A 115,343-nucleotide genomic window follows, 5' to 3' on the forward strand; every position below is an offset into this window, starting at 1 on the left:
CCACTCCGGACGTTCGGTGATGGAATCGGTAGGGCAGACGTTGGCGCACTGCCCACAGCCCACACAGATGGGCAAGTCTCGGCAGCTCGCAAGGTCGTAATATTCACCCACGGCAATTTCGTCATGGCAAACTCGACGACATGCGCCGCACTTAATGCACTTTTCTTCATCACGAAGAATCGAAGGATTTTCGCTGTCAATCGGCACGCGAATGCTAGGGGAAAGATGTTTACTCATAAAAACCTCCAAAACAATCTGGCATCAATTCTCTATTGATAATTGTTATCATTTAGATTATATTCCATTTTTTAGATAAGTCAATCCTAAATAAGCGACTTTTTGCATAAGATGAAATGAAAAGGAGTGGTCGTATGCAGCAAGTGAAAGAAAATATCCCTACTGTGCCGGCAGCAAAACATAATCTGATCATCGAAAATCGTACAAACCTGACTGCGACCGGTATTTTGCGCGTCATCAGCTATGATGAAAATGGCGCAACCGCCGAAACCGGGCAAGGGATTTTGGTAATTGGCGGTAAAAACCTCAAAGTCAGCGAAATGTCCTGCCAGAGCGGTGAGCTGAAGGTACAGGGCGAAATAGAGTTTGTCCAGTATGAAGCCACACGTCAAACAAAAGGTGGCTTTTTGGGCAAACTGATGCGCTGATGATTCCACAGGTTCCGCAGCAGCTGCGGATGCTCGATGCCGTTTCGGCAGCAGGGCTGGGGCTTGCCCTGGCCCTGTTTTATGATGTGCTGCGCTTTTTTATTCCGCGCGGTAAAATACGGCTTTTTATCTGCGATTTTCTCACCTTTGGCATCGCGGGTATGTTGCTGATTAGTTTTGCTGTTTCACACAGTTATACCGGTGTATTTCGGTGGTATATGGCGCTGGGTGCCGGTGCAGGGTACGCAGCCTATCTTTGGGGAATTGCCCCCTTAACCGCGCGCCTTTTTTCTGACATTCGCTTTGTGTTAAAACTGCCTGGGCGCTTTGTTTTTCGTTATATTTTGAAACCTTTGGGGGTATCTCTGCACAAGTGCACGGATAAAATCAAAAAAAGGTGTGCAATAAAGCGTAAAAGTAAGCGTAAGCACTTGCGGAAAGAGCAGAAAGTGTTGTATAATTCTAATTAATACTACTGGGTAAGGGCGTACTATGCCCAAATGGCCGGTCGCAAAGAGAGAAGGGAAACCATGGCGAAAAAGCAAACAAGCGGCACTCGTTCGCGGCTATTGCTGCGCATTGGTGTGTTTGCGCTGATTGGTTACCTTGCGGTTACTTTGGTTGTCAGCCAGGTGGACATTATGGTCAAGCGTCAGCAGCTTTCGACCTTGCAGCTTTCCATTCAGCGTCAGGCGCAGCAAAACACAGAATTGCAGCGCCTAATCGCATCGGGTGATGAAAAAGCTTATATCGAACGCATTGCACGTGACCGGCTTGGTTTTGCGGCCCCCGGAGAACGCGTTTTTATTGATATTTCAGGCAAATAAAGCACAAAAGGAGTAGTTTTGATTCAATGGCAGTAGAGGTAGGGAGCATTTTAGAGGGTAAAGTCACAGGCGTTAAAAATTTCGGCGCATTTGTAGAGTTGCCCGGCGGCGCAGGCACTGGTATGGTGCACATTTCCGAGGTTTCCAATGAGTATATCCAGCAGCTTTCTGATGTTTTGCACGAAGGTCAGCAGGTAAAAGTAAAGGTGATGTCGGTTTCTCCCGAAGGAAAGATCGCACTTTCCATCAAACGCACTGAACCAAAACCGCGCCCGACTCGTGCAGATACCGGCCGCACTTGGCAGCCGAAATCAGCGGCACCTCAGGGCGATTTGAGCTTTGAGGATATGATGTCTCGCTTTAAGTCTCAGAGCGAAGAAAAGATTTCCGATCTTCGCCGTGTGACGGAAGCACATCGTGGCGGTGGATACTCTCGCCGTAGATAAAATCAATAAGTTTTGCTAAAGACAGGATGGTACAGTGCTGTACCATCCTGTCTTTGCATGCATTTGTGGATTTGGTTTACACTGGCACCAAAAGCAAATCTGCCGAATCAGTAAAGCTGAAAATCTCTTTTGCAAATTGATGCCAGATAAAAAAACACCGCTTTTTTCGCCCAAACGAAAACCGCAAAATTTGGCAGATTAGCAGTAGCGGGGAATTTGCAAATGTGGTATAATACATGCAAGGACACAACTATATAAAGTGTTCTTATCCGGGGCATGCCCCGTATGCCCCGCGATGACGTTAGGAGGCATAAGTATGAAAGTCACAACCGCCGGCAGAAAAGTAGCATTAAAGCAAAGTTTTATTGACCGGGCCCAAGAACGCCTTGCAAAACTGGATAAATTCTTCTCTGAAGATGCAAGTGCGCAGGTAACCGTAACTGTCGAAAAAGATTGGCAGACGGTAGAAGTGACTGTGCGTGACAAAGGTTTTGTTGCCCGCGCGGAAAAAGACGCACCCGCGATGGAAGACGCACTTGAATCCGCCGTTGACGTGATCACCAAGCAAATCATCAAAAACCGCAAACGGCTGGAAACCAGGCTTTATAAACCTGCGTTTGAAGATTTTGCGCCTGTGGCAGAGGAAGAAAACTTTGCAATTGTGCGCGAAAAACATTTCTACGTGCGTCCCATTACCGTCGAAGAAGCGATTTTGGAAATGAACCTGATTGGCCACGCTTTTTATCTCTTCCGTAATGTGGACACCGATGAGCTCAATGTGGTTTACCGCCGCAAAAATGGCAGTTATGGGTTGCTGATTCCAAAAGATTAAGCCAACCTTGTAATATTCCGGCATTTTCCCGTTATCCTATGGAGCGGACACTTTTGTCCGCTCCATTTCTTCATCTTACACGGTCGGTACAGAGTAGTGCTGTTCCGCCCCATCAGAAAGGAATTTAATATGACCTACGACCTTGTTGCCCCTTGCTATTTTGGCACAGAAAGCAGCGCTAGCTTTGATTTTAAGCGCATCGGCGCGGAAAATGTCACAGTGACAGACGGGCGCATTTCTTTTCGCGGAGACGAAAGCGTAATTGCAGCAGCAAACCTTGCAACCCGCTGCACCGAGCGTATTTTGATTTTGCTCAAGCGTTTTCCGGCACGCACTTTTGATGAACTGTTTGACGGCGTAAATGCGATTCACTGGGAAGAGCTGATGCCGAAAGATGCAGAGTTTCCTGTTAAAGGTTCGTCGCTTTCCAGTACGCTTTCCAGCGTGCCCGCATGCCAAAGCATCGTAAAAAAAGCAATTGTTGAGCGCATGAAAGTAGGTCATCATACCAATTTTCTGCCCGAAAGCGGACAGCTTTATAAGCTGCGTTTTTCTATTCGCAAAGACATGGCAGAAGTGTTTTTAGACACCAGCGGTGACGGCTTGCACAAGCGTGGCTACCGTGCCAATGCAACCGAAGCGCCCATCAAAGAAACACTGGCTGCGACGATTGTAGACCTAGCGAGAGTGCGCACTGACAGCCTTGTGCAAGACCCTTTCTGCGGCAGTGGCACAATGATTATCGAAGCAGCGCAAAAAGCAATGCGTATTGCCCCGGGCTTACAGCGGCGCTTTTTGGCCGAGCATTACTCCTTCATGGAGCCTGGCCAATGGCGGCAAGCACGCGAAAAAGCGTTATCTGAAATTCAGCGTGACGTTGCGTTTGAGGGCCGCGGCTTTGATATTGACCCGCGTGCAGTAGAGCTTGCCAACCGCAATGCAAAGCTGGCAGGTGTAGGCAACAAGTGCAAGTTTTTCGTTGCAGATGTTGCAGACTTTATGCCGGATTCTCGCAGTATTATGCTTACCAACCCGCCGTATGGTGAGCGTTTGGGCGACCTGGAAATGGCAGCAAAGCTGGAGAAAACCCTAGGCGAGCGTTTGCGCATCAATCCGGTTTCCGGCTCATATATCATTACCTCTGATGCCGAGTTTGAGCAAAACTTTGGCAAAAAGGCTGCCAAACGCCGCAAGCTGTACAATGGTATGATTCCGTGCCAAGTTTATATGTACTACTAAAACAAGCTAGTTTGATGAGCGCAAAGCTGTGGAATTTACCCGTTGCAACTTTTACCCAAGCATAGGAAAGTAATTGTGTTAAAGTGGCTTATCCGGCTAAGTAGCTAGGCTGCGCTTATCATTTTTGATTTTAGCTGAGTTCGTCGATCCGCTGTCTTCTCGTTGGAAGGCAGCGGATTTTTTTGTAGCAGTGCCAGAAAAAGCTGAACTTTGAAGAATTGTGGTTGCAGGGGAATGGAAACTGTGATAAAATTCGTTGTGGTTTAGAAACTATAACGAAAAAAGAGGAGCAAATCATGTTTACGAAATCGAATCGACTGATCGCCTTATTGCTGGCGGTCGTGCTTGTACTTACCGGCTGCGGTGCAACGACCGCTGCATCATCTTCGCAGGCGGCGTCTTCTGCCGTGCAGAGCAGCTCTCAGCCTGCCGAGGCGCAGTTCCCTGTAACTATTACAGATGCACTTGGCCGTACTGTTACCATCGAAGCAGAGCCGGAGCGCATTGTAAGCGGCTACTATATCACCAGTTCGATGCTGATTGCACTGGGCCTGAAAGATAAAGCCGTTGGCATTGAAGCGAAAGCAGATACCCGCCCCATCTATGCACTGGCTGCACCGGATATGCTGGAGCTACCGAATGTAGGCACTGCAAAAGAGTTTGATCTCGAAGGCTGCGCTGCGCTGGAGCCGAACCTCGTAATTTTGCCTGTAAAACTGAAAGACAGCGCTGCGGCACTCGAGCAGCTCGGCATCACCGTAGTTGCGGTAAATCCCGAAAACGTTGAGCAGCTGTATGACACCATCGAAATGATTGGCGCAGCTACCGGCACCACAGAGCGTGCACAAAAGCTCATCGACTTCTCTAAAGAACGCTATACCATGCTTGAAGAGCTGGCAAAACTGGAAGAAAAACCGAACATATACCTTGGCGGCAACGCTTCACTGCTTTCCACCGCAGGCGCAAAAATGTACCAGAATTCTATGATTGAAGCTGCTGGCGGTGTAAACGTGGCAGCAGAGCTGGAAGACAGCTACTGGGCAGAAGTATCTTACGAGCAGCTGCTTGCTTGGAACCCGGACGTTATCGTGCTTGCTCCCGGTGCAACCTATACAGTAGCAGACGTGCTTGCTGATCCTCAGCTTTCGGGCGTGAAAGCGGTTACCAACGGTGCAGTATACCAGATGCCGCAGGCCATTGAGGCATGGGATTCTCCGGTGCCCTCTACCGTTTTGGGCAGCCTTTGGCTCGCAAGTGTTTTGCACCCGCAGGAATATAAGCCCGAGCAGTTTGTAAATGACACCGCTGCTTACTACGACGAGTTTTGCGGCGTGTCCATCAACCAGAGCCTGCTCGCTTAATGAAAGCGCCGAAACAGCGCCCGGCCCGCATGCTGGTGGTGGTTGCCCTGCTGGTTTGCATTTTGCTCTTCGGGTTTTCGCTCTGTGTGGGGCGTTACCCGTTGCGCTTATCAGCACTTATCGCCCGCGACCCAATGACGACGCGAGTGTTCTACACATTACGGCTGCCCCGCACGGTGCTTGCAGCCACGGTTGGGTTTGCCCTTGCAGTAGCGGGGTTTGTTTACCAACTGGTGTTCCGCAACCCGCTTGCAGCTCCTGATATTATCGGAGTTTCATCAGGTGCAGGCACTGGGGCTGCCGTAGCAATTTTGTTTTTTGGCGGGGGCGCGGTCGTGACCGCCGTTTCGGCATTTACCGGAGGTATTACGGCGGTTTTGCTTGCACTGGTGATTGCCGGTGTCGGCAAGAAAAAGCAGATAGCCACTTTTGTGTTGTCCGGCATTGCGGTAAATGCATTAATGCAGGCGGCACTGATGGCGCTGAAGCTGACGGCAGACCCGGAAAAACAGCTGGCCTCGATTGAATTTTGGACGATGGGCAGCCTTGCAAGTAGTACGTTGCAGAAATTGCCGTGGCCGCTGTTACTGATGGGTTGCGGTTTGGCGGGGATTTTTTTGCTTTATCGCCCGTTGCTCTTTTTAACCTTGGGCGATGATGAAGCACGTATGATGGGTGTACCGGTGGAGCGGCTGCGTCGCGTCGTTTTGCTGCTTGCTACACTTATCGTGGCGGCGGCAGTCAGCGTCACCGGGCTCATCACCTTTATCGGCTTAATCGCACCGCACCTTGCCAGGCTTTTAACGGGCAGCAGCAAAAAAGAAAGCTGTCTGCTTGCCGGTTTGCTGGGCAGTGCGTTGTTGCTGGCCGCAGACTGTGCAGCACGGGGCTTGCTGGGGACAGAGGTGCCAATCAGCATTTTAACATCCCTGCTTGGCGCGCCGTTTTTGGTGTGGCTGGTATGCAGAGAGGAGCGTGTGCCGTGAAAGAGACCTTGCTTAAAGCTCAAAACTTTTCAGTTTATCGCAAGGGAACTTGCGTGGTGCAGGACATCAGTTTTACGCTGTGCCCGGGCGAGTTCACTGCGCTGCTAGGGCTGAACGGCAGCGGTAAAAGTACGCTTCTTTCTGGAGTGTGCGGCCTTTTGCCAGCTACCGGGAGTTGCACCGTAAACGGAGAGCAGATTGCTGGGCTAAAAGAGCGGCAGCGCGCTGCAAAGCTTGCATATCTGCCACAGCGCAGCGAGATGGTGGCAGAGCTGCCGGTGCTGGATGTGGTGTTGATGGGCTTTCATGCTTCACTTCCCATTCTCGGCGCACCGGGGCAGGCACAACGCGAAACGGCAATGCAGCTTTTAGAGCGAGTCGGGATGCAAGATGCAGCCAAATGCAGCTTTTTCGCATTGAGTGAAGGGCAGAGGCAGCTGGTATTACTTGCTCGGGCGCTCGCTCAAAACACTCCGTTTTTGCTGCTGGACGAGCCGGACAGTGCACTGGATTTTAATAACCGGCACCGGATGCTGCACCTGCTAAAAGATTTGGCCCAGCAGGAGAAAAAAGCTTTGCTACTGACCATGCATGATGCCAATTTTGCACTGCATTATTGTGACCGTCTTTTACTGCTGCAAGGCGGCCGCCTTTGCGGAGACTTGCGCACAGCAGAAAATGATGGCACGCTGGAAACGGCACTGCAACAGGTTTATGGCGATGTGGAGTTAGGGCGCTGTGGTGAGCAGCGGATTTTGTTAAAAAGATAAGGAGACGTGTGCGATGCATCCGGTAACCCGAACTTTTCTTTGTGACGAAAACGGAGAGCGCTTTTTTGGTGCGGGCCCCTGCCGCTTGCTGCGAGGAGTGGAACGCACCGGCTCACTTAACGCTGCGGCCACAGAAATGAAAATGGCTTATACCAAAGCGCTTGCCCTGGTGCGCGGATTAGAAAAAGCGCTGGGCACATCGGTTATCTGCCGAACCATAGGCGGAAAAGGCGGGGGAGGCTCTCGGCTAACATCTCAAGCGAAGGAGCTAATCGAGCGATATGAACAATATGAAACGGCCTGCGCCGAAGCAAACCGCGCAATTTTTGAAACGTGTTTTTGCGGCTTCGAAAAAGCGGCACCTTCTCTTGACGGGGAGCCGTCAGATTGGCAAGACAACACTGCTCGCTGAGCTGATTGGTGGCGAAAAGCTGCCTGGGCTGCAAAGCAAAGCGGTTTTCAGCGGTGCTCCTCATCCCGACAAAGTGGAATTGCTGGAAACCACAACCGGGCGCAAAACTGTCGTAGGGCACTATGAAAATGGCAGCATGCAAGTGCAGCCAGAGGGCTTTGAAGCATTTGGTGTGCAATGCATACACGCTGCCGCAACGGCACCGAGTGAGTGGGTTCAAATCGACGAGCTTGGATTTTTAGAGCGTGACTGCGCTGCTTTCGCTGATGCGGTGGAGAGGTTGTTTGAGCAAAAGCGCGTAGTTGCTGTGCTGCGCAAACAGCAAGGCATTCTGCTCAACGATGCATTGCTTGCCCGGCCAGATGTTTTTGTTTTTGACCTCGACGAGCTCATCCCACCTGACGGTTTGCAAATTGGATGTGTGATATTAGCAGCTGGTGAGGCGCGCCGGTTTGGGGCCAACAAGCTGCTTGCAGAGTTTCAAGGCAGACCAATGCTGGAGCAATCTTTCCTGCGGCTGCCCGCAAGGCTTTGGAGTAACACGCTGATAGTAACCCGTAACAAAGAGGTGGCAGAGTTAGCAGCAGCATACGGCTTGCCGACCATAACGCCGGAGGGCGCGCAGCTTTCGGACAGTATTCGCTGTGCTGCAAAAAGCCTAAAAGGCTTGGATGGTGTGCTTTTTTCGGTAGGGGATCAGCCACTTTGCCGAGCGGAAAGCTTACAGCTTATCCTTCGCGATTTTGTTGCACATCCTAACGCCATCGTTCGGCTCTCTTTTGAGGATTGGCAGGGGAACCCGGTGATTTTTCCGGGAGATATGCTTTTAGAACTGGAAGAACTTACCTCCGAGCAAGGCGGCAACACAGTAATCCGGCGCCATACCGAAAGGTTGCGCAGTGTGCAAGCGTTATTTGCAGAGGAACTTGAAGATGCGGATACGCCACAAAAGCTAAACGCACTGCGTCAAATACCGAGAGAGTAAGTTGTCGGAGAGCTGGTTTTGTTCATTTAAATGGCTGAACTTGTGGTTTTCAAACACTTTCCACGTTGGTTAAGATGAATCATTTGCAGCACAAGGCAAGGTTTTGAAACTGCACGGTTACAACATATTTTCTGATTTTAAAACAGACAGATGCTTTGCGGCGTCTGTCTGTTTTTTTGCAATAAAGCAAGATGTGCGCGAAATTTGCAGCTTTACATCGTTTTCGGAAAAGTGTTATACTAAGTTGCGAATCTGCGCCGGCACACGCTTGCCCTTTGCGCAGGAACCGAAACACTACCTACCCGGAGGAGGTTGTATTTTGTATACGATAAAAAATTACCACTTTGCCGAAAGTGTAGACGAAGCAGCAGCGCTGCTCCAAAAAAGCCGTGCCAACACCGTGCTTGGTGGCGGCACATGGCTGCGCCTTGGCGAGCGCAATATTGCTACCGCAATCGATCTTTCCCATTTGGGCCTTGACCAGATTACCGAAACAGAAGAAGAAATTACACTGGGAGCTATGGTATCTTTGCGCGCTTTAGAGCAAAGCACACTATTGCAAACCCAGTTTGGCGGGTTGCTTGCCCGGTGTGTACGCCATATTGTCGGCGTACAGTTTCGCGGCCTCGCCACAGTAGGCGCCAGCGTTGCAAGCCGATACGGCTTTTCGGATGTCATTACGGCGTTGCTTGCACTGGACACTGAAGTTGAGCTTTGCCCCGGTGGCCGTCTGCCGCTTGCGGCGTATTTACAGCAGCCGCCCGCAAGGCAGCTGCTGGTGGCTGTGCATATCAAAAAAGATGGTTGCACTGCGGTACATACTTCGCACCGGTTGACTGAAACAGATTTCCCGGTGCTTGCTGTGGCGGCTGCCCGCTGTAAAGACGGCAGTTTCCGCATCAGCGTAGGTGCACGACCCGCTGTGGCACAGCGCTGCCCGCAGGCAGAACAAGCTGCCGAGGCAAACGGGCCAGAAGCTGCCGGCGAAGCAGCCGCAGAAATGTTGCAGTTTGGCAGCAATACCCGCAGCAGTGCAGAATATCGCAAGGTGCTTGCAAAGGTACTGGTTACCCGCGCGCTCACAGAACTTGCAGAAAAGGAAAGCCTTGCGCGCTGATACGCGCTGGAAAGGTACGGTTTAATATCATGGAACTTCATTTGACGTTGAACGGAAAACCCGTTTCAAAAACCATCGCGCCGGATGCATCGCTGCTCAACTTTTTGCGTGAGTGTGGTTGCCACAGTGTGCGCAGTGGCTGCGATACCGGTAACTGCGGCATCTGCACAGTTTGGGTAGACGGCCAGCCGCTGCTTTCTTGCGCTTACCCGGCAGCACGCGCCGAAGGCAAAAATATCACCACGCTGGAAGGCGTAAAAGCTGAGGCTGATGAGCTGATTCGCTATATGGCAGAAGAAGGCGCAGACCAGTGCGGTTATTGCAGTCCGGGTTTTATTATGGCGGTGCTTGGTATGAAGCGCGAACTACAAAACCCTACGGAAAAAGAGGTTAAACATTACCTCGCCGGCAACCTTTGCCGCTGCACCGGATACGCCAGCCAGACCCGTATTTTGCAAAAATATTTGGCGGAGGTGCAGAACAATGGCTGAACAAAAACTGAAATATGTCAACCATCCTATTCCTAAAAAAGACGCCGAAGCCATTATGGGCGGTGCGCCTGTTTATACCGACGATCTGGTGCCCCCGGGGACATTGACTGTAAAATTGCTGCGCAGCCCGTATGCATCAGCGCGCATTACCGCTATTGATACCGCCGTCGCAAGTAAAGTGCCGGGTGTTGTATGCATTCTTACACATGAGGATGTACCCAAAATCCGTTACAGCTTTGCAGGCTCTAACTATCCCGGCAATAACCCTTTTGACCGATATATTCTCGAAGATGTGGTGCGCTATGTCGGCGACCCGGTTGCAGTGATTGCAGCCGAAAATGAAGCGGCCGCAATCCGCGCGATGAAATTGGTGAAAGTCACCTACGAGCAGCTTCCTCCGGTGCTGGACTTTGAAACTGCTGAAGGCAATGCCTCTGTGGTGCATGACGAAGACGATTATTTTTATCAGATGGACATTGGCGGTGACATCAAAAAGAACCTGCTCTCCAGCGAGGGCTTTGAGCATGGTGACTTTGATGCGGTTTTTGCTGCCTGCCCGGTACAGCTGGACGAAACTTATTACACCAAGCAAAACCAGCAGGCAATGATGGAAACCTTCCGCGCATTTAGCTATGTCGATTACAGCGGTAGCCTTACGGTGGTCAGCAGCACGCAGATTCCGTTCCATGCACGCCGCATTATTGCGCGCGCACTCGGCTTGCCGCCCGCAAAGGTGCGCGTAATCAAACCGCGCATTGGCGGCGGCTTTGGCGCAAAGCAGTCACTCGTTTGCGAATTATTCCCGGCACTGGTTACCCGCAAAACAGGCAGACCTGCCAAAATTGTTTTTACCCGGCATGAATCTTTTTCGGCCAGCAATAGCCGTCACGAATTCCGCGTGGGGGTGCGTCTTGGCGCAGAAAAAGACGGCACAGTAAAAGCGCTTTGGGTAGATAGCCTTGAAAATGCAGGCGCTTATGGCGAGCATGCCGTCAACGTTATCGGGCTGTCGGCACATAAAACGCTGCCGCTTTACGGCAAAGCTTCAGCAAACCGCTATACCGGTCGTGTGGTTTACACCAATACCATGGCGGGCGGGGCTTTCCGTGGATTTGGTGCTACGCAAGGGTGTTATGCAGTAGAAACTACTGTAAATAAAATGGCGCGTCAGCTTGGGCTTGACCCCGCAGCAGTGCGGCTTGCCAATTTACCCACAGTAGGGGAGCCGATGCCGGCTTACTATAACGAAACCCTGAACAGCTGTTCGCTGGACCGCTGTATCGCAACCGGCAAAAAAATGATTGGCTGGGATGAAAAATACGTGCCCGGCAGCTTTGGCCGAAAAACCGGCCCCCACACCTACCGCGGTATGGGTATGGCAATTACCATGCAGGGCTCTGGTCTTACCAACCTGGATGCTTGTTCGGTAACTCTGCGGCTGGATGATGACGATTATTACACGCTGATGATCGGCGCATCCGATATGGGCACTGGTTGCGATACCATCTTGGCGCAGATGGCAGCCGAAATTTTGTGTTGCCCTGTCGAAAACATTACGGTAGACGGTGTTGATACCAATCACTCGCCTTATGATAAAGGCTCTTATGCTTCTTCCACCACCTACGTTACAGGCAATGCAGTGGTAAAAGCGGCAACCCAGCTGGTCGAAAGAATGCGTGATGTCGCGGCGCAAAAGCTAAATGTGCCTGCAACAACACTTTGCTTTGATGGCACTACCTTCACTGATGGAGAGAAAAGCCTGACGGTAAAAGAAATCGGCATCGAAAGCGTCAACGGCCAAAACGACTGGCTTACTGTAACCGCAAGCTTCAGCGGTAAAGCATCTCCGCCGCCGTTTGTGGCAGGCTTTGCTGAAGTTGAGGTGGATACCGAAACAGGAAAAGTGACCTTACTGGATATGGTTGGCGTAGTAGACTGCGGCACCGTGGTAAATAAAAGCCTTGCCCGCGTTCAGGCAGAAGGCGGCCTTGCACAAGGCGTTGGTATGGCCCTTTATGAAGATGTGCGTTATAGCACTGCCGGTCAGTTGCGCACCGATAGCTTTATGGATTACAAAATTCCCAGTCGGCTTGATCTGCCGAATATTCGCGTTGCTTTTGAAGAAAGCTACGAACCCAGCGGCCCGTTTGGCGCCAAAAGCATCGGCGAAGTGGTCATCAATACCCCGACTCCCGCTATCGTAGAAGCCATTCGCAACGCTGTCGGCGTAGAAATTCACTCACTGCCTGCAACAGCAGAAAAAGTGTACATGGCCTTACAAAACTCAAAAATGGCTTAGTTTTGGGCAATTTTGGCAGATAGGTGATAGCGAACTAGTAAACATAACACAAAAACATCACAAATTTGCTACAAAGTTTAGCAAAAAATTGGGGTTTCCAAATCTTTTTGCAATATGCTATACTTTTATGCGTTGGGCAAAAGCCGCAAGCCTTTGCTCCAATGCAACTATGGCCTGCAATCGCGCGGTGCCTAAATGAATAATAAAGCACGATTCGTATATTTTTGAGGATTGGCTCAAACGTTTCTACCTCCCTGCCGGAACGGGGAGACTACGAGGAAGTGATTTCACAGCCGGGCAGCTTTGCGCGGTGTGATTTTGCCGTCCTCTTTTGAGGGCGGCTTTATTTTTTTGCCGGAGGTGATTTTTTGGATAGATTGACAGGCACTGGGGTGCGCCGGTTGGATGCGCCGGATAAAGCCCGCGGAATTGCGAAGTACGCAGCGGATTATACCGCACCTAACATGCTGCACCTTGCGCTGGTACGGGCAGAAGTTGCCCATGCAGATCTGCTCGAGGTGGATGCTTCCGCACTTCCGAAAGATGCATTTTGCTTTACGGCAAAAGATTTGGCAAGCAATTTGCTGCCTTCGATTATGAACGACCAGCCCGTTTTTGCAGAAGACAAAATTCGTTTTTGGGGCGAGCCGGTTGCAGTAGTTGCGGCAGCCACACCGCAAAAAGCGAGAGAGGCTGCGGCATCGGTCAAGCTGCGATGGAACCCGCTGCCGGTGGTTTGCGGAGCAAAAGAGGCTTTGCAAAAAGAGGCTGCAACAGTACAAAAAGCTGGCAATGTATGTTCCGAATTTCACTGCGTGAAAGGTCAGCCTCAGCATGCGTTTGATGAATGCGAGCTTGTTTTGGAAGATGAATTTTTTCTGCCAACACAGGAGCATGGCTATTTAGAACCCGAAGCAGCGTTCTGCCAAAAAGATGAAAAAGGCCGGCTTTGCCTTGTTGCTTCTACCCAAAATGCATTCGCAGACCGCGAGATGATTTGCCATGTTCTTGACCTGCCGCAAGAGAAAGTCGCCTGTAAGGCGGCAGTAGTAGGCGGAGGGTTTGGCGGCAAAGACGGAAACACCGCACAGATTTTCCCCGCGATTGTTACATACTTTACCGGTCGTCCCAGCAAGCTGGTTTTTACGCGAACCGAAAGTATTCGAACCAGCTATAAACGTCATAGTGCTACCGTTCACGTCAAGATGGGCTTTACAAAAGAGGGCATTATTCACGCATTTGAAGGGGAGATGTGGCTGGATACCGGCGCGTATGCAGCACTCGGGCCGGCGGTTTTATCGCTTGGTACCGAGCATCTGCCGGGCCCCTACCGTATCGAGCATGTAAAAGTGGACGGTTGGCTGGCTTATACCAACAATACACCAGCGTCGGCAATGCGTGGTTTTGGTGCCCCGCAGGGTGCAATGGCAACAGAGTGCCTGATTAGCCAAGCGGCAGTAAAGCTTGGCATTGACCAGGTTGAAATTCGCCGCAAAAATGCGTTGCGCAAAGGCGATACCGGTGCATTGGGGCAGTTGATGGAACACTCTGTTGGCTTGCAAGAAGCGCTTGACCAGTTTGAACGCTCTGACTTTTACAAGGAGATGCGGACAAACAGCGACCCCGGAATCGGCTACGGCATTGCCGCAGGCATGATGAGCAGCGGTATGGGCAGGGGAATCCCCGACCACGCCACAGTGACGATTGAAAAAACAAGTACCGGATACCTCGTGCGGGTCGGCGTAGTCGACATTGGACAGGGAAGCGAAACTGCACTTGCCATGTTGGCCGCCGAGGCACTGGAGGTACCGATTTCAGCGATTGAAATGCGGATGGCCAATACAGATGAAACCATCGACAGCGGCTCTACTGCTGCCAGTCGCAGTGTTTATATCTGCGGTAACGCACTGCTTGCAGCGGCAGAAAAAATAAAAGCAGGCGCAAACAGCGCTACCGAGCAAGCGGTTTTTCCAGAAAACAAAACCGATGTAGGTATGCCGGGATTGCCCCATACCCTTTACGGTTTCATCGTGCAGGGCGCAAAAGTGAGATTGGACAACGCCACTGGTGCAGTTACTGTGTTGCGCGTACATAACACCACCGAAGCAGGCCGCATCCTGAATCCTGTCTCTATGGCAGGGCAGATTTTTGGCGGCATTGCAATGTCGACCGGATACACTCTTTCAGAAGAAATTCGCTGGCGCGAAGGCCGCTCTCTCGAAGATAGCTTTGCAAGCTATGTCATGCCGACAGCGCTGGATGTGCCGCAGATGACAAGCGATAACATTGATGCTTACGAGCCGACCGGTCCCGCCGGAGCCAAAGGCGTGGCCGAGGCTTCTACCGTGGCGCTTGCCCCGGCAATTGCTGCAGCGGTAGAAAATCTGCTGCCCCAAACGCGGCTAACCGAGCTGCCGCTTCGGCGCGAGAAAATTCTTGCAGCGACAAAAAAATAAACCTTGGCACTTGCCGCATCTGCGGTTTTGCGATAGCCGGCGGCATAAGCCGGACGCACCGATTTTAGGAGGAAACAAGATGAAAAAGATTCTTGCACTTACCATGGCTATGGCACTTAGCCTTACCCTGTTCGCAGGCTGCGGCAGCAAAGCTCCCGCTTCCAGCGCAGCAGCTTCCGGTTCCGGCGCTGCAAATGGCGAAAAAACCGAGCCCCTCAAGATTGCGCTTATCCTGCCCGGCGCCAAAGACGACGTCAGCTTTAATCAGGCAATGTACGAAGGCATGACCGAGATTGAAGCCGAGTACGGCGATGCTGTCGAAGTCAGCTATGTCGAAAACGTATATGACGTTGCAGACATCACCCCGACTGTCATCGACTTTGCTGAAGAAGGCTATGATTTGGTCTTCGGCCACGGCTTCCAGTTCATGGAGCCCATCATGGAGCTTGCAGACCAGTACCCCGACACCGTCTTTTTGACCGGTACCGGCTATCTGACCTCTGACAATGCTGGCTATTACAATACCCACCTTGCATCCGGTGGCTATGTGATGGGCGTTATTGCAGCGACCATCAGCGAGACCGGCAAAATCGGTGTCATCGGCGGCAGCAACGTGGCAGAAATCTATCAGGGCCACGAAGGCTTTAAAGCAGGCGCAAAAAGCGTAAACCCCGACATCGCCATTGAAGAAGTTTACACCGGCGACTTTAATGACACCCCGCTTGCCAAAACCACTGCCGACGGCATGTATGATGCAGGTGTAGATGTTATCTGGCACTCCGGCGACGGCATCGGCCTCGGCGTTGTACAGTCGGCGAAAGAAAAAGGCAAGTACTGCCTGACCAACGCAGCCGATCAGTCCAGCCTGGCACCGGAAAGCGTTGTCAGCGGCGTAGTGTACGACTGGAAACTGGCGATTCGCGAAGCAATTGAAGATGTAAAGGCTGGCACCTTTGCAACTGGCGAAAAGGCTTACTGGTGCACAGTAGAGAACGGCGGCATTAACATTGCCCCGTATCTGGAAGGCGCAATGACGGAAGAGCAGACCGCAACCGTCAATAAAGTGGTCGAGGACATTCGTTCCGGCGCGCTTGAAATTCCCGAGTATAAATAAGCCTTTATCGGCTGAAACGAAAGCGGAATACCCCGAAGCGCAGGGCAACCTGGGCTTCGGGGTAGCTCGTTGTTAAGTGCAGGAAAAACAACCATACCAAACAAAGGCGGGGGAGATACTTTTGGAATACGCAGTTGAATTGCGAGGCATAACCAAACGGTTTGGAAGCAATGTTGCAAACAAACAAGTAGATTTAAAAATCAGATCAGGATCGATTCATGGCCTGCTCGGCGAGAACGGCGCAGGTAAATCCACCCTGATGAATGTGCTTTACGGCCTTTATAAACCGGAAGAGGGCGAAATCTACCTGCGGGGAGAGCGTCACGTTATCGATTCTCCGCTCAAAGCAATGGAACTGGGCATCGGTATGGTGCACCAGCACTTTATGCTGGCACGCCCGTTGACCGTGGCAGAAAATATCATGGTAGGCACAAAGTCAAAGCGTGGCCCGCTGCTGGATACCCGCCGCGTCATGCGCGAAATTCAGGAAGTGAGCGATCGCTATCATCTTGATGTAGACCCCGCTATTAAAATTGAAGCACTTTCGGTAGGTCAGCAGCAGCGCGTAGAAATTTTGTCTGCCATCTATCAAGGTGCTGATATTTTGATTCTGGACGAGCCCACTGCCGTGCTGACACCGCAGGAAGTACAGGAGCTGTTTGTGATTCTGCGCAAAATGCGGGAGGACGGCAAGTCGGTTATTCTCATTACTCATAAGCTCGACGAAATCATGGAAATCGTAGATGAAATTAGTGTGCTGCGTGACGGCGAGTATGTCGGCAGCCGTGTAATGGGCCCCGATGTTACCAAAGACGAGTTGACCCAAATGATGGTGGGCCGCGAAGTGCTGTTTGACTTTAGCGATGCGGGCACATTGACAGAGCCCGGCAAAGTGAAGGTAGCTTTACGCGATGTGCACGCAAAAAATACCTGCGGGGTAGAAGCGCTGCGCGGCATTTCGCTCGAACTTCATGAAGGAGAGATTTTGGGACTCGCGGGGGTCGACGGCAATGGCCAGAAAGAGCTGGCAGAAGTATTAACTGGCCTGGCTAAGGTGAGTGAAGGCGAAATGCTTTACAACGAAAAACCGATTCAAAATCGCCGGCCGATTGATTATATCAACGATAAAATTGCCCATGTACCGGAAGATCGCCAGACGACCGGCATTGCAATGAATTTTTCCATCAAAAACAACCTCATTATAAAAAATCATGGTGCAAAACGTTTTAAAAAGGGCCCGGTAATTAACTATGACGTGGTAAACGCTTATGCTGAAGAGCTGATGGAGCAATACCACGTAAAGGCAACTGGCCGCAATGAAATTATCAAAAATCTTTCGGGCGGCAATCAGCAAAAAATTGTGCTGGCTCGTGAGCTTGCTGATGAACCGGAATTTTTGATTGCAAGTCACCCGACCCGTGGCTTGGACATTGGCGCGAGCGAATATGTTCGCGGACAGATTCTTGCCCAGCGCAACAAAGGCGTAGCAGTTTTATTAATTTCAGCAGATTTGGAAGAAATTTTACAGCTTTCTGACCGCATTGCGGTAATTTATGATGGGCGCATTACCGGCATTTTGCCGCGCGGCGCTTCTGCAGAAGAAATTGGCTACTTGATGCTTGATAACCAAAAGAAGGAGGCGCCCCATGGCAACCAAGAAAAAGAAAAATCTCGCGTATAAGTTAGACAAGGGCCTCTCCCGTTTGCTGCCTGCCCTTGGCACCATCGCACTGGCTTTGCTGGTGGGCGGCATTATCATTGCCATCTCGGGCAATAACCCGCTGGAAGCATATGCACAGATGTTCAAGGGTGCATTCGGCTCGAAAAGCCGCATCAGCGAAACGCTTGTTAAAACAGTACCTCTGATGCTGCTTGCACTCGGTGTTTCTGTGGCATTCCGCAGCCAGATTTGGAATATCGGTGCAGACGGTCAGTTTACTATTGGCGCCATTTTCGCAATCTGCGTTACCCTTTATCTGCCGGGCGAAAACATTTTTATTCTGCTGCTTTCGTTTGTAGCCGCTTTTGTTGGCGGTGCACTTTGGGGTGGACTTTCCGGCTTTTTAAAAGCAAAGTTTAACGCCAACGAGGTTATTACTACGCTGATGCTGAACTATGTAGCGCAGTATCTGCTTGCATACCTCATTCGCGGCCCGCTCATGGACCCCAACGGCGGCAACAATCCTCAGTCTGCGTCTATCCCGGAAGCTTACCGCCTACCGCGCTTTGTTTCCAACCTGCGCGTCAACTATGGCATTTTTATTGGTCTGGCGGTGCTTATTTTCATTTATTATTTCTGGCGCAGTGCTTACGGGTATAAGCTCAAGCTGGTCGGCGCCAGCAACACGGTGGCAAAATACGCTGGGCTTAAAGTTTCCGGCATTGTGCTTTTTACCATGGTGCTTTCCGGCGGTATTGCCGGTATCGCGGGCTGGACCGAAGTTTTTGGCGCCCAGTACCGCTTGCTCGACAACATCTCATCCGGCTATGGCAATCTTGCCATTGTTGTGGCATTGCTCGGCAACCTGCGCCCCATCGATATCGGCATTGCCTCGTTCTTCTTTGCAGCGCTGATGTCTGGCGGCAACGCTATGCAGCGCATGACCGAGGTGCCTTACTCGGTGGTGGATATCATTCAGGGTCTCATTATCGTCTTTGTTATCTGCCGCACAGTAGGGCAGAGCAACGGCTGGAAACAATGGATTGCCGCGCGCCGCAATGCGCGTAAAGCGGTTACAGCTGGCGCGGCCGAAGAGGACGGCGGAGAGGAGGACAACGGATGATTCAGCAAATTTTTACCACAACTTTTTTTGCAAGCGTGCTTGGCTCTGCCATTCGTCTTGCCACCCCAATTCTCGCCACTTCTTTGGGCGAAATTTATACCCAACGTTCCGGTGTTATGAACCTTGGCCTAGAGGGGACCATGCTGATGGGAGCACTTGCCGGTTTCCTTGGCTGCTATTTTAGCGGAAGCCTTGCACTGGGGGTGCTTTGTGGCATGGCAGCGGGTGTTCTGATGAGCACCGTTATGGCTTTCCTCAGCGTAACAATGAAAGCGAATCAGGTCATTGCAGGCACCGCACTTACTATTTTGGGCAGCGGTCTTGCAGCATTCATCTATCGCTCTGTGTTTGGCCTGCAAAAATCTCCGCCGCAGGTAGAGAACTTCCGCGCGCTGCCGATTCCCGGCTTGTCCAAAATTCCATTTTTCGGGGACGTGCTGTTCAATCATAATCTTTTGGTTTATATTATCTTCGCACTGGTGCCCATCACATGGTTTGTGCTTGAAAAAACCGTGCTTGGCCTGCGTATTAAAATGGTAGGCGAACATCCGCGCGCGGCAGATTCGAAAGGCATTTCGGTAGCCGGTGTGCGTTACACTGCGGTGATGATTGGCGGCGCTTATGCCGGACTTGCCGGCGCTTACCTTACCATTGCCTACATGAACAGCTTTACCGATAATATTGTTTCGGGTCGTGGATACATTGCCCTTGCAGTTGTTATCTTTTCTCACTGGAAGCCCAGCCTTGCCATGTGGGGCTCGCTATTGTTTGGTTTTGCAAATGCATTGCAGATTCGTTTGCAGGCACTCGGCGCGCCGATTCCAAACCAGTTCTTGCTGATGCTGCCTTACGTCATCACTATCGTAGTGCTGGTAGGTGTATCTAAAAAAGCAGAATTTCCGTCGGCTTACACACAACCCTATTCAAGGATGGAACGATGAGCAAACGAAAAAAATGGAGCATCGCTTTTGCAGTGGTAGCTTTACTGGTTGCAGTGCTTGCAGGCTTTTTGCTTACCCACCCGGCACTTTCGCCAAAGGGTGAACCATACGCCGAAAAGCGTGTGCTGGCAATGGCAAAAGCGGCAAACGAAAATGACCCCGCAAAAGTATACGATTTTTTGACCAAAGAGCTGCGGGATATCTGCAGCAAAGAAGAGTTTTGTAAAAACTGGGAAGATGAGCGAACCTATCCTTATTTGATTCCGTTTTGGATCTTTTTCCGGGGAATAGAGATGGAACAGGGGAATGAACAGGGCAGTGCTAAATTTGAGCGTGCAGCCCGGTTGCCCGGCCAGTTTGAAGAGTACGGCATTGTCTACGAAAACGGCGGATATTATATCGATGCATTCCGCACGATTGCAGACGGCAGCTATGTCGAAATCTTCGAGCGCCTGTCATAACATTTTACGGCGTTGCCCCAGACGCAGCAAAAGCCTACCCAAACACCGAAAGGAAAGTTCTGAGCTATGAGTTTTGTATTACACCGCCCGCAAACACTTGCGCAGGCCATAGAGCTTCAACCCAAAACAAACGGGAGTTACCTTGCCGGTGGCACCGTTTTAATGGTCAACTATAACAAAGGGCTGTCCATTGGGCAAGAAGTCATTGACCTTACCCAGGTTGCAGAACTGCACTCTGTGCAAGAACAAGAAGATGCTTTGGTGCTTGGGGCTGGCCTCACTTTTGATGAGCTAGAGCACCTGCCGCTTTGCCGCCAATACGCCTATGCGCTTTGGCAGGCCGCCTGTGAAGTGGGCGGCCCCCAGGTGCGCAACCGTGCTACGCTGGGCGGCAATTTGTGTGCTGCATCACCCTCTGCAGATGCAGCAACACCGCTTTTGGCGCTTGGAGCAGAGTTTGAACTGGTAGGCGCAAAAGGGACAAGACGCGTTGCCGCCGAGCAGTTTTTTACAGCACCAGGCAAAACGGTAAAGCTGCCGGACGAGATATTGACTCGCGTTTTTGTACCAAAGGCAGGCAGCGAATCACTCTTTTATAAAGTGGGCAAACGCAATGCGCTTGCGGTATCCTGCATCAATATGGCGGTTGCTGTAAATGCAAACAGCGAAGGCAAGCTTTCTGCGCTGCGTATTGCAGTTGGCGCAGCTGCACCAACCGTGCGGCTGTGTGCCAAAACCGCAGCACTGCTTGAGGGTAAAGCGCTGACCCAAGAGGTGCTTTTACAGGCGACAGAATTGGTTCAAACAGAAATTGCACCCATAGACGACCGCTGGGCCAGTGCTGATTACCGACGTATGGTTTGTGCAAATCTTTTAGAAAAACTGGTTTTGGAACTTGCAAACAAGGAGGGTGTTTAGTATGGCACAGATGCTGCATTGCACCGTGAATGGCACGTTGGTAGAACGAATGGTAGAAGACGATACCACGCTGCTTACCTTTTTGCGGGAAGAGCTTGGCCTTACCGGCACCAAAGAGGGCTGCGGTGAGGGTGATTGCGGAGCTTGCACTGTTTTGGTGGATGACACCAGCGTAAACAGCTGCCTTTTCCTTGCATTGCGCGCAGAAGGTCGCAGTATTACCACGATTGAGGGTATTGAGCAAGATGGCGAGCTAAGCGATATTCAGCAGGCTTTTATCGACCACGGAGCGATTCAATGCGGGTTTTGCAGTCCGGGAATGATTGTTTCGGTCAGCCATTTGCTGAACCAAAACCCCGAGCCCAGCGAAGAAGAAATTCGCCGAGGGATGTCCGGCAACCTCTGCCGCTGCACCGGATACCAACAAATGGTAGAAGCGGTGCAGGAAGTAGCTGCTCATCGCAAGACGGAAAAATAGTCTGAAAAAGCAATCTTAATTTAAAACAAAAAGCCCCTGCCTAGCAATGCGCCAGAGCAGGGGCTTTTATTATATAGAACAGGATGCGGCTTCTCCGAAAACAAGCTGTTGTTTAGCATGATTTTTTCAATACAGCGAAAAGGCGGTGGCCCCCAAGGAAGCTTTAAGCCTTGCCAATGATAAGGCAAAGTAAGAGCATTATATTAAAGCAAAAGTCTAAATGCCCTCCAAATCAAATGGCGGGGTATATTCTTCTTTCGCGGCGGTGCGCTGTTGGGTGTAAATGTATTCAAAGCCCAGCGCTTCTGCATGGGCAACAACAGCTTTGTACTCATAGCTCGATAGTTTGCGGTTAAGCTCGGCATATGGGCTTTGTAGGTACGGGGTATACTGGCTCATCAAGCTTAAAATAAAGCCATCTTTCGGCAGAGCCTCAGCCAGCCAATCCAAAAGCTGTAAACTGTCCTTGTGGTGTCCGGGTAAAATCAAATGACGAATGATAACGCCGCTGTGCAGCATTTCGTTATCATCAAATCGAGGCGGCCCGGCAAGACGAACCATTTCAGAGATGGCAGGTGACGCAACTGCAAAATAATCCTTTGCGCGGGCAAACTTTTCTGAAACATCAGGGCTGAAAAATTTAAGGTCGGGCATGAAGATGTTCGTATGCTCGGCCAGTGCGCGCACGGTTTCGACAGTTTCGTAACCAGAGCAATTGCAGGCAACGGGGATGCGAAGCCCGGGGCGTGCGGCAGAAAGTGCAGCGAGAACATCGGGCAGGTAATGGTCTGGTGTGACAAGATTAATGTTTGCCGCGCCTTTGGCTTGCAGCTCTAAAAAAATTTCGGTAAGCCGTGCTTGCGTGGTTGCCTTGCCCACCGCGCCGCGGCTGATTTCGTGGTTCTGGCAAAAACAGCAGCCTAAACTGCAACCCGAGAAAAAAACAGTGCCGCTGCCAGGGGCATCTTTTCCGGTACCGCTGATGCAGGGTTCTTCCCAAAAATGGAGTGCTGCACGAGAGAGCAGCAGGGTATCGGTGCAGCCACACCGTCCGCGCGTTTGGGTTCTGTCAACACCGCAGTTGCGTGGGCAAAGGGTGCAATGCTGGTAAGGTGAGGTCAACTTAATCATCTACTTCCGGTTTTGTTCCTAAACCGCCCATTGGCACATTGCAGAAAATGCCGCATACCAGAGCGGTTTTTACAAGAATTATACCACAGGAATGGGCTTTTGTGATATACTTAAACTAATATGAAATGATAAGATACAAAGAATGATGAGGTGTTTGAAACCGTGTATTTTAGCTCTGCAACTACTCCGGAGCAACGCTGCCTGGAGCTTTTGTCTCAAGAATATCCTACAATGTCTGCTGCCTCTGCGGCAATTATCAACTTAGAGGCTGTTTTAAAGCTGCCCAAGGGCACAGAACACTTTATGAGTGACCTGCACGGGGAGCACGAGGCGTTTACGCATATCCTGAATAATGCGTCGGGTGTCATCAAAGAAAAAGTTGATTTTGTGCTTGGTAAAACGGTTTCCGAAAAAGAGCGGTCCCGCCTTGCAACATTGATTTATTACCCTGTACAAAAAATAGAGGAGCTCAAAGAGCTGGGCATCGTCAATCGCGAATGGTATCGGCTCACGCTTTATCGCATGGTAGAGGTTTGCCGCTTTGTTGCCAGTAAAAACACTCGAAAATTCGTGCGTGAAAGCTTACCGAAAAATTTTGAATATATCATCGACGAGCTGTTGCACGCACATTTTGAAGACCATCCCAAAGAGCGCTACTACGATCAGATTATCACAGCTATCCTCGATGTGGGCCACGCAGAAGAGTTTATTGCTGCGCTGGCAGAGCTGATTAAAAAACTCGCAGTGTATAAGCTGCATATTGTGGGCGATATCTTCGACCGCGGTCCTCGCCCGGATATTATCATTGATAAGCTGATGGCTCACCATTCGGTTGACCTGCAATGGGGCAACCATGATATACTGTGGATGGGTGCAGCTGCCGGCAGCCCGGCCTGTGTGGCAGCGGCGCTGAATATTACGTTGAGCTATAACAATGCAGAACTGGTAGAAGAGGGGTACGGTATCAGCCTGCGCCCACTTGGCCAGCTTGCAGAGCAGGTATACGCCCATGTGGATTGCAGCCGCTTTGCACCTAGTGCAGCAGAAACTGCCTATATTAGCCCACAGGATACTGACCGCATTGCACGCATGCATAAAGCAATCGCCATTATCATGCTGAAGCTCGAGGCACAGACGATTCGCCGCAATCCGGACTTTGCAATGCAGGACCGGTTGCTGCTGGGCGCAATTGATTTTTCTGCTGGCACAGTAAACATAGGCGGCAAGATATACATGCTGCAGGATACCGATTTGCCGACCATTGACCCTGCTGACCCGGAAAAGCTGACAGAAGAGGAAGCAGACGTGCTGGCAAAACTTTGCCGTGCATTTATGCAGAGCGAAAAGCTGGCTCGTCAGGCTCGCTTTTTCTATGCGGCGGGCAGCGTTTACCGCATTGAAAATGACAATTTGCTGTTCCATGGGGCAATTCCGCTGAAAGCTGACGGTACCATGGATGAGGTTTGCTTTGAGGGGACGGAATACCATGGCCGTGCCTTGATGGAGTATTGCGAAAAAGCAGCACGCCAAGGCTACTTTGCCCCCGAGGAAAGCGACGAGCGGCAGCGGGGCAGAGACTTTTTATGGTATTTGTGGTGCGGCCCGAAATCGCCTATTTATGGCCGTGCAAAGATGTCCACATTTGAGCACCTGTTCCTTAACGAAAAAGATACCTGGGACGAGAAGAAAAATTTCTATTACGACTACACCGATTCCGAAGAGACTTTTTGCATGTTGCTGCGTGAATTTGGGCTTAACTCCAATGATGCGCACATTATTAACGGACATGTGCCGGTGCTTGCCGCGAAAGGCGAAAATCCCGTTAAGGCAGGCGGCAAACTGATTGTAATTGATGGCGGATTTTGCAAAGCGTACCACAGCAAAACAGGCCTTGCCGGATACACGCTGGTTTCGTCTTCACGAGGTCTTTCACTGCGCAGCCACGAGCCGTTTGAGTCGATTCAGAAAGCCATTACGGAAAATCGCGATATCCTATCCAGTGTTGCGATTTTTGAAACCAACCGTGAACGTCGGCTCATTGAGGATACCGATGAAGGGCAGGCGATTCGTCGCCAGATTACCGAGCTGCAGCGACTGCTGGCAGCATACCGCGCGGGAATAATAAAGGAGAACAACAAGCAATGATAGATTTTGCCACCGCATTTGAAACACGCAAAACCGACACAGACTATACCGTAACCGCAGCGATGCCAGGCCAATATAGCTTGTTTACCAGCACCTCGCCGGATGGGTTCACTCCGGATGCACTGGCAGCAGAGTTCACTGACCTTGTGGAGCTGGATGATCCGATGCCGGGCAAACGATGCTTCTTTCATGTGCTTGATGATTGCGGCAGTCATTATGTAACGTCGCTGCGCATCTTGCCGTTTGAAAGTGTAGAGAATTTTCGCGAGCTTGGCGGTTATCGCACCGAAGAGGGCAGATTTGTGCGTTGGGGCAGATTTTACCGCTCTGCCCGACTCTCGCACTTGACCGAAGCGGAGACAGAGCAAATTGCTTCGCTGGGTATTCGTACTTTGCTGGATCTTCGCAGCGGGGGAGAGATAGAACAGCACCCGGACCCGGAGCTGCCGGATGCCGATTACCGTGCAATTTCTGCAATTTTAAATATGGATGGCAACGAGAAGGATTTTGACCCTGCTCATCTGCTGACACAAACTGCAGAAGAGATGGAGCAGGACGAAAAAGATTTCATGGATATCTATCGTGCTATGCCGTTTGCTAACCGTGCGTACCAGTGGATGTTCGATCAGCTGCTTTCAGAAAAGACACCGATTTTGTTTCATTGTACGGCGGGCAAAGACCGTACCGGCATAGGGGCTGCATTGATTTTGCTTGCGCTGGGCGTGCCGCGCAAGTTAATTGAAGAAGATTATATGCTCACCAATCACTGTTGCCGCAAAAATATTGATCGCTTAGTGGACCAATATTATCGTGAAGGTCAGCCCCAGTTTGTAAAACGCTACCTTACTGCAATTGGCGGTGTAGGCCTTTACAACCTGGAAGCCGCCCTTGACGAGATAGAAGTTCGGTACCCGTCAAAAGAAGCGTTTTTTGAGTGCGAGTACGGATTGGATGCCACAAAGCTTGCAGCATTGCGCGCGATGTATTTGGAATCACCGCATCCCGTAAAAGAAAGCAGCTAAACCGCTGAGCGAAAAGTTGTCGCATAGCGTGTAACCATAAACAATGAAAACAGCAGGCCGCAATCTCATTCAGCGGTCTGCTGTTTTTTATATCAAAAGGCGAAAAAGCCGGGCAGCTGGATAATACCAAGCTGCCCGGCTAAAGTTTTGTATCCGGGGAATATTACTGCTCGCCATATTCAGGCAAACCCATTAACACATTGCGATAAAGTTTTGCGTAGATGAGAATGCTTGCAATCAACGAAAAGGTTTCCGCAATCGGGAAAGCATACCACACCACGGTCAGGTCGTGGGTCAGCACTGCAAATGCAAGAGAAACGGGCAGGATTACGATAAGCTGACGCAAAATCGAAATGAAAAGGCTCGAAAAGCCCTTGCCCAAAGCCTGAAAAGCAGAAGAGAAAACAATGCCGAGTGCGGCAGGGATAAAGCACAAGCTGATGGTGCGCAAAGCGGGCACGCCAATTGCAAGCATCTGCTCCGAGGCATTGAAAATGCCAAGCAACTCTGTCGGCAAAGCCCAGAACAAGATAGTGCCGGAAGCCATAATAATGACGGCGATGATGCTGCCCCATTTGACGGTTTGGGTGACGCGGTGACGAGAGCGTGCACCATAGTTGAAGCCGATAATCGGCAAAAGGCCTTGGTTGAGGCCGAAAACGGGCATAAATACGAAACTTTGCAGCTTAAAGTAAATGCCAAAGAACGCGACCGCAGTTTCAGAGAATGCAATCAAAATAGCATTCATACCTACTACCATCACCGAGCCAATCGACTGCATGATGATAGCGGGGAAGCCAACTGCGTAAATGTTCTTAATCATCGAAAGGGTGGGCTTAAACCCGCGCAACACGACCGAAACGCCATGTTTTTTGGTGAAAAGCACGAACAGCAAATAAAGCATAGAGACAATTTGCCCAATGATTGTTGCCACTGCGGCACCTGCAACGCCCATTTGGGGGAAGGGCCCAATACCGAAGATGAACAGCGGATCCAGAATAATATTAGTGATTGCACCAAGCAGCTGAGAGAGCATCGGGTGAATCATATCACCGGTTGCCTGAAGAGTTTTTTCAATGTTAATTGAAACACAGCAACCTACCGAGCCAATACAAACAATGGACATATAGCTTTCGCCCATTGCAATAATCTCAGGGTTGGCAGTAAAAAGCGTAAAGAAAGTACGCGAGAAGAAAATGCCCAAAAGAGCGAAAAACAGCCAATTCAAAAGGCCAATCAGCAAACCATGGGTAGCGGCGCTATCGGCATCTTTTTGGTTGCGCTCGCCCAAACGGCGGCTGATAAGCGAATTGAGACCAACACCGGTGCCAACCGCAACTGCAATCAGCAGGTTCTGAATTGGGAAAACCAGCGAAACCGCAGTAAGTGCACTTTCGCTTACTTGCGCTACGAAGTAGCTATCAACGACGTTGTACAAAGCCTGTACCAACATCGACATCATTGCGGGCAACGACATTGCCAGAATTAACGGTAAAATAGGTCTTGTCCCCATTTTATTTTGCTTTTTTTGTTCCAAAAAATTCACTCCTATCCAGCCACTTCGAGACAAAGCAAAACAAAGCAGCTTTTCTATTCTAATCATTTTTCAATATAAATGCAAGTTTTTTTACTTTACATTTAATAAAACGCACAAATGGTCCATAAAGCACGAAAAAAGCCGAAAAGGCTTTTGTTAATTTTGCCCAAAAAACAATGCGTGCATTTTAATAGGGCTTATAACAAAGTTCAAGAAGGTCTAGCTGTATAGAATGTTAGATTAACCTATGAACAAGTTAAAGTAGACAAAAGGGATATAAAATCAAAAAAGCCACTTGCTCCATTGTGGTTGTTGGCATTTTCTATTATAATAAAACAAACAGCTTGCCAACAGAAAGGGATATTTATGGATCGTTTTTATTTTGTGATACAAACGAAGATGGAAAAAGAGGATTACAAAAAATTTTTGTACCTTGCCACTTTTTTTAGAAACAAGCTTACCTTGCCCATCATTTTACTACTGGCGTTTTTGGGCAGCGCAGCCGTTCAACTTACCGAGGGTGCGTTTAGCTTGGCACCTTTTTTAGTGGTTACGATACTGATGTTTGTGGTTGCAGTGGCGGCAGTGTGCTTTCAGGTAGAGCGAAAAAACAAACAACGTGTTACCACAGATAAAACCGGAGCATTTGGGAGCATTAGCACCCTGCGTTTTGGCGAAGAAGTAATACAAATGGAAAACGAAGCAATGCATTCCAGCGGTGAGCTGAGATATGACCAAATCTATCAGCTATTAGAAACGCACGATTATTTTATCTTTTACCTCACGGCGAATCAAGCCTCGCTGGTAAGAAAAAAAGATGTAACAGATGTAGCGGCTTTCCGTACATTCTTGCAAGAGAAGTTTGCAGGCACGTACAAAAAAATGGGCAAGGTGTAAACAAAAAGAACCGGAGAAAGATCTCCGGTTCTTTTTTTATAATACAAGAATTAGCTATTGTACAAGTTCAGGCCGGGCAGGTTTTTGTCTGCCTGATAGCTCTGGAAGTTGTAAAGAATCAGCACATCATCATAACCGTTTTCGGCAATGATTTTATCCACGCTGGAACGTAGATTACGAAGATCAATAATGTCGATTTGCGCATAGTCGGCAGTTAAGAACGGAACAAAGCAGTTTGCATAGCTGTCTTTGATAACCAGTACTTTGCCGGTACCATTGCCTTCTACGCGAGAGAATCCGTTATTGCCATAAAGGAACATCGCGTACTTATCGCGAACCTCCAGTTTGGTTTCGTCATACAAGTCTACAAAACTGGTCTCCAGCCCTGCATTTGCTGCAAGTTGCTGTTCCTCCAATGTGCCGCCCTGTAAAATTGCCATTGGGTTGGTAAGGTCGCTGTAATAGGTGAGAGTATCGGGCACTGCACTGTACAGCTTGGACTTGCTGTATAAAGTGCCAAAGAAGTCATCAACGGTGGTTGCAGTATGACCTGATGGAGTAAACGAGCCTTTGCCGACCTCGGCTGCAAATTGCCGATAAGCCAGGTAAGCGCCGCTGGTTGTCCAGTGGTGGTCAGTCGCATAATAAAGCGGCTCTGATTGATGGGCGGTAAAGGCGGGCAGCAAATCAATAAAAGTGCCGTTTGCGCCAAACCGTGTTGCCATATCCTGCAGGTACGGCAGCTCATCAACGAAAGGTGCGCTCGGCGCATTGGGGCTAACCATATCAGCAGAGGGGACAATCATCACCTTTACAAGGCCCGGATGGCGGCTTATAAAGCGCTCAATAGCCTTTGTATTGTTCTCCAGCTGAGTGGTGTCTACCGTGTAGAATTTTTGGTACATGGTGCCGTTGTCGCCATAAAGAATGCCATTGTTTTCTGTTTTCATCAGCAAGCCTTCGACGCGGCTTTTTAGTGTGATCCAGACGTCTCGGCCAAGAAACTGGTCATTGACATAGGTTTCATACAAGTACGAAAACTTTTTATCCTCATCGACGGCGAGCAGATTTGTACGTGTAACAATTGGCTTTTTGGCCAGTGAACGGTTTTCTAATTCGCTGAAAGCGCGATTGTTTGCGCGGTTATCGGCAAGGCTAAATAAAATGATGAAACTGCTAAATACAATAACTGCGGGGTGGCGCAGCAGCGTTTTCCATTTTTCTTTCATACACTACGCCTCCTTAAAAACGGAAATAGATAAACGGGTTATAGGTGCTGTCGACGAGGTATGCAATTGAAACTAGCAACAGCACGGCGAGAAAAGCAATGCGCAGAACTTCTTTTTTCTGGCGGCAGAGCTTATGGTAGAAGCGCCCGGGGTAGGGGGTGCTGCAAACAATGCCCAGCAACAGGCTGAGGCCATAGTTTCGCACAAAATACCCTGCCGAAATACCACTCTGCGGAATGAACAATTTGCTAAAGAACATCGCAAGGTCGCCCATGCCGGTGTCTACCGCAAAAATTGCCCAGCCAACAACAATAAAGAAGAGTGCGTAAATATGGGGCCAGATTTTGCCCTTTGCAAGCGGTTTGTGCAACCATAGTTTTTCGACGGTAAGCAGCACAAAATAGTAAAAGCCCCAGAGTAAAAAGTTCCAGTTAGCGCCATGCCAAAACCCGGTAAGACACCACACGATGAAGAGGTTGAGTACCTGTCGTTTCATGCCACGGCGGTTGCCGCCAAGGGGGATATACAGATATTCGCGGAACCAGCCGGACAGTGTCATGTGCCAGCGACGCCAGAAATCGGTGATGCTGCGCGAAATATAAGGCAGGTTAAAGTTTAGAGGGAAGTTGAAGCCCAGCATTTTGCCAAGGCCGATGGCCATGGTGGAATAGCCGGAAAAATCAAAGTAAATTTGCAGCGTAAAGGCGATTGCACCCAACCATGCAAGAGGGGTCGAGATGTTGGCATAGCCAAGCACCTTAATATCATCCCACAAAGCGCCAATGCTGTTTGCAAGCAAAACTTTTTTGGCAAGGCCCAGCACAAAAAGACCGATGCCTGCATCAATTTCAGAAAGAGTATAGCGGTTTTTGTGGACTTTGAGCTGAGCGGCAACGTCTTTATACAAAACAATAGGGCCAGCAATCAGCTGCGGGAACATGACAACATAAGCGCCCAAGTCAATAATGTTGCGCTCGGGCTCCACCTCTCCGCGGTATACATCCAGCGTGTAGCTCATCGTCTGGAAGGTGTAGAAGCTGATGCCAAGGGGCAAAGTCAGCCTTAACAGCCCAATAGATGTGCCGAACAGGGCGTTGATATTAATGATAAAGAAATCGGTGTATTTAAAGAAGAAAAGCATACCAAGGTTAAAAACCAGGGTTAATACCAAAAGCCAGCGGCGCACGGTAGGCTTGTCCTGATTTTTACCGAGAAAAATCGCAATAAAATAGTTACCTACAATGCAGGCCAGCATGATGGGGAAGTAGCGTACCTCGCCCCAGGAGTAGAAAAAGATGCTGACCAGAAAAAGTGCGAGATTTTTTAATTTTGCAGGCGCAAGGTAATAAATCGCCAGCGCAATGGGAAGAAAACGGAAAATGAACAACAGGCTGCTGAATATCAAACAATCACCAACTTCAGAAATATTTCAATTACACAAAACAAGCCGACGCCAAAACGGCGCCGGCCAGTATCGGTACAACCACAAGTATATCGAATTATATGCGATTTCGCAAGGCAATTCGCAAACCTTGGCTTTACTTTAACGCGTTATCAATGGCTTCGTCGATGGGCTTGTAAACTGCCTCAGCGCCTTCATCCATGATTTTTTCAGAGTCACCTGCAATAACAAAGATGACATAATCGCCTTTTACAACAATACGGCCAGCTTTTGCTTTTTCATATTCTTGAGAAAGGTACATTTCGCACTGGCTTGCTTTTGCATCGCGGCGTGCCTCACAGGCAGTTTTGATGGTATCTGCTTTGCCTTTTGCAGCTTTTACAATCAAAATCTCGTCGCTGGAAACGTTAACGTTGGAGTATTTACCCACATATTCTTCCACGTCGCTCATATTGATGCCGTAAAGGTCGGTCAGCATCGAGTCATCGATGTTACCTGGCATAGTTACAGGTGCGACTTTTTCGATTGAAGTCATGATGTCGTTGATATTGTAGTTTGCAGAGCTGCTTCCACAGCCCACCGCTAATACAGCGACCATGCAGGCAGCAAGTACGGTTGAAACTATTTTTTTCATAAATTTTTGCATATCCTTTCTTTGTGAAAAAATCGGCGCCAAAAAGGCCGCCCCGATGCTTAATATACTACTTTAAATTGGCTGTTTATGCAACCCTTTTTGTAGTATTCTTGCAAATGTTACCGAATATTCACAAACCTGACAAAGCGCAAAAAAACATCGCCCCCGCTGATGGCAAGGGCGATGTTTTATCGACTATTTGGATTTGGAACTGGAAGTTTCATTTACAACAACAACAGTAGTGTTGCCGTTTTTCATGTTTTCGTCCAGTGCCTGCATCAAGGTTTTAAAATTATTGGTGGACACCGTTGCACCAGCCACCGTAGCGACATCTTTCAATTTGCCGGATTCAAGATACTGGTTGGTGATATCTGCATAGAATTTTGCAGGATAAGTGCCCTCTACGGACTGCATGTTGCTGCGATAGGATTCATCCGCAGATTTCAGTTTGCCGTCTACATCAACACCGTCGAAGGTAAGTACCGTAACGGTATTTCCGCTTACTTGAACATCCACATACTCTTTCCAACCATGGCTGTCGAAATTCGCAAACTCAGCATGGTAGACACCGTCTTTATAATCGGGTGTGCAGCCAGTTAAAAAGCTAAGTGCGACAACAAGCAAGGTGGAAATTGCAAGCAATTTTTTCATTTGCAGAGTTGCCTCCTGATTCTTGAGTTTTGGGGAATACTGGCCTATTATACTGTTTTTTAGATGAGTTGTCAAACAGTTGCTCATTTAAGCTTGTGGCACTGTACAAAATTGTGAGCCAAATAAGAGGCTTTCTTGACTTTTTCACAATATAATTCTAAAATGAAAAATCAGGACAACTCATCGGATGCACACATGAGAGGATTTGAAACATGAACCCGAAAGCAAAAAAAGCGCTGCTGGCAGCCACGGCGGTTGTAGCGGTTGGCGCCGCAGCCGTCCTATTAATAAACAAAAAAGCTGCCCAAACACAGTACACTGATACCACCTACGCGATGAGCACTGTAATTACGCAGGCGGTGTATGGCAAAAACGCAGAAAAAGCGATGGCGCAGGTGAATGCCGCGCTGCGAGAATATGAGGACAGGCTTTCGCTGTTTAGCAATACCAGCGAGATTGCCAAAATCAATACAGGTGCGGGCACGCCGGTTGCGGTAAGCGATGAAACCTACGCACTTTTATCTCGCGCCTTAGAGCTTTCTGCTCAGTCTGACCATGCTTTTGATTTAACGATTGCACCGTTGACGCTGCTTTGGGGTGTTACCGGAGAAAACCCGAAAGTGCCCCCGCAAGGCGAGATTGACGCACTTTTGCCGCTGGTAGATGATGCTGCCGTAAAGCTGGATCCTATCAACAAAACCGTACAGCTTGCACCGGGCCAGGGGCTCGATTTAGGCGGGATTGCAAAAGGTAATGCATGCACCGCGGCACAAAAAATATATGACGAGCAGGGAATCACTTCTGCGGTGCTTAATATCGGCGGCAATGTGTATATAAAGGGCACAAAGCCAGATGGAAGCCTTTATCGTGTGGGATTCCGTGACCCCAATGGAGATGAATCCAGCTATATTGCATCACTTGCAATGAAAGACCAGGTGCTTGCAGTTTCAGGTGGATACGAGCGCTATTTCGTAGAAAATGGTAAAAAATATTGTCACATTATTAGCGGACAAACTGGTTGGCCGGTAGAAAGCGATATCGTTTCGGTCGGCATCGTCACCCCCGATGGCACTTTGGCAGATTTTCTTTCGACCACGCTTTATGTCTGGGGCGAGCAAAAAAGCCTTGCGTGGGCCGCGGCACAAGATGATGTGCAGATTTTGCTGCTGGACAATAAAGGAACCTTGTATGCGACAAAAGGTCTGGAAGGCAGCCTTGAGCTGACCGAAGAGGCGCAAAAGTCATATACAATACAATATATATAATATAGACAATCAGGAGGAGAAGCGTTGCAGCGGAATACAAAAAGTCAGGCACGTAGAGTTGCTTTTAGCGGAATGCTGTTTGCGCTTGCCATTGTGCTTTCGGTTGTAGAAGGCATTGTAACCCCCGCACTCGGGTTACCCCCCGGCATCAAGCCGGGCCTTGCAAACATTGTTGTTATGTATGCACTTTTTACTATGGGGGCAGGGCAGGCAGCTGTGCTGGTGCTGATGAAAAGCTTTTTCGTGTTTTTAACCCGCGGGGTAGCAGCAGCGGCACTTTCAGCGTCGGGCGGCTTTTGCTCGCTTGCAGTTATGCTTCTGCTGTTGCTACTGACGCGCAGGCAAGCTTCTTACCTCATTCTTTCGGTGTTGGGTGCAATTACCCATAATCTTGGCCAGTTGGCGATGGCAGCACTCTGGCTTGGTACAGCGGTTTCATTTGCCTATACCCCCGTGCTCATTTTAGCGGGTATTGGCATGGGCACGATGACTAGCCTTACCCTAAAGGCGCTGATGCCGACACTTCAAAAACTCAATTTAACAAATTAAAAGAAAGCTGTCTGCTTTAAGAAAGAGCAGACAGCTTTCTTTTAAAAAAAATTATTAGAAAAAATTGGAAAATGTATTGACATAACTATACCAGTATGGTATAGTTTAATCACGGCAAAAAACAAGCCACAAGATGGCTCGAATAACACAAATAATAAAGGAGATTACGATTATGAAAAAATTTGTTTGCACTGTTTGCGGTTACGTACATGAGGGCGATTCCGCTCCGGAGTCCTGCCCGGTTTGCAAAGCTCCGGCTTCTAAGTTTGTAGAGCAGAAAGACACCACTGTCTATGCTGCTGAGCATGTTGTTGGCATTGCACAGGGTGTTGATCCTGAAATCATCGAGGGCCTGCGCATGAACTTTAACGGCGAGTGCAGCGAGGTTGGCATGTACCTGGCAATGAGCCGCGTGGCTGACCGCGAGGGCTATCCCGAAATTGCTGAGGCTTACAAACGCTATGCCTTTGAGGAGGCAGAGCACGCTGCTAAATTTGCAGAGCTGCTCGGCGAAGTGCTGACTGATTCCACCAAAAAGAACCTCGAGATGCGCATTGATGCAGAGCATGGTGCTTGCGACGGCAAGATGCAGCTTGCTGCGAAAGCAAAACAGCTCAACCTGGATGCAATCCATGACACTGTTCATGAGATGGCAAAAGACGAAGCACGTCACGGCAAAGGCTTTGCTGGCCTGTATGCACGCTTCTTCAAATAAGTTATCCTCTTACCAAAAAAAGTATAGTTTTCCCCTGGTTCAAAAGCCCTCGCAGAAATGTGGGGGGCTTTTGGTATATAGCGTTAGAATAAAAAATCCCCCGCCAGTTTTGGCAGGGGATTTTGTGCTACAATAAGAAAAAAGGAGGCATTATCATGCAAGTCCAAATCGTAAAGCTCGAAATTTTTGTACCAGAAAGTCATTTCGAAGCCGTGCGTGCTGCTCTGCAGCAAGAAGACGCAGGACACATCGGTAATTATGACAGCTGCCTTTCCACCACGCAGGTACAGGGCTATTGGCGGCCACTGGAAGGTGCTGACCCTTACGATGGAGAGGTTGGGGTGTTATGCAGTGCGCCGGAACTGAAAATAGAAGTTTGCTGCCGGGTAGAAAAACTGCCTCAAACGTTGTGCGCGGTTAAGGCTGCCCACCCATATGAGGAGCCTGTTATTAATGTGCTGCCGTTGCTTGCAACCGGCCTTTCAGAGTTATAAGCTATTCAAAACAGTTGTGCTGGCGTTTTTCCTCCAGCATGGGGATGGCATATAGCTTGCCTTTGGTATCAATCGCAGCGAAAAAGATATCGCTCAGCTGCGTCATGCCCAAAGCGTGAAGCTCTTTTTCAAGCCATTTTTCGTCTCGGCCAGAAGCTTGCAAGTTTGCATCAATGAGCTTTCCGTCCAGCACCACATAGTAGGGCAAAACCTCAGGCTGCAGTGTAACACCAAGGTCGGAAGCGGTAATAGGGCGCTGCTCTGCAAGTGGCAAAAAGCTTACCTGTCCATTTGTTTCAAGAATCGCAGACTCCAACTGGTTTAAGTCGAAATAACCTGCAATACGGCATTGTGTCAAAAATTCGTTGATGTCCATTTTCGCGCAGGCAAGATTCTTTTTGTATAGTTTGTTGTGAGAATAAAGCACCAGTGGCTGCCCGTTGAAAAATTTGCGTAGTTTTATAGAATGACAGGTGCAAAGAGAAATGCCGATTGCGGCAAGCGCATAAACGACCATTGCTGTAAAAGAATGTAAGGGGTTTTCCAGGTTTGTCGCAAACTCAGCCGCAATAGAGCCAATTGTAATGCCGTTGATATAGTCGAACATACTCATCTGGCTGAGCTGCCGATTGCCCATTAGCTTGGTGAGGACAAAAAGTGCGATGATGGAGCATATACTGGTAAGGATAACGTAAAGAATATTCATGAATAGGGCATTCCTTTCGCGAAAAATTTGTATCAAACCGAATCGGTGCGTTTGCACAGCATCGCAGACGGCTTATTTGCGCAGCAGAAGATAAACGAAGTATTGCAAGCCTGCCACATACGCATTCATGTTGTATTTTGCACCAATTCCAGGGTGTTTATCAGTGCAATATGTGGGATTTTTCACACCTGAGTTGTAAGTGTGAAAGAAAAAGTTTATCATATTGAGTGAAAGTTCACGTAATGTAAAAAGGTAAATTATTTTGCAGAAGGACTTTTCCGGAGGGCGTAGCAATGAAGCATATTTTTATTGTAAATCCCAATGCGGGCAAATCTGATGTAACCGGCACGCTTGTACCGAAATTGATTGAGCAATTGGCTCCGTTGGGCTTAGATTATACGATAGAGCTGACCAATCACCCCGGACACGCTACCGAGATTACAAAACAGTATGCAATGGCGCGTGAGCCGGTGCGGTTCTACGCCTGTGGTGGAGATGGCACATTAAACGAGGTCATCTCCGGTGCATACCTTTACCCAGAGGCCGAGGTGGCTTGCCTGCCGGTAGGGTCGGGGAACGACATGGTGCGTAATTTTGGCACCAAAGAGGATTTTTTGAATCTTACAGACAATATTGCAGGCACAGCAATTCCCATCGACCTCATGGAAGTGGACGGGAAGATAGGCATTGCAATCTGCTCTGTCGGGCTGGATGCTTCGGTGGCGTACGAGATTCCGAAATATCGCCGTATTCCTTTTATGGGTGGCTCACTCGCTTACGACCTTTCCATTATAGAAAACATTTGCAAGCCGCTGGGCAGAGTGCTTTCGGTTACGATAGATGGGGAAACCTTTGTTGGAAAGTATATGATAGCAGCGGTGGCAAACGGCAGTTATTACGGTGGGGGCTTTTGCGCGGCGCCTTGTGCACGTATGGACGATGGCCTTCTGGATGTGGTGCTGGTAAAGAAAATCAGCCGGTTGCGTATTGCACAGCTGATTGCGCAGTATCAGAGTGGACGCCACTTTGAAAATGGCGAAATTGCCGAAGCGCTAAAAGAAATCATCCAATTTCGGCGGGGGCATGAGGTAACGATTCAGCCCGAAGAAACGATTATTGCAAATATTGACGGCGAATGTATGCCGCGCGATCTATTGAATATTCGCAATGTCCCGAAAGCCGGGCAATTTGTTCTGCCCGCAAAGCTTTATAAAGAATACATAGCAAAATCTCCGGCGCAGGCCATGGCGACCCTATAAAGGTAAGCGTCGATAAAAATAGCGCGTTTATAAAACAGCACAAAATAGCAGCCAATTTTTAAAATAAAAGGTAAAAGCAGCGGAGAAAAAACTCTCCGCTGCTTTTTTATCAGACAAAACAGGGAAAACTACACATTTGTTCATAATTTTTTTTCAATTTAACTATTGCAATTTAAGAAAAATGAGTTAAAATAATCTTAGCACTCAAGAATGAAGAGTGCTAAACGAAAAATTACTTTAAATAAAGGGGATATTTGTTATGAAAATCGTACCTTTGTCTGACCGAGTTGTCATCAAGGCCGAAAAAGCAGAAGAGACTACCAAAAGCGGTATCATTCTGGCCGGCAGCGCAAAAGAAAAGCCGCAGGTCGCCGTTGTAGTTGCAGTTGGGCCTGGCGGTATGGTGGACGGTAACGAAGTCAAAATGACCGTTAAAGTGGGCGATAAAGTAATCGCTGCTAAATATGCCGGCACCGAAGTTAAGCTTGACGGCGAAGAGTGCCTGATTGTCCGCCAGAGCGATATTCTTGCTGTGGTAGAGGACTAACCAACAGTTCGATTTTTTAGATTATCATATTAAAGGAGAGATTTCTCATGGCTAAAAAGCTTTTGTATGGCGAAGATGCTCGTAAAAAACTGCAGGCCGGTATCGACCAGCTCGCAGACACTGTTAAAATCACTCTAGGCCCCAAAGGCCGCAACGTAGTGCTGGAGCGCAAATTTGGCGCACCCCTTATCACTAACGACGGTGTGACCATTGCAAAAGAGATCGAACTGAAAGATCCGTTTGAGAACATGGGCGCACAGCTGGTTAAAGAAGTTGCTACCAAAACCAACGATGCTGCCGGCGATGGCACCACCACTGCAACCGTTCTGGCGCAGGCACTCGTACACGAGGGCATGAAGAACGTTGCCGCTGGTGCAAACCCGATGGATATCAAACGCGGCATGCAGAAAGCAGTTGATGCAGCAGTTGCAGCTATCAAATCAGGCAGCAAAAAAGTCAGCGGCAGCGCAGACATTGCCCGTGTTGCTACTGTTTCCGCAGCAGATGCCACCATTGGCGATTTGATTGCTGATGCAATGGAAAAAGTAACCGCAGACGGCGTTATCACCATTGAAGAATCCAAAACTGCCGACACCTACTCTGAGGTTGTTGAAGGCATGATGTTCGACCGCGGCTACATCACCCCGTACATGGTAACTGATACGGACAAGATGGAAGCGGTTATGGACGACCCGTTCATCCTCATCACCGACAAAAAAATCTCGGTTATTCAGGATTTGCTGCCCCTGCTTGAGCAGATTGTCAAAATGGGCAAAAAACTCGTTATCATCGCTGAGGATATCGAAGGCGAGGCGCTTTCTACCCTCATCGTGAACAAACTGCGCGGCACCTTTAACTGCGTTGCTGTCAAAGCACCGGGCTTTGGTGACCGCCGCAAAGAGATGCTGCAGGACATCGCTGTCCTCACCGGCGGTGTTGTTATCAGCGAAGAAGTTGGTCTGGAGCTGAAAGATGCTACCCTCGACCAGCTGGGCACTGCACGCCAGGTAAAGGTGACCAAAGAGAACACCGTTATCGTCGATGGCGCAGGTGCAAGCGAAGACATCAAAGCTCGCGTTGCACAGATTCGTGCACAGCTTGAGACCACCACTTCTGAGTTTGACAAAGAGAAGCTGCAAGAGCGCCTTGCAAAGCTCTCCGGTGGTGTAGCCGTCATCAAAGTTGGTGCAGCAACCGAAGTTGAGATGAAAGAGAAGAAACTCCGCATCGAAGACGCACTTTCCGCAACCAAAGCAGCTGTGGAAGAGGGCATTGTCGCAGGCGGCGGTACCATTCTCGTTAACATCATCCCCGAAGTCGAAAAAGCTACCGCAAACCTCGAAGGCGACGAGAAAACCGGTGCTCGCATCGTGCTGGCAGCTGTCAAAGAGCCGCTTCGCCAGATTGCGAAAAACGCAGGCCTTGAGGGCAGCGTCATCATCGACAAAATTCAGAACAGCGGTAAAATTGGCTATGGCTTCAACGCCCAGACCGAACAGTATGGCGATATGATCGCTGACTTCGGTGTTGTGGACCCGACCAAAGTTACCCGCAGCGCTCTGCAGAACGCTGCTTCTGTTGCAGCAATGGTACTCACCACTGAGAGCCTTGTTGCTGACGAGCCTGAAGACAAAGCATCGGCAATGCCCGCAATGGACGGCGGCATGGGCGGCATGTACTAATCGGCACTGAATATGAAAAACAGGCACAGCAAAACGCTGTGCCTGTTTTATTTTTTTCTGTTCGCAACCCCTGAATTTTAAAAAGCGATAGTGAGGAAGCTTTGCATCCGCACAGAAAGCAAATAGCATAAAAGCTAGGTGGAATTACGATGTGCCTTGTCGTATTTGCGCAGTAGTAAAATCACTTTTGCAATGAGCCAAAAGATAAGTAAGGTAAGGGCAATGCCCTCAAAAAAACCAATCCAAAAGTCAGTCAAATAATTACGAAAGAAAAGCGCCGTTAAGCTGGCAAGCAGACCAACCAGTAAATCTAATTGAAGCAGAAAATCCACTTTTTTCATACACAAAAGACTCCCTTTCGCCAAAATAATAGCAGCGGGCAGATTGAGCTTTGCAGTCCTGCCTCAAAAAGCTTGCTGTCAAAGAAATCTTTAACTCCTCCGCTGAGTTAAAACTTCCTTGCGTAATAAATTTTAAAGGGGAGTTTTACCAAGGCCAACACAAAAAGTGTAGCGATGAGGGTAATGCAAACTTTTTCGTCAAAAAAGCCTGCAACGATAGCTGCAAATGCAAGCAGGCCCATAGAAAACAAGCCACTGGTGGCAAATGTGTGCAGGCGAATGCTGGCCTTGCGCTCATCATGTTCAGCAATATACAAGGCAAGCAGGTCTTTGTCGTTTTTCTGGGCTGCCATAATTTTGCTTACGTGGTAAACAAGCAACAGTTCCAAGCCGATAAAAAGCCCAAGTTGAAAACCGTGAATGAAATCTCCGCCGTGGCTGCGTGCGGCAGCGCCAAAAAAGTAATTAATCGAAAAAATACCGATGCAGCTGAGTGCTAATGCACTGGCGATAAGTTGCTGCCGCCGCTGCAGCTGCTGACGATAAGCTTGCAATTTTGCATCCATTTTTGTTTCCATTACAATTCCTCCAAGTCTGTAAAATCGAATACTTCTTCGATACTTTGATTAAAATAGCGGGCGATTTTATACGCCAAAATTAAGCTGGCAGTGTATTTTTCGTTTTCTAGGCTGATAATGGTCTGCCTTGTCACGCCAACCGCAAGAGCCAATTCTTCCTGGCTGACTTTTGCAGCTTTTCGCAGCTCTTTGATTTTTGTTTTCGTGGGTCGCACCTCCCAAAATTAATGTTAAGCTCGCTTGACAAAATTAGTATAGCTGGCTTTACATAAAATGTCAAGCGTGTTTTACAAATTTTTTGAGTTTTAAAATTCAGTCTTTAATTTATCTTGCCGCTGTTTTTTAAGTAATCAAACGATGCTGTGCTATAAATATAAAAAAGGAGCCACTCTCCGGTGAGAAAGCGGCTCTGTTTTTATTTTGGCAACATTTCTTCTGCTTCGTGGTAAAAAATATCAAGTTTGCCACGATAATGAGGCTTCCAAGGCTTATTGCGGCCGCAGTAATGCATAAACACAGTGTGGCGGCGTACCCAATCCACATCAATCGGCGGGTTTTTAGGAGAGAGGTTATAGTGCCGATAATATTTTTCTGAAAGATTATAAAGTAACGGATTAAGGTGCAAAATGCGGTCGTGATAAAGAGCATTCAATACGTCTTGATCTGGCAAAAGCATCTTTGCTTTATTTTCTGCTATATAGTCGAATACATCCTGCGTGTTCTGCTCTTGGCGCAGTGCGGCTAAATTCATCAGCATAACACCACTGTTGACGTATGCACTGCCGTTGGGCATATCAAGCCTTAGATTATTAAGGGCCTGAAAGCTTCGTTTCACATGGCTCGCGGCTGCAAAAAAGTAAGAACCCAGGTCCAATTTATAAAATTCCCGGATGTCATTCAGCACGACAATGTCAGGATCGAGATACAGCACGCGGTCGAGTGTTTGCGGTAAAAATTTTGCGGCAAAAAGGCGGTAATACATTTCTTTAGGATAGCGGTCCTCAATGGGCGCGTTTGCAAGTGCATCATCGCAGACCGTAATTGGCTGCAAAATCAGCCGCGCTTCGTCAAATCCCCGTGCAACTTCTTTAAAATCGTCTGGTGTTAAGCTGCTGCAGGCGAGGTAAAGTGTAAACGAAGTATCGGGCGTAGTGTGCAAAATAGAAGCGAGCATCACCCGCAAAATGGGAATATATCTTTGGTCTAACGTTACTAATAAGTGAATCATCACAAATTTTATCCCTGCGCTTTCTTAATTGTAGTTAGGAATCAGAGATTCCATTGACTAACAGTATTTTACCGCGTTTGCCGCGTGTTTGTGTGAACAATCTGTTTAATTTGAAAAGAGCGCGTGCAAACTAAACAGATAGAAGAACACACGAAAATGACTTTTGGCCGCGTTGCTGTTATAAAACTGTTTTCTGGTTCTATTTTACTCCGGAAAGGGGCGTATGCCAAGATGTCCAGCAAACGTTTGATTGCATTGTTTGGCCTTTTTTTGGCTTTGTTCACTGTGGTGCAGTTACGCATTTTTGCGTTGATGCTGGACCCCTATACCGCCGATACTGCAAAAGCGCAAAGCACGGTATCGTTGCAGCTCTCAGCTGGGCGCGGCGAAATTTTAGACAGGGAGGGTCGCTCGCTGATTGACGGCAACAACGAAACAATGGCGTTGGCACTGCCAGGCGATTCCAGCTATGCTAAACTCTACCGCAGCCTTTCACCAGATGCGGCGGCCAGTCTGTACAATAATGGTGTCTACGGCCCTTCGCTGGTCTCTGTGGAAAGCTTGCCCGCAGATCAAGGCATCTATACCTTTACGCGGCCCGGCCGTTATTTTGAAACACCGACGGCGGTGCATCTGATTGGTTATTTAGACGGCGATGGAAAAGGTGCATCCGGCATTGAAAAAGCTTACAACGATGTACTGGCACGCGGTGGCACCAAAACTTTTGTGCGGTGCGAAACAATGGCTGCCGGCGGGCTGATGCAAGGTACTGAGCCGGAGGTTTACAGTGAAGAAGGCACAAGCGAGGCAGTACAGATGACGCTGTCGCTGTCGGTGCAGCGGCTATGTGAAGCTGTGGCGGAAAGCAGGCTGACGAGCGGTGCGGTAGTTGTGCTGGATACAAAGAGCGGGGAAATTCTAGGCCTTGCAAGTGTGCCGCAGTACGACCCGTTGAATGTAGCGAAAAGCATTAAGAATGGCGACACTGCGCTGCTTTGCCGCGCAACGGCAGCTTATAACGTTGGCTCCGTATTCAAACCGATTGTTGCCGCAGCAGCATTGGAAGCTGGTATGGATGAAAATGCTGTTTATGAGTGCACTGGCGAAATTGAAGTGGCAGGACACAAATACCACTGCGCCAAAAACAAAGCACACGGTTCGGTGGATATGAAAAAAGCGCTGGAACAGTCTTGTAACTGTTACTTTATCCAGCTGGCACAGCAGATGGAGGAAAAAGATACGCTTTGCTCTATGGCACGGCGCGCCGGTTTTGGGCGTGGCCTGATGCTGTGGGATAATTACCTTTCTGCCGCTGGCAACCTGCCCGATGTTTCGCAGATGACCACACCCGGCGAATTTGTAACCTTGAGTTTTGGTCAGGGACAGTTGCTGGCAAGCCCTTTGCAGCTTGCAGGCGCTATCAATGCCATTGCCAATGATGGGGTTTATATTGCCCCCACAGCAGTAAAGGGCGTAATCAACCAAAATACAGGAGAAGTGGTTAGCCCCGGACCCACGCAGGAAACGCTGCGTATTATGAAGCCTGAAACGGCAAAAACCTTGCAAAAAATGCTTGAGGCCGTTATTACCGAGGGCATTGCAGGCACAGCTGCCCCGCAAGAAGGGCTTGCGGCAGGTAAAACGGGCACTGCTCAAACCGGGCGTATGAATGAAAATGAAGAAGAACTTTACGATGCTTGGTTTGCAGGCTTTTACCCTTCAGAATCTCCGCGTTATACGATTGTAGTTTTCGAGGATTCTACTACCCGCAGCGGTGAAGCTTTAAGCCCTGTTTTTGCAGAACTTTGCAATAGCCTTGCACTTTTTAAAGACCAAAAGATAGATTAGCGTCTAAGAAACGTGAAATAAAAAAATTAGACGCAAACTTAGACGGTACGAGAAAAAGCGAAAGAAAAAACAACAGGTCGAAACTGTTGAAAGGTTCTATTTCTTTCCGGAAAATTTACTTCATTCTGCCAATTGAGCCGCGAAAAACCAAATGCTAAGATGAAACCACAAGTGGTTTTACATTTGCGATTTGAATGGAGGCATTAAAATGGATGAAATTGTGGTTTCTAGAAACGAAGCTGTAGAGCAAAAGACACACGACCCCAAAGTTGTAGCCAAATTCTTTTTGCTTAATCTTGTCGGCATTTTTATGTTCTTTATCCCCGTTACAATCAATGGCGCAAAGTCGATTCCCATCGACCATATTGTTACAGCCATCCGGGCCGTTCCTAATTTCGGGCTGGTGTATGCCGGCATTATCGTCGTCTTGGGCGCGGCCTTGCCGTTTGTTCGCAAAACATGGAACAAAGATAAAGTAACAATTATCTTCTCTGTTTTCAAAGTGCTTGCGGTTTTCGTTTATATTATGGTGGTATTTCATTTGGGACCAGAGAGCATCTGGGCACCTGATATGCTGCCCTTCGTATTCAATAAAGTGGTGATTCCGGTTACACTGTTGGTTCCGGTAGGTGCAGTTTTTCTTGCTTTCCTCATCAATTACGGGCTGATGGAATTCGTCGGTGTTTTTATGCGCCCCATAATGCGGCCGATTTGGAAAACACCCGGCCGCTCTGCTATCGACGCCGTGGCCTCCTTTGTCGGCAGCTACTCGGTAGGTCTTTTGATTACAAACCGCGTCTATAAAGAAGGGCGGTATTCTACCAAAGAAGCTTGTATTATTGCCACCGGATTTTCTACCGTATCGGCCACCTTTATGGTAGTTGTTGCGAAAACACTGGGCTTAATGGGCAAGTGGAATGCATACTTCTGGGGCACTTTGGTGATTACTTTTATCGTGACAGCGCTTACCACAAGGCTTTATCCGCTCAACCACAAATCCGACCTTTCTTACGGCGGCAAACCGCCAGTGCCGGAAAGAGTAGCTGAAAAAGGCAAACTGTTTGCAACCGCATGGGACGAAGGACTTACTGCCTGCGAGAATGCCGGAGGCATAGGGGAAGGTATTGTTAAGAATTTCAAAGATGGCCTCAACCTAGCACTTTCGATTGGCCCGACACTACTTTCGATTGGCTTTTTTGGATTGTTGCTTGCAGCGTTTACGCCGGTATTCGATATCATCGGCTACTTGTTCCTTCCGTTTACAAAACTGCTTGGCTTCGGGCCGGAGGCGGCTATGCTTGCCAAAGGCTGCGCAGTCAGCCTTGCAGAGATGTTCTTGCCTGCAAGCATCGTAGCCAATGCCAGCCCGCTGGTGCAGGCAGTGGCGGCTATTGTATGCGTGTCCGAAATATTGTTTTTCTCTGCCTCGATTCCGTGCATTCTTTCTACCGATATTGAAATTAAGCTCAAAGACATCTTGATTATCTGGGTAGAACGCATCATTCTTTCGCTTGTGTTGGCAACCCCGTTTGCTTACTTCTTCCTCGTTTAACAGCGGGGCGAACGTTCAGCCTGATTAGGACATCTGCCCTTGACATTCCGGGCTTCCTTTCCTATAATAATACAGTAATCATGCAAAAAGGCATTGATGGGATCAAAGGCCCGCATCGGTCATAGAGAGAAAACCCTCGGCTGAAAGGTTTTTACTGCATTGCGCGCCCAAGCCGCCCCTGAGCCTCCGGCAAAACCGGACGTCTTGCTGCGTTAAAGCAAACAGAGTGGCGTGCTGCAAAGCAGTGCGCAATTTGGGTGGTACCACGGAGTTTTCACGGCCTTCGTCCCTGTTTGGGGCGGAGGCCTAACCTTTTTTAACCCTCTCCATGCAAAACCGAGAAATTTCAAAAGAAAAGGAATGGAATGTAACTTATGAAATGGACTGGACTGAACGACCTGCGCGAAGAGTTTCTCTCGTTTTTTGAAGAGAAAGGACATCTTCGTCTGGACAGCTTTCCGCTTGTTCCGAAAGATGACAAAAGCCTGCTGCTGATCAACAGCGGCATGGCCCCGATGAAGAAATGGTTCCTTGGGCAGGAAGAGCCGCCGCGCAACCGCGTCTGCACCTGCCAGAAATGTATCCGCACCCCGGATATTGAGCGTGTTGGCATCACTGCGCGCCATGGTACCTTCTTCGAAATGCTGGGCAACTTCAGCTTTCAGGATTATTTTAAAGAAGATGCAATTGCATGGGGCTGGGAGTTTTTGAACAAACGCCTTGCGATTCCGGCCGAAAAGCTTTATATCTCGGTTTACCTCGAGGATGATGAAGCTTACGACATCTGGACGAAAAAAATCGGCATTGACCCCGATCACATGGTTCGCTTCGGCAAAGAAGATAACTTCTGGGAGCATGGCTCCGGCCCGTGCGGCCCTTGCAGCGAAATTTACTTTGACCGTGGACCCGAATATGGCTGCGGCAAAGCAGATTGCAAAGTCGGCTGCGACTGCGACCGCTATATGGAAGTTTGGAACCTCGTGTTCAGCCAGTTTGATTCTGACGGCGCAGGTACCTACACGCTGCTGGAGCATCCGAACATCGATACCGGCATGGGCCTTGAGCGCCTTGCCTGCGTACTTCAGGGTGTTGGCAACCTGTTCGAGGTGGATACCGTCAACAACATTCTGAAACATGTTGAGCGCATCACTGGCAAGCATTACGGTGATGACCCCAAAACCGATATTTCCATCCGCGTTATTACTGACCACGTTCGCTCCACTGTCTTTATGGTAAGCGACGGAATTCTGCCCTCTAACGAAGGCCGCGGCTATGTGCTGCGCCGTTTGCTGCGCCGTGCAGCACGCCATGGCCGTATGTTGGGCGTCGACCGTCCGTTCCTCGCTGAACTTTGCAATACCGTAATTGCAGAAAACGGCGGTGCTTACCCCGAGCTGCGCGAGCATGAAGATTATATCAAAAAAGTCATCAGCGCAGAGGAAGACCGTTTCTCCCGCACAATTGACCAGGGCCTTTCCATCCTCAACGGCATGGTAGATGCCATCAGCAACGCAGCGATGGAAGGCAAGAAAAAGATTCTCTCCGGCATTGAGGCGTTCCGCCTGCACGACACCTTTGGTTTCCCGCTGGATTTGACCAAAGAAATCGTGGCAGAGGCTGGCATCGAAGTCGATGAAGATAAATTCCGCGAAGAGCTGCAGCGCCAGCGTGAAACCGCTCGTGAAGACCGTAAGTCCAAAGACATCAACGGTTGGGCGACCGACCTGTTCGGTGAGCTGGATGCTGAGCCGACCGTATTTGTTGGTTATGATAAGCTGGAAAGCGACAGCACCGTACTGGCAGTGGCCGACGAAGACGAGCTTGTAGATGCTGTATCGATGGATGACGGCGCCAAAGAGGGCGTACTGGTTGTTCTAGATAAGACCCCCTTCTATGCAGAAGCTGGTGGCCAGGTTGGCGATATGGGTTACCTCACCGGCGAAGGCGTAAAGCTGCGCGTCACCGGCTGCAAAAAGACCCCGAAAGGCTTCTATGTTCACACCTGCGTGCTTGAGAGCGGTTTGCTCGTAAAGGGTGCCAAAGTGGTAGCAAGTGTCAGCCGCCGTCTGCGCATGGCGACAGCCCGCAACCACAGCGCTGCACATCTGCTGCAGGCAGCTCTGCGCGACGTTCTGGGCCTGCACGTGCACCAGGCTGGTTCTTACGAGGATAGCTCCCGCGTGCGTTTTGACTTTACTCACTTTGGCGCTGTGACGGCCGATGAGCTGGCGAAGGTCGAAAAAATCGTGAACGAGAAGATTTTCGATGCACTGCCGGTTATGACTGAGGTCATGTCCATTAAAGAAGCAAAAGAGCGCGGCGCGATGGCATTATTTGGCGAAAAATATGGCGACACCGTGCGTGTTGTTAACATCGAGGGTTACTCCACCGAGCTCTGCGGCGGCACCCACGTTGCCAATACCGCAATGATTGGCGGCTTTAAGATTCTGTCCGAGACCAGCGTTGCAGCGGGCATCCGCCGCATCGAAGGTGTCACCGGCACCAACGTGCTGGCTCTACTTGCAGAGCGTGAAGCGTTGATTGCCGATACTTGCGAAAAGCTGAAAGTCAGCAATATGGCAGATTTGCCGATCCGTGTAGCATCTGTCAATGCAGAGCTGCATGACCTGCGCAGCCAGCTGGATAAAGCAAAAGCTGCCGCTGCAAGCCAGCAGGCAGAAGGCCTCTTTAAAAACGCACAAGAGGTTGATGGCATCAAAATTATGACCGCTTATTTCAGCGGCACCGGCGCAGATACGCTGCGCAGCATGTGCGATAAAATCCGTGACACTGTGCCCCTTTCGGTTGTAGTGCTTTGCGGAGACAGCGATGGCAAAGGTACCATGGCGGTAGCTGTGGGACGTGAAGCGATTGCTCGCGGCATCAAAGCGGGTGCACTTGCAAAGCTTGCTTCGGCCATTACCGGCGGCAACGGCGGCGGTAAACCGGATTTTGCTATGGCTGGCGTACGCGACGCAAGCAAGGTAGACGAAGCGCTGGCAGCTGTGCCGGAGCTGGTTCGAAGCCTGATGAAATAATAAACCTGGCTCAGCAGGTGTCGCAAAGCCGCCTGCTGCACCAAGGTGAAAATAAAGCTGCCGGGCAAAAATCATTTTGTCGGGCACAAGGCAGAAAGGCTGGTCAATAAAATGGATTGTCTGTTTTGCAAAATAGCGGCAGGGGAGATTCCCTCAAACAAACTGTTTGAAGATGATCGGATTCTTGCATTTTACGACATCGATCCGCAAGCCCCGCTGCATTTCCTCGTGGTGCCGAAAAGGCACATTGGGTCAGCTGCTGAGCTAACCGCACAGGACGGCGATTTGCTTGCGCATATCTTCGCGACCATCGCGAAACTTTGTGCAGAGCAGGGCGTAGAAAAGGGTTATCGTGTTGTGACCAATGTAGGCGAAGATGGCGGGCAAAGCGTGGCGCACCTGCACTTTCACGTGCTGGCAAAACGTAGCCTTGCATGGCCTCCGGGCTGATAGCCACCGGCAACTACACTTTTATTATGGGCAATGCCCGATTACGAAGGAATGATAGAATAATGGAAAACACTTACGAACTGCACGTTGCAGGCTTAATACGCCATCTTCCGATTTGCGCAGTAAATGAGCATATGGACATTGCTGCTTTTATCATGTTTAGCGACGTTGAGCTGACGGTTGCATGTGCAAAAGCGCTGCTCGAAAAATGCCCGGAGTTCGATATTATCGTCACCGCAGAAGCAAAAGGCATTCCACTTGCTTACGAGATGGCTCGCCAGAGCGGTAAAAACTATATCCCGGCACGTAAAGGTCCTAAACTTTACATGAGCGAAGCAGTCATTGTGGAGGATAAATCCATCACTACCGAAGCGGTACAGCGTCTTGTCATCGACAAAAAAGACCTGGACCAGATGGATGGCAAACGTGTGCTTATCGTGGATGATGTTATCAGCACCGGTGGCTCGCTGCATGCGCTGGAGGCGCTGGTTGGCAAAAGCAAAGGCCAGATTGTTGGCAAAGCTGCAGCCCTGGCAGAAGGCGATGCAGGCGACCGTGACGATATCATCTATCTCGAACATTTGCCCCTATTCTTTAAATAAGACCTATGAAAAGACCTCTTGCGACATTTTGCTTTGCGTGGGCTTTGACGCAACTGATCTTCATAAAATGCCCTCAGGCAGCCTGGCTGCTTGGGGGCATTGCTTTTTTATTATCACTCTGCGTGCTAGTCGGCAAGCAATATCGACAAAATTCAACACGCATTCTGGTAGCCGCAGCAGGTGTGGTGGCAGCAGTATTATGGATTACGGCCGCAGAGTTTTTTCTTTTACCTAATCTGGCATCTTTCTGTGGCAGAACAATGCAGGTGGAGGCGAAAATTGTTTCGGTGGATTCTACCGACGAAAATGGCTGGGCAACTTTGCAGATAGAAACTGCGGGCGGGCATCGGTTGCCCATTGCGCCGCGCATCGGCCTCTCCGGCTTTGCGGGATGTGAAGCAGGTGAGCTTGTCAGTGTGCCGCTGCGGTTTGTTTCGGTGAATCGAGAAATACTGCCCCGAGAGCAGTATCTTTCTGCGGAGATTGCGGGGGCTCCGGTTATCACCGGCAAAAGCAATCGTTTAACTGATTGGCTGACTCGGCTTGGCGACAAGCTTTCGCTCACGCTGCAAAGTCAGCTTCAGCCAGAGCCGGGTGCGCTGGCCGCGGCAATTTGCACAGGGGACAAATCCGCCCTTAGCAATCGGCTCACCATCGAAAGCCAAAGAGCAGGGCTGTCGCATTTGCTGGCGGTTAGCGGAATGCACCTTTCGGTCATCACCGGATTGTTGCTTGCACTAATACCACGCGGCAGGCGCTGGCTGAGGCTGATTTGCGGAACCATCGGCATTTTAAGCTTTAGCGCTCTTTCTGGCGCCTCGCCTTCGGTACTGCGCGCTGGCGTTATGTTGTTTTTGGTGCTGTTGGCCGATGTTATCAGTACCCGTACGGATCCTTGTACCTCGGTGGGATTTGTATTATTTTGTATGACATTGACCAATCCTTACCGGGCTGCAAATCCTGGGCTTTTGCTCTCTTGTGCAGCCACACTTGGAGTTTTGCTTGCAGGGGAGGCCATTGACAGGCTATGGGGAAATTTAAAGCGAGAACCTGCTCGCTATCAAAAAGCACTTCTTCGCTTGACTTCTTGCATTTTAGTTCCAGTCGCTGCCTGCATAGCGACGTTGCCGATTCTGATTGCAATGGGGTGGGGCGTTTCGCTTTGGGCGTTGCCGGCCAACCTTTTGGCAACCCCGGTTTTGCCCTGCTTAATGGCTAGTGGCCTTGCGGGTGCAAGTATTTATCAGATTTTTCCGTTAGGTGGCCGCATACTGCTTGGGCTTTGCGGCATTTTATGCCGATGGGTGATTGGTGTTTCTCGCTTTTTTGCAAATCTGCAAATGGGATATTGGTCTTTGCGTGGTGGCTATACGCTTCTTGTATTAGGCATCTTGGCCGTGTTGTGCGTACTGATTTTAAAAGCAAAAAAACGGCGTGCACTTTGCTTTTTTGCAGCAGCGCTTTCGCTATGGGCATTGCTACTTGGCAACGTCCTCTCCGCGGGCACCGTAAAAGCAGCGCTGATTAAAAGCGGTTCAGCCCCCGCTGTGGCGATTACTGCTGGCCGTAAAGCCGCAGTGATATGGAGCGGCGGCAACCGTGGCACTGATGCCCTGGAAAGTTACCTTACCCAGCAGAACATTCAAGAATTGGTACTTCTTTGCGATCTTTCAGCTAAAACAGCAGCTCGCCCGGTTTTGCAATGGTATCAGCCAGCAAGCTATCAAAAACCGCAAGAAAAAGAGGAGCAAACCGTTACTTTTACGCCATTTGATGATATAATGATTACCGTACAGTTTCAAAAAGAAGGTGCCTTTGCATTAATCGAAATCGGTAGGTTCCGGTTGTTGCTTCCCACTGGGCAGGTGAACGCATCACACCTTGGAGAAGTGGATGCTTGCTTTGCTGCCGCCAAAGAGCCTGTTGCATTGCAGACAAGCTGTATTTTGGCCGGGGATTTGCGCCCTGAATGGGCGTGGCAGCAAAAAGAAAAATTGGTAACGGGCACCGTGCCCACTGCATTTTTGCGCCTTGATGGTGCGATTACATACCGCAGTGGGGGATTGTTTTCATAAGATCTAATGAGAAAAGAGGCTTTGCAGATGGCAATATTAGACAGCTCTGAACTATCGCGCGCGATTAAAACGGGGCGTGCAGTTCCCGCATGGCTGCTGTACTCTTACGACGAATATCTGCTCAGCTCCTTTACTTCGCGGCTGATTGGCTCGCTGACGCAGGAGACGGGCGAGGACGCCACGATTTTGCCGGGGCCTATCCCGGATATTGGCAAAGCGGTGGAAGCTGCGGGGGCAATTTCGCTGTTTGGTACTAAACGCGTTGTGCTTTTTTCGCATCTTGACCCCGCAGCTGTGAATACAGCGGATTTAAAATTGCTGGCGGATCTTTGTTCGGAAGTGGAAAATGCTGTGTTGGTTTTTACCGTTTTGCTGAAAGAGCCGGCCAAAACCTGGAAAGGTGCAGCGGCCTTAAAGTTGCCGGCCTCTGCAAAAACACTGCTTTCTGCGGTAGAGCAATGCGGCATTGTGGCGGCACTCGAAAAACCTAATGAAGGGTCTGCAAAGCAGTATGTAATGCGCTATGCAAAAAAGCTGGGCGCAGAATTTGATGAAAATGCCGCCGAAACGCTGGTAGAGCGCTGCGGCATAGATTTGCTGTTGCTGCGTGCCGAAACAGAAAAACTGGCGGCTGCTTGTGGCTATGGTGAAATAAACCTGACCTTAGTACAAAAAATGTCTACCCGAAATATCGAAGCTGATGTGTTCGAGCTTTCAAGACATATCTTATCCGGACGTGCAGACGCAGCGTACCGCTTGTTGGGTGAGCTGTTTTATCTGCAAAATGAGCCCATTATGATTGCCGCAGCGTTGACAGGTAGTTATCTGGATATGTACCGTGTCAAGGCTGGCGCGGCAGCCAGTGCCGGTTATGGCACTGTGTTTAAAGAGCTTGGATATAAGGGCAGTGATTACCGCCTGAAAAAAAGCTTGGAAACAGCAAAAAACTATTCTCTTTCTCAGTTGGCAGAATGTTTGGACATTTTGGCGCGGCTGGATAAAAAATTAAAAGGCAGCGCCGTTGACCGTAAAATTCTGCTGGAGCTTGCGGTTGGGGAGTTGCTGATGTGCGGCGGCACAAAGCGGAGGAACTATGCGCATTAACGAGGTATTGGTAGTTGAGGGTAAATATGATGCAGCCAAACTTTCTGGCATTGTAGACGGCCTGATTATTACAACCGGCGGTTTTTCGATTTACCGGGATGAAGAAAAACGAGAGCTTATCAAAAACTTGGGTAAAAAACGCGGAATTATTATTTTGACAGACTCTGACGCTGCGGGATTTCGTATTCGCAATTACATCAAAAACTTTGCAAAAGGCGCCGTAATTAAGCATGCTTATATACCTGCGGTGCAGGGTAAAGAATCCCGAAAATCTGCTCCTTCCAAAGAGGGAACCTTGGGTGTAGAGGGTTTGCCCAATGAAATTATTCTGGAAGCATTGCGGCGGGCCGGAGCCACCGAAGAAACGCCGCGTGCCGGACGTTTGCTGAACTACACGGATTTGTTCGAGCTTGGTATTTCCGGCACACCCGGCAGTGCAGAGCGTCGCCGTGAACTGCTTGCAACCATAGGCCTGCCTTTGCGGCTTTCTAAAAAAGCACTGCTGGAAACACTGAATGCAACTTATTCTTATGAAGAAATGGTTGCGATTTGCCGCAAAAAGCCGGTACTGTTTTGGGATTTTCACGGTACACTGACGCTGCCAGAGCACACATGGAGCGACGTGGCGATGCGCTCCATTCTAAAACGCAGGCCAAACAGTACGCTGACATGGGAAGAGTTGCACCAGAAATTGCGCCATAACTGCTTGCCCTGGTGGGTTTATCCCGGCGAGAACACCAAACCTCTGACCGAAAAAGGCGCATGGTGGCACTACGTAGAGCAAAATTTTGCAGCTGTTTATAAAGAGCTGGGTTTTAATTCTGAAGAAGCACGCGAAATGGCAAAAGAGTTTCGCCCTGTGCTAACAGCACCGGAAACGCATCACCTGCGTGAAGATGCTGCTGAAGTGCTTGCTACGCTGCAAAAGCGGGGGTATCGGCAAGTGCTCGTTTCTAATAATTTTCCGGAACTGTCTAAAATCGTGGAAGCATTGGGGCTGATGCCCTATTTCTCAGATTTGGTCGTTTCAGGGCTCGTGGGCTATGATAAACCGAAAAAAGAGATTTTCGATTATGCAATGGCAGTGGCGGGCCATCCGCAACAGGCAATTATGATTGGGGACAATGCGCAGGATGATGTGGCGGGCGCAAAGGCTGCCGGGCTGGGGGCAATCGGCATAGACCGTGCGGCTGATGCACCAGACGCAGACTTTGGCGCAAACACATTAAGCGAACTGCTTAATGTGCTGCGCTAAGCCAATGCGACAACAAAAAACACAGCATACCGAGAGCGAAAAGAAAGGAATTACATGGGATTATTTTGCTGCCCGCTTTGCGGGAAAAAATTAGTGAAGCAGCAGGGGACGCTGCGCTGCCTGAACCGACATAGCTTTGATATTGCCGCAGAAGGGTACACGCATCTGCTGCCGGCAAATCGCAAGCATTCGGCTGTGCCTGGCGATGATAAACAAATGGTTGCGGCACGCCGGCGCTTTTTAGAGGCAGGCTTTTACGCGCCTTTTGCCAATAAGCTTTGCGAGCTGGCAAGCGAGACGGTTGCGGACATTGCCCACCCTGTGCTGCTGGATGCAGGTTGCGGCGAAGGCTATTATACGGCGCAGATGGCAGCAGAAAATTTGCAAATGCGAACGGCAGGTTTTGATATTTCAAAATTTGCCGTGAAAGCAGCAGCGAAAAAATATCCGGGCATAGAATTTGCCGTTGCAAGCATTTTCCATATTCCGGCACCCGCCGAAAGTGTGGATTGCGTGGTAGATATTTTCGCACCTGCTGTGCCAGAAGAATTTGCCCGTGTCTTAAAAAAAGGCGGTCGGTGGATTTACGCGGTACCCGGTGCGCGGCACCTGTACGGAATGAAAGAGGTGCTGTACGCACAGCCCTACGAAAACGAAGTGAAGGACACTGAATATCCAGGCTTTCGTTTTGAAAAACGCGTTTCTGTACAAGCTGAAATTACTTTGCCCGATGCCGAAAGCATTGAAGCTTTGTTTTCGATGACGCCTTATTATTGGAACACCCCGAAAGAAGGAGCTGAACGCTTGCGGGCACTTACTACACTGAAAACCGAAATTGCGTTTGATTTTTTGGTGTACCAACGAAAATAGACAAAAAGAAAAGCCCGGTGCCTTGCTGCAAAATGCAGCGCACGGGGCTTTTTTTATTATCGCACAAGATGATTTTCTGGTAGGGACACTACTTTAGGGTGCCATCTAAAACCTGCTCGAAATACCAGGGTTTTTCTGCTGTAAAGGTTTTTCCTGATACAGCTGCCAAAGGCCCTTCATGGCAGGCGGGGAAAGTGATTTTACGTGCGCAAAGCAGCTGATATTTGGCTTTCAGCTCGCGATTAACGGCATTGTTCCCATACTTGGAGTCGCCGACAATCGGGCAGCCAATACTTGCGAGATGCGCGCGAATCTGATGGGTGCGCCCGGTGATAAGGTTGACTTCCAGCAAGGCAAGCCGTCCGCTAACGGCAAGCTGATGATATTCTGTCACAATCTCGACAGCACCCGAGCGCGGTGCATCCAATACTTGAACCACACCCTTTGCGGCGTTTTTGTAAAGGTAGCCGCGCAAAGTTGCCTCTGCGGGCTGCGGACGACCAAAGGTAACACAGTAATACGTTTTTGCAATGCTGCGTTTTTTAATGGCAGCCAGCACCGCCGTTTCGGCTTTTGAGGTTTTTGCTAGAATAACAAGCCCGCTGGTTCCGGTATCCAACCGGTGACAAAGTGTAGGGGTGTAGCCCTTGTCCGGCTGGTACTCTTTTTTACCGTAGAGGTAAAGCAGTGCCCGATTAATCAAGGTGTCTGCCAGTTGCTCGGCTTCGTCCATCACGGGCAGTCCAGCAGGCTTATCGACAATCAGCAGCTGGCTGTCTTCGTATACTACCGCTAGTGACGGCCGTGCAGAAAGAAAAAGCGGACCGCCTTCTGGTCGGCGCAGCAGCTCGTCCGGCAAAAACAGCGTTAGCTCATCTCCGCTTTTTATTTTCGTACCGCCCTCGCATTTGGCTCCGTTCAGCTTAATCTTTTTCTCTTTGGCAAGCCGAAATACTTTACCAGAACCACCCAAAAGCGGGCATACACCCGGCAGATAATCGCAAAGCCGCACAGGGGCCGGGGTGGATACAATAAGACGCTGCATAAATAACACTCCGTTTGCTTTGCTGCCCCACGCACGGGCAGCATATTTTTATTTAGTATAGCATAGATATCAGTGATTTGTAATAAAAAAGCACAGAAAGGAAACCGCTATGAATTTCATGCCAATCCTTCTTATGGCTGTAGTAGTAGAGGGTCTTATCACTTACCTGCAGCATCTCATCCAAAACCATCATCTTTGCTGGCAAATGGCTCTTTCGATTGGCATTGGGGTATTTTGTGCAGTAGTCTATCGAATCGATCTTTTCGAGATGCTGGGACTGGAAGCGTCGTTGCCTTATGTGGGCAGTGTACTGACCGGTGTGCTTATCAGCCGTGGCAGCAACTATCTGTTCGATCTCATCAAACAGTTTGGTAGCATTGTAAACGGACCAGCAGCGCAAACTATAAAAGCAAAGGCCAACAGCACAACTACCGCAAACTAACAACATTATAAGTTTTATTTATACCACAGAGCGTACGCACTGTGGTATTTTTTTGATTTTGCGGAAGACACTAAGATAAGAATGGCGAAAAAGATGTAAAAATGGTATACTCAAATTCGATACTTTTGGTCAGTAATAACGGTGTATGCACCAGTTGCTGACAAAAACAAACGCGGATAACGGAGAATAAAAGGTGAAACAGAGAATACCGGATTACTATCCCGATTTTCATTGCATTGGCAGTGCCTGCAAAGACAATTGCTGCATTGGATGGGAAATAGATATTGACCCCGTTGCATGGGAGGATTACCGCTCCCAGCCGGGGGCTTTTGGCGAGCGCCTTCGCACGGAAATTGACACCGAGGGTGAGCCTCATTTTCGGCTGAAAGAGGACGAGCGTTGCCCTTTTTTAAACGAACAAAACCTTTGCGATATTATAACCACGCTGGGTGCCGGGCACCTTTGCCAAATCTGTGACCGGCACCCGCGTTTTTATACTTGGCTGAGTGATTGCACTGAGGCGGGGCTAGGCCTTTGCTGTGAAGAAGCGGCACGGCTGATTTTGACCCATCGTACCCCTGTTGCCTTTTTGGAGAGGGAAGCCCCCATAAAAGGGGAACAGGAACTGCCACACCGGCAGCCGGATCAATGGGAAAACCACCTGCTTGCAGCCCGGCAGCGCGCGCTGATGATTCTCCAAAACCGTACACTGCCGATTGAAAGCCGTGTACTTTTGTTGCTTCAGTATGGGGAAGAGCTGCAGTCTTGCCTGGAAGAAAACCTGGAGCAATTGCCGGAACTGTTTGCCCGCTGGGACGCTGTGCAAGAGTTGCATCAGCCTATCAAACGCCCAGTGCTTTCTACCCGGCAGCAAAAGGGTGCCCTGGCTTGGTACCAACAGTTTGCAGGGCTATACCAAGAGTTTGAAATCAATGATCCAGCGTGGATGACACAGTTGCAAGAGATACAAACCCGGCTGCCGGAGATTTTGCAACACGCTGTACAAGGTTTTGTACTTTCACCGGAAGCTGCGCGGGAGGAAGAGCAGCTTTTGGTTTACGGCGTCTGGCGTTATTTTATGAAAGCCATGCAAGACCATGATGCGCTGTCAAAAATTCATCTTGTGTTTTCCAGCTGGCTGATGCATCGGTTGCTGGTATTGGCACAAACAGAGGATTGTAGCTGCGCGCAGCGACTTTCACTTGCGGTAAGATACTCGAAAGAGATTGAATATTCCGAAGAGAATATAGATGCGTTGCTCGCAGCAAGCTTTCGTTCTGCGCTGTTCGGTCAAGATGCTTTACGCATGGCTTTATTTGCAATCATGCCAGATAAAGTAGCACTCTCGGCTCTCACCAATTAATTATAATTTTTTCAGTGTGCCTCGCATAAGAGCGGGCACACTGATTTTTTGTTCCAAGACAAAGCTTGGCAGGCCCCAGTAACTGCTTATTTTGTTGCATACCCGGACGGCGCAGCGTAATCTACGGTGCAAGCTATTGCAAAAGTTCGGGGCTCAACAGCATATACAGCACTAATAAAAAGACAAGAGCAGTATTTATAGTGAAAACGGTTTTAGCGCATAATTGCCGTAAAAGAATATTCCATATAAAGCTGGCGGCTTTGCATAAAATAAAAAGTCGGTGTAAAAACACCGACTTACGAAACTTGAAAAGCAAAGAATCATTTAAATTTTACCGCTGTGCCATAAGCAAGAATCTCTGCCGCTCCCTGCATCACAGAAGAGGAGTTATACCGTACACCCACAATGGCATCTGCACCAAGTGTCTCCGCTTCTTCTACCATACGCTGCGTGGCAAGTGCACGTGCCATGCTCATCATTTCGGTGTAAGCAGTCAGCTCGCCGCCAGCAAGGCTTTTAAAGCCTTGCGCAATATCCTTGCCAAGGTTTCGGGATTGTATGGTGCCGCCCTTTACCAGCCCAAGCATCTCCAGCTCCTTACCGGTAATATGATTAGTAGTGACCAAAATCATTTCCTTCACTGCTCCTTTTGTTTTGCTGCACCCAAATGCTGCTCTAAACAGGTGTCGGGCAGCGGATAAAAAATTTACCGCCCACCACAACCCGGTAAAACGGGCGGGCGTGACGGCTTTTTTATTGCTGGCACGCTTTATATGCAATAGTGTGCCACATTTTGTGCCAAACAAGCAAAGAGAGGAGAAAAAGGTTCTTTGCTTTAGCGAAACTAATCGCGGAAGGTCAGATCGTTATCGCTCATAGAATCCACAATGGCAAGGCTCTGCAGGTCATAGCCTATCTCGCGCAGATGGTCGCCACCACCTTGAAAGCCCTTTTCAATCACAATACCAATGCCCGCAACAGTTGCGCCAGCCTGTTTTGCAATGTCCAAAAGTCCCATTTGTGCTTTGCCGGTAGCAAGAAAATCGTCGATAATCAAAATCCGGTCTTCTTTGCCGAGAAATTTCTTTTCCAGCACAACGGTGTAATCAGTGCCATGAGTGTAGCTGGTTACAACAGTTTGGTAAAGGTCACCGTCCAGGTTTTTGCTTTTTGCTTTTTTGGCAAATACTACAGGTACGTTAAAATATTGTGCAGCAATGCAGGCAATGCCGATACCGCTAGCCTCGATGGTAATAATACGAGTAATCTTTTTCTCTTTAAAATGGCGATAGAACTCTTTGCCAATCTCGTTGAGCAGCGCGACGTCGATTTGGTGGTTAATGAAGCTGTCCACCTTCAGAATGTTACCGGGGCGCACTGTACCATCCTGTAAAATACGCTGCTTTAAAAGTTCCATAAAATCTCTCCTCACGATTTGTAGATGTTGCTATTATAGCGAAGTTGGACGGTAAGAGCAACCCCATCACCAAAAGAATTCGACATACTTTGCATTAAGGTTGCAGTACAATCCCGAAAAAGGGGGGTGAAATCAACGTGCTTTGCTTTTTGCTTCTTGTAGCGGGCTGGCTTTTCTGGCTTTGCAGACTCAGCAGCTATGCCGCAGAACGGGTAGAAGGGCGAAACCTTAAGCGCTGATAAATGCATGGACGAAATTTCAGAACACAGAGGAACCCCCTGCCGGTTTGACAGGGGGCCTTTCCTTTTTTTATTAAAGCTGTTTGAATTTTACCGGCAGAGAGGGAGAAGGCAGCTCAATGGTTTGTCCATTCAGGTAAGCCAGTGTGCTCTCTCTTGGGATTCCCTCAAAGCTTAGCCGGTACGCGCATAAAGCCTGGTCTGTAAAAGCAGGATAAAGGGCGTTAAAGTTTACATCACCATATTTTTTATCGCCCAGCAGCGGGCAGCCGAGAAAAGCAAGATGCGCCCGAATTTGGTGGGTGCGCCCGGTGTAGAGCGTAACGCGGCAAAGCGAACAGCCAGCGCGTTCTTCCAACACCTCTACGCCAGTGATAATTTCTTTGCGCTTTTCTGCGGGTTTGCGATAAATGAAAACCTTTTTCTTTCCTTCGTCATGCTGCCAGTACGCAGTCAGCCGACCCTCTGTGGGGCGGCCTTTTACGATGCAGAGATATTGTTTGTGTAGCCAGCTTTCCCGTATAATTGCGGTTGCATCGCGCAAGGCCGGGTAAGTTTTGGCTGCAAGCACCAGCCCTTCGGTACCACGGTCCAGTCGGTTGCAAATCGCCGGGCGAAAGGGGCTGCCCCCAGCGGGGATATATTCGCCGGTTTCTTTTAAATGGTCTACAAAAAGATCCACAAGGTTGGTATCACCTGTACGGTCAGAATGGCAAAGCATATGCACCGGTTTGTACAGCACGGCAATGGCAGCGTCTTCGTATACGATTTGCAGTTTGCCGGGTTTCTTTTTTAAAGGCGCGGCAGAAGGTGCGGCAAAGAACTCATCATTCAGGTAAAGCTGCACCAGGTCTCCGGTGGCAAGCCGGTAATCTGGGTCTTGCTTTTTTCCATTTACTTTAATGCGTTTATTGCGAAAACTCTTGTAAAGTACAGAACGCGGCAGTTCTGCCGTTACTTTCTCTACGAAGCGCGAAAGGCGGACGCCTTCCTCATTTGCGCTGGCGGTAAATTCTTTCACTTAAAACATCCTTTTGGGGTATCAGCCCACAGAAATTAAATTGCTCTTGCCGCCTGACCTGTGCTATAATAAAAACGTTGCTTTTTCAGTAAAAAACGATGTTCAGGCAATACAAAAATCAATAAAAGTAAGTATAAACAAAAAACAGGGGGGTGTCAATTTGGGGATTCACGATGGGCACCGTCAGCGCTTGCAAAAGCGGTTTTTGCAACAGGGCATTGAAGGATTTGAACCAATAAATGTGCTGGAACTACTTTTGTTTTTTACCCATAAACGCTGCGACACCAACGAAATGGCACACCGCCTGCTAGAACGATTTGGCAGCTTTGCGGGGGTATTGGATGCCCCTTATAACGCCTTAATAGAGGTTGAGGGAATTGGCCCGACTTCGGCGACACTCATTAAGCTGGTGCAGGCAGTGGCTGCCTTTTACCAGGCCGACCGCACTGCAAACTGCACCGTGATTACCAGAACCTCCGACGCCGGCGAGTTTTTCGTAGGCAGGCTTTTTGGTAAGCCTAACGAAGAAGTGCATGTTTTATTGCTGGACGATAAAAACAAGGTACTGCGTGCCACGAAACTTTTTGAAGGCACCGTAAATATGGCGCCGATTAGCATCAAAAAGGTTGTCACAGAAGTAGTCGCTACCAATGCCACAGGGGTTATCTTAGCTCATAATCACCCGGGTGGCCTTGCGCTGCCCTCACGGAATGATAAGCAGGCAACCGCCCAGCTGATGCAGGCATTGCAGCTTTTAAATGTGCGTCTGGTAGATCATATTATTGTTGCGGAAGACAGTTATATTTCTCTTGCAGATACGGGACTGCTCGCACAGCTTGCGTATACCAGATGACAGGACGCGGCAACGCGCCAACAGAAATATTTTGATAAAACGAAAGCACAGAGTTTCCCCATGCAAACAGCTGGGCGCTCTGTGCTTTTATTATTGGCCTAAAGCATCTAATGCCTCCCTAACGTCTTTTGCAAGCAAAGGCTGCATGCTGGGGGGATAACTGCTTATGGTGATATCCGCAAGCGCGGTGATGATATCGCTCTTCCACAGTGGCTTTGCTGCGGCAAGGGCCGGCAAAGCCTTAAGGCACTGCCGCGCGGCTGTGGGCTTTACATCGCCGAGGCAGGCCAGGCACCGCGCTTGTACCGCTTCTATTTTGTTTGCACTGTCCCATTTTGCACTGGCTGCAATCAAGCGAAATCCACGCGTGCGCAGGTAAGAGTTTTCGCTCCACAGCATCGCAGTAAAAACGTCTAAAAAATTGTAAATCTGCGCAGATTTACGGCTTTCTTCTTCCAGTGTTTGTAAGCAGAAAAACGCATAGTTATGGTCTGCTGCGCTTAAACCGGCTATCAGCTCCGGCAGCTCTTTCATTTGCACACCTCCAGCAAATTTCATCTGTCTTTTTTGCCATTGTAGCAGCAGAAACTGGTTTCATCAACTGTATCGTGCAGGCAACCGTGAATTTTACAAATTTACAAGGGTGTTCTATTGATATTAAAAATGTTTAATGAGATAATATAACATATGTGTTTTTTGATAAGAATAGAGTGAATTTTGCCCGAAAAGGCAGAACATGCCCAGGCAACAGGTGCCTCGGTATGCAGTAAGGAGGCGAAACAGTATGGACCATTTTGAACTGGTCTCAGAATATAAGCCGACGGGTGACCAGCCCCAAGCGATTGCAAAGCTGACAGAAGGATTAAAAAACGGATACCACGCACAAACGATGCTGGGCGTTACCGGCAGTGGTAAAACGTTTACCATGGCCAATATTATTGCAAATGCCAACCGGCCGGCGCTGGTGTTGGCACATAATAAAACGCTGGCAGCTCAGTTGTGCACCGAGTTTCGGGAATTTTTTCCGAACAACGCGGTAGAGTATTTCGTTTCGTATTACGATTACTATCAGCCGGAAGCCTACATTCCTTCTACCGACACCTACATTGAAAAAGATAGCGCAATTAATGAGGAAATCGACCGCCTGCGCCACTCTGCCACCGCGGCACTGTCTGAGCGACGTGACGTTATCATCGTTGCCAGCGTATCCTGCATTTACTCGCTCGGTAGCCCTATTGATTACCGCAGCATGGTTATCAGTCTACGCCAGGGGATGATGATGAAACGCGATGAGCTGATGCGGCGGCTGGTAGATTTGCAGTATGAGCGCAACGACATCAATTTCACCCGCAACAAATTCCGCGTACACGGCGACATCGTAGAGATTAACCTTGCCTATTACAATGATGTTGCCATCCGGGTTGAGTTTTTTGGTGACGAGATTGACCGTATCAGTGAGGTAAATGCACTGACCGGAGATCGCAAAAACACCATTAAGCATGTAGCCATTTTCCCGGCAAGCCATTATATCGTCCCACGCGAAAAAATGGCTTCGGCGATCGGTCAAATTCGGGAAGAAATGGATGAGCAGGTGAAAGCCTTTACAGCTGAGGGCAAGCTGATTGAAGCGCAGCGCATTGCCCAGCGCACCAACTACGATATGGAAATGCTGCAGGAAGTAGGTGTCTGCAAAGGTATCGAAAACTATTCCTGCACCCTTTCCGGGCGTGAGCCGGGCAGCATTCCGTGTACGCTGCTGGACTATTTCCCAGATGATTTCATCTTATTTGTGGACGAAAGTCACGTTATGCTGCCCCAGTTGCGGGCGATGTACGGCGGCGACCGGGCACGCAAGCAGAACCTTGTGAACTTTGGTTTCCGGCTGCCTTCTGCTTTTGATAACCGCCCGCTGACCTTTGATGAGTTTGAGGGCAAAATAGGGCAGGCAATCTATGTTAGCGCAACCCCGGGCGAATACGAGCGTACTCACTCCGCGCAGATTGCAGAGCAAGTAATTCGTCCCACCGGGCTTCTGGATCCGGAAGTTATCGTTAAACCCGTCGAGGGGCAAATTGAAGATCTGCTTTCGGAAATCAACCAGCGCATTGACCGCAAAGAGCGGGTGCTGGTAACCACCCTAACCAAAAAAATGGCAGAAGATCTTACCGAGTATCTTTCTGACCACGGGGTAAGAGTAAAATACTTGCACCACGAGGTAGATAACTTTGAGCGTCAAGAGCTGATTCGGGACCTGCGCAGTGGTGCCATCGATGTTTTGGTGGGCATTAACCTGCTGCGTGAAGGGCTTGATTTACCAGAAGTCACGCTGGTTGCAATTTTGGATGCCGACAAAGAAGGCTTTTTGCGCAGCGAAACCAGCTTGATACAAACCATCGGCCGTGCCGCGCGCAACGCCGAAGGCAAGGTAATCATGTATGCCGATACGGTTACCCCAAGCATGGAGCGTGCGCTGCTGGAAACCGACCGGCGCCGCGGCATTCAGCAGTCATACAACGAGGCACATGGCATCGTGCCTAAAACAATCCACAAAGAGATTCGCGGCATGATTAACATTTCTACCGAAGAAGACGGCAGTGAGAAAAAGGCAAAGCGCATGAGCAGGGCAGAGAGAGAACAGCTGATTACGCGCCTGACCAGAGAAATGAAAGAAGCCGCTAAAATACTTGATTTTGAGCACGCAGCTTACTTGCGTGACCGTATTGAAAAACTCAGAAAGGGCTAATATTTTGAGCAGAGATAAAATCGTCATCAAAGGTGCCAGAGAGCACAATTTAAAAAATATCGACGTAACCCTGCCGCGTGACCAACTGATTGTAATGACTGGTCTTTCGGGCAGCGGTAAATCCAGCCTTGCGTTCGATACGATTTACGCCGATGGACAGCGCCGCTATGTAGAGAGTCTTTCCAGCTATGCGCGTCAGTTTTTGGGCCAGATGGACAAGCCCGATGTAGATTCCATCGAAGGACTTTCTCCGGCTATTTCCATAGACCAAAAGACTACTTCGCGCAACCCGCGTTCCACCGTTGGCACCGTAACCGAGATTTATGACTACCTGCGTTTGCTTTATGCACGCATCGGCGTGCCGCACTGTCCGGTTTGCGGCAGGGTGATTGAGCAGCAGACTGTCGACCAGATGGTGGATGCTATTCTCAAACTGCCGGAGGGAACTCGTTTTCAGGTGCTCGCGCCGGTGGTGCGGGGCCGAAAAGGTACCCACGTAAAAGAGTTTGAAGCAGCGGCCCGCAGTGGTTTTGCCCGCGTAAGGGTGGATGGCAACCTCTATGACCTTGAAGAAGAAATCAAGCTGGAAAAGAACATCAAACACACCATTGAAATCGTAGTCGACCGCCTTGTCATTAATGATGAGGTGCGCAGCCGTCTTGCGGATTCCATTGAGACTGCAACCGGCCTTTCCGGTGGGCTTATCGTCATCGATGTCATCGGCGGGGAAGAGATGCACTTTTCTCAAAACTATGCCTGCCCGGAACATGGTGTTTCGGTGGATGAGCTAGCGCCCCGCATGTTCAGCTTTAATAACCCGTTCGGTGCCTGCGAAAAATGTACCGGCCTCGGTACCTTTATGCGGGTAGACCCGGAGTTACTGCTGCCGAACAAAAAACTTTCCATCAAACAGGGTGGCATTAAGGCAAGTGGCTGGTATTATTCGCCGGGCTCCATCAGCGAAATGTATTACAAGGCGCTTGCGAAGCGGTATAACTTTACACTCGACACGCCCATTAAAGAGATTTCCGCAGAGGGCCTTCAAGCCCTGCTCTACGGTACTGGCAGCGAAAAGCTGGAACTCTACCGGGAAACGGAACGAGGCGAAGGCCGATATTATGCCAGCTTTGAGGGCTTGGTGGGCAACCTAGAGCGCCGTTTTCGCGAAACCACCAGCGACTGGATGAAAGAAGAGATTGCAGGCTTTATGAACGGCGTAGCCTGCCCGGATTGTAACGGTGACCGTTTGAAGCAAACGAGCCTTGCCGTGACAGTCGGTGGCATCAATATTACACAGTTCACACAAAAATCTGTGCGTGATGAGCTGCTTTTCCTGGATACGCTGGAGCTGACCGAGCGCGAGCATATGATTGCTGATCGCATTTTAAAAGAAATTCGTGAGCGCCTCGGCTTTTTACAGAGCGTAGGACTTGAGTATCTCACACTGTTTCGTAACGCGCAGACCCTTTCGGGCGGTGAAAGCCAACGTATTCGGCTTGCAACCCAAATCGGTTCTTACCTTGTGGGGGTGCTTTATATTCTCGACGAGCCTTCCATTGGATTGCACCAGCGTGATAACAGCAAGCTGATTGCTACCATGCAACGGCTTCGTGACCTCGGCAATACCCTTATTGTGGTAGAGCATGATGAGGACACGATGCGCGCGGCGGATTATATTGTTGATATTGGCCCGGGTGCGGGCGTCCACGGCGGCGAGTTGGTGGCAGCCGGTACCGTGGCAGACATTATGGCAGAGCCACGCTCTATCACCGGGCAATATCTTTCGGGCAAAAAGCAAATCGCAGTACCGAAAGAGCGTCGCAAGGGAACAGGGCAGGCAATTCGCATTATTGACGCGACCCAGAACAACCTCAAAAATGTTACTGCGGAGTTCCCGCTCGGTGTCATGACCTGCGTGACCGGCGTTTCGGGCAGCGGAAAATCCAGCTTGATTAACGATATCCTGTACAAAAAGCTTGCCAGTGAATTGAACGGTGCCAAGCTGCGCCCCGGCAAATTTGCAGATATTGAAGGGCTGGAATATGTCGATAAGGTGATTGGTATTGATCAGTCACCCATCGGGCGCACACCGCGCTCGAACCCTGCCACCTACACCGGTGTATTCACAGATATTCGCACTCTGTTCTCGCAAACACAGGATGCCAAAATGCGCGGCTACGGTCCGGGACGCTTTTCCTTTAACGTGAAGGGCGGCCGCTGCGAAGCTTGTGAGGGCGACGGCATTATTAAAATCGAAATGCACTTTTTGCCGGATATTTATGTGCCTTGCGAGGTTTGCAAAGGGAAACGTTACAACCGCGAAACGCTCGAAGTCAAATACAAGGACAAGAGCATTTATGATGTGCTGGATATGACAGTGGAAGAAGCGATGGGCTTTTTTGAGAATATTCCGCGCATTTATCGCAAAATCAAAACTTTGTCGGATGTAGGCCTTGGCTATATCAAGCTGGGGCAGAGTGCAACTACTCTTTCGGGCGGTGAAGCACAGCGCGTTAAACTGGCACTGGAGCTGGCAAAACGCGAAACAGGGCAGACAGTATATATTCTAGACGAGCCGACCACCGGTCTGCATGTTGCAGACGTGCATAAACTCATCACAGTGCTGCAAAAACTGGTCGATGCAGGCAATACGATTATTGTGATTGAGCACAATCTGGACATTATCAAGGTAAGCGACCACATCATCGACCTTGGCCCGGAGGGCGGCGATGCGGGCGGTGAGATTATTGCAGTAGGCACCCCCGAAGAAGTAGCCGCCTGCGAGCGAAGCTATACCGGCCAATATTTGAAGCCTTTGCTCGCCAAATAACGACTAAGACTTGTGAAAAGCCTCCAAAAGTAGTATAATTAGCTAATTGGAGGTGAAGCTTTGGATTACCAGAACTTCGTGGAGCAGGATCGCGTGATTGACGCGATTGCTAACTATTATGAAACCCCGCCCCTTGCTTATATGCACTCCTTTGGCTGTCAGCAAAACGTAAATGACGGTGAAAAGATCAAAGGCGTGCTGGTGCAGCTCGGGTATGGGCTGACAGACCGTGCCGAAGGCGCGGACCTTGTCATCTTTAACACCTGCGCAGTGCGAGAGCATGCAGAACAGCGTGTTTTCGGCAACATCGGCGCGCTGAAAAATCTAAAGGTCGCAAACCCGAAAATGATGATTGCTGTTTGTGGCTGCATGGTGCAGCAAAAAACAGTAGTCGATAAAATCAAACAGAGTTATCCGTATGTAGATATCGTGTTTGGTGTAAATGGCATCGATCAGCTGCCTCATATGATCGGAGAGCGTATCCGAACCCGTAAAAAAGTGATTATGGAGCCGGCGGAGCGGACTGAGCTGGTAGAAAACCTGCCAATCCATCGCGACTCTTCCTTTAAAGCGTGGCTGCCCATTATGTATGGCTGCGATAATTTCTGCTCGTACTGCATTGTTCCGTTTGTTCGTGGCAGAGAGCGCAGCCGTTCGGCAGAGAACATTCTGGCAGAGTTTCGTGCGCTGATTCAGAGTGGATATAAAGAGATTACGCTGCTGGGGCAGAACGTGAACAGCTATGGCAAGGGCCTGGATCACCCGATGGATTTTGCAGATCTTCTCGCAATGCTTGCAGAAGAGCCCGGTGACTTCCGCCTGCGGTTTATGACCAGCCACCCCAAAGATGCAAGCCGGAAGCTGATTGACACAATCGCCACGCACGATAAGATTTGCAACAATCTCCACCTACCGGTACAGAGCGGCTCGGATTCCATCCTTGCTCAGATGAACCGCAAATACAATGTTACAGAATACCTTTCTCTGATTCGCTACGCAAAAGAAAGGATTCCTGAGATGACTTTCTCCAGCGATATCATCGTCGGTTTCCCGGGCGAGACAGAAGAGGATTTTGAAAAAACACTGGAACTGGTGCGTGAAGTAGGCTACGTGCAGTTGTTTACTTTTATCTATTCCAAACGTACTGGCACAAAAGCCGCAATGATGCCCGACAGCACCCCTTATAGCGCCAAAACGGCGCGTATTAGCAAACTGCTGAATCTGCATGAGGAATTTGCCGTTAATTTTGCAGAAAAAATGGTCGGCCGCAAGGTGCGCGTACTGGTAGACGGTTTGGGCAAAATAGAGGGCACTTGGAGCGGACGCCTTGAAAATAATCTGGTGGCAGAGTTTTCTGCACCGGAAAACCACACCGGCAAATTTGTGTGGGTGAATATTACAGGGCATCGGGGCATTCTGCTTACCGGTTCTATTGCCGAAGAGCAGGGCGAATAAACAAAAAGATGTATGGCCTGCCGGCAGGCAGCCAATCCTAAATACAATATAATCAAAGGAGCTATTATAAATGGACGTTATTGAATTGACTAAACAGCTGGGCCTGGAGCTTCAGAAAAGTGAAGCCTTTAAAGTGCTGGACAACGCACGCAAGCTGAACGATGCTGACCAGGAGCTGCAGCAGCAGATTGCTGACTTCAATCTTGCTCGCATGGACCTGAACAACGAGATTGCAAAAGGCGACGACAAAAATACCGATCGCGTCAACGACATCAACGAGAAAATCCATGCACTGTACATGGAAATCATGAATAACGAGAGCATGGTCGCTTACAACCAGGCGAAAAACCAGATGGATACGCTGATGCAGTACATTACCGATATCCTGACCGCTGCCGTAAACGGCGAAGATCCGACCGCTGTGCAGCAGTCCTCTGGCGGCTGCAGTGGCAGCTGCGGCAGCTGTGGTGGCTGTCACTAATAGAACAGCTTTCAACCGAAGCGGTGCGCGTAGATCCGCGTACCGCTTTTTATTTTACTTGTGTTAGGTGGTGCGCATTTTGGCGGAGCTTTCCCCCATGATGAAACAGTATTTTGAAATCAAGGAGCAATATAAGGACGCAATTCTGTTTTTTCGGCTCGGCGATTTTTATGAAATGTTCTTCGATGATGCGATACTTGCGTCAAAAGAGTTGGAACTTACCCTTACCGGGCGCGATTGCGGTCAGGAAGAGCGTGCCCCTATGTGTGGCGTGCCGTTTCACTCCAGCGAAGGGTATATTGCAAGGTTGATTGCAAAGGGCTATAAAGTAGCCATCTGCGAGCAAATGGAGGATCCGTCCCTTGCAAAAGGGTTGGTAAAGCGTGATATTATCCGCGTAATCACGCCAGGCACTGTCATTGAAAGCAGTATGCTGGATGATGCGAAAAACAATTATATCGGCTCGGTTTGCTTAATGGGCAAAGAAGCAGGTGTTGTTTTTGCAGATATTTCTACTGGTGTGTGCCATGCGACGCATCTTTCAGGCGAAAAGCTGGATGAACAGCTGCTGGGAGAGCTTTGCCGTTTTTGCCCGAGTGAATTACTGTTTAATGCAGAGATTCTTGCACATAAACGAGTGACAGGGTACATCAAAGACCATCTGGCTTGCCTCGTTGAGCTGCTGGATGAGACGGATTATAGGCCGGCGGCTTGCCAGGAGAAACTGGAACATCAATTTGGAACAGATTACGAAAAAACTACAGGACTTGCGGCAGGCAGCGCCTTAGCTCTTTCCGTTGCTGCGCTGATTGCATACCTGGAAAGAACCCAGAAAAAGGGTATCGAACGTCTGAAAGTCGTAGACCTGTACAGCGGGTCTGAGTATATGCGGCTTTCTCCTGTTACCCGCGCAAACTTGGAACTTACCGAGACGATGCGCGGCAGAGAAAAACGCGGCACATTGCTTTGGGTGCTGGACAAAACTGAAACAGCGATGGGAAAACGTCTCATTCGTGCATGGGTGGAGCAACCGCTGCTGAATGTCGCACAGATTAACGCCCGTCTTGATGGAACGGAAGAGCTTTATCGCGACAATGTGCTGCGTTCTGACTTAATGGAAGAGCTGGGCAGAGTGTTCGATCTCGAGCGTTTGATGACACGTGTAATCTATGGCTCTGCCTCACCGAAAGAAGTTTATGCACTGTCGGCAACCTGTGGTGTTTTGCCGGGCATTCGCACTTTGATTTCCGGCTGTAAAACAGCCGAAATTCGTGATTTGCTTTCTCGCATTGACCCATTGCAGGATGTAAAGGACCGTATTGAAGCTGCCATTGATGAAAATGCGCCTTCTACCTTAAAAGAAGGCGGTGTGATTCGCACCGGGTATAACTCGGAAGTGGATGAGCTGAGAGACATTGTGCATGGCGGCAAAGGTTTTTTGACCGGGCTTGAAACTAAGCTGCGGGAAGAAACTGGTATTTCTAAACTGAAGATTGGCTATAACCGGGTGTTCGGCTATTACATAGAGGTCTCGCGCGCGGTTACGGCAGAAATTCCGGCAAACTTTGTACGCAAACAAACCCTTGCCAATGCCGAGCGCTACATTACGGACGAGCTGAAACAGCTGGAAAGCCGCATTTTGGGCGCAAGCGAACGCCTTGTATTGCTCGAACGTCAGCTTTTTGATGATCTGCTGGGTGACATTGCGAAAGAGCTGCTTCGTGTACAAGCTACTGCAGCAGCCATTGCAGAGCTGGATGTGTTGTGCAGTTTTGCAGAAACGGCGCGTAAAAACAATTATGTGCGACCCATCGTCAACAATGGCGACGAGCTGAAAATTGTGGAAGGCCGTCATCCGGTGGTAGAAAAAATGACCGGTAAAAGCATTTTTGTGCCCAATGACACAGAACTGGACTGCCGCGACAACCGTATGCTGATTATTACCGGGCCGAATATGGCAGGTAAGTCTACCTATATGCGACAAACCGCACTCATTAGTCTGATGGCACAAATCGGTTCGTTTGTGCCCGCAAAAGAAGTAGTCGCAGGCGTGGTAGACAGCATCTTTACCCGCGTGGGTGCAGCAGATGACCTCTCTGCCGGTAAATCTACATTTATGGTGGAGATGACCGAAGTTGCAGAGATTCTTGAAAAAGCAACGCGTAAAAGCCTTGTTGTTTTAGACGAAATCGGACGGGGTACCTCTACGTTTGATGGCATGAGCATTGCCCGCGCCGTAGTAGAGCACATGGCGGACGATGGGGGGCATCTTGCCTGCAAAACGCTGTTTGCCACCCATTATCATGAGCTGACTGAGCTGGAATCCGAAATCGAAGGCGTGAAGAATTACAATATTGCCGTAAAAAAACGTGGCGATGACATTACCTTCCTGCGTCGTATTGTGCGTGGGCCAGCGGATGACAGTTACGGTATCGAGGTTTCAAAGCTTGCCGGGCTGCCGGATGCAGTTATTGTTCGCGCAAAAGAGGTGCTCAAAGAGCTGGAATCCGGCTCGGCGGTAAATGCTGTAACCCAAATGGATTTTGGCAACTTTGAGCGATATGAAAAGCTTAGTGCGCCGCCCAAACTGGTAGAGCAGCTGCGCGCGTTGGATGTGGAAACGCTTACTCCGCTGGAAGCGCTGAATGCACTTTACCGGCTGAAACAAGAGTTTGCAGAGGAAGAAAAATAGCAAAGATAAGTTCCCGAAAGGCAGGTGAATGCTTTGGCAGTGATTCATGTATTAGATAAACATACTGCAGAGCTAATAGCTGCGGGCGAAGTGGTCGAACGGCCTTCTTCCGTAGTAAAAGAGTTGGTAGAAAATGCAATTGATGCGGGTGCAAAACACATTTGTGTCGAAATTGAACGAGGAGGCATCTCGCGTATCACCGTCGAAGATGACGGTTGCGGAATTGAAGCGGAGTTTATTGCAACAGCCTTCATTCGCCATGCTACAAGCAAAATAGAAAAGCCAGCTGATCTTGACAGCATTGGCACACTGGGTTTTCGTGGTGAGGCTCTGGCAAGCATCTCCGCTGTGGCAAGAGTAGAGCTTATTACCCGCACTGAGCAGGACGAATATGCCTGCTGTTACCGACAGGCAGGCGGGGAAGAGCTTTCAGCAGAAGCTGCCGCCCGCCCGGTTGGCACCACGGTAACGGTGCAGGATTTGTTTTATAATGTACCGGCCCGCATGAAGTTTTTGAAAAAAGACCAAAGCGAAGCAAACTACGTAGGCGATGTAGTGTTGCGGCAAGCGCTAGCCCATCCAGAAATCTCGTTCACTTACATTAAAGACGGAAAAGAACAATTCCAAACACCTGGCGACGAGCGCTTGCTTTCCGCCATCTACGGTGTACTTTCTAAAGATTTCGCGAAAAATCTACTTTCTGTGCAACAACAGAGTGGTATTATTGACGTTGCGGGCTTTGTAACAGCCCCTACTGCCTGCCGCGGCAGCAGAGGAATGCAGTTCTTTTATGTAAATGGCCGCTATGTACAAAACACCACCATGACAGCTGCCGTCGAAGCAGCTTATAAGGGAATGGTGATGCAGGGCAGATTCCCTGGCTGCGTATTAAACCTTACCATGCCGCTTGACCGCGTGGATGTTAATGTGCATCCTGCCAAAACAGAGGTGCGCTTTGCAAATAACAACGAAATATTTGACCATGTCTACCGTGCTGTAAAACTTTGCCTGAATGGGCCGGGGCTGCCGACCAGAGAGGTGACTTTGGCGCCGGCAGCAGGCTTTTCAAGTGTGGAGACACAGCAAGCGGAACCAATTAGCTCTGGCAGTACTGTACAGCTTGACAACTTTACAGTCCCGAAAGAGGCAGAAAAGGCCGAGTTCAAAGGGTATCCGCAACCCACATTCTCATTTCAGCCAAATGGTTTTGCAAGTAAGCCTATTTTTGCGGCTCACTCGGTAGATGCCGCTCCAAGCCTGCTTGCGCAAGAGTCACCGGTGCTTTATCAGACCAGCCCGTTGCAACGTCCGGCATCAGCTAATGTGTTCTCTGACACATCTTTAGATATTCAAAAATTGCCAGAAGAGGTACCGGCTGCATACGTGGCAGAAAGTGCACCAGTGCAGCAATCGCTTGTGGCAGAAGAAATATTGGCAGATGTAAGTTTGTCCGCCAGCGAAAAAGCGCCGCTTCGCTATATTGGCGAAGCCTTCGCAACCTACCTGATTGCTGAGCGGAACGACCACCTTGTGCTGATAGATAAGCATGCTGCCCATGAGCGCATTCTTTACGAAAAACTGGTAGCGGGTTATGGTGCTGTGGATGGGCAGATGCTGCTTGCGCCCGTTACCGTAAATCTGGATGCCGCGGAGAAAAACGCCTTGACCGAAAACGAAGAGCTGCTTGCAAAAGCGGGTTTTGAGGTAGAGGACTTTGGTGGCAACAGTGTGTTGATTCGTGCTGTACCGGTTGACGCGGCAGATGTTTCGGTGGTCTCGCTGACACAGGAAATTGCGGCAAAGCTTACGCTGAATGCACGTAATACGCTGAGCGAAAAGACAGACTGGGTGCTGCATTCGATTGCCTGCCGTGCCGCCATCAAAGCAGGGGACCGCAATCAGCCGGAAGAGCTGATTTTACTGGCGCAAGATATTTTGGATGGCAAAGTGCCGCCGTTTTGCCCGCATGGGCGCCCAGTGGTGCTGCGCCTGACGAGAAAAGAATTGGAGAAACAATTTGGCAGACTGCAATAAACCGAAATTGCTTGCGGTGGCAGGCCCCACAGCAAGCGGAAAAACCGCGCTGGCAATTCGGCTTGCGCAGCAGTATAACGGCGAGATTATATCTGCCGATTCGATGCAAATTTATCAGGGTCTGGATATTGGTACTGCAAAAGCCACCGAAGAAGAGCGCGCGGCTGTGCCGCATCATCTTATTGATATTGCGCAGCCTCAACAGGCATATAGCGTGGCAGACTTTGTGCCGCTGGCAGAGCAGAAAATAGCAGAGATTACGGCGCGCGGACATCTACCTATTTTGTGCGGAGGCACAGGCTTGTACCTTTCAACACTTGTAAATGGAATCACCTTTACAGAAGAAAAAGGAGATGAAACCGTACGCCAGCAGTTGGCGCAAGAGCTGAAAGTGCAAGGCGCGGCACATATGCTGGCCAAACTGGCGCAGGTAGACCCTGAATATGCGGCCAAGCTGCATGAAAACGATCACAAGCGCGTTCTTCGGGGACTTGAGCTATACCATAAAACCGGTAAAACAATGTCCCAGCAATTACGCGATTCCCGCCCGGCAGAAAAGCCGTATGATGCCTTGATTTTTGGGTTGAATTACGCCAGCCGAGAGCTGCTGTATAGCCGCATCAATCTGCGGGTGGACAAGATGGTAGAAGAAGGCGTGCTGAGCGAAGCTGAACTTGTCTATCGGCATCGCGATGCTTGGAAGACCGCCGCGCAAGCGATTGGCTATAAAGAATTCTTTCCTTATTTTGAAGAAATTCAGCCGCTGCAAGATTGCGTAGAAAAACTAAAGCAGGCGACCCGCAACTATGCAAAGCGCCAGTTAAGCTGGTTTCGTGGCATGCCGGAAATTTATTGGCTTGATGCCGCAGATCCAAAACCGGAACAAAAGCTGGCCGAGTGGCTTTGCCGCTAATCTGCTTTTCTACGGTTTACCATAAATTTTTGCTGGTTGATGAGTGAATTGGGCTGGCACAACTCTTTTGCGCTGCGAGTATTTCATACTAAAAATACAAAAGCTGGCCGGCACTTTATGAACAGACATTAAAAAATAAGATTTTCGGATAAAAAAGGAGGCAGCCTATGCGCAAACGAATTTTGCCAATTGCAATAGCCGCCGTCCTACTGATTCCGCTTGTATATCTTGCTTATCATCTGCTACCGGTTATTTTTCCGGAGTACGATACCCAAACCGCGATTGTCTATACACTGGCGGATGGTGTGGATGTAACGGGCGTAGCAGTGCGGTCGGAAAGAGCGATTTCTGGTTCTGCCGAGGGTGGAACTGTTGGGTATCTAGTAGAAGATGGAAGCCGAGTTTCCGGTGGCAGTGTTGTAGCAGAGATTTATGCCGGACAAGAACAGGCAAACCAGCGCGCAAGAGAAAACGCGCTGACCACAGAGCTCGAGATGCTGAATGCATCGCAAGATCCTGCGCAAACCAGCGAAGGCAATGTGGGGGTTATCCTAAAGCAGCAGATGCAAAATTTGTACCAGCTGCAAAAGACGATTGCCAGCGGCTACTATGATACACTGCCGGAAGACCGCGCTGGGCTTACGAAGTCTGCAAACATGCTGCAAATTGCGACTGGGAAAACACCGAACTTTGATGACCGTATCGCGGCAATTACCGCAGAGCGTGATGCAGCGGCAGCAGCAGTAGGGCAAGTAACTTATCTTTCATCAGACACCACAGGCTATTTTTCCGCCATCACCGACGGCGCGGAAGCAACATATACGGAAAGCTATTTGGACAGTCTGCCCACTGCAGACCTCGAAACCCTGCTTGCAACTCCTTTGCCGCAGCAGGGCGGACAAGCCGGTAAAATCGTACAGGATTATAAATGGTATTTCTATTTTGTTGTAGACGCGGCTGCTGCACAGCGTTTTGATGAAGATAAGGACGGCAAGGTAACCATTGACTTCCACTACACCGGCGCGGAAGAAGTTCCGGCAAACATTGTCAGTATCACGCCGGATGCGGCAACTGGCAAAAGCGTTGTAAAACTGGTGTGTACTTATATTAATCACGATACCATCAACTTGCGTGTGCAACACGCAAGCGTAAACTTTAAAAGTTATACCGGTATTCGTGTAGACCGTGACGCGCTTCACATCGTTAAAGACGAGCGCGGTGTTTATGTGCGTTTTGGCAATTTGGTTCAGTTTAAAAAAGTCTCGCCGCTGTTTGAAAATGACAACTATGCTTTGTTGCCGGTGCAGTACACGGTAGAGGATCCTAAGAACCAGGTTGTTGTTTATGATGAGATCATTGTGGCAGGCAAAAACCTCTACGACAATAAACTGCTGTAATCGGTTTTTTCGCTGAATATGAATTTTTCGGGGCTTTTTGTTGACATTGGCATAAAAAATAGGGATAATATTAGCAAGAATGCTTTGAAATATTTGCCGCTTTGTTTTTGTGGACTATTTTAATATCTAGGAGTATGTAACTATGGGTATGCTGAATAAATTCAAGAATATCATGGGTGTTCCAGAAGACGACTATGATGACTACGAAGATGATATGGATTTCATCAACGCAAAATCCCAGTCCTCTTATGCTACAGCCCCCGCTGAAGAAGATTATGCGCAGGAGGGTGCTCCGCAAAAACGCAACAAGGTGGTAAACATCAACGCAACCACTTCGCTGCAGGTTGTGCTGGTTAAGCCCGAGCGCTTTGACGATGCCTCTGCTGTTGCAGACCATCTGAACGCAAAACGCACTGTCGTGCTGAACCTGGAATCCACCAATAAAGAGGTTTCTCGCCGTTTGGTAGACTTCCTCTCTGGCGTGGCTTATGCAAACAACGGCCAAATCAAACGTGTCGCCAACAGCACCTTCATCATCACCCCGTACAATGTTGATATTATGGGTGATATTTTAGATGAGCTGGAAAGCAACGGAGTTTTCTTTTAATTGAAAAGATTTTTGCCGCCCCGTACCCCGCAGGAGCAGATCTTCTGTAAACAGGTGCTGACACTGGCTGCACGCAGCGAAAAAACTACCCGCCCTTGCTTTTCTTCTTTTTTGGACGAGCGGCAGCAGCAGCTTGCCCGGGCGCAGCTTGCGGCGAACAATGCAACTCAGCACCTTTTCTTTGGCGGTTTTGATGCTGCCGAGCGAAAGGTGCTTTGCGTGTATCTGGACGAGCCACCAGAACTTTGGGAGTGGCCGTTTTATGTGGTTCGCCTGCGCTGGAAAACAGGTGGCGCAACCCTTACACACCGCGATTACCTTGGTGCTTTGATGGGTCTAGGTATTGAACGCCGCAGTCTGGGAGATTTGCTGCTTTGCGAAGATGGCGCGTATCTTTTTGTGGTAAGCACTCAAGCGCAAACGGTTTGCGATGAACTGCTGAGCGTAGGGCGTGTTTCTGTTACTGCAACGCTTTGCAGCGAATTGCCATCAGAACATGAACTGCCTCAACCCGAGCAAAAAACCATTAATGTAGCTTCTTTGCGGGTAGATGCCGTGCTCGCTGCAGTACTGCATACCAGCCGCTCAGATGCTGCTGCGCTGGTTTCGTCCGGTAAAGTGATGGTAAGCCACCTCGAAGTGGACAACCCTTCCTTTTTAATGGAAGAAGGGGACAGCCTGACGGTGCGCGGGGTGGGGAAATTCCGCCTGCAGCAAATTGGCGGCGAAAGCAAAAAAGGCCGCTTGTTTTTATCCCTCCTGCAATATTAGGTTGCCGGGGTGTCAATAAGAAAATAGTAGATCCTCAGAAAGGAATGAGATACCATGATAACGGCAGAAGAAATTCGTCAGAAAAGCTTTGAAAAATCGATGCGCGGCTACCGCCCCGAAGAGGTGGAGGCTTTTCTTGCACAGATATCCGCCACTGTAGAGCAACTTATTACAGATAAAGCGGAAACCGAGAAAAAACTGTTTGTAATGGCAGAAAAAGTAGAAGAATATCGTGCACAGGAGGAAACCGTAAAAGCAACCCTCATCAATGCACAGCGTTTGGGAGATAACGTCATTCGCGAGGCCAACCAAAAAGCTGACCGTACCCTGCGGGAGGCAGCAGCAAAAGCCCAGTATATTTTGGACACGGCTACCGAGCGTGAGCGAGAAGAAAAAGAGAACCTTAAAAAGCTAGAGACTGAGATTGCAGCATTTAAGGGCAACATTTTAAGCCTCTATCAGCAGCACATCGAGTCGCTTACTCAGCTGGACCGCCAGATGAAATATGTAGAACGCGAAGTGTTTGGCGAAGCAGCGATGCCGCAGGAAGCGGAAACTGAAAAAGAAGAAGCAACCGAAAGCGTTGTAGCTGATTCGATTGAGCACGCAGCTGAAATTGCAGACAGCTATGCTGAAACTGCTGTTGCAGAAGAGACTGAAGAGAAATTCAGCTTATAAAAGTTTACAAAATAATTTTGAGGAGAGATCACCAGTGCAGGAAGATTACAACAAGACACTGAACTTGCCTAAAACCGAGTTCAGCATGAGAGCGGGACTTCCCGTCAAAGAGCCGGTCATGCTCGAAAAATGGCTAAAAGATGACCTATACGAAAACATGGTAAAAAACAACGAGGGCAAACCGCTTTATATTCTGCACGATGGTCCTCCGTATGCCAACGGTAAAATTCATATGGGCACCGCGATGAACAAAATCTTGAAAGATATCATCGTGCGCTATAAAAACATGAATGGCTTTTGTGCGCCGTTTGTTCCCGGCTATGACACTCACGGCTTGCCCATCGAGTTGAAAGCACTCGAGGCAGCAGGAGATAATAAGTCCAACATCAGCAAACTTGAGCTTCGCCAGACTTGTAAAGATTTTGCGCTGCGTCACCTTGACATCATGTCCGGCGAATTCCAGCGTCTGGGCTGCATCGGCGACTACAAACACCCGTATGTTACCCTTGCACCCGAATTTGAGGCAACTCAGGTTCGCATTTTTGGCGAAATGGCACGCAAAGGCTATATCTACAAAGGCATGAAAGCCGTTTACTGGTGCCCCACCGACAAAACGGCTCTTGCGGAAGCAGAGATTGAATACAGCGATGATTCCTGCGATTCTATCTATGTCGGCTTCGAGGTCGTAAAAGACAACGGCGTGCTGGAAAAAGCCGGTATTCCGATGGAGAAAGCCCGTTTCGTAATCTGGACGACCACTACCTGGACACTGCCTGCAAACCTTGCTATCTGCCTTGGTCCCAACTTTGACTATGTGTTTGTCAAGGTGGGCGACACCTACTATGTAATGGCAGAAGCGCTGGTCGAAGATACCATGTCTGCTTGCGGCATCACCGAGTATGAAGTTGTAGACGGCACCTTCAAAGGTACCGACTTTGAATATATGGAAGTGCAACATCCCTTCCTCGACCGCAATTCGCTGCTCATCGTGGGCGACCACGTTACGCTGGAATCTGGCACTGGCTGTGTTCATACCGCACCGGGCCACGGCGCAGAGGACTTCGAAGTCTGCCAGAAGCATTATCCGCAGATTCCGGTTATCGTGCCGGTCGACGAGGCTGGTGTGCTGACGGAGGAGGCTGGTCCCTTCAAAGGGCTGATGGTTTGGGATGCAAACGCCGTCATTCTCGAAGCAATCAAAAAGAGCGGCCATCTGCTGGGCGTACAGCACATTGTGCATCAGTATCCGCATTGCTGGCGCTGCCATCACCCCATTATCTTCCGTGCAACAGAGCAGTGGTTCTGCAGCGTTGAGGACTTTAAGCCCGAAACCTACAAAGCGATTGAAGACGTTAAGTGGACACCGGAATGGGGCAAAGAGCGCATCACCGGCATGGTACGTGACCGCAATGACTGGTGTATCTCCCGTCAGCGCACCTGGGGCGTACCCATCCCTGTATTCTACTGCAAAAAATGCGGTAAATACCATATCACTGAGAGCTCTATCGATACCGTGGCAAAGCTGTTTGAAAAAGAGGGCAGCGATGCCTGGTACAAATATAGTGCGGACGAAATTCTGCACGGCACCGAAACCTGCCAATACTGCGGCGCGACCGAGTTTGAAAAAGACCGCGACATCATGGACGTTTGGTTCGACTCTGGTTCTTCCCACATGGCAGTTCTCGAAACCCGCCCCGAACTTACCTGGCCCTGCGACCTTTATATCGAAGGCGGCGACCAGTATCGTGGCTGGTTCCAGTCCTCGCTGCTCACTTCAGTGGCATGCCGTGGCGTTGCACCGTACAAAAACGTTGTCAGCTGCGGCTGGGTTGTAGATGGCGAAGGCCGCAAGATGTCCAAATCTCTCGGCAACGGCATCGCACCCGAAGATATCATCAAAGATTACGGCTCGGATATTGTCCGTCTGTGGGTTGCTTCCTCCGATTATCAGGTCGACGTGCGTATCAGCAAAGAAATCCTGAAACAGCTTTCTGAAGCATACCGCAAAATCCGCAATACCGCTCGTTTCATGCTCGGCAACCTCAGCGATTTTAACCCCGACACCGATATGGTCGGCGATGATAAGCTGGAAGAGCTTGATTTGTGGGCACTCGCAACTCTCGAAGAACTTGTGGATACCGCAAAAGCCGGTTACGACAACTATGACTTCCATAAAGTTTATCATAACGTCCACAAATTCTGCGTGGTCGATATGTCCAACTTCTATCTGGACGTCATCAAAGACCGTTTGTATATCAATAAACTGGATAGCGAGACTCGCCGTGCTGCGCAGACTGCAATGTACAAAGTGCTCGTCACGCTGACCAAGCTGGTTGCTCCGATTCTTGCATTTACTTCTCAGGAAATCTGGGAGGCAATCCCGGCTGCTGCATCCAAAAAGCAGTACGTTTTGTTTGAGGAAATCGGCGAGACCGGCCATTACAAGCTGACTGCAGAGCAGAAAGCAAAATGGAACGAACTCATCGCAATTCGTGATGATGTTAAGAAAGCACTGGAGCTTGCCCGTAATCAGAAGGTTATCGGTGCATCTCTGGAGGCGAAAATCGTACTGAACTGCAACGACGCTGTTTACGATTTTGCAAAACCGCTGGAAGATACCCTTGCAGAGCTCTGCATCGTGTCTAAAGCCGTTGTGCAAAAGGGCGACGCTGGCTTTAAGGGTGAGTTCGAAGGTCTCACCATTGAAGTAGAGCATATGTCTGGTGACAAATGCGAACGCTGCTGGAAGTACACCGATGACATTGGCACCCATGAAGCGCACGCAACTCTCTGCGCACGCTGTGCCACTATCATTGAAGAATAAAAAGTAACGTCGAATAGCGGTGCTCATAGTTGGCACCGCTATTTGGCATACCGAAAGGTGGAACCTCGTTGTTCATTTCGATTCTTGCGATTGCTGCTATGGTTGCGGCAGACCAGGTTGCCAAAATGCTGGCGACCCAATACCTTGCGCCGGTGGGCACCATGCCGTTTATTCCCGGTGTAATGGAGCTGCGCTATGTGCTAAACGAAGGCATGGCTTTCAGCATGCTTTCGGGTGCGCGCTGGTTTTTGATTATCGCGACCTCGGCTGCGTTGCTGGCGTTGCTTTGGTTTGTTTTCTTCCGTCGCAATAAGCTGAAAACGCTGGAATATGTATCGTTGCTGCTCATCATTGGCGGCGGTATCGGCAATTTAATCGACCGCGTACTGTACGGCTATGTTGTCGATTTCTTCGCGACAACCTTTGTAAACTTTGCCGTATTTAACGTTGCAGACTGTTTTGTTTGCATTGGCGTTGGGCTGCTGATGGTTGCCGTAATTTTTGAAGAATATCAAAACTATAAAAAGAAAAAAGCGGAGGGCCCCACCGATGCCGCGTGAAAAAAAGATTTTCCGTGTACCGGAAAATCTTTCGGGCGCGCGCATGGATGCTTGTGTGGCTGCACTTTGCGAAGAGCTGACGCGTAGCCTTGCGCAGCAGCTGATTGCAGAAGGCGCCGTCTTGCTGTGTGGTAAACCAGCTGTAAAGAGTACTCGCGCAAAAGCAGGGGATGAAATTACGATAATTTTGCCTGAGCTGCGTGAGGTAGAACTCGAAGCACAGGATATTCCGCTGGAAATCGTTTATGAGGACAAGGATCTGCTCGTAGTTAATAAACCCAAAGGTATGGTGGTTCACCCCGCACCCGGCAATCCGGACGGCACGTTGGTGAACGCCCTCATGTACCACTGCAAGGGCAGCCTTTCCGGTATCAACGGCGAATTGCGGCCCGGCATCGTTCATCGCATCGATAAAGATACCAGTGGCCTGCTGGTGGTTGCAAAAAACGATACGGCGCACGTTCATCTTTCCGAACAGCTTTCCCGGCACGCAATGACGCGTGTTTATCAGGCGGTAGTGTATGGGAGATTGAAAGAACCGCAAGGTATTATTGAAGCCTCCATTGGACGAAGCCAAAAAGACCGCAAAAAAATGGCAGTGACTGACAAAAATGCAAAAAATGCGGTAACAACCTATAAAACAATTGCACAGTATAACAGCTTTACACACATTGAGCTGCGCTTAAAAACAGGGCGCACGCATCAAATTCGTGTGCATATGGCGCATATTGGGCATCCGGTGGCTGGTGACCCTGTTTATGGTCCCAAGTCCGTCATTACAGAGCTGGGGGGTCAGTGCCTGCACGCGGGCACCTTAGGGTTTATCCACCCCGCCACAAGCGAGTATATGGAGTTTACTGCTCCACTGCCGGAATATTTCACTCGTTTTATTGCGAAGCTGAAATAAGAGAACAAAGCTTTTGTCAAAATTGCAGAAAGGCAGGCCGAATATGATTCAAAGTTTGAATGAGCTGCTGGTCATCAGCGACATTGATAATACGCTGCTTTCGGTACCTGAGGCAATTCCTGCCTGCAACCGCGAGATGATTCGACTATTCAATCGTTTGGGCGGACATTTTACCGTGGCAACAGGCAGAACGGTTGCTTCTGTGCGGCCGTTTTTAAAAGAAATTGAGCTTAGTGCACCCGCCATTTTATACGGTGGAGGCATGCTGTATGACTTTAACAAAGACATCCCCGTAGACGTTACTTTCATTGATAAAATCTCTGCCAAAGCGGCACTGCGTGACCTGCTTGCAGCTTTTCCGCGTGTGGGAGCAGAGATTATGACCGACAGCGGGCGACTTTATGTGGTAAATCCTAACGAGCAGACTGTACGCCACACCCACGAAGAGAGCCTTGATTACGTGGTATGTGATTTGGACGATGTTCCTGGCGAATGGCATAAAGTGTTGCTTGCAGACTCTGCTGCGGCACTTGCGCCGGTACAGCAATTTGCGCAGGAACACTCTTACGAGAACCTTTACTTTTTACCTACCAATTCTGTTTATTTTGAGTTGATGCCGAAAGGCGCGACCAAAGGAACCGCGTTAAAAAAGCTTTCATCCTGGACGGGTATCGCGCTTGAAAATATTTACGCCGTCGGAGATTACTATAATGATATTGAGCTGCTGCGTACCGCTGGCCATGGCATCGCGATTGGCAATGCGGTTGCAGAAGTTAAACTGGTGTGTGAGCGCACTGTTCTGCCCTGTACAGACGGGGGTGTAGCTGAACTGCTTTACAGCTTAATTAAACAGTTTTCCAAGTAATTTTTATATTTCTATCAGCAAACAGGAGGAAACACATGCAAGCAAATGAAAAAAAGCGTCTGGCTAAGATTGCAAACGAAATCCGTCAGGGCGCAGTGACCGGTGTATATCACGCAAAAGCGGGACATCCCGGCGGCTCACTGTCCATTGCAGACACGCTGAGCTACCTGTACTTTAAAGAGATGAAAGTTGACCCACAAAACCCGAAATGGGAAGAGCGTGATCGCTTTGTGCTTTCTAAAGGGCATACCTGCCCGGGCCTGTATGCTGCTTTGGCAGAGCGTGGCTTTTTCCCGAAAGAGGAGCTGCTTCAGCTTCGCCATTTGGGCGCACTGCTGCAGGGCCATCCGGATATGAAACATATCCCTGGCATCGATATGACCACTGGCAGCCTCGGCCAAGGAATTTCTGCGGCTGTGGGCATGGCACTTTGCGGAAAACTTTATCAAAAAGATTACCGTGTCTTTGTTGTCCTCGGTGATGGTGAATGCGAAGAGGGTCAGGTTTGGGAGGCCGCAATGCTGGCTGGCAACCGTGGCCTGGATAATCTGATTGCTGTAGTCGACTACAATAACCTGCAGATTGACGGCACTTTGGAAGAGGTAAACTCTCCGATGCCGATTGATGAGAAATTCGCAGCATTCGGCTGGAATGTTTTCCTTGCCGATGCACATGATTTTGACAGCCTTGAAGCTGCATTTGAGGGCGCAAAAGCCTCCAAAAAACCGGCAGTTGTTGTGCAGAAGTCTGTAAAAGGCAAAGGCGTTTCTTTTATGGAGAATAACGCTGGCTGGCACGGCAAAGCACCGAATGATAAAGAATACGAGCAGGCAATGCAGGAACTTCGCGCTGCCGCAGCATCTTTGGAGGGTTAAACGATGAGTGAAGTAGTAAAAATTGCAACCCGAGACGCTTACGGTAAAGCCCTGGCAGAACTGGGAGAAAAAAATCACGACGTTGTTGTTTTAGATGCAGACCTTGCTGGCGCAACCAAAACCGGCGTATTTAAAGCGGCATTTCCCGAGCGTTTTATCGATTGCGGCATTGCAGAAGGCAACATGATTGGCGTAGCTGCCGGTATTGCTGCAGAGGGTAAAATCCCGTTTGCTTCCAGCTTTGCGATGTTTGCGGCAGGTCGTGCTTTCGAGCAGATTCGTAACTCGGTTGGCTACCCGCATCTGAACGTCAAAGTCGGCGCGACCCACGCAGGCGTTTCGGTAGGCGAGGACGGTGCGACCCACCAGTGCAACGAAGACATCGCGCTGATGCGTACCATTCCTGGTATGGTTGTGCTAAACCCGGCTGACGCAGTGGAAGCACGTGCCGCTGTATTTGCAGCCGCCGAACATCAAGGACCGGTCTATCTGCGCTTTGGTCGTCTTGCGGTTCCCGTAATCAACGATCGCCCCGACTACAAATTTCAAATCGGCAAAGCGATTACGCTGCGTGAGGGCACCGATGTTACCATTATCGCTACTGGCCTAATGGTAAACGAAGCTTTGATGGCCGCAGAGCAGCTGGAAGCAAAAGGCATCTCTGCTCGCATTGTGAATATGCATACCATCAAACCGATCGACGCTGAAACAGTGAAAAAAGCGGCCGCAGAAACCAAAGGTATTGTAACCGCAGAAGAGCATAGTGTCATCGGCGGCTTGTACAGCGCCGTTTGTGAAGTGCTTTGCACAGAGGGCGCTGCTGTTAAAGTTGCACCTGTTGCAGTTATGGACACCTTCGGTCAGTCGGGCCCGGGCGCGAAACTGCTTGAGTTCTATGGCCTTTCTGCTGAGCACATCGTGCAGGAAGCAGAAAAGCTCTGCCGATAAAATGAACCGTCGGTATCACAAGCTGTTTTGCGTATTTGCGCTGGCAGCAGTAACGCTTGCAGCACTGCTGTACTATCCGCCGTTGGCGGGTGGTACGCAGCCGGTTGGCGGCGAACTGCTTTTGTCCGGCACTTTGGCAGATGGAAAACTAAATGTCAATACAGCAACTGCGGAGCAGCTTCAGCTGCTGCCGGGGATTGGGGCAGAGAAGGCGCATGCCATCGTGGAATACCGCGAAGAGCAGGGCGCCTTTGCCTCTATTGAAGCGCTGATGCAGGTACGAGGAATCGGCAGTGCCATATTTGAAGATATTAAAACGGAAATTTGTGTGTAGCAAAAGGGAAGGGAAACAGGATGGAAACGGCCTCTGAGGGCATTTTTATCAATCGCGAGCTGAGCTGGCTGGCGTTCGACACCCGTGTGCTGGAGCTAGCAAAAGACAAATCAGTCCCCCTTGCAGAACAGCTGAATTTTGCTGGCATTTTTGCAAGTAACCTGGATGAATTTTTTATGATTCGGGTAGGGTCTTTGTTTGACCAAACGCTTTTGAAAGAAGAAAAGCGTGAAAACAAAACCAATATGACACCTACCGCACAGTTGCATGCGATTATGGCACAGGTGCGCAATGACCAGGAAAAGTGCGACCATATTTTGTCTAAGCTGTTTGCGCACCTAACGCTTTATGGCTACGAACGTGCAGATTTTTCTAAAATGAGTAAAGAAGAGGAGCACCGCTGGAAAAAGTATTTTACTGATGAACTGTATCCTGTCTTGTCTCCTCAAATCATTGACCGGCGCCATCCGTTTCCTTTTTTGCGCAACCTGGATGTTTATGTGGGTGCGCGATTTAAAGTAAAAAACGGCAATGCAGAAACGTTGGGCATTATCCCCATCAGCAACCAGTATGACAGGATTATCTATTACAAAGGAAAAAGCGGAAAAACACATTTCGCGTTTGTAGAAGATATTGTACTGCATTTTGCAGAACAGGCTTTCGGTAAATATACTTTGCTGGACAAAGGTCTTTTCCGCGTTACCCGCAACGCAGATATCAATGTGGAAGAGGGAATGCTCGACCATGACATTGACTACCGCGAAGTAATGCGTGAACTGCTGAAAAAGCGGAGAAAACTGGCGGCGGTTAGGTTGCAGGTTTCCAATAAAACCTCGCAGGAGTTGGTGGACATGCTTTGCCAAAAGCTGCTGCTGGAAGAGCGGAATTGCTTTTTTCAGTCTGCACCGCTTGATATGAGCTTTGTGAGGCCGCTTTGCAATCACCTCGCAAAAGATAATCTCTCGCAACTTTTTTATCTTCCCAGGCGTCCGGCACTTCCGGGTGCCGGCTTTCGTTTAGCAGAAGCCGTTCAGCAACAGGACCAACTGCTATGTTTCCCGTATCAGAGTATTCGGCCATTTGTGGAGATGCTGTGGGATGCAGCAAACGACCCCAGCGTTATTTCGATTAAAATGACGCTTTACCGGGTGGCCACGGAATCCAAGATTATCGAAGCGCTCATTCGTGCTGCGGAAAACGGCAAAGAAGTCGTTACGATTGTAGAGTTGCGGGCGCGCTTTGATGAGCAAAATAATATCGATTGGTCAAAGCAGCTTGAGAATGCAGGCTGCACCGTAATTTATGGTTTTGAGGACTATAAAGTGCACTCGAAACTAACCTTAATTACCCGTAAAGTAAAAGACCAGTACAAGTATATCGCGCAAATCGGAACCGGCAACTATAACGAAAAAACGGCAGAGCTGTATGCGGATTACAGTTTCCTTACCACCAATCAGGAACTTGCAGAAGAAGTTGCAACCGTTTTTCACGATTTGGCAGTAGAGCATAAAACCGAACAGACCAATCGGTTGCTGGTTGCGCCTTATTGTTTTAAATCGGTGCTTTTGAAAGAAATCGCAGAAGAAATTGCGGCAAAGGGCCGCGGTGAACCGGCTTCCATCATCATCAAATGCAATTCTGTAAGCGATAAAGAGCTGATTGAGGCACTTTCACAGGCGAGCATCGCAGAAGTGCCTGTGGAGATGATTGTGCGCGGCATCTGCTGCCTGAAGGCTGGCATACCGGGTAAAACTGACCACATCACCGTGCGCAGTATTGTAGGGAGATACCTAGAACACGGGCGCATCTATTCGTTTGGCACCGGTTCTCGCCAGCGCATTTACATTGCTTCGGGAGACTTTTTAACGCGCAATACAGAGCGGCGTGTTGAAGTGGGCGTGCGGATAGACGCCCCGGAAATCAAACAGACGCTCAATGATATTTTAAAATTACAGCTTGCCGATAACTGCAGCTGCCGCATAATGCAGCCGGACGGAAGCTATAAAAAGAATACGCACAAAGAATATGAGCCGGCGGTGGACAGCCAGATGGAGATGTATCGCTATCTGGCAGATGCATGGCAAAAAGTCATTCCTTCTATTACGGAGCCGCGAGAACTGCGTATTCCTAAAACAGGCCTACTCGGAAAGATGCGCAAACTGCTGCGTCAATCCAAATAATAATACCGGAGGCGAGCTACTTGAATTTGATTAAACAAAAACGCGAACTGAACGCGGTAACTACAATGCTGACACTGGAAGCCCCAGAAGTTGCAGCAAAAGCATTACCCGGACAGTTCGTTATCGTCCGCAGCGGAGAGCTGGGAGAACGCATTCCTTTGACCATTGCGGATTATGACCGTGTTGCTGGAACAATTTCTATCATCTTTCAAAAAGTCGGTGCTTCTACCATGGCACTGGGCGCGTTACAGGAAGGGGAAATGCTGACCGATCTCGCCGGCCCGTTGGGCACGCCTACCGAGCTGGAAGGCTACCGTAAAGTAGCTGTTGTCGGCGGCGGTGTTGGTTGCGCAATCGCTTATCCGCAGGCAAAATTTTTGCATGCAGAAGGCGCAGACGTTACCCTGATTGCTGGCTTTCGCACCAAAGAGATTGTCATTTTGGAGGACGAAATGCGCCGAGCAAGCACTACGCTGCGGCTTGCCACCGATGATGGCAGCTATGGCGAGCATGGCTTTGTGACGAACATCTTAAAAGATTGCATCGACTCTGGCTCTGCATTTGATGCCGTTATTGCAATCGGCCCGGTGCCGATGATGCGTGCTGTTGCAGAGCTGACCCGCCCCTACGGTATCAAAACGATCGTCAGCCTGAATCCCATCATGATTGATGGTACCGGTATGTGTGGCGGCTGCCGGGTAACAGTAGGCGGACAGGTGAAGTTTGCCTGTGTGGATGGCCCGGACTTTGACGGTCACGAGGTCGACTTTGCAGAGCTGGCTCACCGTAATGCTAACTTTAAAGCGCGCGAAGGCCATGCTAGAGACGCAGCTTGCCGCCTGCTAAACCAGCAATAAACGTTGCGCACTATGCCGACGTATCCGGGCGCCACAGGGTGGTCGCCCAATAGATGGGAAAGGAATGGATACATAAACTATGCCGAATCTTTCAACTGAAAAACAGCCGATGCCGATGCAGCCTGCCGTGGTACGCCGCGGTAACTTTGAAGAGGTAGAACTTGGCTATACTGCAGAGCAAGCCGCCGAAGAGGCAGCGCGCTGCTTAAACTGCAAAGCAAAACCTTGTGTTGCCGGTTGCCCGGTAGGGGTCGAAATTCCTCGTTTTATTGAAAAGCTGAGCGAGGGTGACCTCAAAGGCGCTTACGACGTAATTGCGGAGAGTTCTTCACTGCCTGCGGTGTGTGGTCGTGTTTGCCCGCAGGAGAGCCAGTGCGAGATGCAGTGTGTGCGCGGCAAAAAAGGCGAGCCGGTTGCTATTGGCCGACTGGAACGCTATGTTGCCGATTGGCACAATGCACAGACGGAAACCACCGCAGCAAAGCCTGCTGCGAGCGGTAAAAAAGTAGCGGTCATCGGTGCCGGGCCTGCGGGCCTTGCCTGTGCAGGTGACCTTGCCCGGGCTGGCCATGCCGTTACGATTTACGAATCGCTGCACCTTGCAGGCGGCGTGCTTTCTTACGGTATTCCGGAATTCCGTCTGCCCAAGCGCATTGTTGCAAAAGAAGTCAGCGAGCTGGAGCAGCTGGGTGTTGAAATTCATACCAATAGTGTAATTGGTAAGCTGCGATCGGTAGAAGAACTGCTGGACACCTTTGACGCTGTTTTTATCTCTACCGGTGCAGGTTTGCCCAACTTTATGGGCATCCCCGGCGAAATGCTGCTCGGCGTATACTCTGCCAATGAGTTTTTGACTCGCATCAATTTGATGAAGGCATACCTGCCGGATGCGGCGACCCCGCTGAACCCGGTACACAAGGTTGCCGTTGTCGGCGGCGGCAATGTGGCGATGGACGCTGCACGCTGCGCCCTGCGTATGGGTGCGGAGGAGGTTTCCATCGTTTATCGGCGCAGCATGGAAGAGATGCCCGCACGTAAAGAGGAAGTGCATCACGCAGAAGAGGAAGGCATTCGCTTTGCCACCCTCATTAACCCCACCGAGATTTTGGGAGACGAAGAGGGCCGTGTGCGCGGTTTGCGTTGCATCCGGATGACGCTGGGCGAGCCGGATGCCTCTGGCCGTCGCCGCCCGATTGAGCAGCCCGGTTCGGAATTCGATTTGGAGGTCGATACCGTCATCATGGCAATTGGCACTTCGCCGAATCCGCTTATCAAAAATACTACCCCGAGCCTGGAAGTCAACCGCCGTGGGTGCTTTGTGGTAGACGAGCAGATGCATACCTCGAAAGACGCGGTATGGGCCGGCGGTGATGCCGTCACCGGTGCTGCAACCGTTATTTCTGCAATGGGTGCGGGCAAAACCGCAGCCGCTGCCATCAATGAGTATTTAGCCAATAATAATTAAAATGCTTTTGCCGCCTTACAGTGTTTTGCTGTAGGGCGGTTTTGTTTTATGCCAAAACCAAAATGTGCAGCAATCCCACCTCATATTGCTGCGGCCTCTTTCATAGATATAAAAGGAGCAGGCCGCATAAAACTGCCTGTGGACAGTGAATAAAACACGAACAAAAATTTGCAACAACTTGCCCTGTACAAAACCTGGCAAGGAGGGGAGAACGGTATGTGGAAGAAGGAAGAAGAGGATGCCGGCTTTGTGCCGCCAAAGAAGCTGAAAGAAGAACTGCCAAAGACTCCGGCAGGCGGCGTAATTGCCGTACAATGCAGCATTGCCGCTATTGTGTTGGGTGCTGTTTTTTTACTTCGACTGCTTGCTCCGCCGGTGTTTTCCGGGTTTGCGACCCAGTATCTGGATTATCTTGAAACGGGCACGCCAATGACCTCAACAGAACAAATCTATCGCTTTGCTTCTGCTGGGCTCAAAAGCGCACAAGAGGCAGTTGCCGCATTTGCCGCTTCATTGGAAAATAAACCCGTTGCAGCAGGTGGCCAGTATGAAATTACGCATTCGGAGTACTTGAAAACGGTAACCACCGGTCCTTATTTTTTAAGTGACCGCGCCTACGTGCCAGTACAAGGCACCGTGACCTCACCCTTTGGTTACCGCACACATCCTATTACGGGTAAAGATGACTTCCACACCGGCATTGATTTGGCTGTTCCCAAAGGGACAGAAATTGGCGTTGCTTTTTCGGGTGTGGTAGCAGAAACTGGGTATAATAAAATCAACGGCAACTATGTAATGGTGGTGCACTCCGGCACAGTGGCAACGGCTTATTGCCACTTGGATCGCATTGGTGTAAAAGTGGGCGACCAGCTCAAGCGTGGTGAAACCCTCGGCCTTGTGGGCGAAACCGGCATGGCAACAGGGCCGCACCTGCATTTTGAACTGTACATCAACGGCGTGCGGGTAGACCCGGCCCCGGCCCTTGGACTATGAAAACCCGAAGAGAACGGGCCCAGACTGTCTTGCTCTGCGCCGTGTTAGTGCTTGCCTTCGCGTTCGACCGCGCTTGCCTCTTTCGGTATGCGTTGCTGGCTGCGGTATTGCATGAGGCGGGGCATATTGTAGCGTTTTTGCTTTTATGCAAAAGGATGCCGCGCCTGCGCTTTGGTGTTACCGGCATTGCAATGAACATTGACGGGGAGCGATTATCACTGCGGCGCGAGGTGCTTTTGCTGCTTGCCGGGCCGCTGACCAATTTCATTGTTGCGGGTGTGACGTTTGGTATTGTACTGACACATGCGTCTTACGGTGGATACTTTTTTGCCTGCGAAAACCTTTTGATGGGGCTTTTCAATCTGCTCCCCATCGGCATGCTGGATGGCGGACGGCTTTTGGAAAACTTGATTGGCCCCGGCGCGGCGCTCATTTCGTTGGCAAGCGTAGCCGGGCTTTGCCTTACGGTGGGTATTTTGCTTTATTACTATGGAGCAGCTTCCTTGGCAGGGCTCATTTATGGGCTGATACTCTTATTCCTTGCACTGCGCGTATTACGCGGCTGATTGCAAAGAAAGCACTTTTTTGGTATACTATCTCTATTAAACGATTCCATAAGGCCGGGAGCGTTGTGCTTCCGGCTTTTACAGCGTAGCGGTAAGGGACAAGCTTTGCTGCTACGCTGGTTGTAAAGGAAGGAAACAAAAGATGATGGAGAAAAAATTGCGGCAGGCTCTTTCTGCCGTTCAAAAGCCGGGGCGCTACACCGGCGGCGAGCCGGGCAGCGTTTACAAAGACCCTGCCTTGATGGATTGCCGCTTTGCGTTCTGTTTTCCCGACACATATGAAGTAGGTATGTCATTTTTGGGAATGAAAGTACTTTACGAAGTGCTGAATGCCCGAGAAAACATCTGGTGCGAGCGTGCCTTTATGCCGTGGGTAGATATGCTTGATGAGATGAAAAAGCTGGATTTACCCCTTTATGCACTGGAGAGCAAAACGCCTTTGAATCAGTTTGACATTGTCGGCTTTACGTTGCAGTACGAACTGTCTTATACCAATATTCTGGCCATGCTCGAGCTTTCAGGCATTCCGTTTTACAGCAAAGACCGCGGCGAAGAAATGCCGCTAATTGTAGCGGGCGGTCCCTGCACCTGCAATGCGGAGCCTCTTGCAGACTTTTTCGATGCGATGATGCTCGGCGAAGGCGAAGAACAGCTTCCCGCCCTGTGTGATGAAGTCATCAAAGCAAAAAAAGAGGGTATCCCAAAAGAAGAGTTGCTGCGCCGTCTTGCAAAAATTAAAGGCGTTTATGTACCGTCGCTTTATCTCGTGGCCTATAACCCCGATGGCACGATTAAATGTGTGACGCCGAAACCGGACAGCGGTGCGCCGGAGCTGATTGAAAAGGCAATTTTGCCGAACTTCCGCCACACCCCGCTGCCGACTAATTTTACGGTACCGATGGTTGGCGCAGTGCACGACCGCGCCATGGTAGAAGTTTTGCGCGGCTGTGTGCGTGGCTGCCGTTTTTGCCAGGCTGGTTTTATCTATCGCCCCATGCGTGAGCGCGACGCTGATTTGCTGGATTCTTCTGCACGCGATTTGTGCCGCAACACCGGCTATGAAGAAGTTTCGCTGACCAGTCTTTCTACCAGTGACCACAGCCAGTTGGAACCACTGCTGGACAAGCTGCTGACCTGGACGGAGGGCAAGCACGTAAACATCGCACTGCCGTCTCTGCGTATTGACAATTTCTCGGAAAGCCTGATTGAAAAGACTACCCGCGTGCGCAAAAGTGGTTTAACCTTTGCGCCGGAAGCGGGCACTCAGCGTCTGCGTGATGTCATTAACAAAAACGTCACGATGGAAGAGATTGAGCGCAGCTGTACGTTGGCTTTTTCCAAAGGCTACACTTCCGTCAAACTCTATTTCATGATGGGCCTGCCCACTGAGACGCTGGAAGACATCGCCGGTATTGCAGAAACCGCACAGCGTGTGGTGGACCTTTACTATCAGAACCCCGGCAAAGCCAAAGGGCGCGGTGTCAGTGTTTCTATCAGCGTTTCGTGCTTTGTACCCAAGCCGTTTACACCGTTCCAGTTTGCTGCACAGGACACGATGGAGCAGCTGCGTGAAAAGCAGCAATACCTGCTGTCCTGCGTAAAGAGTAAAAAAATCTCGGTCAGCTACCACGATGCTAAAATCAGCTTTTTGGAAGCCGTTTTTGCAAAAGGCAATCGCCGTCTTTCCAAAGTGCTGGTTAAAGCTTACGAGCGCGGCTGCTATTTCGATGGCTGGGGTGAGCATTTTAAATTCAATACCTGGTGCGAAGCTTTCCGCGATTGCGGTATTGACATGGCGTTCTTTGCCAATCGTCCGATTCCGTTTGACGAAATTACTCCCTGGGAGCATTTTGGCTACGGCGTAACAAAGGATTTCTTGATTGAAGAGTATAACCGCGCGGTGGAAGCAACCACAACGATGCCCTGCAACAAAAAATGCAGTGGCTGCGGCGCAAACAATCTGATGGGGGGAGGGAAATGCGTTGCATTTGATCAGAGTAGGGTTCACTAAAGAGCAGGAGGCCTGTTACATTTCCCACCTGGATTTGCAGAGGGTAATTCAGCGCGCGCTGAAAAAAGCAGAGATTCCCACTTGGTACACACAAGGCTTTAACCCGCATGTGTACCTGACCTTTGCATTGCCGCTCTCTTTGGGGCAAAGCAGTACCTGCGAAACTTTTGACTATAAAACAGAAGCTGAATTTGACAGCGAAACCGTGTATTACAAGCTCAACGAGGCGCTGCCGCGCGGTATTCGCGTCTATGATGTGCATCCGGCCGTCATGGATCCGAACGTAATCACCTATGCACGCTATCTCGTACGGTTTACAGGTGACAGCGCGGAGATTACGCAAAAGCTGGAGGCGTTTCGTGCTCTCAGTGAAGCGATTGTCTACAAGAAAACCAAAAAAGGTACGCAAAAGCCGGTTGATTTGATGGAGCACCTGGTAAAGTGGTCTGCTGAGCCGACCGAAGAGGGCGTACTGCTGGACTTGACATTGCCGGCAGGCAACCAGTTCAGTCTCAACCCGGATTTCATCATCGCTTACCTTGCGGAAAACTATGGCATTGACCCGTTTGAGGTTTCCATCTGCCGCACCGCAGTATACAATGCTGAATTTGAGAATTTCGTCTAAAAGCCTTGATTTTACTGGGCTTGTGTGGTAATATATTTAGGCGTTAGTGCCGCCGGTAACCATCCGGCGGGGTAATGACACATCATTAAACAGACAGTCCTCTGCCGCAGAATTGGTTTTGCGGGTATGAATGTCGAATAAAAAATGGAGGATTGTAATCTATGGACGCAATGAAAATTATGACCGAGGGCATGATCAAAGCAGAACGCCCCCAATTTGGCATCGGTGACACCGTGCGTGTTTCCGTCCGCATCAAAGAGGGCGAGCGCGAGCGTGTTCAGGCTTTCGAGGGTACCGTCATTGCACGTCGTCACGGCGGCGTTGCTGAGACCTTTACTGTTCGCCGCACTGCATACGGCGTTGGCGTGGAGCGTGTGTTCCCCATCAACTCACCGTTCGTCGAGAAGGTTGAAGTGATTCGTGCTGGCCGTGTGCGCAGAGCGAAACTCTACTACCTGCGTGACCGTGTCGGTAAAGCTGCTAAGGTCAAAGAACAGCTTAGATAACAATAGACGAAAGGGACAAGAACTTGTCCCTTTTTTCTTATTTATAACCATATTCTTTATTGCGCACACTAAGGCGGAAATGTTTTGCCGCCAACGACAGATTTTGCTTTTTTAAGCTTTTTTTGCTATGGTGCCTGCGGCTATTTCGCCTTTTGGCGATTGAAAAGGAGCGCATTTTTGTGAAAGAGAACACATCAGACTCTGTAAATAAAGTTCAGAACCTGATTGAATGGGCTGAAAGCGTTGCTGGCGCAGTGGCCGTAATTGTACTGCTTTTTGTATTTGTGGTACAGCCGGCGAACGTCAGCGGTATTTCTATGGAGCCGACGCTGCAAAATGGAGATAAAATTTTAGTGCGCAGTGCCCTGTACCAACCCAGCTATGGTGATATTGTGGTAATTGACAGTTATAATAATTATCAGGAAACTTTGGTAAAGCGCGTAATTGGCATGGAAGGCGATACCATTGATATTGATTTTGAGCAGGGTATCGTTTACCGCAATGGCAAAGCGCTGGATGAACCGTACACTTCTGCCTTAACTACGGCTACGGGGGATATGCACTTTCCGCTGGTGGTGCCGCAAGACGCTGTGTTTGTAATGGGGGATAACAGGCCCTATTCTAAAGACGGCCGTTACCAGGAGATTGGTTTTGTAGACCAGCGCGACATTATGGGGAAAGCATTTTTTCGCATGATGCCGTTTGGCAATTTTGGAGGAATCTCATGAGTGAAGAAGTAAAAGGAACGCAGATTCAATGGTTCCCTGGACATATGACGAAAACACTTCGCTTAATGGAAGCGGAGATTAAAAACATCGACCTAGTACTGGTATTACTGGATGCGCGAATTCCGCGCTCGAGCTTGAACCCGGAAATTGAGCGCGTTTGCGCTGGCAAGCCGAAGCTGTACCTGCTGAACAAAAGTGACCTTGCAGATCCTTCTGTAACCAAACAATGGGTCAAAGCACTTTCGGGCGAAAACTCTGCCTGTATCGCTGTTTCCAGCAAAAAGCAGGGTGCAGCCAATGCAGTGCGTGCCGAGATAGATAAAGCAATTGCGCCACTTTTGGCAAGACGTGCTGCAAAAGGCATGCAGGGCGCTAAAACGCGTATTATGTTGGTAGGTATTCCGAACGTCGGCAAATCCACCTTTATCAATAATTTCGCAGGTGCCAAGCTGGCCAAAGCAGCAGATCGTCCGGGCGTAACCCGCGGCAAGCAGTGGATTACCGTCCCCGGTTATGAACTGCTGGATATGCCGGGTGTGCTCTGGAAGAAGTTTGAGGACCGCACTACTGCAACAAATCTTGCATTCATCGGCTCTATCAAGGATAATGTTCTTGATATGGAAGAGATTGCAGCGAACTTGATTGGTGAAGTACACCGGCTGTATCCCGGCAAACTGGCAGAACGCTATAAGCTAAAACCTGCACAGATGGAAAAGACCGGATACGACCTGCTTGCAGAGATTGGCCGCAACCGCGGCATGCTGATTTCTGGCGGAGACATTGACTATGAGCGCGCTGCGATTATGGTTGTGGATGAGTTCCGCGCAAGCAAACTGGGCAATTTGACCCTCGAATTCCCCGCGGAGGCCGAAGATGAGCAAACTGTATGAGTTCGACGTGCCACTGATTGAGGAATACGGCTTTGTATGCGGCGTGGATGAAGCAGGCCGTGGACCTTTGGCAGGTCCTGTATGCGTGGCTGCGGTCATTCTCGATCCGAGCATCGTATTTGAAGAGCTTAACGATTCTAAAAAACTAACCGAAAAGCGCCGCGAGGCATTATTCCCTAAAATCATCGAAACAGCAAAGAGTTATAAAATCGTGATGGTAGCCCCGGAAACGATTGATCGCATCAATATTTTGCAGGCAACCATGCTAGGCATGAAACAGGCAGTCGAAGGGCTGGACATCATTCCCAATCTTGCGCTTATTGATGGCAACCGCTGCCCTGATACCGGTATTGCGACCCAAAGCATTGTAAAAGGGGACGCAACCTCGGCCAGCATTGCGGCGGCATCGGTTTTAGCAAAGGTTAGTCGTGACCGATACATGACAGAGCTCGGCAAAGAATTTCCGCAGTATCAGTTTGAAAAGCACAAAGGCTACCCCACCAAACTGCACTATGAGCTGATTGACCAATATGGTATACAGCCGTTTTATCGCAAAAGCTTTTTGAAAAAAAGGGGCTATTGATTCATGGATAGACGTCAAATCGGTATTCTGGGAGAAGTAGAAGCGGCAAGGTATTATCGAGCGCTCGGGTATGAGTTGGTTGCCGCGAATTTTCGCACCCGTCAGGGAGAAATCGATTTGATTGCCGAAAAGAACAGTTGTTTGGTTTTTATAGAAGTGAAAACACGGACAGAGGGCAGCTTGATTGAAGCCAAGGAGGCCGTTACGCGCACAAAACAGCGCAAACTAATTGCCGCTGCGGGGGCTTACCTTAGTTCGTTGCTGTGCGAACCGAAAAACATCCGCTTTGATGTGGTGGAAGTATATCACAGGATGGGTGCAGTGACTCGTGTGTCCTGCATCGAAAATGCATTTGGCGAATAACGGGCAGTTGCCCGCGAGCTTCAGAAGAAAGGGAGTTCTTTATGGATTACTTTGATTTGCATTGTGATACTGCGCTGCATCTTTTGGATACCGGAGAAATGCTGGAAAAAGCGACCGGACATATCTCACTAGAGAAAGCCGAACCGATTGATCGCTATGCGCAGGTATTCGCACTTTTTGTTCATGATAAATTCAGTGGAGAGGCTGCCTGGCAGCAGTACCGAAAAGAACGCGCCTGTATGCACCGCCAACTGCTGCGCAACACAGACACTACCAAGCTTTGCACCGATGCTCAGGAGCTCGAGGAGGCTTTGCTCACCGGCAGACGCGCCGTAATTCTTTCAATAGAAAACGGCGCTGCACTCGGTGGGCAGCTTTCACGCGTGGAAGAGGTTGCCCGCGACGGTGTACGGTTGCTCACGCTGACCTGGTTTCGCGAAAATGAGCTGGGCTACGGCAGTGGTTGCGGCAGCGGTCATTTAAAGCCATTTGGCTATGAGGTGCTCAAAGAGTGCCGCAGGGTTGGCATTATCCCGGACATCAGCCATCTTTCGGACGATGGCGTAGCAGATGTATTTGCTGCGGATGATGGCGTGTTAATTGCGACGCATTCGGATGCGCGCGCAGTAACCAACCATTACCGCAACCTCACCGATGAAATGATTGCAGAGCTGATACGCCGAGAAGGCTTAATTGGACTGAATTTCGCAAAAGACTTTTTACATACCCCGGGCGAAAATGCCTCGCTGGATGACATCTACCGTCACATCTATTATTTCCTTGAACGCGGCTGCGAAAAGACCCTGTGCTTTGGCAGCGACTTTGACGGTGCACATCTTCCGTCCGGTATCGACAGTATTGCAAGCATACCGCCGTTGTTTACATACCTGCAAAAACGGGGCCTCCCGGACAACGTGCTTTATGATATTTTCTTTGAAAATGCCCTGCACTTTTTCAGGGCTGCTTTAGGAGGTACAAAACAGAATGAAGTATTACAGCACACGAGATGATTCCCTGCGGTTGACCGCTTCTGCCGCAATTTTGCAAGGTATTTCTTCAGAGGGTGGCCTGTTTGTGCCGGAAGAGTTCCCCAAAATAGAGCTTTCTGAGCTCAAAGGGCTAACCTATCCTGCACTTGCTGCCAAAATTTTGGGGCTATATCTTACTGATTACAGTGCTGAGTTTTTGGCCCATGCTACCGAAACCTGCTACGGTACCGCATTCGGCGAAGAAGTAGCGAAAACAGTTAAGGTGCATGAGGGCCTGTATTCCCTTGAGCTGTGGCATGGACCAACCTGCGCGTTTAAAGATTATGCGCTGCAACTGATGCCTCACTTACTGGTCGAGGCAAAGCGAATTCAAAAAGATGAAAGCCGTACGCTGATTCTGGTTGCAACTTCCGGTGATACCGGCAAGGCTGCACTGGAAGGTTACAAAAATCTGCCCGGCATTGAAATTGCGGTATTTTACCCTGAAAGCGGCACCAGTGAAACACAGCGTTTGCAGATGGTCACGCAGGAAGGTAACAATGTGCATGTCTATGCCGTCAAAGGCAATTTCGACGATGCTCAAACTGGCGTAAAGCGCGTTTTCACCAACAAAGAATTTGCAGCGGAGCTCACGCAGAAAAACTGCCACCTCACCAGTGCAAACTCTATTAACTGGGGACGCTTGGCGCCGCAAATCGTTTATTATTTTGCAAGCTATCTCAGCTTGGTTGCACAGGGCGAAATCAAAGAAAGTGAACCGGTTGACTTCTGCGTGCCAACCGGCAATTTTGGTGACATCCTTGCCGGTTACTACGCAAAACGTATGGGCCTGCCGGTTGGCCGGTTGGTTTGTGCCTCTAACAGCAACCGCATCCTTACTGACTTTGGCGAAAGCGGCGTTTACGATGCAGCGCGCGAATTTTATAAAACCTCATCTCCGTCGATGGACATTCTGGTCTCTTCTAATTTGGAACGATTGCTGCTTCACAAATCGCAGGATGCTCAGTTTGTTGCAAAACTGATGACCTCGCTTGCCGGCGAAGAAAAGAAATATGAGATCCCGGAAGAACTGAAACAGTCTATTCTCGAAGATTTTGCCTTTGGCGCTTGCGATGAAGCCGCCTGCTTTGCAAAACTGGCCGAGACTTACAAATCTGATAACTATTTGGCCGACCCGCACACAGCCGTTGCGTTAGAGGTTGCTGCAACACAACAGGGTAGTGCACCTTGTGTTGTGCTGTCTACTGCTAACCCATATAAGTTCTCTGCTGCCGTGCTAAAAGCACTTGGCGAGTCTGCCAAACTTAGCGATATGGCAAATATCGCGGCACTGCACGCCCTTACCGGGGCAGCTGTGCCCACGCCGCTGGCAGAGCTTTCTCATAAAACTGCCCGTTTCGGCGAAACAATCCGCCCTGAAGAGATTCTTCGCGTAGCGCGTTCTTTGTAAGCAAGGCGCGTTCTGTGGGCCGCTTGGGGCGGGACCCATCAGAAAGGATTCAAAACAATATGTCGATTTTCACCATAGCCGATCTGCACCTGTCTCTTGGGGCAGATAAGCCAATGGACGTTTTCCGCGGCTGGAAAGGCTATCTTCCCAAGCTGGAAACCAACTGGCGCAACTTGATTGGCCCAGAGGATATTGTGGTGCTGCCGGGAGATATCTCTTGGGCGATGCGGCTGGAGGATGCTGTGGCGGATTTTACTTTTGTGCAAAATTTGCCCGGACAAAAAATCATCCTGAAAGGCAACCATGATTATTGGTGGTCCACGATGTCTAAAATGAACGCATTCTGCGAAAAGAATGGGTTTGACTCTATCTCGTTTTTAAACAACAACTGCTTTATGGTAGGGGATATTGCAATCTGCGGTTCGCGCAGTTGGCTGTTTGATGTGGGGGAAGCCCATGATGCAAAGGTGATGAACCGGGAGCTCGGACGGCTTCGCGCCTCGCTGGAAATGGCAGGGGATGCGGAAAAAGTAGTGTTTTTACATTATCCGCCGCTTTACCCCAATGGAAATGCGGACGAGGTCATTACTTTGCTGCAAGAGTTTGGCGTAAAAGAATGCTATTACGGACACCTGCATGGAAGCTCTGTTTTATCGGCAATTCAGGGTGAAGTAGACGGTGTCCACTACAAACTGATCTCTGCCGATGGACTGCGGTTTTGTCCTTACCAGGTGCGCTAGGCGCTGCATTTTAAATTTCGCGGCATTTCGCTTTAAAAAATCCGCAAAAAAACGAGCGTGGGCAGTATTTTTAATAGAAAATTCATACAGTTTATGTTATAATTGACGCTGACGCTTTGTTTTCACTGCGTACTATGTTACAATTAAAAAGCAATCGCTTTGATATGGAGGAAATATAATGGAACTCAAAAAAAATGTAAAAAATGAAAACGGTACTTGCGAACTGGAATTTGCAATTGATGCAGCAGCATTCAATGAGGCAGTTTCCAAAGTGTTCAAAAAAACTGCTTCTAAATATAAGGTTGCAGGCTTCCGCCCCGGCAAAGCCCCCCGCAACATCATCGAGCAGATGTACGGCAAAGATGTTTTCACCTATGACGCTATCAACGAGCTGTTCCCGGCAAACTACGAAGCCGCTGTTAAAGAAGCTGGCATTGATCCGGTTGATCGTCCGGAAGTGGACATCGTTTCTGCTGATGCAGAGAACGGCGTTGTGCTGAAAGCTATCGTTACTGTTAAACCGGAAGTCGCCCTGGGCGAGTACAAAGGTTTAAAGGCAGAAAAGACCGTCCATACTGTTGAAGCTGCGACTGTTGACGCAGAGATTGACCGTATGCGCGAGCGCAATGCACGCATCTACTCTAAAGAAGAGGGCAATGCAGAGAACGGCGATACCGCTGTAATCGACTTTGAAGGCTTTATCGACGATGTTGCTTTTGAGGGCGGCAAAGGCGAGAAATATCCCCTCGAGCTTGGCTCCGGCCAGTTCATCCCCGGTTTTGAAGAGCAGGTTGTAGGCCACGCTGTTGGCGAAGAGTTCGACGTTGTCGTTCCGTTCCCCGCTGATTATGCAGCAGAAGAGCTGGCTGGCAAAACCGCTACTTTCAAAATCAAACTGCACGAAGTAAAAGCAAAAGAGTTGCCGGCTGCCGACGACGAGTTCGCAAAAGACGTCAGCGAGTATGACACCCTTGCAGAGCTGCGCGCAAGCATCGAAAAAGAGATGAAAGAGCAGCTTGACCGTCAGTCTGAGCTCGAAGCAGAGAATCAGCTGGTTGACCAGGTTGTTACCGGCATGAAAGCTGAAATCCCCGAGTGCATGATTCGCGACGCTATCGACGATATGGTTCGCGATTTCGAGTATCGTATGGAGAGCCAGGGCCTTAAGCTGGAGAACTACCTGCAGTACACCCAGATGACCATGGAGAAATTCCGTGAGGGCTTCAAAGATCAGGCAGAGAAACAGGTCAAAATGCGCCTTGCTCTCGAGAAAATCGTTGCTCTTGAAAACATCGAAGCAACTGAAGAAGAGTTTGAGGCGGAGATCAGCCGCATTGCTGCTAACTACAAGCTGGAAGCAGAGCGCGTAAAAGCAATGATCCCGACCGCTGAGGTCAAAAAAGACCTTGCTATCAACAAGGCAATTGATTTCATCAAATCCAACGCTACCATTACCGAGGTAGAAAACAAAAAAGCAGCAGAGTAATCCTCTGTTGTAAACAGGAGGTTCTTATATGAGCTTAGTCCCTTATGTTGTCGAACAGACCAGCCGTGGCGAACGCAGCTACGACATTTTTTCCCGGTTGCTGAACGATCGCATCATCATGCTTTCTGAGGAAGTGAACGATACCACTGCCAGCCTGGTTGTGGCACAGTTGCTGTATCTTGAAGGGCAAGACCCTGACAAGGATATCAGCCTGTATATCAACAGCCCTGGTGGCTCCATCAGCGCGGGCATGGCGATCCACGACACCATGAAGTATATCAAATGCGACGTTTCCACCATTTGCATTGGTATGGCTGCGTCCATGGGCTCGTTTCTGCTCGCCTCCGGCACCAAAGGCAAACGTTTTGCGCTGCCTAACAGCGAGATCATGATTCACCAGCCGCTGCTGCAAGGTTTGCAGGGGCAGGCAACGGACATCAAAATCCATGCAGAGCATATCATTCGCATCAAAGAGCGGATGAATAAGCTGCTCGCAGAATATACCGGCCAGACTTATGAAAAGCTGGTGGAGGATACCGAGCGCGATAACTTCCTTACTGCCCAGCAGGCTGCGGATTACGGCCTGATTGACGCTGTAATTCAAAATCGCTAAGCCTAGCAATAAAGTTGGTGTAATATGTCTAGCAACAAAGAAAAAGAGATCACTTGCAGCTTTTGCGGCAAAAGCCAGGATGCGGTAGAACGCATTATCATTGGCCCCGGCGTAAATATTTGCAGCGAATGCATTGAGCTGTGCAGCACCCTTCTTACAGAAGAAGGGGTGCGCAGCCCCAAGCAGCCGCAGCGGGTACAACGTCCGGCACAAAACGCAGGCGCTGCCAAGTCTTCCGCGGCAGAGATTAAAGTGCTCACCCCGCAGGAGATTAAAGAAGGTTTGGACCAGTACGTCATTGGTCAGGACGATGCGAAAATCGTCCTTGCCGTGTCGGTCTACAACCACTATAAGCGTATCCTCAGCCCGGAATATGACAACGATGTAGAGCTGCAGAAAAGTAACGTTCTGCTGCTTGGTCCTTCCGGTGTGGGTAAAACGCTGCTTGCCCAGACCCTTGCAAAGATGATGAAAGTTCCGTTTGCTATTGCAGACGCAACCACCTTGACCGAAGCAGGTTATGTTGGCGAAGACGTCGAGAACATTCTGCTGAAGTTGATTCAGGCCGCCGATTTCGATATCGAGCGCGCAGAAAAGGGTATTATCTATATCGACGAAATCGATAAGATTACGCGCAAAAGCGAGAATCCTTCGATTACACGTGATGTTGGTGGCGAAGGTGTGCAGCAAGCCTTGCTTAAAATTCTAGAAGGTACAGTTTCTAATGTACCGCCCCAGGGTGGACGCAAGCATCCGCAGCAGGAGTTTATCCAGATTAACACGAAGAACATTCTGTTTATTTGTGGCGGTGCGTTTGATGGTCTTGCAACCCATATCAAGCGCCGCACCGATACCTCCGGCCTTGGGTTTGGCAGCAAGCTCAAGGAAATTAAGGATGAGAACGACAACCAGATGTTGCGTCTCGTAGAGCCACATGACTTGGTGAAATTCGGCCTTATTCCGGAATTGGTTGGTCGTATCCCCATTGTGACTGTACTGAATCCTCTCGATGAAACTGCGTTGGTACGCATTCTTCGTGAGCCGAAGAACTCTTTGGTAAAACAGTATAAAGCACTGCTTGGGTTGGATAACGTGGAACTGGACATCACTGACGATGCCTTGCTGGAAATTGCAAAGAAAGCCATTGCACTGAAGAGTGGTGCACGTGGTTTACGGAGCATTATGGAGCAGGCGCTGATGGAAGTTATGTACGAAATTCCCAGCGACACAACGATTATCAAAGTGATAATCGATAAGGAAACTATCCTTGGCGGCAAGCCAAAACTGGAATATGGCGCAGTGCGTAAACGGTACAAAAATACCGTGAATACATTGATTCATTAATAAAAGTAAAATACGCTGACAGAGAAGCTAATCTCGGTCAGCGTATTTTTTATGGATTGGACCACATTAAAGACTTAGTAAAGAATGGCTTAAAGTAAAGCTTTTATATTACGCTAACCCCTTACAGCGCAACCGGATGGCAATTTACAGAAGTGTAAAATCAATGACTTAGATGAGTCCCTAAGAATTTGTGAGACAGAAAATATAAATAAGTAGTTAAGTTCCTTTTCGTACTCTTGAAACCTAAGCTATTGCTTGACCTGCTTTGCAAAACCTCGTATAATTAAGAAGTTAAGTAAGCGCCTTTTGTTTTAGAGATTCTGGCGCCTATCGGTCACTTGTCTATATTAAAAAGATCAGGAGGAATTTTCCAATGTCTTTTACAGAGGAATACAAACAGAAGCTAACGACCGCTGAAGAAGCTGTCAAAGTCGTAAAATCCGGTGATTGGGTAGATTTCGGCTGGTGTGCTGGCACCCCTAATGCCTTAGACAAGGCTCTGGCTGCTCGCTATGAAGAGCTGGAAGACGTTAAACTGCGTGGTGGCGTTTTGCTCCGTGCTTTGGACATCTTCGGTGTTCCCGATGTTGCTAAGCACTTCACTTGGAATTCTTGGCATATGTCTGGCGCAGAGCGTCGCATGATTAATAGCGGCTGTGCATTTTATGCACCTATTCGCTATTCGGAGCTGCCTCGCTACTACCGCGAAAATGTAGTCCCCAACGATGTAGCAATGTTCCAGGTTGCACCCATGGATGAACACGGCTACTTTAACTTTGGCCCTGAGGCTTCTCATATGATGGCGGTTTGCGAAAAATCTAAAGTCATCATCGTTGAGGTTAACAAAAATCTGCCCCGCTGCCTGGGTGGCTTTGAAGAGGCAATCCATATCTCTAAAGTTGATATGATCGTGGAATGCGATGCCCCGATGGGTATTTTGCCCGCCGGCGGTGCTGCGAGTGAAGTAGACGAAGCAGTTGCAAGACTGATTGTAGACGAAATCCCGAATGGTGCTTGCCTGCAGCTTGGCATCGGCGGTATGCCCAATGCAGTTGGCTCCTTGATTGCCAGCTCGGAGCTGAAAGACCTTGGTGTTCATACTGAAATGTACGTTGATGGCTTTGTCGATATGGCGAAAGCAGGTAAAATCACCGGCCGTTCCAAAAATATCGACCGTGGCCGCCAGACTTACGCTTTTGCTGCTGGCACCCAGAAACTGTATGACTACTTGAACAATAACCCTGAGTGCATGAGCGCCCCGGTTAACTATACCAACGATGCTCGTGTTATCTCTCAGATTGACAACTTCATGTCGATTAATAACGCAGTTAACCTCGACCTCTTCGGCCAGGTAAACTCCGAGTCTGCCGGTACCAAACACATCAGCGGTGCAGGCGGCCAGCTGGACTTCGTTCTCGGTGCTTATCTGTCCAAAGGCGGCAAAAGCTTTATCTGCTGCTCATCTTCTTTCACCGACAAAGAAGGCAACCTCCAATCCCGCATCTTGCCGACACTGGAAACTGGCTCTATCGTTACCGATACCCGCGCCAACATCCACTATCTCGTCACTGAGTACGGCAAGGCAAACCTTAAAGGTCTGTCCTCCTGGCAGAAAGCAGAGGCTATCATCTCGGTTGCGCACCCGCAGTTCCGTGAGGAGCTGATTGCCAGCGCAGATAAGATGAAAATTTGGCGCAAATCCAATAAAAGATAATTATTCTTCAGTAGAGCCGCTGCTTGCGGCTCTACTTTTTTATAAAAAAATCCCTGCCTTATCGCAAAAGATAAAGCAGGGATTTGATTTTATAAGATTATTTCAAGCGGAAGTTGCTGTCGGGGATTTCTTCCACCGGAGTTTCGTGGAACTCATAGGTATTGCCAGGCAGTACGGCATTTAAGACAATGCCGAGGATTGCTGCGATAGCAAGGCCGGAAAGCGAAATGCTGATTTGGTCGGTAATCACAAATGTGAGACCACCCATACCGTTGAAGCCGATTGCACTGACCATAATGATAGCTGCAATAATCAGGTTACGAGATTGGGTAAAGTCAACCTTGTTTTCAACGACATTGCGCACGCCGATGGCGCTGATCATACCGTAAAGAATAAAGCTAACGCCGCCAATGATTGCAGTCGGGATGGCGCGAATCATTTCGCCAAACTTCGGAATAAAGGAGAGCAAAATTGCAAAGCAAGCTGCGATTTCCATTACCTTAGGATCATATACTTTAGAGAGTGCGAGCACGCCAGTATTTTCGCCATAAGTTGTGTTCGCCGGGGCGCCAAACATACCCGCAAGGCTGGTTGCAAGGCCATCGCCCAGCATTGTGCGGTGCAGGCCGGGGTCAGCAATATAGTTTTTGCCGGTGGTTGCGCTGATGGCAGCAATGTCGCCGACGTGCTCCATCATGGTTGCCAAAGCAATAGGCATAATTGTGAACATTGCACTGATGCTGAATTTCGCCATGGTGATAGGTGCCATTGCGAAAACCTCTGCCTGCTTTACAGTAGCAAAGTCTACGCGATTAAGCAGAATAGCAACAGCATAGGAAACTACAATGCCCAGCAGAATGGGAATAATTTTGACCATGCCTTTACCCCAGATGTTGCAGACAACGATAACGCTCAACGCGACAAATGCTAAAAGCCAGTCGGTGCTTGCGTTCTGTACTGCGGTGGGGGCGAGAATAAGGCCAATGGAAATGATGATGGGGCCAGTGACAACGGGCGGAAAGAACCGCATAACCTTTTTTACACCAAAGCCCTTAATCAAGCCAGCCAGAATAATATAGGTAAGACCCGCCGCCACTACACCGCCGCAGGCATAGGGGAGCTGCTCGACATTCGGCTTACCGTCAATCAACGGTGCAACCATAGAATAGCCGCCCAAAAATGCAAAGGAAGAACCTAAAAATGCAGGAACTTTGCCCTTAGTGATTAAGTGGAAGAGCAAAGTGCCAATGCCAGCGAACAAAAGCGTGGTAGAAACGTTAAGGCCCGTAATGATGGGTACCAGCACGGTGGCGCCAAACATGGCGAAGGTGTGCTGGATGCCGAGCAGAAGCATTTTAGGAATGCCCAACTCGCGCGCGTTATAAATAGCGTGGTCTGTCTTCATAATTCGTCCTCCCAATGTTGGTGCGGGATACGCCATAAAAAAAGCCAAGCTGCGAATAGCAGCCTGACTTTTAAAAATGGTGTTGTGAAAATAAAAAAGCAGATGCCAAAGAAGCCGGCATCAACGCCTGAATCATCTTCTTTCGCATACTGACACACTCCCTTTGGTAATCCCGCAAAATTTACACTTGTACTATGATACAAAAAACACCTGCAAATGTCAACCATTTTTTTGACAGCTTTCGCGGTCCCTTATAAGTTGCGGTATCAAGCTAAAAAGGGTATAATATATAAGTATGTATTTTTTGGCAGGAGCCAAAAGTTGATTACGGAGGCCAATATGTCATCAGTAAAAGTAAAATTAAAAACAGATAAAGACCGGCAGCAAATTCTCGTCCCCACCATTGCGCTGCGCGGCCTTGTTGTGTTTCCAAATAATGTTGTTCATTTTGAAGTAGGGCGCCCGCGCTCTATTGCAGCGATAGAATGGGCTATGGAAAACAGCACCAACGTTTTTCTCGTTGCACAAAAAGATATGGATGTAGAAAACCCGACCTCGAAAGACTTGTACGCTTATGGTGTCATGGCGGAGGTTAAACAGATTCTGAAAGTTTCAGATGATCTGGTAAAGGTTTTGGTAGAAGGTAAGTATCGCGCTAAGCTGGAAAAAATCCAGACGGATGCCGACTTCTTGCAAGCAGCTATCCAACCGGCTCCGGTACGCGGAGTTCGCCCCGCAGATGCGCCGCGTGCAGAAGCCCTTGTGCGCTCTATTCGTGATGCCTTTGAAGAGTACCTTGCACTTAACCCGAGATTGCCCAAAGACGTAATTTACAATATTCTTTCCAGCGAGAGCCCGACTTTCCTGGCAGAATATGTCCCAAGCAATCTGCTCTTCAAATATGCAGATAAGCAAAAAATCATGAATGAGAACAGCACGCTTGCGCGATTAGAAGCATTGCTCACAGTGTTCACTAAAGAGACAAAAGTCCTCTCTATCGAAAAAGAGATTCAGGACAAAGTCGGCGAGCAGATGGATAAAAATCAGCGCGATTACTTTTTGCGTGAACAAATGCGAGCCATTTCTGAAGAGCTGGACGAGGAGGATGATTCTCGCAGCGAGGCCGAAAACTATAAAAAGCGTATTGCTAAAATTGATTTGCCGGAAGAAGCCCGAGAAAAGCTTTTAAAAGAAACCGACCGCCTTTATAAAATGCAAGGCAGTAGTCAGGAAGCCTCGGTTATCCGTACTTACCTAGACACTTGCCTTGATTTGCCTTGGAATGTCCTTACCCCAGAGAATATTGATATTGCCAAGGCACAGACGATTTTAGATAAAGAGCACTATGGCCTGAAAAAGGTAAAAGAGCGTATTCTTGAAATTCTTGCAGTACGTAAGCTGTCTTCTGAAGTACATAGCCAGATTATCTGCCTGGTTGGCCCTCCGGGTGTCGGTAAAACCTCAATTGCAACTTCTATTGCCAAATGCCTGGGCCGCAAATATGCACGTATGTCTTTGGGCGGTGTGCGGGACGAAGCTGAAATTCGTGGACATCGCCGCACTTATATTGGTGCAATGCCGGGCAAGATTATCAGTGCTATTAATACCTCGAAAAGCAGCAATCCGCTAATTTTGCTGGATGAGGTAGATAAGCTTGCTTCTGACTTCCGTGGCGACCCGGCAGCGGCTTTGCTGGAGGCCCTTGACCCCGAGCAGAACAGCACATTTAAAGATTTGTACCTTGATATTCCTTTCGATTTAAGCAAGGTGCTATTTATCACCACTGCAAACTCTACCGATACGATTCCACGTCCGTTGCTCGACCGCATGGACGTGATTGAACTGCCCAGCTATACTCGTCTTGAAAAATTCCAGATTGCAAAGCGGCACCTGTTGCCCAAACAGCTTAGGCTTACCGGCTTAAAAGGCCGCGTTCGCATTACCGATTCTGCGCTGACTGCTTTAATTGACGGTTACACCCAAGAAGCAGGCGTTCGCAGCTTGGAGCGAGTGATTACCGAGGTGCTGCGCAAGTGCGCAAAAACAATAGCAGCAGCGGAAGAAGAGCAAAGCATTACTATTTCTGCAAGAAACCTGGAAGAGCTGATTGGCCCAGTGCGCGTAAAACCAAACTTTTCAAATAAAACAAACGCCGTAGGTATTGCGAACGGCCTTGCATGGACCTCTATTGGTGGCGAATTGCTGCCTATTGAAGTGCAGGTTATAGAAAACGGTTCTGGCGCACTTGAATTAACCGGCTCGCTTGGAGAAGTAATGAAAGAATCTGCGAAGCTCGCCATTACATTTGCGAAAGTGCATGCAAAAGAATATGGGCTGGACCAAATTGATTTCAAAAAAATCGATATCCATATTCATGCTCCGGAGGGAGCAATCCCCAAAGACGGGCCGTCTGCGGGCATCACTCTGGCAACTGCGCTGATTTCTGCACTCTCTGGCCGAGCGGTGCGCAGTGACGTTGCAATGACTGGTGAGATTACCCTGCACGGAACGGTGTTACCGATTGGCGGTTTGCGTGAGAAAACAATGGCGGCCTACCGCGAGAAAATGACAACCGTGCTAGTGCCAAAGGATAATATGCCTGACCTGTACGATGTGGATGATACTGTGAAAGAGGCGCTGTCTTTTATCCCAGTATCTGATCTTCAGCAGGTTCTTAAAATCAATTTATTGCCCTCTGCACAGGCTTAACCATTTAACTAAAATACACATTTCCAGAAAGGAAAAGTGAAAAACAATGAATTATAATAAAGCGGATTTTCTTGCCTCTTACGGACTGTCTTCACAGCTTCCGCTTTCGGATCGTCCGGAGGTCGTTTTCTCCGGGCGATCGAATGTTGGCAAGTCTTCTCTTATCAACAAACTGTGTAACCGTAAAAGCCTGGCTCGCGTAAGTGCAACCCCCGGCAAAACGGCTACAATTAACTATTACGAGCTGGATAATATTTATCTGGTTGATTTGCCCGGCTACGGTTTTGCCCGGGTGTCACGGTCTGAAAGAGAGCGCTGGGATGATTTAATTAACAGCTATTTTGCTCATACAGACCGCTGCCAGCTGTTGCTGCAGCTTTTAGACTGTCGTCACGATCCCTCAGCAGATGACATCGTAATGATGGAATACCTATACCACCATAACATTCCGTTTGTGGTGGTACTGACCAAAGCGGACAAGCTGAATAAAACAGAATCGGCAGCGGCCTCTGGTAAATTCCTTAATTATTGTGCACAATATGGTTGTAAAGGTGTTATCCTTACCAGTTCTCAAAAAGGTACCGGTATGGATGAGCTGCGTGACTGTCTGGAGCAGCATATCGTGGAGGAAGGTTAATGGCCGGCTACCATGATTTTGCATATTTTTATGATGGATTTAATGTAGAGGCAGATTATGATGCGTTGCATCAATTCATCCGTGACACGTTTGCTCAGCATGGCATTCATGAGGGCATTGTTGCAGACCTTGGCTGCGGCACTGGTGAACTTACACTAAAGCTGGCTGCGGATGGTTACGATATGATCGCCATCGATGGCTCAGAGGATATGCTTGCGATTCTCAATGATAAGCGCTGCGAAGAGGGGATAGAGGGAATTCTTCTATTGCACCAGGACCTTACCCAAATGGACCTTTATGGAACCATTGTAGGGGCCGTTTCTACTTTTGATACGTTCAATCATATTGGACCGTTCCCTGTACTTGAACAGGCCATTGAAAAAACAGGACTGTTTATGGAAAAAGGGGGGCTGTTTATCTTTGATGTAAATACACCTTATAAGCACCGTGAAATTTTGGCAGATAACATTTTCACACTTGAAGATGAGGATGCGACCTGCGTATGGAAAAATCACTATGACACAGACCTCAGCCGTACTACCATTGATATTCAGATTGATTATATGGAAGAGGACGAGCAGTTCTGCGAGCAATTTTATGAATACAGCTATGAGCTGGATGCAATCAAAGCAGCCTGTGAACGGCACGGTTTTCGCATTCTGGAAGTCCGGGATGGCGAAACATTTGGCGCGCTGACCGAAACATCTCAGCGTGCAATTTTTGTAGGGGAGAAAATCATACAATGTCAAAGTTAGTAAGAGCAATTTCAGAAAATGGTGGTATCGTGGTCGCAATTGTGGATTCTACCGAGATTGTAGGAGAAATGCAAAAGCTGCATGATTGCAGTGCGCCGGTTTGCGCAGGGCTTGGCCGACTGATTACCGGAGCATCGCTTATGGGCGCTATGCTAAAAAGCCGAGATGATGCGCTCACCCTGCGTGTCCAAGGTGGCGGCCCCGCAGGTTTGCTTATTGCTGTTGCAAACGGCAAGGGAGACCTGAAAGGCTATGTACAAAATCCCCACGCAGATATGCAGAACCGGCCCGATGGCAAACTGAACGGGGGCGGAGTTGTGGGTACAGATGGTATGCTTTCGGTGATTAAGGATCTTGGTTTAAAAGAGCCTTATGTAGGTCAGATTCCTCTTGTATCAGGAGAAATTGCGGAGGACTTGACTTCTTACTACGCAACCAGCGAGCAGATTCCGACAGTATGTGCTTTGGGTGTATTGGTAGAAAAGGATAGATCTGTAAAACGCGCAGGCGGATATTTGCTGCAGCTTTTGCCCGGTGCTACAGACGAAGAAATTACTTGTCTCGAAAACAACATCTCTTCCATGAAGAGCATGACCGAAATGCTGGAAGATGGTATGAGCGTATATGATATCATTGAAAAGTTGCTGGCAGGGTTTAATCCTAATGTGCTCGACGAAGAGGAAGTTGCTTACCATTGCGATTGCAGTAAAGAGCGGGTAGAGCGAGCCTATATTAGCTTGGGCAAAGAAGAATTGCACAAAATTGCAGAGGAGCAAGAAACCGTAGAATTGAAATGCCAGTTCTGCAATAAAGCCTATGAATTTAAAACAGCCGATTATCTAAATCTGTGAGGCGAAGCTTTTGAAAGAAAAAATCAAATCAGTGTATGTTTGTAATGTATGCGGAGAGCAAAGCCCGCGCTGGATGGGGCGTTGCCCAAGCTGTGGACAATGGAATACCCTTACCGAAGATGTGATTCGAGAAACGCCTGCCACCAAAGCAGGTAAAGCACCCGTCTTGCGCGGAGAAGTGACATCCTCTAAACTGCGCGACATCAATGTAAACGATGAGAAAAGCCGCATCCTTACCGGCATCGAAGAATTGGATCGAGTTCTGGGCGGAGGGATTGTAATTGGCTCAGTGGTATTGCTTGGTGGTGAACCAGGCGCAGGTAAGTCAACTTTGCTGTTGCAGATTTGCGCAAATCTTCCCGCGCACCTTTCGGTGCTGTACGTAACGGGCGAGGAATCGATTCGGCAAATCAAGCTGCGGGCAGACCGTTTGCATGTTACAGGGGATACCGTTACTGTCGCAGCTGAAACCGAGATTGAAACCGTGACGGACCTAATACACACTCATAAGCCGTCGTTGGTGATTGTTGATTCTATCCAGACCATGCATTCGGCAGCGGTCAGTTCTTCCGCAGGTAGCGTTTCTCAGGTAAAGGAGTGCTCTGCGCAGTTGCTCGCTTGTGCCAAATCGCTGGAGATTCCTGTGTTCATCGTAGGACACGTGAATAAGGACGGTGCGATTGCCGGACCCAAAGTAATGGAACATATTGTAGATACGGTGCTTTATTTTGAAGGAGACCGTATGTTGCCCTATCGTATCTTGCGTGCTGTAAAAAACCGATATGGGTCTACAAACGAAATTGGCATGTTTGACATGACCGGCAGCGGCTTGCGTGAAATCGTGAACCCCTCTAAAATGCTACTGGAGGGACGCCCACTAGGTGTTTCGGGTAACTGTGTTGCATGTACTATGGAAGGCACACGCCCGATTCTTTCGGAGGTGCAGGCTTTGGTGACAAAAACAAGCTTTGGCACCCCTCGCCGCACGGCATCTGGTTTTGATTTTAGCCGCATGAATCTTCTCTTAGCAGTGTTGGAAAAACGCGGTGGCTACTTTATGGGCGCTATGGACGTTTATCTGAACATTGTCGGTGGCCTGGAGCTTGATGATACTGCCTGCGATCTGGCTGTACTTCTGGCCGTGGTTTCCAGCTTGTTGGATAAGCCCGTACCCGATGATACGATTGCAATTGGTGAAGTCGGGCTCGGTGGGGAAGTGCGTAGCATCAACAATTTGGATGCTCGTGTAAAAGAGGCAATGCGTATTGGTTTTCGCCGCGTTATTTTACCGCGTCACAGTCTCTCCCAGCTGGATTTAAAAGAGTTTTCTGACATAGAATTGCGAGGCGTTTCATACTTGCGTGACGCAATTGAAATTATTTAATAGAGCATTTGATAAATCGCCCTTTTTGTTGGCAAACTAGCCAATAAGGGGGCGATTTTGTTTGCAGAAAAAGAAAATTTATGCTTTTGTTACCGCCGCAGTTATGGTAGCGGCAGCAATGGCACCGGTGCTTTATAGTACATCTATTCCAGAATGCGAGATCATCTATCAATCTAAAAAAGATTACGCGCCGACATTGCAGTGCTCAGGGATGGTAATTCCATCGTCGGCCAGCAAAGTTTCACTTAGCACGCCGCTTTTTGTAAAACAAACCTATGTGCGTAATGGCAGTTACGTAACCAAAGGGCAAAAGCTATTCGATGTGGACCGCGAAAAGATGGTCGCTTTGGCTGCGAGCGGCGCAGATGACGGGTTTGCGGCTTTGGAAGGAGAAGACTTCGGTAAACTTGTTTCAGTTTTAGGCTCTATGGACCAAACCACGCTCTCCGCCTCTGTTCCAGAAGCTGTATATGCTACAGACAACGGAACTGTGGTAGGATTTTCAGCGGAAGATGGCGCTATTCTGGCAGCCAATAGCACCGTGTGTTCTATCGCAAAAGGCTCTACGCACCAGTTACGCCTTACCATTCCAGAAGATCAGCTGGGAAGATTTGCAATTGGCAGTAAGGTCGTGTTTTCTCCGGTTGCATATAGCGACAGAGAGTATTATGGAGAGCTTAATGACTTGCCGGCCAACGTTCGTCGCCAGCTTACCACAACCGGCTATAAAAGCGTTGCAGACATTTATGTTACCGTGGATGCCGCGGATGAATACTTGACGGATGGCATGTCGGTGACCGCCAAGGTGCTTTTGCCGCAAGAAACCGGTTTAAATATTCTTCCGTATGAAGCCGTTTCTCAAGACGAAGAAGGGGAGTTTGTTTACACAGTGGAAAACGGGCATACCCAGAAACGATATATCATGACCGGCAGAGAATTTGATGATGGAATCGAGATTTGCGCAGGGCTACAAGATACGGAGGGCGTGGTTGCAAACGCGCAGGCAGTGAAAGCATCAGGAGAGTTGGTGCGTGTGCATTGATCAAATCTGGATATGTTAGCTTAAAAAAGCGACTTTTGCCATACCGCACTGCCTGTATTTCGATAGTAATTGGTGTATTTGCAGTTGTTTTGGTTTCGGTTATCTCTGCGGTAGGCAATACTATGATAGAAAAAGAGTTGGATAGCCTTGGGCTGGACAGCATTGCCATCGGAACCAGCGACAGCGGGGAAGGAGAGAGCGTTTTAAATGAAGCCGTCTACGCGTCGGTTACTTCTGTTCCGGGAGTTGAAGCCAGTACGCCAGTTATTATGGATACCGGCACCTACCGGCTAGGCGCACAGGACGAAGCAAAAACAATTTTTTGGGGCATTTCTCAGAGCGCGCAAAACATTATAGCGCTAGATGTAGTGCACGGTCGGATGTTTAGCCCGGAAGAACTAAATAACGCTGAAAAAGTATGTCTGGTAGATGAATCTGTTGCACAAGCGGCATATCGGCGTACGGATATTACCGGAAAAACAGTGATGCTCGAACTGAACGGAATTGCTGATGAGTATAAAATTGTTGGGGTAATTAAAGCCGGCAGCAGCTTGCTAAACAGCGTCACAGGCAGTATGATTCCTAATTTTATATATGTACCGTACACTACACTTTCTTTTTTTAGTGCGAAAAACGGATATGATCAGATTATAGTAAAGGCAAGTCCCGACCAGGATATTCAGACCGTAAAATCCAGCATTTCGCACACACTGGATACGTTTTCAACTGCTGAAATCCCACAGAACTTTCGCATGAATGATCTATTTAACCAGCGCCAAACTGTTAGCAGTATTGTAATGATTGCTTCTGCGGTTATGATGCTAATTGCAGGCGTGGCGCTTTTGGTAAGCGGTATTGCTGTGATGAACTCAGTAAGCAATGCTGTGCAAGTCCGCCGACGGGAAATCGGCATTAAAAAGAGTTTAGGCGCTTCCGTGCCGAAAATCTTGCTAGAGCTTATCGGTGATATTCTGACCGGAACGTTGCTTTCGGTAGCTGTCGGCATTTTTTTAGGCAGCAGTTTGCTAGCATGCATTATAACACTTGCAAATTTGCCATATCGTTGTAATACGCTTTTATTAGGTATTGGTATTGTAGCTATGGTTGTAATTGCATTATTATTTGGTATCGTACCAGCGTTACGGGCAGCCAAAATGAAGCCGGTAGATGCGTTGCGTGAAGAATAAGCAAATAAGAGATAAAACGATGCGCAGTATGAGATAATAAATACACTGCGGCCAATAATAGAAAAACCTCTACAGCATTGCTTACTATAGCAAACATGAACTGTAGGGGTTTTACATAAAAAGTTTTATAAAAAACAGTTTAAAAACAATATCGCCAGAAGTACTAAAGCAATTATTAATACTGAAATAATTAAATAATTAATTTAAATACCTAAAATAAAGCTTTATAAATCGCTGACATAAACCGAGGGTTGACTGTTAAGATAACCTGTGATATACTATTTTCACTTCCCTGTATTTCGCTAAACTTACATTTAGCGAAATAGTGCAACACAAAAGGAGAAGTGAAAAACATGCCTACCCCACCTCTTACAGCAGGCCTAATTATGTTTCTCTTAATTATAGGTGGCATCACACTAGCAGTAATGCACCTTATCCTCTTCTTTCGTTTCTACTGGATTATTAAAGACGAATATTATCGCAGACGAAACCGATAAATCGCACAATGGCAACACTACCCCAAGAGCAAAACAAGAGCAAGATAAGCGCTACCGCGACCGTTTGCTAAACAGAGGTGTGCCGGAGCTTT

106 protein-coding genes and 1 riboswitch (1 of these 107 only partly in view) are annotated in these 115,343 nt (G+C 49.2%); of the genes, 88 read left to right on the plus strand and 18 right to left on the minus strand.

What is annotated here, in order from left to right; translation table 11 throughout:
* Positions 1–237: the 5' portion of a [FeFe] hydrogenase, group A gene (locus C1A11_RS00255; RefSeq protein WP_102048432.1), read on the minus strand. The gene continues 1,446 nt to the left of window position 1, outside the view; 237 of the gene's 1,683 nt are visible here — the first part of the coding sequence; the start codon lies at positions 235–237; its stop codon lies off the left edge, out of view.
* Between the two features lie 134 nt (positions 238–371).
* On the opposite strand from C1A11_RS00255, the gene C1A11_RS00260 reads away from it, so the two are divergent.
* The 22 genes from C1A11_RS00260 (at position 372) to C1A11_RS00365 (ending at position 21,581) form a co-directional block, all read left to right on the plus strand.
* Positions 372–665 (plus strand): YabP/YqfC family sporulation protein, encoded by a 294-nt coding sequence (locus tag C1A11_RS00260; RefSeq protein WP_102048433.1) that lies wholly within the window; start codon positions 372–374, stop codon positions 663–665.
* Positions 665–1,135, plus strand: a complete 471-nt coding sequence (locus C1A11_RS00265; protein ID WP_102048434.1) for a spore cortex biosynthesis protein YabQ — start codon at positions 665–667, stop codon at positions 1,133–1,135. The genes C1A11_RS00260 and C1A11_RS00265 overlap by 1 nt, the downstream gene beginning before the upstream one ends.
* Before the next feature lie 60 nt (positions 1,136–1,195).
* A complete protein-coding gene (locus C1A11_RS00270; RefSeq protein WP_180950182.1) occupies positions 1,196–1,492 on the plus strand; it encodes an FtsB family cell division protein in 297 nt (98 codons plus the stop codon).
* Between the two features lie 26 nt (positions 1,493–1,518).
* Positions 1,519–1,938: a S1 RNA-binding domain-containing protein gene (locus tag C1A11_RS00275; RefSeq protein ID WP_102048436.1), complete on the plus strand. Its 420-nt coding sequence runs from the start codon at positions 1,519–1,521 to the stop codon at positions 1,936–1,938.
* 316 nt (positions 1,939–2,254) lie between these two features.
* Entirely contained in the window at positions 2,255–2,770 is a 516-nt protein-coding gene (gene hpf / locus C1A11_RS00280) for a ribosome hibernation-promoting factor, HPF/YfiA family (protein ID WP_102048437.1), read from the plus strand.
* 129 nt (positions 2,771–2,899) lie between these two features.
* Positions 2,900–4,009 (plus strand): THUMP domain-containing class I SAM-dependent RNA methyltransferase, encoded by a 1,110-nt coding sequence (locus tag C1A11_RS00285; protein WP_102048438.1) that lies wholly within the window; start codon positions 2,900–2,902, stop codon positions 4,007–4,009.
* 296 nt (positions 4,010–4,305) lie between these two features.
* Positions 4,306–5,370, plus strand: coding sequence for an ABC transporter substrate-binding protein (locus tag C1A11_RS00290; RefSeq protein ID WP_102048439.1), 1,065 nt, complete (start codon positions 4,306–4,308; stop codon positions 5,368–5,370).
* Positions 5,370–6,356 (plus strand): FecCD family ABC transporter permease, encoded by a 987-nt coding sequence (locus C1A11_RS00295; protein WP_102048440.1) that lies wholly within the window; start codon positions 5,370–5,372, stop codon positions 6,354–6,356. Before C1A11_RS00290 ends, C1A11_RS00295 begins: the two co-directional genes overlap by 1 nt.
* Positions 6,353–7,126 carry an ABC transporter ATP-binding protein gene (locus C1A11_RS00300; RefSeq protein ID WP_180950183.1) on the plus strand — a complete coding sequence of 258 codons (774 nt, stop codon included), beginning with the start codon at positions 6,353–6,355 and terminating at the stop codon, positions 7,124–7,126. The genes C1A11_RS00295 and C1A11_RS00300 overlap by 4 nt, the downstream gene beginning before the upstream one ends.
* 13 nt (positions 7,127–7,139) lie before the next feature.
* Positions 7,140–7,538: a winged helix-turn-helix domain-containing protein gene (locus C1A11_RS00305; protein ID WP_102048442.1), complete on the plus strand. Its 399-nt coding sequence runs from the start codon at positions 7,140–7,142 to the stop codon at positions 7,536–7,538.
* Complete coding sequence (locus tag C1A11_RS00310) at positions 7,495–8,523, plus strand: NTP transferase domain-containing protein (RefSeq protein WP_180950184.1); 1,029 nt, start codon at positions 7,495–7,497, stop codon at positions 8,521–8,523. Before C1A11_RS00305 ends, C1A11_RS00310 begins: the two co-directional genes overlap by 44 nt.
* A 319-nt stretch (positions 8,524–8,842) precedes the next feature.
* Positions 8,843–9,640 (plus strand): FAD binding domain-containing protein, encoded by a 798-nt coding sequence (locus C1A11_RS00315; RefSeq protein ID WP_102049194.1) that lies wholly within the window; start codon positions 8,843–8,845, stop codon positions 9,638–9,640.
* A 29-nt stretch (positions 9,641–9,669) separates the two neighbouring features.
* Positions 9,670–10,131 (plus strand): (2Fe-2S)-binding protein, encoded by a 462-nt coding sequence (locus tag C1A11_RS00320; RefSeq protein ID WP_102048444.1) that lies wholly within the window; start codon positions 9,670–9,672, stop codon positions 10,129–10,131.
* Entirely contained in the window at positions 10,124–12,430 is a 2,307-nt protein-coding gene (locus C1A11_RS00325; protein WP_242965772.1) for a xanthine dehydrogenase family protein molybdopterin-binding subunit, read from the plus strand. Before C1A11_RS00320 ends, C1A11_RS00325 begins: the two co-directional genes overlap by 8 nt.
* Before the next feature lie 194 nt (positions 12,431–12,624).
* Positions 12,625–12,724: riboswitch (purine riboswitch) on the plus strand.
* Positions 12,725–12,798: 74 nt separating this feature from the next.
* Positions 12,799–14,886, plus strand: a complete 2,088-nt coding sequence (locus C1A11_RS00330) for a xanthine dehydrogenase family protein molybdopterin-binding subunit (RefSeq protein ID WP_102048445.1) — start codon at positions 12,799–12,801, stop codon at positions 14,884–14,886.
* A gap of 79 nt (positions 14,887–14,965) precedes the next feature.
* Entirely contained in the window at positions 14,966–16,000 is a 1,035-nt protein-coding gene (locus tag C1A11_RS00335) for a BMP family lipoprotein (protein ID WP_102048446.1), read from the plus strand.
* A gap of 121 nt (positions 16,001–16,121) precedes the next feature.
* Positions 16,122–17,681: an ABC transporter ATP-binding protein gene (locus C1A11_RS00340; RefSeq protein WP_102048447.1), complete on the plus strand. Its 1,560-nt coding sequence runs from the start codon at positions 16,122–16,124 to the stop codon at positions 17,679–17,681.
* On the plus strand, positions 17,647–18,783 hold the full coding sequence (locus C1A11_RS00345) for an ABC transporter permease (protein ID WP_102048448.1): 1,137 nt from the start codon (positions 17,647–17,649) through the stop codon (positions 18,781–18,783). Before C1A11_RS00340 ends, C1A11_RS00345 begins: the two co-directional genes overlap by 35 nt.
* Entirely contained in the window at positions 18,780–19,724 is a 945-nt protein-coding gene (locus tag C1A11_RS00350) for an ABC transporter permease (protein ID WP_102048449.1), read from the plus strand. Before C1A11_RS00345 ends, C1A11_RS00350 begins: the two co-directional genes overlap by 4 nt.
* Positions 19,721–20,185 (plus strand): hypothetical protein, encoded by a 465-nt coding sequence (locus C1A11_RS00355; protein ID WP_102048450.1) that lies wholly within the window; start codon positions 19,721–19,723, stop codon positions 20,183–20,185. The genes C1A11_RS00350 and C1A11_RS00355 overlap by 4 nt, the downstream gene beginning before the upstream one ends.
* A 66-nt stretch (positions 20,186–20,251) precedes the next feature.
* Entirely contained in the window at positions 20,252–21,103 is an 852-nt protein-coding gene (locus tag C1A11_RS00360; protein WP_102048451.1) for an FAD binding domain-containing protein, read from the plus strand.
* Between the two features lies 1 nt (position 21,104).
* Entirely contained in the window at positions 21,105–21,581 is a 477-nt protein-coding gene (locus C1A11_RS00365) for a (2Fe-2S)-binding protein (RefSeq protein ID WP_102048452.1), read from the plus strand.
* Between the two features lie 216 nt (positions 21,582–21,797).
* Here C1A11_RS00365 and C1A11_RS00370 read toward each other — a convergent pair whose 3' ends face one another.
* A complete protein-coding gene (locus C1A11_RS00370) occupies positions 21,798–22,712 on the minus strand; it encodes a radical SAM protein (protein WP_102048453.1) in 915 nt (304 codons plus the stop codon).
* Between the two features lie 162 nt (positions 22,713–22,874).
* On the opposite strand from C1A11_RS00370, the gene C1A11_RS00375 reads away from it, so the two are divergent.
* Positions 22,875–24,857 carry a fructose-1,6-bisphosphatase gene (locus C1A11_RS00375; protein ID WP_278335955.1) on the plus strand — a complete coding sequence of 661 codons (1,983 nt, stop codon included), beginning with the start codon at positions 22,875–22,877 and terminating at the stop codon, positions 24,855–24,857.
* A complete protein-coding gene (locus tag C1A11_RS00380) occupies positions 24,854–25,879 on the plus strand; it encodes a tyrosine-protein phosphatase (protein ID WP_102048454.1) in 1,026 nt (341 codons plus the stop codon). The genes C1A11_RS00375 and C1A11_RS00380 overlap by 4 nt, the downstream gene beginning before the upstream one ends.
* A gap of 163 nt (positions 25,880–26,042) precedes the next feature.
* Here C1A11_RS00380 and C1A11_RS00385 read toward each other — a convergent pair whose 3' ends face one another.
* Positions 26,043–27,392, minus strand: coding sequence for an MATE family efflux transporter (locus C1A11_RS00385; protein WP_242965774.1), 1,350 nt, complete (start codon positions 27,390–27,392; stop codon positions 26,043–26,045).
* 390 nt (positions 27,393–27,782) lie between these two features.
* Between C1A11_RS00385 and C1A11_RS00390 the strand changes: the two genes are divergently transcribed.
* The gene (locus C1A11_RS00390) at positions 27,783–28,313 is read left to right on the plus strand and encodes a YcxB family protein (RefSeq protein ID WP_242965775.1); all 531 of its coding nucleotides are present in this window, start codon (positions 27,783–27,785) and stop codon (positions 28,311–28,313) included.
* Positions 28,314–28,363: 50 nt separating this feature from the next.
* Here the strand turns inward: C1A11_RS00390 and C1A11_RS00395 are convergent, their stop codons facing one another.
* The 4 genes from C1A11_RS00395 to C1A11_RS00410 form a co-directional block, all read right to left on the minus strand.
* A complete protein-coding gene (locus C1A11_RS00395; protein ID WP_102048456.1) occupies positions 28,364–29,542 on the minus strand; it encodes a DHHW family protein in 1,179 nt (392 codons plus the stop codon).
* A gap of 13 nt (positions 29,543–29,555) precedes the next feature.
* On the minus strand, positions 29,556–30,947 hold the full coding sequence (locus C1A11_RS00400; RefSeq protein WP_102048457.1) for an MBOAT family O-acyltransferase: 1,392 nt from the start codon (positions 30,945–30,947) through the stop codon (positions 29,556–29,558).
* A 133-nt stretch (positions 30,948–31,080) separates the two neighbouring features.
* Positions 31,081–31,578: a DUF4358 domain-containing protein gene (locus C1A11_RS00405; RefSeq protein ID WP_180950185.1), complete on the minus strand. Its 498-nt coding sequence runs from the start codon at positions 31,576–31,578 to the stop codon at positions 31,081–31,083.
* Positions 31,579–31,773: 195 nt separating this feature from the next.
* The gene (locus C1A11_RS00410; RefSeq protein WP_102048459.1) at positions 31,774–32,229 is read right to left on the minus strand and encodes a hypothetical protein; all 456 of its coding nucleotides are present in this window, start codon (positions 32,227–32,229) and stop codon (positions 31,774–31,776) included.
* Positions 32,230–32,441: 212 nt separating this feature from the next.
* On the opposite strand from C1A11_RS00410, the gene C1A11_RS00415 reads away from it, so the two are divergent.
* The 4 genes from C1A11_RS00415 to C1A11_RS00430 all read left to right on the plus strand — a co-directional run bounded on the left by C1A11_RS00415 (position 32,442) and on the right by C1A11_RS00430 (position 35,252).
* Positions 32,442–33,494, plus strand: coding sequence for an FAD:protein FMN transferase (locus tag C1A11_RS00415; protein WP_102048460.1), 1,053 nt, complete (start codon positions 32,442–32,444; stop codon positions 33,492–33,494).
* Positions 33,495–33,518: 24 nt separating this feature from the next.
* Complete coding sequence (locus C1A11_RS00420; RefSeq protein ID WP_102048461.1) at positions 33,519–34,043, plus strand: Gx transporter family protein; 525 nt, start codon at positions 33,519–33,521, stop codon at positions 34,041–34,043.
* A 172-nt stretch (positions 34,044–34,215) separates the two neighbouring features.
* Positions 34,216–34,758: an NADH peroxidase gene (locus C1A11_RS00425; RefSeq protein ID WP_102048462.1), complete on the plus strand. Its 543-nt coding sequence runs from the start codon at positions 34,216–34,218 to the stop codon at positions 34,756–34,758.
* Positions 34,759–34,913: 155 nt separating this feature from the next.
* Positions 34,914–35,252, plus strand: coding sequence for a YqfO family protein (locus tag C1A11_RS00430; RefSeq protein ID WP_102048463.1), 339 nt, complete (start codon positions 34,914–34,916; stop codon positions 35,250–35,252).
* A 1-nt stretch (position 35,253) separates the two neighbouring features.
* On the opposite strand, the gene C1A11_RS00435 is transcribed toward C1A11_RS00430, so the two are convergent.
* A complete protein-coding gene (locus tag C1A11_RS00435; protein WP_102048464.1) occupies positions 35,254–35,958 on the minus strand; it encodes a DUF421 domain-containing protein in 705 nt (234 codons plus the stop codon).
* A gap of 293 nt (positions 35,959–36,251) precedes the next feature.
* Between C1A11_RS00435 and C1A11_RS00440 the strand changes: the two genes are divergently transcribed.
* The 3 genes from C1A11_RS00440 (at position 36,252) to groL (ending at position 39,446) form a co-directional block, all read left to right on the plus strand.
* Positions 36,252–37,217, plus strand: coding sequence for a diacylglycerol/lipid kinase family protein (locus C1A11_RS00440; RefSeq protein WP_102048465.1), 966 nt, complete (start codon positions 36,252–36,254; stop codon positions 37,215–37,217).
* Between the two features lie 259 nt (positions 37,218–37,476).
* Entirely contained in the window at positions 37,477–37,764 is a 288-nt protein-coding gene (locus tag C1A11_RS00445; protein WP_102048466.1) for a co-chaperone GroES, read from the plus strand.
* Between the two features lie 47 nt (positions 37,765–37,811).
* A complete protein-coding gene (groL, locus tag C1A11_RS00450) occupies positions 37,812–39,446 on the plus strand; it encodes a chaperonin GroEL (RefSeq protein WP_102048467.1) in 1,635 nt (544 codons plus the stop codon).
* Between the two features lie 134 nt (positions 39,447–39,580).
* Here groL and C1A11_RS00455 read toward each other — a convergent pair whose 3' ends face one another.
* From C1A11_RS00455 to C1A11_RS00470, 4 genes are all read right to left on the minus strand, one after another.
* On the minus strand, positions 39,581–39,787 hold the full coding sequence (locus C1A11_RS00455; protein WP_102048468.1) for a hypothetical protein: 207 nt from the start codon (positions 39,785–39,787) through the stop codon (positions 39,581–39,583).
* A gap of 107 nt (positions 39,788–39,894) precedes the next feature.
* Positions 39,895–40,365, minus strand: coding sequence for a hypothetical protein (locus tag C1A11_RS00460; protein WP_102048469.1), 471 nt, complete (start codon positions 40,363–40,365; stop codon positions 39,895–39,897).
* On the minus strand, positions 40,365–40,580 hold the full coding sequence (locus C1A11_RS00465; protein WP_102048470.1) for a helix-turn-helix transcriptional regulator: 216 nt from the start codon (positions 40,578–40,580) through the stop codon (positions 40,365–40,367). Before C1A11_RS00465 ends, C1A11_RS00460 begins: the two co-directional genes overlap by 1 nt.
* 200 nt (positions 40,581–40,780) lie before the next feature.
* Complete coding sequence (locus C1A11_RS00470) at positions 40,781–41,593, minus strand: glycosyltransferase family 8 protein (protein ID WP_102048471.1); 813 nt, start codon at positions 41,591–41,593, stop codon at positions 40,781–40,783.
* A gap of 231 nt (positions 41,594–41,824) precedes the next feature.
* Here C1A11_RS00470 and C1A11_RS00475 point away from each other — a divergent pair, with 231 nt between their 5' ends.
* From C1A11_RS00475 to C1A11_RS00515, 9 genes are all read left to right on the plus strand, one after another.
* Positions 41,825–43,441, plus strand: coding sequence for a peptidoglycan D,D-transpeptidase FtsI family protein (locus tag C1A11_RS00475; RefSeq protein ID WP_180950186.1), 1,617 nt, complete (start codon positions 41,825–41,827; stop codon positions 43,439–43,441).
* Between the two features lie 208 nt (positions 43,442–43,649).
* Positions 43,650–44,993: a YjiH family protein gene (locus tag C1A11_RS00480; RefSeq protein ID WP_102048473.1), complete on the plus strand. Its 1,344-nt coding sequence runs from the start codon at positions 43,650–43,652 to the stop codon at positions 44,991–44,993.
* Between the two features lie 374 nt (positions 44,994–45,367).
* Entirely contained in the window at positions 45,368–48,031 is a 2,664-nt protein-coding gene (gene alaS, locus C1A11_RS00485; RefSeq protein WP_102048474.1) for an alanine--tRNA ligase, read from the plus strand.
* Positions 48,032–48,142: 111 nt separating this feature from the next.
* Complete coding sequence (locus C1A11_RS00490; RefSeq protein ID WP_102048475.1) at positions 48,143–48,481, plus strand: histidine triad nucleotide-binding protein; 339 nt, start codon at positions 48,143–48,145, stop codon at positions 48,479–48,481.
* A 62-nt stretch (positions 48,482–48,543) separates the two neighbouring features.
* Positions 48,544–49,083, plus strand: a complete 540-nt coding sequence (locus tag C1A11_RS00495) for a phosphoribosyltransferase family protein (protein ID WP_102048476.1) — start codon at positions 48,544–48,546, stop codon at positions 49,081–49,083.
* A 185-nt stretch (positions 49,084–49,268) separates the two neighbouring features.
* Positions 49,269–51,158: a ComEC/Rec2 family competence protein gene (locus tag C1A11_RS00500; protein ID WP_180950187.1), complete on the plus strand. Its 1,890-nt coding sequence runs from the start codon at positions 49,269–49,271 to the stop codon at positions 51,156–51,158.
* Between the two features lie 27 nt (positions 51,159–51,185).
* The gene (gene holA / locus C1A11_RS00505) at positions 51,186–52,262 is read left to right on the plus strand and encodes a DNA polymerase III subunit delta (protein WP_180950188.1); all 1,077 of its coding nucleotides are present in this window, start codon (positions 51,186–51,188) and stop codon (positions 52,260–52,262) included.
* Entirely contained in the window at positions 52,252–53,517 is a 1,266-nt protein-coding gene (locus C1A11_RS14015) for an HAD-IA family hydrolase (protein WP_102048479.1), read from the plus strand. The genes holA and C1A11_RS14015 overlap by 11 nt, the downstream gene beginning before the upstream one ends.
* A gap of 54 nt (positions 53,518–53,571) precedes the next feature.
* Positions 53,572–54,387 carry a putative RNA methyltransferase gene (locus C1A11_RS00515; RefSeq protein WP_102048480.1) on the plus strand — a complete coding sequence of 272 codons (816 nt, stop codon included), beginning with the start codon at positions 53,572–53,574 and terminating at the stop codon, positions 54,385–54,387.
* An 88-nt stretch (positions 54,388–54,475) separates the two neighbouring features.
* Here the strand turns inward: C1A11_RS00515 and C1A11_RS00520 are convergent, their stop codons facing one another.
* Complete coding sequence (locus C1A11_RS00520; RefSeq protein WP_102048481.1) at positions 54,476–55,432, minus strand: RluA family pseudouridine synthase; 957 nt, start codon at positions 55,430–55,432, stop codon at positions 54,476–54,478.
* A gap of 109 nt (positions 55,433–55,541) precedes the next feature.
* Here C1A11_RS00520 and C1A11_RS00525 point away from each other — a divergent pair, with 109 nt between their 5' ends.
* Both C1A11_RS00525 and fliB read left to right on the plus strand, forming a co-directional pair.
* Entirely contained in the window at positions 55,542–55,874 is a 333-nt protein-coding gene (locus C1A11_RS00525; RefSeq protein WP_102048482.1) for a hypothetical protein, read from the plus strand.
* A 193-nt stretch (positions 55,875–56,067) separates the two neighbouring features.
* A complete protein-coding gene (gene fliB / locus C1A11_RS00530) occupies positions 56,068–57,237 on the plus strand; it encodes a flagellin lysine-N-methylase (protein ID WP_102048483.1) in 1,170 nt (389 codons plus the stop codon).
* Between the two features lie 320 nt (positions 57,238–57,557).
* Here the strand turns inward: fliB and C1A11_RS00535 are convergent, their stop codons facing one another.
* The 3 genes from C1A11_RS00535 to C1A11_RS00545 all read right to left on the minus strand — a co-directional run bounded on the left by C1A11_RS00535 (position 57,558) and on the right by C1A11_RS00545 (position 59,914).
* A complete protein-coding gene (locus C1A11_RS00535; RefSeq protein ID WP_102048484.1) occupies positions 57,558–57,869 on the minus strand; it encodes a YbjQ family protein in 312 nt (103 codons plus the stop codon).
* A gap of 212 nt (positions 57,870–58,081) precedes the next feature.
* A complete protein-coding gene (locus tag C1A11_RS00540; RefSeq protein WP_102048485.1) occupies positions 58,082–58,654 on the minus strand; it encodes a xanthine phosphoribosyltransferase in 573 nt (190 codons plus the stop codon).
* A gap of 312 nt (positions 58,655–58,966) precedes the next feature.
* A complete protein-coding gene (locus tag C1A11_RS00545; RefSeq protein ID WP_102048486.1) occupies positions 58,967–59,914 on the minus strand; it encodes an RluA family pseudouridine synthase in 948 nt (315 codons plus the stop codon).
* A 160-nt stretch (positions 59,915–60,074) separates the two neighbouring features.
* On the opposite strand from C1A11_RS00545, the gene C1A11_RS00550 reads away from it, so the two are divergent.
* A complete protein-coding gene (locus C1A11_RS00550) occupies positions 60,075–60,767 on the plus strand; it encodes a JAB domain-containing protein (protein ID WP_180950189.1) in 693 nt (230 codons plus the stop codon).
* Positions 60,768–60,857: 90 nt separating this feature from the next.
* On the opposite strand, the gene C1A11_RS00555 is transcribed toward C1A11_RS00550, so the two are convergent.
* Positions 60,858–61,301 (minus strand): SufBD protein, encoded by a 444-nt coding sequence (locus C1A11_RS00555; RefSeq protein ID WP_102048488.1) that lies wholly within the window; start codon positions 61,299–61,301, stop codon positions 60,858–60,860.
* A 250-nt stretch (positions 61,302–61,551) separates the two neighbouring features.
* Between C1A11_RS00555 and uvrB the strand changes: the two genes are divergently transcribed.
* The 37 genes from uvrB (at position 61,552) to C1A11_RS00740 (ending at position 104,784) form a co-directional block, all read left to right on the plus strand.
* Positions 61,552–63,510, plus strand: a complete 1,959-nt coding sequence (uvrB, locus tag C1A11_RS00560; RefSeq protein WP_102048489.1) for an excinuclease ABC subunit UvrB — start codon at positions 61,552–61,554, stop codon at positions 63,508–63,510.
* Between the two features lie 4 nt (positions 63,511–63,514).
* The gene (gene uvrA, locus C1A11_RS00565; RefSeq protein ID WP_102048490.1) at positions 63,515–66,340 is read left to right on the plus strand and encodes an excinuclease ABC subunit UvrA; all 2,826 of its coding nucleotides are present in this window, start codon (positions 63,515–63,517) and stop codon (positions 66,338–66,340) included.
* A gap of 60 nt (positions 66,341–66,400) precedes the next feature.
* Positions 66,401–67,795 carry a tRNA (N6-isopentenyl adenosine(37)-C2)-methylthiotransferase MiaB gene (miaB, locus tag C1A11_RS00570; protein WP_242965776.1) on the plus strand — a complete coding sequence of 465 codons (1,395 nt, stop codon included), beginning with the start codon at positions 66,401–66,403 and terminating at the stop codon, positions 67,793–67,795.
* Positions 67,796–67,865: 70 nt separating this feature from the next.
* A complete protein-coding gene (locus C1A11_RS00575) occupies positions 67,866–68,276 on the plus strand; it encodes a YlbF/YmcA family competence regulator (protein WP_102048491.1) in 411 nt (136 codons plus the stop codon).
* Positions 68,277–68,355: 79 nt separating this feature from the next.
* On the plus strand, positions 68,356–70,968 hold the full coding sequence (gene mutS, locus C1A11_RS00580; protein WP_102048492.1) for a DNA mismatch repair protein MutS: 2,613 nt from the start codon (positions 68,356–68,358) through the stop codon (positions 70,966–70,968).
* A gap of 39 nt (positions 70,969–71,007) precedes the next feature.
* Positions 71,008–73,002, plus strand: coding sequence for a DNA mismatch repair endonuclease MutL (mutL, locus tag C1A11_RS00585; protein WP_341458121.1), 1,995 nt, complete (start codon positions 71,008–71,010; stop codon positions 73,000–73,002).
* Positions 72,986–73,915, plus strand: a complete 930-nt coding sequence (gene miaA, locus C1A11_RS00590; RefSeq protein ID WP_242965777.1) for a tRNA (adenosine(37)-N6)-dimethylallyltransferase MiaA — start codon at positions 72,986–72,988, stop codon at positions 73,913–73,915. The genes mutL and miaA overlap by 17 nt, the downstream gene beginning before the upstream one ends.
* Positions 73,916–74,082: 167 nt before the next feature.
* The gene (locus C1A11_RS00595) at positions 74,083–75,312 is read left to right on the plus strand and encodes a biotin/lipoyl attachment domain-containing protein (protein ID WP_102048493.1); all 1,230 of its coding nucleotides are present in this window, start codon (positions 74,083–74,085) and stop codon (positions 75,310–75,312) included.
* A gap of 142 nt (positions 75,313–75,454) precedes the next feature.
* Entirely contained in the window at positions 75,455–75,919 is a 465-nt protein-coding gene (locus tag C1A11_RS00600; protein ID WP_102048494.1) for a cell division protein SepF, read from the plus strand.
* Positions 75,920–76,690: a YlmH family RNA-binding protein gene (locus tag C1A11_RS00605; protein ID WP_102048495.1), complete on the plus strand. Its 771-nt coding sequence runs from the start codon at positions 75,920–75,922 to the stop codon at positions 76,688–76,690.
* 54 nt (positions 76,691–76,744) lie between these two features.
* Complete coding sequence (locus tag C1A11_RS00610) at positions 76,745–77,368, plus strand: DivIVA domain-containing protein (RefSeq protein WP_102048496.1); 624 nt, start codon at positions 76,745–76,747, stop codon at positions 77,366–77,368.
* 34 nt (positions 77,369–77,402) lie between these two features.
* Complete coding sequence (ileS, locus tag C1A11_RS00615) at positions 77,403–80,192, plus strand: isoleucine--tRNA ligase (RefSeq protein ID WP_278335957.1); 2,790 nt, start codon at positions 77,403–77,405, stop codon at positions 80,190–80,192.
* A gap of 68 nt (positions 80,193–80,260) precedes the next feature.
* The gene (gene lspA / locus C1A11_RS00620; RefSeq protein WP_242965778.1) at positions 80,261–80,752 is read left to right on the plus strand and encodes a signal peptidase II; all 492 of its coding nucleotides are present in this window, start codon (positions 80,261–80,263) and stop codon (positions 80,750–80,752) included.
* Complete coding sequence (locus C1A11_RS00625; RefSeq protein WP_102048497.1) at positions 80,742–81,659, plus strand: RluA family pseudouridine synthase; 918 nt, start codon at positions 80,742–80,744, stop codon at positions 81,657–81,659. The genes lspA and C1A11_RS00625 overlap by 11 nt, the downstream gene beginning before the upstream one ends.
* A 43-nt stretch (positions 81,660–81,702) precedes the next feature.
* The gene (locus C1A11_RS00630) at positions 81,703–82,524 is read left to right on the plus strand and encodes an HAD family hydrolase (RefSeq protein ID WP_102048498.1); all 822 of its coding nucleotides are present in this window, start codon (positions 81,703–81,705) and stop codon (positions 82,522–82,524) included.
* Between the two features lie 5 nt (positions 82,525–82,529).
* Positions 82,530–83,399, plus strand: a complete 870-nt coding sequence (locus C1A11_RS00635) for a transketolase (protein WP_278335967.1) — start codon at positions 82,530–82,532, stop codon at positions 83,397–83,399.
* Positions 83,400–83,402: 3 nt separating this feature from the next.
* On the plus strand, positions 83,403–84,347 hold the full coding sequence (locus tag C1A11_RS00640) for a transketolase family protein (protein ID WP_102048500.1): 945 nt from the start codon (positions 83,403–83,405) through the stop codon (positions 84,345–84,347).
* Between the two features lies 1 nt (position 84,348).
* Positions 84,349–84,681 (plus strand): ComEA family DNA-binding protein, encoded by a 333-nt coding sequence (locus C1A11_RS00645; RefSeq protein ID WP_102048501.1) that lies wholly within the window; start codon positions 84,349–84,351, stop codon positions 84,679–84,681.
* A gap of 20 nt (positions 84,682–84,701) precedes the next feature.
* Positions 84,702–86,861 (plus strand): polyphosphate kinase 1, encoded by a 2,160-nt coding sequence (gene ppk1 / locus C1A11_RS00650; RefSeq protein ID WP_102048502.1) that lies wholly within the window; start codon positions 84,702–84,704, stop codon positions 86,859–86,861.
* Between the two features lie 20 nt (positions 86,862–86,881).
* Positions 86,882–87,718, plus strand: coding sequence for a sulfide/dihydroorotate dehydrogenase-like FAD/NAD-binding protein (locus C1A11_RS00655; RefSeq protein ID WP_102048503.1), 837 nt, complete (start codon positions 86,882–86,884; stop codon positions 87,716–87,718).
* A gap of 79 nt (positions 87,719–87,797) precedes the next feature.
* Positions 87,798–89,183, plus strand: coding sequence for an NADPH-dependent glutamate synthase (gltA, locus tag C1A11_RS00660; protein WP_102048504.1), 1,386 nt, complete (start codon positions 87,798–87,800; stop codon positions 89,181–89,183).
* A 216-nt stretch (positions 89,184–89,399) separates the two neighbouring features.
* Positions 89,400–90,176: a M23 family metallopeptidase gene (locus C1A11_RS00665; protein WP_102048505.1), complete on the plus strand. Its 777-nt coding sequence runs from the start codon at positions 89,400–89,402 to the stop codon at positions 90,174–90,176.
* Entirely contained in the window at positions 90,173–90,742 is a 570-nt protein-coding gene (locus tag C1A11_RS00670) for a site-2 protease family protein (RefSeq protein ID WP_145995683.1), read from the plus strand. Before C1A11_RS00665 ends, C1A11_RS00670 begins: the two co-directional genes overlap by 4 nt.
* Positions 90,743–90,884: 142 nt before the next feature.
* Entirely contained in the window at positions 90,885–92,753 is a 1,869-nt protein-coding gene (locus tag C1A11_RS00675) for a TIGR03960 family B12-binding radical SAM protein (RefSeq protein ID WP_102048507.1), read from the plus strand.
* On the plus strand, positions 92,725–93,378 hold the full coding sequence (locus tag C1A11_RS00680; protein ID WP_102048508.1) for a TIGR03936 family radical SAM-associated protein: 654 nt from the start codon (positions 92,725–92,727) through the stop codon (positions 93,376–93,378). The genes C1A11_RS00675 and C1A11_RS00680 overlap by 29 nt, the downstream gene beginning before the upstream one ends.
* A gap of 161 nt (positions 93,379–93,539) precedes the next feature.
* On the plus strand, positions 93,540–93,884 hold the full coding sequence (rplS, locus tag C1A11_RS00685) for a 50S ribosomal protein L19 (RefSeq protein ID WP_102048509.1): 345 nt from the start codon (positions 93,540–93,542) through the stop codon (positions 93,882–93,884).
* Positions 93,885–94,063: 179 nt separating this feature from the next.
* On the plus strand, positions 94,064–94,612 hold the full coding sequence (lepB, locus tag C1A11_RS00690; protein ID WP_102048510.1) for a signal peptidase I: 549 nt from the start codon (positions 94,064–94,066) through the stop codon (positions 94,610–94,612).
* Positions 94,609–95,502 carry a ribosome biogenesis GTPase YlqF gene (ylqF, locus tag C1A11_RS00695; RefSeq protein WP_102048511.1) on the plus strand — a complete coding sequence of 298 codons (894 nt, stop codon included), beginning with the start codon at positions 94,609–94,611 and terminating at the stop codon, positions 95,500–95,502. The genes lepB and ylqF overlap by 4 nt, the downstream gene beginning before the upstream one ends.
* Positions 95,486–96,085 carry a ribonuclease HII gene (locus tag C1A11_RS00700; RefSeq protein WP_102048512.1) on the plus strand — a complete coding sequence of 200 codons (600 nt, stop codon included), beginning with the start codon at positions 95,486–95,488 and terminating at the stop codon, positions 96,083–96,085. Before ylqF ends, C1A11_RS00700 begins: the two co-directional genes overlap by 17 nt.
* Before the next feature lie 3 nt (positions 96,086–96,088).
* Entirely contained in the window at positions 96,089–96,448 is a 360-nt protein-coding gene (locus C1A11_RS00705) for a YraN family protein (protein ID WP_102048513.1), read from the plus strand.
* A gap of 41 nt (positions 96,449–96,489) precedes the next feature.
* A complete protein-coding gene (locus C1A11_RS00710) occupies positions 96,490–97,458 on the plus strand; it encodes a dipeptidase (RefSeq protein WP_102048514.1) in 969 nt (322 codons plus the stop codon).
* Positions 97,433–98,887 (plus strand): threonine synthase, encoded by a 1,455-nt coding sequence (thrC, locus tag C1A11_RS00715; protein WP_102048515.1) that lies wholly within the window; start codon positions 97,433–97,435, stop codon positions 98,885–98,887. The genes C1A11_RS00710 and thrC overlap by 26 nt, the downstream gene beginning before the upstream one ends.
* 59 nt (positions 98,888–98,946) lie before the next feature.
* On the plus strand, positions 98,947–99,627 hold the full coding sequence (locus C1A11_RS00720; RefSeq protein ID WP_102048516.1) for a metallophosphoesterase: 681 nt from the start codon (positions 98,947–98,949) through the stop codon (positions 99,625–99,627).
* Positions 99,628–99,805: 178 nt separating this feature from the next.
* Positions 99,806–101,113, plus strand: a complete 1,308-nt coding sequence (gene tig, locus C1A11_RS00725; RefSeq protein ID WP_102048517.1) for a trigger factor — start codon at positions 99,806–99,808, stop codon at positions 101,111–101,113.
* A 28-nt stretch (positions 101,114–101,141) separates the two neighbouring features.
* A complete protein-coding gene (gene clpP / locus C1A11_RS00730; RefSeq protein WP_102048518.1) occupies positions 101,142–101,726 on the plus strand; it encodes an ATP-dependent Clp endopeptidase proteolytic subunit ClpP in 585 nt (194 codons plus the stop codon).
* A gap of 24 nt (positions 101,727–101,750) precedes the next feature.
* Positions 101,751–103,070 carry an ATP-dependent Clp protease ATP-binding subunit ClpX gene (gene clpX / locus C1A11_RS00735; protein WP_102048519.1) on the plus strand — a complete coding sequence of 440 codons (1,320 nt, stop codon included), beginning with the start codon at positions 101,751–101,753 and terminating at the stop codon, positions 103,068–103,070.
* Between the two features lie 373 nt (positions 103,071–103,443).
* Positions 103,444–104,784 (plus strand): butyryl-CoA:acetate CoA-transferase, encoded by a 1,341-nt coding sequence (locus C1A11_RS00740; RefSeq protein WP_102048520.1) that lies wholly within the window; start codon positions 103,444–103,446, stop codon positions 104,782–104,784.
* 97 nt (positions 104,785–104,881) lie between these two features.
* Here the strand turns inward: C1A11_RS00740 and C1A11_RS00745 are convergent, their stop codons facing one another.
* On the minus strand, positions 104,882–106,189 hold the full coding sequence (locus tag C1A11_RS00745; protein WP_102048521.1) for a uracil-xanthine permease family protein: 1,308 nt from the start codon (positions 106,187–106,189) through the stop codon (positions 104,882–104,884).
* Positions 106,190–106,528: 339 nt separating this feature from the next.
* On the opposite strand from C1A11_RS00745, the gene lon reads away from it, so the two are divergent.
* From lon to C1A11_RS00780, 7 genes are all read left to right on the plus strand, one after another.
* Positions 106,529–108,898, plus strand: a complete 2,370-nt coding sequence (gene lon, locus C1A11_RS00750; RefSeq protein WP_102049203.1) for an endopeptidase La — start codon at positions 106,529–106,531, stop codon at positions 108,896–108,898.
* Positions 108,899–108,944: 46 nt separating this feature from the next.
* On the plus strand, positions 108,945–109,535 hold the full coding sequence (gene yihA / locus C1A11_RS00755; protein ID WP_102048522.1) for a ribosome biogenesis GTP-binding protein YihA/YsxC: 591 nt from the start codon (positions 108,945–108,947) through the stop codon (positions 109,533–109,535).
* On the plus strand, positions 109,535–110,290 hold the full coding sequence (locus C1A11_RS00760; RefSeq protein WP_102048523.1) for a class I SAM-dependent DNA methyltransferase: 756 nt from the start codon (positions 109,535–109,537) through the stop codon (positions 110,288–110,290). The genes yihA and C1A11_RS00760 overlap by 1 nt, the downstream gene beginning before the upstream one ends.
* Positions 110,278–111,141, plus strand: a complete 864-nt coding sequence (gene hslO / locus C1A11_RS00765; protein ID WP_102048524.1) for an Hsp33 family molecular chaperone HslO — start codon at positions 110,278–110,280, stop codon at positions 111,139–111,141. The genes C1A11_RS00760 and hslO overlap by 13 nt, the downstream gene beginning before the upstream one ends.
* A 10-nt stretch (positions 111,142–111,151) precedes the next feature.
* Complete coding sequence (gene radA / locus C1A11_RS00770; protein ID WP_102048525.1) at positions 111,152–112,525, plus strand: DNA repair protein RadA; 1,374 nt, start codon at positions 111,152–111,154, stop codon at positions 112,523–112,525.
* 61 nt (positions 112,526–112,586) lie between these two features.
* Positions 112,587–113,567 carry an efflux RND transporter periplasmic adaptor subunit gene (locus C1A11_RS00775; RefSeq protein WP_102048526.1) on the plus strand — a complete coding sequence of 327 codons (981 nt, stop codon included), beginning with the start codon at positions 112,587–112,589 and terminating at the stop codon, positions 113,565–113,567.
* Between the two features lie 35 nt (positions 113,568–113,602).
* Positions 113,603–114,754, plus strand: coding sequence for an ABC transporter permease (locus tag C1A11_RS00780; protein WP_278335968.1), 1,152 nt, complete (start codon positions 113,603–113,605; stop codon positions 114,752–114,754).
* Positions 114,755–115,343 lie beyond the last annotated feature (589 nt).

Source organism: Pygmaiobacter massiliensis (assembly GCF_900199435.1).
GTDB lineage: Bacteria > Bacillota > Clostridia > Oscillospirales > Ruminococcaceae > Pygmaiobacter > Pygmaiobacter massiliensis.

Excerpts from the sequence above, each read along its gene's own strand:
- C1A11_RS00430 (WP_102048463.1), top strand. The coding sequence starts at position 34,914 with ATGCAAGTCCAAATCGTAAAGCTCGAAATTTTTGTACCAGAAAGTCAT.
- C1A11_RS00260 (WP_102048433.1), top strand. The coding sequence starts at position 372 with ATGCAGCAAGTGAAAGAAAATATCCCTACTGTGCCGGCAGCAAAACAT.
- C1A11_RS00410 (WP_102048459.1), bottom strand. The coding sequence starts at position 32,229 with ATGAAAAAATTGCTTGCAATTTCCACCTTGCTTGTTGTCGCACTTAGC.
- C1A11_RS00305 (WP_102048442.1), top strand. The coding sequence starts at position 7,140 with ATGCATCCGGTAACCCGAACTTTTCTTTGTGACGAAAACGGAGAGCGC.
- C1A11_RS00720 (WP_102048516.1), top strand. The coding sequence starts at position 98,947 with ATGTCGATTTTCACCATAGCCGATCTGCACCTGTCTCTTGGGGCAGAT.
- hpf (WP_102048437.1), top strand. The coding sequence starts at position 2,255 with ATGAAAGTCACAACCGCCGGCAGAAAAGTAGCATTAAAGCAAAGTTTT.
- C1A11_RS00630 (WP_102048498.1), top strand. The coding sequence starts at position 81,703 with ATGATTCAAAGTTTGAATGAGCTGCTGGTCATCAGCGACATTGATAAT.
- C1A11_RS00415 (WP_102048460.1), top strand. The coding sequence starts at position 32,442 with ATGAACCCGAAAGCAAAAAAAGCGCTGCTGGCAGCCACGGCGGTTGTA.
- uvrB (WP_102048489.1), top strand. The coding sequence starts at position 61,552 with ATGGACCATTTTGAACTGGTCTCAGAATATAAGCCGACGGGTGACCAG.
- C1A11_RS00645 (WP_102048501.1), top strand. The coding sequence starts at position 84,349 with ATGAACCGTCGGTATCACAAGCTGTTTTGCGTATTTGCGCTGGCAGCA.
- C1A11_RS00575 (WP_102048491.1), top strand. The coding sequence starts at position 67,866 with ATGGACGTTATTGAATTGACTAAACAGCTGGGCCTGGAGCTTCAGAAA.
- C1A11_RS00745 (WP_102048521.1), bottom strand. The coding sequence starts at position 106,189 with ATGAAGACAGACCACGCTATTTATAACGCGCGCGAGTTGGGCATTCCT.
- C1A11_RS00675 (WP_102048507.1), top strand. The coding sequence starts at position 90,885 with ATGATGGAGAAAAAATTGCGGCAGGCTCTTTCTGCCGTTCAAAAGCCG.
- clpX (WP_102048519.1), top strand. The coding sequence starts at position 101,751 with ATGTCTAGCAACAAAGAAAAAGAGATCACTTGCAGCTTTTGCGGCAAA.
- hslO (WP_102048524.1), top strand. The coding sequence starts at position 110,278 with ATGTCAAAGTTAGTAAGAGCAATTTCAGAAAATGGTGGTATCGTGGTC.
- C1A11_RS00290 (WP_102048439.1), top strand. The coding sequence starts at position 4,306 with ATGTTTACGAAATCGAATCGACTGATCGCCTTATTGCTGGCGGTCGTG.
- C1A11_RS00360 (WP_102048451.1), top strand. The coding sequence starts at position 20,252 with ATGAGTTTTGTATTACACCGCCCGCAAACACTTGCGCAGGCCATAGAG.
- C1A11_RS00555 (WP_102048488.1), bottom strand. The coding sequence starts at position 61,301 with ATGAAAGAGCTGCCGGAGCTGATAGCCGGTTTAAGCGCAGCAGACCAT.
- C1A11_RS00700 (WP_102048512.1), top strand. The coding sequence starts at position 95,486 with ATGAGCAAACTGTATGAGTTCGACGTGCCACTGATTGAGGAATACGGC.
- C1A11_RS00395 (WP_102048456.1), bottom strand. The coding sequence starts at position 29,542 with ATGAAAGAAAAATGGAAAACGCTGCTGCGCCACCCCGCAGTTATTGTA.
- C1A11_RS00480 (WP_102048473.1), top strand. The coding sequence starts at position 43,650 with ATGGATGAAATTGTGGTTTCTAGAAACGAAGCTGTAGAGCAAAAGACA.
- C1A11_RS00265 (WP_102048434.1), top strand. The coding sequence starts at position 665 with ATGATTCCACAGGTTCCGCAGCAGCTGCGGATGCTCGATGCCGTTTCG.
- C1A11_RS00640 (WP_102048500.1), top strand. The coding sequence starts at position 83,403 with ATGAGTGAAGTAGTAAAAATTGCAACCCGAGACGCTTACGGTAAAGCC.
- C1A11_RS00470 (WP_102048471.1), bottom strand. The coding sequence starts at position 41,593 with ATGATTCACTTATTAGTAACGTTAGACCAAAGATATATTCCCATTTTG.
- C1A11_RS00370 (WP_102048453.1), bottom strand. The coding sequence starts at position 22,712 with ATGATTAAGTTGACCTCACCTTACCAGCATTGCACCCTTTGCCCACGC.
- C1A11_RS00600 (WP_102048494.1), top strand. The coding sequence starts at position 75,455 with ATGGGTATGCTGAATAAATTCAAGAATATCATGGGTGTTCCAGAAGAC.
- C1A11_RS00535 (WP_102048484.1), bottom strand. The coding sequence starts at position 57,869 with ATGATTTTGGTCACTACTAATCATATTACCGGTAAGGAGCTGGAGATG.
- thrC (WP_102048515.1), top strand. The coding sequence starts at position 97,433 with ATGAAGTATTACAGCACACGAGATGATTCCCTGCGGTTGACCGCTTCT.
- C1A11_RS00490 (WP_102048475.1), top strand. The coding sequence starts at position 48,143 with ATGGATTGTCTGTTTTGCAAAATAGCGGCAGGGGAGATTCCCTCAAAC.
- tig (WP_102048517.1), top strand. The coding sequence starts at position 99,806 with ATGGAACTCAAAAAAAATGTAAAAAATGAAAACGGTACTTGCGAACTG.
- C1A11_RS00610 (WP_102048496.1), top strand. The coding sequence starts at position 76,745 with ATGATAACGGCAGAAGAAATTCGTCAGAAAAGCTTTGAAAAATCGATG.
- C1A11_RS00350 (WP_102048449.1), top strand. The coding sequence starts at position 18,780 with ATGATTCAGCAAATTTTTACCACAACTTTTTTTGCAAGCGTGCTTGGC.
- C1A11_RS00625 (WP_102048497.1), top strand. The coding sequence starts at position 80,742 with ATGCCGCGTGAAAAAAAGATTTTCCGTGTACCGGAAAATCTTTCGGGC.
- ppk1 (WP_102048502.1), top strand. The coding sequence starts at position 84,702 with ATGGAAACGGCCTCTGAGGGCATTTTTATCAATCGCGAGCTGAGCTGG.
- C1A11_RS00760 (WP_102048523.1), top strand. The coding sequence starts at position 109,535 with ATGGCCGGCTACCATGATTTTGCATATTTTTATGATGGATTTAATGTA.
- C1A11_RS00270 (WP_180950182.1), top strand. The coding sequence starts at position 1,196 with ATGGCGAAAAAGCAAACAAGCGGCACTCGTTCGCGGCTATTGCTGCGC.
- yihA (WP_102048522.1), top strand. The coding sequence starts at position 108,945 with ATGAATTATAATAAAGCGGATTTTCTTGCCTCTTACGGACTGTCTTCA.
- C1A11_RS00460 (WP_102048469.1), bottom strand. The coding sequence starts at position 40,365 with ATGGAAACAAAAATGGATGCAAAATTGCAAGCTTATCGTCAGCAGCTG.
- holA (WP_180950188.1), top strand. The coding sequence starts at position 51,186 with ATGGCAATATTAGACAGCTCTGAACTATCGCGCGCGATTAAAACGGGG.
- C1A11_RS00285 (WP_102048438.1), top strand. The coding sequence starts at position 2,900 with ATGACCTACGACCTTGTTGCCCCTTGCTATTTTGGCACAGAAAGCAGC.
- C1A11_RS00405 (WP_180950185.1), bottom strand. The coding sequence starts at position 31,578 with ATGAAAAAAATAGTTTCAACCGTACTTGCTGCCTGCATGGTCGCTGTA.
- C1A11_RS00385 (WP_242965774.1), bottom strand. The coding sequence starts at position 27,392 with ATGGGGACAAGACCTATTTTACCGTTAATTCTGGCAATGTCGTTGCCC.
- C1A11_RS00295 (WP_102048440.1), top strand. The coding sequence starts at position 5,370 with ATGAAAGCGCCGAAACAGCGCCCGGCCCGCATGCTGGTGGTGGTTGCC.
- C1A11_RS00320 (WP_102048444.1), top strand. The coding sequence starts at position 9,670 with ATGGAACTTCATTTGACGTTGAACGGAAAACCCGTTTCAAAAACCATC.
- C1A11_RS00325 (WP_242965772.1), top strand. The coding sequence starts at position 10,124 with ATGGCTGAACAAAAACTGAAATATGTCAACCATCCTATTCCTAAAAAA.
- C1A11_RS14015 (WP_102048479.1), top strand. The coding sequence starts at position 52,252 with ATGCGCATTAACGAGGTATTGGTAGTTGAGGGTAAATATGATGCAGCC.
- clpP (WP_102048518.1), top strand. The coding sequence starts at position 101,142 with ATGAGCTTAGTCCCTTATGTTGTCGAACAGACCAGCCGTGGCGAACGC.
- C1A11_RS00380 (WP_102048454.1), top strand. The coding sequence starts at position 24,854 with ATGATAGATTTTGCCACCGCATTTGAAACACGCAAAACCGACACAGAC.
- C1A11_RS00595 (WP_102048493.1), top strand. The coding sequence starts at position 74,083 with ATGCGCAAACGAATTTTGCCAATTGCAATAGCCGCCGTCCTACTGATT.
- C1A11_RS00440 (WP_102048465.1), top strand. The coding sequence starts at position 36,252 with ATGAAGCATATTTTTATTGTAAATCCCAATGCGGGCAAATCTGATGTA.
- C1A11_RS00665 (WP_102048505.1), top strand. The coding sequence starts at position 89,400 with ATGTGGAAGAAGGAAGAAGAGGATGCCGGCTTTGTGCCGCCAAAGAAG.
- rplS (WP_102048509.1), top strand. The coding sequence starts at position 93,540 with ATGGACGCAATGAAAATTATGACCGAGGGCATGATCAAAGCAGAACGC.
- C1A11_RS00425 (WP_102048462.1), top strand. The coding sequence starts at position 34,216 with ATGAAAAAATTTGTTTGCACTGTTTGCGGTTACGTACATGAGGGCGAT.
- C1A11_RS00520 (WP_102048481.1), bottom strand. The coding sequence starts at position 55,432 with ATGCAGCGTCTTATTGTATCCACCCCGGCCCCTGTGCGGCTTTGCGAT.
- C1A11_RS00445 (WP_102048466.1), top strand. The coding sequence starts at position 37,477 with ATGAAAATCGTACCTTTGTCTGACCGAGTTGTCATCAAGGCCGAAAAA.
- C1A11_RS00435 (WP_102048464.1), bottom strand. The coding sequence starts at position 35,958 with ATGAATATTCTTTACGTTATCCTTACCAGTATATGCTCCATCATCGCA.
- C1A11_RS00670 (WP_145995683.1), top strand. The coding sequence starts at position 90,173 with ATGAAAACCCGAAGAGAACGGGCCCAGACTGTCTTGCTCTGCGCCGTG.
- C1A11_RS00540 (WP_102048485.1), bottom strand. The coding sequence starts at position 58,654 with ATGGAACTTTTAAAGCAGCGTATTTTACAGGATGGTACAGTGCGCCCC.
- C1A11_RS00495 (WP_102048476.1), top strand. The coding sequence starts at position 48,544 with ATGGAAAACACTTACGAACTGCACGTTGCAGGCTTAATACGCCATCTT.
- C1A11_RS00705 (WP_102048513.1), top strand. The coding sequence starts at position 96,089 with ATGGATAGACGTCAAATCGGTATTCTGGGAGAAGTAGAAGCGGCAAGG.
- C1A11_RS00390 (WP_242965775.1), top strand. The coding sequence starts at position 27,783 with ATGGATCGTTTTTATTTTGTGATACAAACGAAGATGGAAAAAGAGGAT.
- groL (WP_102048467.1), top strand. The coding sequence starts at position 37,812 with ATGGCTAAAAAGCTTTTGTATGGCGAAGATGCTCGTAAAAAACTGCAG.
- gltA (WP_102048504.1), top strand. The coding sequence starts at position 87,798 with ATGCCGAATCTTTCAACTGAAAAACAGCCGATGCCGATGCAGCCTGCC.
- C1A11_RS00355 (WP_102048450.1), top strand. The coding sequence starts at position 19,721 with ATGAGCAAACGAAAAAAATGGAGCATCGCTTTTGCAGTGGTAGCTTTA.
- C1A11_RS00335 (WP_102048446.1), top strand. The coding sequence starts at position 14,966 with ATGAAAAAGATTCTTGCACTTACCATGGCTATGGCACTTAGCCTTACC.
- C1A11_RS00275 (WP_102048436.1), top strand. The coding sequence starts at position 1,519 with ATGGCAGTAGAGGTAGGGAGCATTTTAGAGGGTAAAGTCACAGGCGTT.
- C1A11_RS00710 (WP_102048514.1), top strand. The coding sequence starts at position 96,490 with ATGGATTACTTTGATTTGCATTGTGATACTGCGCTGCATCTTTTGGAT.
- C1A11_RS00345 (WP_102048448.1), top strand. The coding sequence starts at position 17,647 with ATGGCAACCAAGAAAAAGAAAAATCTCGCGTATAAGTTAGACAAGGGC.
- C1A11_RS00515 (WP_102048480.1), top strand. The coding sequence starts at position 53,572 with ATGGGATTATTTTGCTGCCCGCTTTGCGGGAAAAAATTAGTGAAGCAG.
- C1A11_RS00455 (WP_102048468.1), bottom strand. The coding sequence starts at position 39,787 with ATGAAAAAAGTGGATTTTCTGCTTCAATTAGATTTACTGGTTGGTCTG.
- C1A11_RS00740 (WP_102048520.1), top strand. The coding sequence starts at position 103,444 with ATGTCTTTTACAGAGGAATACAAACAGAAGCTAACGACCGCTGAAGAA.
- ylqF (WP_102048511.1), top strand. The coding sequence starts at position 94,609 with ATGAGTGAAGAAGTAAAAGGAACGCAGATTCAATGGTTCCCTGGACAT.
- alaS (WP_102048474.1), top strand. The coding sequence starts at position 45,368 with ATGAAATGGACTGGACTGAACGACCTGCGCGAAGAGTTTCTCTCGTTT.
- C1A11_RS00475 (WP_180950186.1), top strand. The coding sequence starts at position 41,825 with ATGTCCAGCAAACGTTTGATTGCATTGTTTGGCCTTTTTTTGGCTTTG.
- C1A11_RS00365 (WP_102048452.1), top strand. The coding sequence starts at position 21,105 with ATGGCACAGATGCTGCATTGCACCGTGAATGGCACGTTGGTAGAACGA.
- C1A11_RS00525 (WP_102048482.1), top strand. The coding sequence starts at position 55,542 with ATGAATTTCATGCCAATCCTTCTTATGGCTGTAGTAGTAGAGGGTCTT.
- lon (WP_102049203.1), top strand. The coding sequence starts at position 106,529 with ATGTCATCAGTAAAAGTAAAATTAAAAACAGATAAAGACCGGCAGCAA.